This window comes from Kitasatospora sp. MAA19 (assembly GCF_029894125.1).
Lineage (GTDB): Bacteria > Actinomycetota > Actinomycetes > Streptomycetales > Streptomycetaceae > Kitasatospora.
The window spans coordinates 223485-335086 of record NZ_JARXYZ010000002.1 but is presented as its reverse complement, the minus strand read 5'-3'; the positions used below and the strand labels follow the sequence as shown (position 1 = coordinate 335086).

Sequence of the window (111602 nt, the reverse complement as noted above, 5' to 3'; positions counted from 1 at the left end):
GATGAAGGTGCCGGCAGGTAGCAGGGAGTCCTCGTAGCGGTCGCTGCTGGCGTAGTAGAGGGCGAAGCCAGCCCCCATCGGCTGGCGGTGCCGCTGTAGCGCAGGCGCATCAGTTTGACCCGTTCGCCGTCGGGCAGTTCGCCTTCCACGTAGGCGAACTGCCCGCGGTGGCGGATGTGCAGATCCGTCAGTTGCGGCCAGGCGGTGCGGGCGTGTTCGGTCAGCCGCTGGGCGAGTGACAGCTGGGTGTACTCCGGCATCGTGGGCATGGCCGCCATCCTGCCGGATCGCCCCGGCAGCGGATGCGGCAGGCTGCGACCCGTCTGATCCACTTCTCCCGATCGGCCCGCCTGCCATGCCCGTTGCCCCGGCCCGCCCGATATTCCCGACCGCTGCCGAGCGCGAGCGGTTGAAGAAGATGGCCTACGGCCACAAGACCGAGTACCGGCTGCGGATGCGCGCGCAGGTCGTCCTGCGCGCGGCGCGGGGGCGCTCCAACGCGCGGATCGCCCGCGAGACGGGCCTGCACCTGGACACGGTCCGTGCCTGGCGCGGCCGATTCGCCGACGGCGGGCTGCCGGCCCTGGCCGACCGCAGGCGCTCCGGGCGCCCCGCCCGCTTCACGCCCGTGCAGGTCGCCGAGGCCAAGGCGCTGGCCTGCCAGTTACCCGCCGAGAGCGGCGTGCCGCTGTCGCGCTGGTCGTGCCCTGAGCTGGCCGCCGAGCTGGCCGCGCGCGGGATCACCGACAGCATCTCCGCGTCCACGGTGCGCCGCTGGCTGCGCGAGGACGCGCTCAAGCCCTGGCAGTACCGGTCCTGGATCTTCATCCGCGACCCCGACTTCCGCGCCAGGGCCCAGCGTGTCCTGGACCTCTACGCCCGCACGTTCGATGGTGTCCCGCTGGGCGAGGGCGAGTACGTGATCTCCAGCGACGAGAAGACCTCCGTCCAGGCCCGCTGCCGCTGCCACCCGACCCTGGCCCCGGGCCGGGCCCGGGCGATGCGCGTCAACCACGAGTACGGCCGTGGCGGCGCGCTGGCCTACCTCGCCGCCTACGACGTCCACCAGGCCAAGGTCCTCGGCCGGTGCGAGCCCAGGACCGGCATCGTCCCGTTCATGAATCTGGTCGAGCAGGTCATGACCATCGAGCCCTACGCCAGCGCGTAACGCGTCTTCTGGGTCGTCGACAACGGTTCCTCCCACCGCGGTCGGCGGGCTATCGACCGCCTGGCCAGCAGGTTTCCGAACGCCGTTATGGTCCACACCCCCGTGCACGCCTCCTGGTTAAACCAGATCGAGATCTACTTCTCCGTCGTCCAGCGCAAGGTCGTCCGACCCAACGACTTCACCGACCTGACCCAGGTCAGGGACCGGCTCCGGGCATTCGAAGACCGCTACAACGCCACGGCACAGCCGTTCCAGTGGAGGTTCACCACCTCCGACCTGGACGATCTGTTGGCCCGGCTCGACCGACACACACCCGCCGACCGACAAGAAGAATCCTCCGTCGCCCTGGCTGCCTGATCAACCCCCGAAGGACCTCCGGAACCGACCACTAAGCTTGATTTTTTAAGCTGCCGCTGCGATCTTGGCGAGGTGGGCTTCGAGCGTGGGTTCGCGTTTGACGGTCTTCCCGACGTCGTAACGGGGCGCCGGCCTGCGATTCTTCGTACCGGGTGGGCGGCCGGGGCCTGGGTGTGTCGGTTGTGGCACGGCTGCCGGGCAGGGCGTCTTCGCGCGGATGTTGCGGAACCCGCGTCGGACCCGGGCGGGCGTGAGCCTGTTCGGCGGTACGGGTTTCTCCCAGGGCCGGCGCAGGTCTTCGGCGAGCGGTCGGGCGAGGCGGAGCTGGGTGTGCGCGACGATGACCAGCCAGGTCCATAAGTCCGCGGTGTCGGGGCGGCGGATCTTCGGGGCGGTCCATCCGAGCGTCTGCTTGATCAGCCTGAAGGTGTGTTCAAGGTCGAATCTGCGCAGGAACGTGCGCCAGATCCGGTCCAGGTGCTCGGTGTCGATGCCGGTGGCGGAGGACCACAGCCACAGCGGCTTCGCGTCCCTCTCGCCGGGCAGGTGCTCGACCTTGAGGCGGACCAACGTGCCGTGAACCAAAGGGATTTCGCCCTCGTGGTCGAGCCACGGCCCGCGCTTTTGCAGGCGCTGGTGCATCCGGTCCCACGCGCGGGCCTCGGCCTTTCCGTAGCGGGTGGTGTCCGTGCTGGTGGCCGTTTCAGGGGTGTGCCAGCTGTCGGGTTTGGCGAAGGTGAAGACGCCGCCGTGTCGGCGCGGGCGTCCGCCCCTGGGGCCGGAGCGGGGCTCGCCGGGGTCGCGGAGCATGACCCGGTCCGAGCGCAGTCGGCCGATCACCTCGACCGGAAGGTCCGCGAGCACGTGGGCCAGGCGGGTCACGTCGTAGCCGGCGTCCATCACGATGAGGATGTCCGGATCGCCCCGGTGCCAGTGGCCTGCCGCGATGATGCGGTTGACCACCTCGCGCAGTTGGGCCGCGGTGACGGCGGTCGCGTCGTCGGCCGGTCCCAGCCGGACCGCGTCCAGCAGCCCGACCCAGGACGTACGCCCGGACTCCAGGGCGGCGACGAAGGAGTACGGCCAGCCGGGGACGAACTGGTCGGCGCTTCTGCCGCGGCCGTAGACGTGGCAGAACAGTCGCTCGTCGCTCGTCGCTGGTCGGGGCGTCGGGGCGGAGCCAGTTGGAGACGTCCACGGCCAGGCCGATGCGCCCGTCCGCGAGCCGTGGCAGCGGCAGGCCGGCCAGGGTACGACGCAGCCGCGCCGGCTCCAGCCAGCCCCGGTCCAGCGCCTGGTACATCGCACCGTGCCCACGCCGGTGCTCAAGGGCGAGCGACAACTCGACCAGCGTCTTCACCGGCCCGTCCGCGCACAGCACCGCGTCCGTCAGCTCGAAGAGCGCGTCGGCACGGGTGTACAGACAGTCGTAGAACTCAACCCGAAAGCGGGACAACACGCCCAATGCCTCGCCTACGGGCGGGTCGAGAGGGAGACTCATACACAGCGGCCGTTCTCTCGTGCTTCGTGACTCGACATCTCGAAGCGTGGAGAACGGCCGCCTCCGTTGTCTCGGGAAGAAGCGCAGATCAGCAGGTCGAGTGACCGGCGAGGTAAAACGCCAAGCTTAGGCGTGGTGGTCGAATTCGCCGGCCTTGGCTGCTTGGAGGAAGGCGGCGAAGTTGGCGGGGGCGGTGCGGATGATGAGGTGGCCCTCGTCAGACTCGCGGAGTTCGACCAGTCTGTCGGCCTTGCGGACCTCGACGCAGTTCTCGACGTTGCCGCTGAAGGAAGACTTCTGCCACTCGGTGTCGGTCATGTCGGGCCTTTCATAGGTTCCGTGCGATCTTGCGAATCAAGTCGCGAGATTCGACCTCACTCAGCGCTGCTGCTTCGGTGCGGTCGAAGATGCGCCGGTAGCTGGTTAGCTCGCTGACAGCATCGAGGTACTCGGGGCCCTGGGAGGACTCCTGCTCGACGGTGTCAAGGTCAGGGATCGCGCCGAATGCATAGGTGAGGTTCTCGGCGGCACCGGGAAAGGTCTCGATGTCGAACGGAACGACTCGAATGGTCATCCAGGGAAGCTCGGAGTCTTCGAGCAAAGTGGCGAGTTGATCCTTGAGGACCTGGGTGCCGCCGAACCTCGTCCACAGTACCGATTCGTAGATGAAGGCAGTCAGCGGCTTCGGATTGCGGCGAAGGTCGGCCTTGCGCTGCATTCTGAACGCGATGCGGGCCTCCAGCTCGTGCCGAGGGATCGGAGGGATCACTCGCCCGAAGACTGCTGAGGCGTAGCTGATGGTCTGGCTGGGACCCGGCATGTGGGTGAGGACCCAGATCATGAGCTCGTGAGAGGTCTTCTCCAGCTCCGCGTTTTCGAGGAACCCGTCAGGGAGGGTTCCTCGATACTCCTCCCACCAACCTTTGGAGCGGTCCTGGAGCATGGACTCCAAGGCTTCGATCAGGGGCAGATTCATGCACTTGCAGGCGGCGGCGAAGGAACGGAGCCGCTCTGGACTGACACCGACCTTGGCTGACTCCATCTGGCTGACCTGAGTCCTGTCGATGCCAAGCGCTCTGCTCAGCTTGGTGGTCGACAGTCCGGCGGCCTCGCGCATCTTCCGAAGCTCGGCGCCGATGCGGCGTTGACGGAGCGTCGGATTGAGTCGTGGCGGCATTGGTTCCTTCCTTGCCGATGTGTCCCAAGTCTGCCGCGCTGCTGGGCGCGGGGTCCACTTGAGGATGAACCTATCCGGATTTGGGATCACATGTGATGTCGCTGCTGTATGGTCGATGTCACAGCGATCCGACGGATCGTCAATAGCGCCTGCTGGCACGCGCCGTAGCGCAACCTTCACCATCACGCCTCGGGAGATCTCCCATGCGTCACCTCAACACGCCCTCGCTCGCCATCGCCCGCCAGTCCCTCCGGGACGCGATGTGTCGTTGCGGGTGGCCGCCCTCCGTCATCTTCGACGCCGAACTCGCGCTCGCCGAACTGCTCGTGAACGCCTGGCGGCACGGCGAGACCCCCGCGCCGGTCGTCCTCATCCTCGCCGTCGGTCCCACCCTCCGGGTGTCCGTCAGCGATGAGAGCCCCGGCCTCCCCGAGAAGCAGCAGCCGGCACTCCTCGCCCAGGCCGGCCGGGGCCTCCAGCTCGTCGAAGGCCTCACCCACCGCTGGGGCGTGGACCCCCAGGAACGCGGCAAAATGGTTTGGTTCGAGCTGGACGCCGCCTGATGGCCCTCCCCCTCCCGCGCCGCCGCCCCATGCTGCCGACCGACCCCCGGATCCGGTACTACACCGACGACCACATCCGCACGCTCCTCGCCGAAGTCGACGAGCGCGGCCGCAAGTTCGGCCTCATCTGGCCCTCGGCCACCACCGACCGCACCATTGACGGACGCGTCCTCGTCCGCTTCAACACCGCCCCCGCCTCCACCCTCCTCAACCTCCTCTCCCTCCTCCTCGCCGCCGAACGAGACGCCGACCGGGACGCCGACCGGGACGCCGACCGGTGCGATTCGTGATCGCCGCCGCCTTCGCCGCCCTCCTCGCCCTGGCGATCGCCACGGTCGCCCTGGGCGTCATCACCGCCCTCCGCGCGACCCCGCCTGACGAGGACGTCTGACCCCCAGCCCCCGCCGCCCAGCCGTCGGGGGCTAAGGGACGATGGAGCACGTGGCAAAGCGGAGATACGAGTACGCCCCGGCAGGCACCCTGCCCGGGCTGTTGCAGCGCGGTCGGGGCCTGGGCGCGCTGATGGCGGCGGAGGACCCGACGGCAGCCGCCGACCTGGTCTACGGCTGCATCCGCTGGGACTGGCGCTGGGACACGCAGGTCGACCACCGGGCGCTCTACCTGGCCCGACTGCTCCGGGGCCTGGAGCTGCCGCGCGGGCCGGTGGTCGAGGTGCTGGCGGGAGACGAGGACGCCTGCATGCGGGCCACCGGCGTCCTGGAGCTGCTGGCGCTCGGCGGGTCGGCTGAGGCCCGGGACGCGCTGCGGGACTACGTCCGCGAGGGTGAGCACTGGGTGGACGTCCTGGAGTCGGTCGCGGATGCCTGGCCCGCCGCATGGTGGGACGACCTGGCCGACACCGCCCGGGCGCGGCTGCAGGAAGGGATGGAGGACCCGAGGCCGTGGGCGCTTCCGTGGTCCTCCTGGGGTCTGGCCAGGCAGGCGGCGGAGCGCCCCGCCCAGGAGTGGGACCCGTTGGGGGATGCGGCCAGTCCGGACCTGCTGGAGTTGCTCGCCGACCCGGGCGAGCCGAACGCGCGGAAGGTGGGCGCGCTGAACCTGCTCGCCCGCCGTGAGGCGGAGCCCGGCCTGGTCGGGCTGGTGCCGTCGCTGGGGACGGAGGACGGCCGGTACGCCCTTCCACTGCTGCGCCGGGCGGTCGAGAAGCTCGGGGCCCTCGCCGTGCCCGCCGCCCGCGACTGGGCCGCCTCCGGTACGCCGTGGCTGGCGCAGCTGGGCCACGACGTGCTGGCCCGGCACGGCGAGGAGCAGGACATCCCGGTACTGCTCGCCGAGCTGGAGCAGGACTGGGTGGGCCGCACCTGGTGCGGCCCGATGTACTCCGCCCGCGGCCTGGCCCGGTTCGGCCCCAGGGCGGCCGAGGCCGCGTCGCTGCTGCGCCGGTTCTGGCTGTGGACGCCGCACTCGTACGAGCGTCCCGCGTACCTGGAGGCACTGGCGGCGATCGGGTCGGCGGGGATGGCCGAGGTGTACACCGAGTGCCTCTGGGACTGTGAGGCGGACGCCCGCCTGCTGGCCGTCCGGCACGCCCCCGACCGCCCCCACGTGCGCGAACGCCTTGCCTGTCTGCGCGACGATCCGATGGAGGAACCGGAGGTTCGGCAGGCCGCGCGGGTGCGACTGGAGGGAACCGCGGGAGCTAGAGTAGACGGGTGAACGTGTGAGCGATGGTCCGGACCCCACGAGGTGGTTCGGGCCACATCTGTTTCCAGGCATCCCTGTGACCTGCACGTTCGCCGGCCCACCAGACCCGCACTCGCCTCCGGAGGCCCCGCCTTGAGCGACCAGCCGTTCGCGCATCTGCACGTCCACACCGAGTACTCGATGCTGGACGGTGCCGCCCGGCTGAAGCAGATGTTCAAGGAGGTCGAGCGGCTGGGCCAGACCCACGTCGCGATGACCGACCACGGGAACATGTACGGCGCCGCCGAGTTCCACAAGCAGGCCACCGCCGCCGGGATCACCCCGGTGATCGGCATCGAGGCGTACGTCGCGCCGGAGTCCCGGTCCAACACCAAGCGCATCCTGTGGGGCCAGCCGCACCAGAAGCGGGACGACGTCTCCGCGTCCGGTGCCTACACCCACAAGACCATCTGGGCCCGGAACAAGGAGGGCCTGCACAACCTCTTCAAGCTGACCTCGCGCTCCTACTCCGAGGGCTGGCTGGTGAAGTGGCCCCGGATGGACAAGGAGCTGATCTCCGACCTGTCCGGCGGCCTGATGGCCACCACCGGCTGCCCCTCCGGCGAGGTGCAGACCCGGCTGCGGCTGGGCCAGTTCGACGAGGCGCTGAAGTCCGCCGCCGACTACCAGGAGATCTTCGGCAAGGAGAACTACTTCCTGGAGCTGATGGACCACGGCCTCGACATCGAGAAGCGGGTCCGCGACGGGCTGCTGGAGATCAGCAAGAAGCTGAACATCCCCCCGGTGGTCACCAACGACTCGCACTACACCACCGAGGCCGACGCCGGGGCGCACGACCTGCTGCTCTGTGTGCAGACCGGCAAGAACCTCTCGGACCCGGACCGCTTCCGCTTCGACGGCACCGGCTACTACATCAAGTCCGCCGCCGAGATGTACGCGCTGGACTCCTCGGACGCCTGGCAGGAGGGCTGCCGCAACAGCCAGCTGCTGGTCGCCCAGCGGGTCGACACCGCCGGCATGTTCGAGTTCCGCAACCTGATGCCGCGCTTCCCGATCCCGGAGGGCTTCGAGTCCGAGGCGGACTTCTTCAAGGCCAAGGTCTGGGAGGGCATGGACTGGCGCTTCCCGAACGGGTACGACGAGGAGCACAAGAAGCTCGCCGAGTACGAGATGGACACCATCATCCAGATGGGGTTCCCGGCGTACTTCCTCGTGGTCGCGGACTTCATCATGTGGGCCAAGAGCCAGGGCATCGCGGTGGGCCCGGGCCGTGGTTCCGCAGCCGGTTCGCTGGTCGCCTACGCGATGGGCATCACCGACCTCGACCCCATCCCGCACGGCCTGATCTTCGAGCGCTTCCTCAACCCCGAGCGCATCTCCATGCCCGATGTCGACATCGACTTCGACGAGCGCCGGCGCGGTGACGTGATCCGGTACGTGACCGAGAAGTGGGGATCCGACAAGGTCGCCATGATCGTCACGTACGGCACCATCAAGGCGAAGGCCGCCATCAAGGACTCCTCGCGGGTCCTCGGCTACCCGTACGCGATGGGCGACCGGATCACCAAGGCGATGCCGCCGGACGTGATGGGCAAGGGCATCCCGCTGTCCGGCATCACCGACTCCTCGCACCCGCGCTACAGCGAGGCCGGCGAGATCCGCGGGCTGTACGAGACCGACCCGGACGTGAAGAAGGTCATCGACACCGCCCGCGGCATCGAGGGCCTGATCCGCCAGCCCGGTGTGCACGCCGCCGGCGTCATCATGTCCGCCGAGCCGCTGACCGACCACATCCCGGTCTGGACCCGGCACACCGACGGCGTCACCATCACGCAGTTCGACTACCCCACCTGTGAGGGCCTCGGCCTTCTCAAGATGGACTTCCTCGGCCTGCGCAACCTGACGATCATGGACGACGCCGTCAAGGCGATCGAGAAGAACAAGGGCATCAAGATCAACCTGCTTGATCTGCCCCTGGACGACAAGCCGACCTACGAACTGCTCGCGCGCGGCGACACGCTCGGCGTCTTCCAGCTCGACGGCGGCCCCATGCGCTCGCTGCTGCGGCTGATGAAGCCCGACAACTTCGAAGACATCTCCGCCGTGCTGGCGCTGTACCGCCCGGGCCCGATGGGCGTCAACTCGCACACCAACTACGCGCTGCGCAAGAACGGGCAGCAGGAGATCACCCCGATCCACCCGGAGCTGGAGAAGCCCCTGGAGGAGATCCTCAAGCCGACCTACGGCCTGATCGTCTACCAGGAGCAGGTGCAGAAGGCCGCGCAGATCCTGGCCGGGTACTCGCTCGGCCAGGCCGACCTGCTGCGCCGCGCGATGGGCAAGAAGAAGAAGGAGATCCTGGAGGCCGAGTTCGTGCCCTTCCAGAAGGGCTGCCGCGAGCACGGCTACTCCGACGCGGCCATCCAGGCGGTGTGGGACGTCCTGGTCCCCTTCTCCGGCTACGCGTTCAACAAAGCGCACACCGCCGGGTACGGGCTGGTCTCGTACTGGACGGCCTACCTCAAGGCGAACTACCCGGCCGAGTACATGTCCGGCCTGCTGACGTCCGTCAAGGACGACAAGGACAAGTCGGCGATCTACCTCAACGAGTGCCGGAAGATGGGCATCCAGGTGCTGCCGCCGGACGTCAACGAGTCGGACTCGGACTTCACCCCGCACGGTGACACCCTCGTACGGTTCGGCCTGACGGCCATCCGCAACGTCGGTGGGCCGGTGGTCGAGTCGATGATCCGCACCCGGAAGTCGAAGGGGAGGTTCAGCTCCTTCCCGGACTTCCTGGACAAGGTCGAGTCGGTGGTCTGCAACAAGCGGACCGTCGAATCGCTGATCAAGGCGGGCTCCTTCGACTCGCTCGGGCACACCCGCAAGGGGCTGACCGCGCAGTTCGAGCCGATGATCGACAACGTCGTCGGCGTCAAGCGCAAGGAGGCCGAGGGGCAGTTCGACCTCTTCGGCGGCGACGCGGTGAGCGACGAGCCGAGCTTCGGCCTCGACGTGGTCTTCTCCGAGGAGGAGTGGGAGAAGGCCTTCCTGCTCACCCAGGAGCGGGAGATGCTGGGCCTGTACGTCTCCTCCCACCCGCTGCACGGCATCGAGCACGTGCTCGCCGACAAGGCGGACTGCGCGGTGGCCGACCTCGCCGAGCGGCCGGACGGATCCATCGTCACCATCGGCGGCATCATCTCGGGCCTGCAGCGCAAGATGACCAAGCAGGGCAACGCCTGGGCGATCGCGACGGTCGAGGACCTGGCGGGCTCGATCGACTGCATGTTCTTCCCGGCCAGCTACCAGCTGGTGTCGTCCCAACTCGCCGAGGACGCCGTGGTGTTCGTGCGCGGCAAGCTGGACAAGCGGGAGGACGTGCCGCGGCTGATGGGGATGGAGCTGTCCGTCCCGGACCTGTCGAACGCGCACGCCGAGGCGCCGATCGTCATCAACATCCCGAGCGTGAAGATCACCCCGCCGCTGATCGCCCGGCTCGGCGAGGTGCTGGGCAGCCACAAGGGCACCACGGAGGTGCGGGTGCGGCTGGAGGGCCGGAACAAGACGACCGTGCTGCGGCTGGACCGGCACCGGGTGAAGTCGGACCCGGCGCTGTTCGGGGACCTGAAGCAGCTGCTCGGGCCGAGCTGCCTGGCGGGCTGAGCCGGTGACCGATCCCCCGGTGCCCGGTCGACGGGCGCAGGGGGATCAGCCGTGTCCGCCCAGGCCCGGCGGGATGGCCGTGTGCAGGGCCGAGACGAAGGCCGAGACGGCCGGGTGGGAGCCGGCGCCCGCGCGGAAGGCGGCCCGGGTGCGGCGGTACATCGGCAGCCGGGTGAGGACCACGCCGGGCGGGGGCTGCGCGGTGCCCAGCTGCGGGACGAGCGCGACGCCCTGGCCGGCCGCCACCAGGGCCAGGACGGTCGCGAAGTCGTCGATCTGGTGCCGGATCCGGGGCGCGAACCCGGCGGACTCGCAGGCCCGGACGGCCATGCTGTGGCAGAGCGTGCCCGGCGGGGCCATGATCCACGGCGCGCCGCGCTGCTCGGCGACCGTGCCGGGGGTGCGGGCCGCCAGGTACATCGGCTCGGTGAACACCGGGCGGGTCATCGCCAGGCCCGGCTCCGGATCGGCCGGGACCAGGTCGTACTCGTGGACCAGGGCGACGTCCAGCTCGCCCGCGCGCAGCGCCGCCCCGACGCCCGCCGGATCCACCTCGGCGACCATCGGCTCCAGGCCCGGGTGCCAGGCGGCCAGCTCGGCCAGCACCGCGGGGATGATCGCGCGGGCCGCCGACGGGTAGGTGCCGATCCGCAGCGGGCCGGCCAACCCCCTTCGCGCGTGGGCGAGTTCGGCGCCGGCCTGTTCCAGCAGGGCGAGCACCGCCTCGGCGTGCCGGACCAGGTTCCGCCCGGCCGGGGTGAGCGCGACCCGCCGCCCGGTGCGCTCCAGGAGCGGTACGCCGGCCTCCTTCTCCAGGACGGACAGCTGCTGGGACACCGCCGATGGGCTGAAGGAGAGCGCCTCGGCGACGGCGGCGATCGTGCCGAGGTGGGCGAGTTCGCGCAGCAGGCGCAGGCGTCGGACGTCGAGCATCGGCTCAGCTTACGAGAAGCGTCGGAAATGTGAACTGGACCTGGGTGATCGGCGGGCCGCAGGATCGTGGTCATGGAACTCACCGGTATCCACGTGCCCCTGATCACGCCCTTCGCCACGGACGGCTCGGTCGCGCTGGACGCGCTGGCCGGGCTGGCCGACGAACTGCTGGCGGCCGGCGCGGCCGGACTGGTCGCCCTCGGCACCACCGGCGAGCCCGCCGCGCTGAGCGAGGACGAGCGGTGGGCGGTGGTCGAGGTGGCCGCGGCCGCCTGCGCCGCGCGCGGGGCCCGGCTGACCGTCGGCGCGCACGGCGGCGACACCCGCTCCACCGCCGAGTCGCTGGCCGCGCTCGGTGCGCGGGTGCCGCAGGCCGCGGCCGCGCTGGTCACCGTCCCGGCCTTCCTGCGGCCGGGCGAGGCCGGGACGGTCGCGCACTTCCGGGCGCTGGCCGAGCGCAGCCCGCTGCCGCTGCTCGTCTACCACATCCCGTACCGCACCGGGCAGCAGCTGTCCGCCGCCGCGCTGGCCGCACTCGCCGCCGTCCCGGGCGTGGTGGGCGTCAAGTACGCGACCGGCGGGCTGGACCAGGCGGCGGTGGAACTGCTCGCCGCCGCCCCCGCCGACTTCGCGGTGCTGGCCGGCGAGGACGCCTTCCTCGCCCCGATGCTGGCGCTCGGCGCGGCCGGCGGCATCCTGGCTTCCGCTCATCTGGCCACCGCCCGGTTCGTCGAGCTGGCGGCCGCCTGGCAGGCCGGGGACGCCGACCGGGCCCGGGCGCTCGGGCGCCGGCTCACCGGGCTGGCACTGGCCGCCTTCGCCGCGCCGAACCCGACGGTGGTCAAGGGCGTGCTGCACGCCCAGGGCCGGATCCCCACCCCGGACGTCCGGCTGCCGCTGCTGCCGGCCGGGGCGGCGGAGGTCGAAGCCGCTCTGAAGCTGGCGAGTGGTCTGGACCACTAAGAGGCCTCTCACACCGTGGAACAGCAGGTCGTCCCGCCCGCGTGACAAGGCATGATGGGCAGAGTGCGGCTGTGAACAGCACCATTCAGAGGAGTAGTCGGAATGAAGATCGGCATTGTCGGCGCCACCGGCCAGGTCGGCGGCGTGGTCCGCGAGATCCTGGCGGAGCGTGGCTTCCCGGTTGAGCAGCTGCGGCTGTTCGCCTCGGCCCGCTCGGCCGGACGCACCCTGCCCTGGCAGGGCACCGAGGTCACCGTCGAGGACGCGGCCACGGCCGACTACGCCGGCCTGGACATCGTGATCTTCTCGGCCGGCGGCTCCACCTCCAAGGCCCTCGCCCCCAAGGCCGCCGCGGCCGGCGCCGTCGTCATCGACAACTCCTCCGCCTGGCGCCGCGACCCCGAGGTCCCGCTGGTCGTCTCCGAGGTCAACCCCGGCGCCATCGCCGACCGGCCCAAGGGCATCATCGCCAACCCGAACTGCACCACCATGGCCGCCATGCCCGTGCTGCGCCCGCTGCACGAGGAGGCCGGCCTCGCCGCGCTCGTCGTCTCCACCTACCAGGCCGTCTCCGGCAGCGGCGTGGCCGGCGTGGCCGAGCTGCAGGACCAGGCCGCCAAGGTCGTCGACGGCGCCGCCGCGCTCGCCCACGACGGTTCCGCCGTCGAGTTCCCCGAGCCCAAGGTCTACCAGCGCCCGATCGCCTTCAACGTGGTGCCGCTGGCCGGCTCCATCGTCGAGGACGGCTCCAACGAGACCGACGAGGAGCAGAAGCTCCGCCACGAGAGCCGCAAGATCCTCGGCATCCCGGACCTCAAGGTCGCCGGCACCTGCGTGCGCGTCCCGGTCTTCTCCGGCCACTCACTGCAGATCAACGCCCGCTTCGAGCGTCCGATCAGCCCCGAGCGCGCCGCCGAGCTGCTCGCCGGCGCCCCCGGCGTCGAGCTGTCCGACATCCCCACCCCGCTCCAGGCCGCCGGCCGGGACCCGAGCTACGTCGGCCGCATCCGGGCGGACGAGACGGTCGAGAACGGCCTGTCGCTGTTCGTGTCCAACGACAACCTGCGCAAGGGCGCCGCGCTCAACGCCGTGCAGCTGGCCGAGCTGGTCGCCGCCGAACTCAAGGGCTGAACCCGCCCGCCACCCCCGGCGTGACCTCGGGCGGGCCCCGTCGTTGAACGGGGCCCGCCTTGGCGTTCCGTTGGGGCGGCTGTTGCGGTACCGGGACATCCGCCGAGGTTCGGCACGCGAACCAGGGGTAAAAGGTGACCCAACGATCGGGCGGCCACGGGGGCCCCTCACCCCACCACGCCCGGACGGCGGGCGGATCCGCGCCCACCCGGCCCGACCCCCGAGGGCGAGCGGAAAGAGGTGCGCGATGGACCGCTGTGTCGTCCTGGTGGACGCCGGATACCTGCTGGGCGCCGCCGCCAGCCTGCTCGCCGGGGACCCGTCCCGTTCCCGGGTCACCGTCGACCACGCCGCGCTGATCGCCGCGCTGCGCGAACGCGCCGAGGCGGAGACCGGGCTGCCGTTGCTGCGCATCTACTGGTTCGACGCCGCGCCCGACCGGCGCCCGATGCCCGAACACCGCCGGCTGCGCGTGCTGCCCCGGGTCACCGTGCGGCTCGGCGCCCTCACCCGCGCCGAGGGGCGCTGGGTGCAGAAGGGCGTGGACGCCGCCATGCACGCCGAACTCTCCGAACTCGCCCGCAACCGGGCCTGCGCCGACGTCGTGCTGATCACCGGAGACGGCGACCTGCTGCCCGGCATGATGACCGCCAAGGAGCACGGCGTGGCCGTCCACCTGTGGGCGCTGCAGGCCGCCGACGGCGACTTCAACCAGTCCGAGGACCTGGTCGGCGAGGCGGACGAGCGGCGGGTGCTCGACCGCGAGTGGATCGAGGGCCCCTTCAGCCTCCGCGAGAACGCCAGCGTCTTCCCGGCGCCCGGCCCCCGCCAGGAGATCGCCAAGATCCTCGCCGCCCCGCCCGCCGTGGCGCCCCCGGTCGTCCAGCCGGCCGCCGTCGTCCCCGCGGCCGCCGGGGCCCCGGCCGTCCACGGGCGGACCCAGCCGGCCGCCGCGCTCAAGGTCGTCCCCACCCCCAAGGACCTGGCCGGGCGCGCCTCCGCCGTCACCCCGGCCGTCAACGGGCACGGCCCCAACGGGCACGGCCCCAACGGGCACGTCAACGGACACGGTGCGGGCGTGACCGGCTCCAACGGGCACGCGATCGGCGGGACGGGCGCCGCCGGGCAGGCCGGCCCGGTGCTGCGCTGGTCCTCCGACCGCGGCTGGGTCGACCGACCCACCCCCGAACCAGCCGTCACCGCCGGCGACAGCCTGCCAACCCTCGCCCAGCTCACCACCGCCGAACAGCGCTGGGTCGACCGGGAGGAGGACATCACCTCCATCGGCGGTGACGCCCACGAGGTCGGCCAGGTGTTCGCCCGCCGCTGGAGCGAACGCCTCGGCGACGTCGAACGGCTCACCGTGCTCTGGCCCGACTACCCGCGCATCCCGCACCGGGTCGACGGCGAACTGCTCCGCTACGCCGCCCGCTTCGGGCTGCTCGCGCACAAGGACGACCAGATCGACGAGCACGACCGCTACGCCATCCGGGCCGGATTCTGGAAGGAACTCGCCGCCCGGGTGCCCGGCGGATCGATGGTCGTGGACGACTGACGGCCGGCCGGGCCCGGCGCGGCCCGGCTCGGTCCGACGGGCCGGCTCGGCCTGGCGGAAGCCGGCTGGGCCGGGGGCGGCCCGGGGCCGGCCCGGAGTCGGTTTTCGGTGATCAGGCCCCCTTGTCCGGTTCGCCCGCGCGAGCGCGTAAAGTCTTCGGTCGTGAGCGAGACGGCAGGGCGAGCACCCAAGGACACCCCGCCGTGCGTCGCCGTGCGCGACCTCGTACGGACCTACCGCACCGGGCGCGGAGCCGCCGCCACCGTGATCCGGGCCAACGACGGGATCAGCCTCACCGTCCGTCAGGGCGAGATCTTCGGGCTGCTCGGACCCAACGGGGCCGGCAAGTCCACCCTGGTCCGCCAACTCACCGGCCTGCTGCGCCCCGACGCCGGCTCGATCGAGCTCCTCGGCCACGACGTCGTCCGCCACCCCGAACGGGCCGCCCGGTTGCTCGGCTACCTCGGCCAGGAGTCCAGCGCCCTCGACGAACTGACCGTCGCGCTCGCCGCCGAGACCACCGGACGGCTGCGCGGGCTCACCCGGGCCCAGGCCCGCGCCGAGGCCGCCGACGTCCTCGCCGAACTCGGGCTGGAGCCCATCGCCCAGCGGCCGCTCGCCAAGCTCTCCGGTGGCCAGCGCCGGCTCGCGTGCGTCGCCGCCGCCCTGGTCGGGGAGCGGCCGCTGCTCGTCCTGGACGAGCCCACCACCGGCATGGACCCGGTCGCCCGGCGGGCCGTCTGGAGCGCCGTCGACCGGCGGCGCACCGAGCGCGGCGCGACCGTGCTGCTGGTCACCCACAACGTCATCGAGGCGGAGACCGTGCTCGACCGGGTCGCCGTGGTCGACGACGGGCGGGTGATCGCCTGCGACACCCCCGGCGGGCTCAAGGCCCTCGTCGACGGCAACGTCCGGCTCGACCTGGTCTGGCGGGACGAGGCGCCGATCGCCGTCCCGGCCGTCGCCGCACTCGCCGAACGGGCCGAGCGCACCGGCCGCCGCTGGACCGTCCGCACCACCCCCGAACAGGCCCGCGAACTGGTCGCCGCCGTCACCACCGGCCCGGCCTTCGCCGCCCTCGACGACTTCACCCTCGCCACCCCGAGCCTTGAGGACGCCTACCTCAAGCTCGGGGGCCGCCACGGAGGACTGGCCAAGTGACGCTGCTCTCGGTGCCGCCGCAGGCCACCGCCCCCGCGACCGGCGGCGCACCCGCCCCGCTCGCCCCGGCGGCCCGGCTGCTGCCCGCGCTCGCCGCCGTCTACCGGGCCCAGCTCGCCCGGGCCAAGGTCGCGCGGATCCCGCTGCTGTTCGTCGCCACCTTCCAGTCCGTCGGCATCCTGGTGATGATGCGGGGGGTGGTGGACGCCGGGCAGACCTCGGCCGCGCGGTCGGTGGTGGCGGGCTCCAGCGTGCTGGTGGTGGCGTTCGTCGCGCTCAACCTGCTCGCCCAGTACTTCGGCCGGCTGCGGGCCACCGGCGGGCTCGACCACTACGCCACGCTGCCCGTGCCCGCCGCCTCGGTGGTGCTCGGTGCGGCCGCCGCGTACGCCTCGTTCACGCTGCCGGGCACGGTCGCCACGGCGGCCTTCGGCGCGGTGATGTTCGGGCTGCCGCTCGGGCAGCTGTGGGTGCTGCTGGCGGTCGTCCCGCTCGCCGGGGCCGCCCTGTCCGGGCTCGGCGCCGCCTGCGGGCTGCTCGCACCCCGCCAGGAGATCGCCACCATGCTCGGGCAGCTCGGCATGTCGGCGGCGCTGCTGCTCGGCGTGCTGCCGGTCGACCACCTGCCGCAGCCGGTGCTGTGGCTGCGGGACCTGCTGCCGTCCACGTACGGCGTGGAGGCCTTCGCCGAGACCTTCACGCCCGACCCGGACTGGGTGCTGGTCGCAGGGGACCTGGCGGTCTGCGCGGGCGTCGGCGTGGTGTCGCTGGCGATCGCCACCTGGGCGTACCGGCGGGCCGTCTCGCGGTAGGGCGTGTCTGAGTCCGCCGCCGAGAGGCACGGGCGAAGGCTCGTCCGGGCCGCGATCGTGAAACGATGGGGCCTGTGACCGTACCGAACACGCCTCCGGATCCCACCCGCGCCGACGCGGACGCGGTGCCGGACGCCACCCCCAACCCGTTCGCGCCGCCGCCGGCCCCGGACGCCGGGACGCCGCCGACCGGCCTCGCGGTGGCACAGTCGCCGGAGCCCAGGCTCCTGGAGCGGCTGCTGCCGGAGCTGCGGATCGGCGCGGGCACGGTACTGGCCTGCATCGTGGTCGGGCTGGTGATGGCGGGGCTGTGGGTCTGGCTGGCGCCCAAGGTGCCGCTGGTCGTGGACGGCGACCGGATCCTCTACGCCGACCCGGAAGGCGAGCAGCGGGCGGGGGCCGACGCGGTCTTCGTCCTGATCGGGCTCGGCGCGGGCATCCTGACCGCGCTCGGGGCCTTCCTGATCACCCGGCGGCGCGGCGGTGGCATCGCGGTCGCGGTCGGGCTGGTGGTCGGCGGACTGCTCGGGTCGGTCGGCGCCTGGCGCCTCGGGCGGTGGCTCGGGCCCAGCGACAACCTGATCGCCGAGGCCCGGCGGGTCGGCAACGGCGGGCACTTCGACGCGAGTATCGACCTGGGCGCGATGGGCGCGCTGGTGGTGTGGCCGATGACGGCGATGGTGGTGCTGCTGGCGCTGTCGGCGGCGTTCGGGAAGCGGGAGCAGGACCCGCCGCCGTACTGGGCGGGGCCGTACGGACAGCTGCCGCAGACCCCCGAGGCTCCGGCCGCCCCTGAGCCGCCGGCCGCTCCCGAGGCTCCGGCCGCTCCCGCGGTGGGCGGGGAGCAGCCGGTTTCGGACGGCGCCGCGCGGCCGGGGGACCGGGGACCGGGCTGAGCGGGCCGGACTGAGCGGGGCGCCCCCGGCCTTCGCAAGGGGGCGCGAGGGGGCGCGAGAGCCGACCGGGCGGGCCCGGTCGGCTCAGCGCGCGATGGGGGCGGTGTGGGCCCCGGTGAGGGCCACCAGGTCGCCGGGGGCGAGTTCGACCTCCAGGCCGCGGCGGCCGGCGGAGACGTAGACGGTGGGGTGCGTGAGGGCGCTGGCGTCGACGACGGTGCGCAGCGCCCGGCGCTGGCCCAGCGGGGAGATCCCGCCGCGGACGTAGCCGCTGCTGCGCTCGGCGGCGGCCGGGTCGGCCATGGCGGCGCGCTTGCCGCCCACGGCCGCCGCGAGGGCCTTGAGGTCGAGCCGGCCGGCGACCGGGACCACGCCGACGATGAGGACGCCGTCCACGTCCGCGACCAGCGTCTTGAAGACCCGCTCGGCGGCGACGCCCAGGGCCTCGGCGGCCTCGCCGCCGTAGGAGGCGGCGGCCGGGTCGTGCTCGTAGGCGTGCACGCTGAACGGGACGGCGGCGGTCTCCAGGGCGACGGTGGCAGGGGTGCCCTGCGCGCCCTTCTTCGCTTTCTTCGCCATGCGCGGGTCCTGGGCTAGTTGGGGCTGAACGACTGGCGGGTGAGGTCGACCGCGGGCAGCGACGGCAGCCAGCTGAGCACGGCGCTCTCGCGGCGCAGCAGGTCGAGTTCGGTGCGCAGCCGCTGGGCGGTGTCCGGGCAGGCCAGCAGCTGCTGCTTGACCGGGGTCTCGAACACGGACGCGGCGGCGACCAGGTAGGAGAGCACCTGCGGGTCGTCGGGGAGTTCCTGGCGTCCGACGGTGCTGGCCTCGCGGGCGCCGGCCAGGCGCTTCTGGTAGACCCGGAAGGCCCGCTCGACCTCGGAGGCGAGGGCGCCGGAGCCCTCCCCGGGGCGCTCCTCGACTAGTTCGGCCTCGCCGGTCAGGTACGGACCGGAGACCTCCACCGAGCGGAGCCGGAACCGGGTGGTGCCGGTGACCAGGAGCTCGTAGCGTCCGTCGGGCTGCTCCTGGACGGACGCGACGTCGGCGACGCAGCCGATGTGGAAGATCGCCTCCAGCGGGTCCCCGGTGGCGGTGCCGAGGCCGTCGAGCGGCCCGGCCGGACCTTCCTCCGGGCGGACCGGGGCGACCTCACGGCCGTCCTTGATGGCGAGCACGCCGAAGCGGCGGGGGGTGTCGGCCGGGAGTGCGAGCAGGTCGGCGACGAGACGGCGGTAGCGCTCCTCGAAGACGTTCAGGGGCAGCACGAGGCCCGGGTAGAGCACGTTGTTCAGCGGGAAGAGCGGCAGCCGTTCTGTCACGGCGGACAGCGTAGTTCCCCGGGCGGGCGTGGTGCGTCGCGGTTATCCCCGCGGGGAGGCGGTCATCCCCGCTGGAGCATCCGGGAGGCGCCCGCGACGACGGTGGTCGCGAGCAGCCAGCCGACGATCACCAGCCCGGCGGAGACGTACTGGCTGAGGCCGCCGGGGTTCCAGCCCTGCTGGCCGAGGTCGACGACCGGGATCAGCTGGCTGAGCGTGTACAGCACCGGGTTCCAGTGCGGGCGCTCGTCGAGCTTCAGCGGCTCCGGCTGGTGGGTGGCGAACCAGGCGCTGCCCAGGGCCCAGGCGAGCAGCAGCCACAGGCCGGCCCGGCCGGGGCGGTAGCCGTAGCCGACGGTGGCGTCCTGGACCCGGCCCCAGATCCGGGCGGGCAGCGGGAGGGTCTGGCGGCGGCGGCGCTGCTTGGCGTACAGCACCTCGCGGGCGTCGTCGTCGGCGCCGTCGCGGCGCAGGGCGGCGGCGAGCTGCTCGTAGGACTCGGGCTGGAAGTCGGCGGAGGCGCCCTCCAGCCAGGCGATCCGCTGCTGGACGGTGAACGGCGCGGCGGGGCGCAGGTTCTCGTAGACGAAGCCGGTCAGTCCGAGGTGCTTGCCGCGCGGCCAGGCCTCCGGGGTGTCGACCAGGTTGCCGACCCGGGCGCGGGTGAGCGAGACCGGGCCGGTGGGGCGCACCCGGCAGGCGAAGCGCAGTTCGGGGGTGTGGATGCGGCGCAGCGAGAGCTCGTCGTCACCCTCCAGGTGGAATTCGCCGGAGATCAGGCAGGCCCCGTCGAACCGGGCGTCGGAGAGCCGCACCTGGCCGTAGGCGCGGAACGGGGTGCTGGGCGCGCCGGGCGGGGCCACCTGGCCGTAGCCGGAGCCGTAGTAGCTGCGGGAGCCGCTCCACCCGGCGTCGGCCGAGCTGGTCAGGTAGCAGGTGTGGCCGACGGTGATGCGGACGGCGTTGAGGCAGATGCGGTTCTGCGGGACGGCGTGCAGCTGGGCCCCGCGCAGCGAGAACCGGCCGCCGATCCGGGTGGTGCGCAGGCTCAGCTCGCCGTGGACCTCGATCCGGTCGGCCTCGAAGTCCTGGTGGACCGCCATCCCGTCGGCGGAGACCGCGCGGCCGAAGCGGTCGCAGCCGAGGACGGTCTGGTTGAGCAGCAGGTCGGTGCCGATCTTGGCGTCGGTGAGCCGTATGCCCTCGGGTATCCGGCAGCGGGCCAGGTGGAGGTCGCCGGTGGTGGCGAGCCGGGAGGCCTCCATGCGGGGGATCAGACAGCGGACGAAGCGCAGGGTGCTGGCCCCGGCCTCGGAGATCAGGATCTTCTGCTCGAACCGGCAGTCGCGGAGTTCGACGTAGTGGCCGATGTCGCCGCCGGCCAGGTTGAGCGCGCCGGTGACCGACACGCCGTTGAGCCGCAGTGAGGCGACCCGCCCGGTGGCGGCGGCCGGGCCGGCCAGCAGCAGGTGGGCCAGGACCCTGGCCCGGACGGTGCGCCCGGGGCCCCAGACGGCGTCACCGAAGGGGTCGTCGGTGTCGGCGTCGCCGCTGCGCCGGTCGAACACGTTGCCGCGGCGGAAGGCCTCCCAGAGCTCACGCTCGGTGTCGGTCCAGCCCTCCGGAGCCTGCTCCACCATGGTTTCCCCCGCCCCCCCGGTCGTCTCGCCTTTCGTATCACGGAGTGAAATACGGGACCAGTGGTTCCGGCCACTCCTTACACTGGGTGGCGTGATCTCTCGAATCGACCTCCGCGGCTCGCTGGACGACCCGCGTGACCTGCTGCCCCGTGCCGAGTTCGACGTGGCGGCCGCCCTGGAGAAGGTGCGGCCGATCGCCGAGGACGTACGCCATCGCGGGGTCGCGGCCGTGATCGAGATCACCGAGCGCTTCGACGGCGTCCGGCTGGAGTCGACCCGCGTCCCGGCCGAGCAGCTGACCGAGGCCCTGGAGACGCTGGACCCGAAGGTGCGGGCCGCCCTGGAGGAGTCGATCCGCCGGGCCCGCGCCGTGCACGCCGACCAGCGCCGCACCGGGCACACCACCCGGGTGGTGCCGGGCGGCACGGTCACCCAGCGCTGGGTGCCGGTGGAGCGGGTCGGCCTGTACGTGCCGGGCGGGCTGGCGGTCTACCCGTCCTCCGTGGTGATGAACGTGGTGCCGGCCCAGGAGGCGGGCGTGCGGGGCATCGCGGTGACCTCCCCGCCGCAGAAGGAGTTCGGGGGCCGCGTGCACCCGACCATCCTGGCGGCCTGCGCGCTGCTCGGCGTGGACGAGGTCTACTCCGTCGGCGGCGCCCAGGCGGTGGCGATGTTCGCGCTGGGCACCGAGGAGTGCGCGCCGGTCACCATGGTCACCGGCCCCGGCAACATCTACGTGGCCGCCGCCAAGCGCCTGTTCGCCGGCCGGATCGGCATCGACTCGGAGGCCGGCCCGACCGAGATCGCCGTCCTCGCCGACGACAGCGCGCTGGCGTCCGACGTGGCCGCCGACCTGATCAGCCAGGCCGAGCACGGCCCGACCTCCGGCTCGGTGCTGGTCACCGACTCGCCGGAGCTGGCCGAGGCGGTCGAGGCCGAGCTGGCCGTGCAGGTCGCGCGGACCAAGCACAGCGAGCGGGTGGCCGAGGCGCTGGGCGGCCGGCAGTCCGGGATCATCCTGGTCGACGACCTGGACCAGGGCCTCGCCGTGGTCAACGCCTACGCGGCCGAGCACCTGGAGATCCAGACCCGCGACCCGCACGCGGTCGCCGCCAGGGTCGTCAACGCGGGCGCGATCTTCATCGGCCGCTGGACCCCGGTCTCGCTGGGCGACTACGCGGCCGGCTCCAACCACGTGCTGCCCACCGGCGGCTGCGCCTGCCACTCCGCGGGCCTGTCCGTGCAGACCTTCCTGCGCGGCGTCCAGGTCGTCGAGTACGACCGGGACGCGCTCGCGGACGTCGCCGCGCACGTCGTCAACCTGGCCAACGCGGAGGACCTGCCGGGGCACGGCGACGCGATCAAGGCCCGATTCGATTGGACGGTGCCCGGCTCGTGACCGCTGTGACCCGCATCGACGACCTCCCCATCCGTGACGAGCTGCGCGGCCAGTCCCCGTACGGCGCACCGCAGTTGGACGTGCCCGTCCAGCTGAACACCAACGAGAACCCGTACCCGCTCCCCGAGGAGCTGGTGGCCCGGATCGCCGAGCGCGTCGCCGAGGCGGCCCGGAACCTCAACCGCTACCCCGACCGGGACGCGGTCGAGCTGCGCGAGGGCCTCGCGGCGTACCTGACCCGCACCACCGGCTTCCCGGTCGCGCGCGAGCAGGTCTGGGCCGCCAACGGCTCCAACGAGGTGCTCCAGCAGCTGCTGCAGACCTTCGGCGGCCCCGGCCGCAGCGCGCTCGGCTTCGAGCCCTCCTACTCGATGCACGCGCTGATCTCCCGGGGCACCGGCACCGAGTGGATCTCCGGTCCGCGGAGCGACGACTTCACCATCGACCTGGACGCCGCCGTCACCGCGATCGCCGAGCACCGGCCGAACGTGGTCTTCGTCTGCTCGCCGAACAACCCGACCGGCACCGCCGTCGCCGCCGACACCGTGCTCCGGCTGTACGAGGCCGCGCAGGCCGCCGGGCCCAGCCTGGTGGTCGTCGACGAGGCGTACGTCGAGTTCTCGCACCGCGCCTCGCTGCTGCCGCTCATCGAGGGCCGCCCCAACCTGGTGGTCAGCCGCACCATGTCGAAGGCCTTCGGCGCGGCCGGGCTGCGGCTGGGCTACCTGGCCGGCGACCCGGCGGTGGTGGACGCGGTGCAGCTGGTCCGCCTGCCCTACCACCTGTCGGCCGTCACCCAGGCCACCGCGCTGGCCTGCCTGGAGCACACCGACACCCTGCTCGGCTACGTCGGCCGGCTCAAGGCGGAGCGCGACCGGCTGGTGGACGCGCTGCGCGGGCTCGGCCTGGAGGTCACCGACTCGGACGCCAACTTCGTCCAGTTCGGCCGCTTCGCCGACACCCACGCCGTCTGGCAGGCCATCCTCGACCAGGGCGTCCTGGTCCGTGACAACGGCGTCCCCGGGTGGCTGCGCGTCACCGCCGGCACGCCCGCCGAGAACGACGCCTTCCTGGACGCCGTTCGCACCGTGATCAAGGAGCTGTAACCCCGTATGTCCCGCATCGGACGCGTTGAGCGCACCACCAAGGAGACCTCGGTCCTGGTCGAGATCGATCTCGACGGCACCGGAAGGACCGACATCTCCACGGGCGTCGGGTTCTACGACCACATGCTCGACCAGCTCGGCCGCCACGGTCTGTTCGACCTCACCGTCAAGACCGACGGCGACCTGCACATCGACACCCACCACACCATCGAGGACACCGCCCTCGCGCTGGGCGCCGCCTTCAAGCAGGCGCTCGGCGACAAGGTCGGCATCTACCGCTTCGGCAACTGCACGGTGCCGCTGGACGAGTCGCTCGCCCAGGTCACCGTGGACCTCTCCGGCCGGCCCTACCTGGTGCACACCGAGCCCGAGAACATGGCGCCGATGATCGGCAGCTACGACACCACGATGACCCGGCACATCCTGGAGTCCTTCGTGGCCCAGGCGCAGATCGCGCTGCACGTCCACGTGCCGTACGGGCGCAACGCCCACCACATCGTGGAATGCCAGTTCAAGGCGCTGGCCCGGGCCCTGCGCTACGCCTCCGAGCGCGACCCGCGCGCGGCCGGCATCCTCCCCTCGACCAAGGGTGCACTGTGAGCAAGGCTGCCCTCGCCCTCATCTTCGTCGGCCTCTTCCTGGCCGGCGGCGTGATCTCGTTCTGGAAGCAGAAGCTGCCCAAGGGCGTCATCCTGGTGCTCGCGTTCGGCTCGGTGATGTGCCTGGCCGCCGGCATCATGCGCCTCTAGCCACGTGGGCTCCGGACACGTAGAGAGACTGGACACCTGAACATGGGCAAGAACGTCGTCGTCCTCGACTACGGGTCGGGCAACCTCCGCTCGGCGCAGCGCGCGCTCGAACGGACCGGGGCGGACGTCACCGTCACCTCCGACTACGACACCGCGATGAACGCGGACGGCCTGCTCGTCCCCGGCGTCGGTGCCTTCGAGGCCTGCATGCGCGGCCTGAAGGCCGTCCGCGGTGACTGGATCATCGACCGCCGGCTCGCCGGGGGCCGCCCCGTCATGGGCATCTGCGTCGGCATGCAGATCCTCTTCGAGAAGGGGGTCGAGCACGGCGTGGAGACGGCCGGCTGCGACGAGTGGCCGGGCACCGTCGAACCGCTGGAGGCCCCGGTCATCCCGCACATGGGCTGGAACACCGTGGACGTGCCCGAGGGCAGCCGGATGTTCGCCGGCCTCGACCCGCAGAGCCGCTTCTACTTCGTGCACTCCTACGGCGTGCGGCACTGGGAGCTGGAGACCCACAGCGCGCGGATCCACCCCCCGCTCGTCACCTGGGCCACGCACGGGCAGCCGTTCGTCGCGGCCGTCGAGAACGGCCCGCTCTGGGCCACCCAGTTCCACCCCGAGAAGTCCGGCGACGCCGGTGCCGCCCTCCTGACCAACTGGGTCGACACCCTCTGACGACCCTCTGACGACAGAAGAGTTAAGACTATGAGCCTCGAACTGCTTCCCGCCGTCGACGTCCGGGACGGCCAGGCCGTCCGCCTGGTCAAGGGCGCCTCCGGCACCGAGACCTCCTTCGGCGAGCCGCTGGCCGCCGCCCTCGCCTGGCAGAACGCCGGCGCCGAGTGGCTGCACCTGGTGGACCTCGACGCCGCCTTCGGCACCGGCACCAACTACGAGCTGCTGCGCGAGGTCACCGGCCGCCTCGACATCAAGGTCGAGCTGTCCGGCGGCATCCGCGACGACGAGTCGCTCGCCAACGCGCTCGCCACCGGCTGCACCCGGGTCAACCTCGGCACCGCCGCGCTGGAGGCCCCCGAGTGGGTCGCCAAGGCCATCGCCGAGCACGGCGACAAGATCGCCGTCGGCCTGGACGTCGTCGGCACCACCCTGCGCGGCCGCGGCTGGACCCGCGACGGCGGCCAGCTCTTCGACGTGCTGGAGCGGCTCGACCGGGAGGGCTGCGCCCGCTACGTCGTCACCGACGTCAACCGGGACGGCACCCTGACCGGCCCCAACCTCCAGCTGCTGCGCGACGTCTGCGCCGCCACCGACCGCCCGGTCGTCGCCTCCGGCGGCGTCTCCTCGCTCGACGACCTGCGCGCCATCGCCGGTCTGGTCGGCGAGGGTGTCGAGGGCGCCATCGTGGGCAAGGCACTCTACGAGCAGAAGTTCACCCTCGAAGAGGCCCTGGAGGCGGTTTCAGGATGACGGAACGTCGGATCGTACGCGGCAGGGTCGGCGGATTCTCCCCCTGGGAGGACCAGTTCGGCTTCTCGCGGGCGGTCGCCGTGGGCGACCACGTGCACGTGGGCGGCTCCACCGCATGGGTGGACGGCCGGATCGAGCACGAGGGCGACCCCTACCGGCAGACCCTCGCCGCGTTCGGCGTCGGGCTCAGCGCCCTCGCCGCGTACGGTCTGACGGCGGAGGACGTGATCCGCACCCGGATGTACATCACCCACGTCCGCGACGCCGACGAGGTGGGCCGCGCCCACCTCCAACTCTTCGACGCCGCCCGCCCGGTGACCACCATGGTGGTGGTCGAGGGGCTGATCGACTCCCGGATGATGGTCGAGGTCGAGCTCGACGCCTATCGTGCCGGGCTGGCAAAGACCCTGGAAGGCAAACAGCCGTGACCCTCGCAGTACGTGTCATCCCCTGCCTGGACGTCGACGCCGGGCGGGTGGTGAAGGGCGTCAACTTCCAGAACCTGCGCGACGCCGGCGACCCGGTCGAGATGGCCAAGCTCTACGACGCCGAGGGCGCCGACGAGTTGACCTTCCTCGACATCACCGCCTCCGCCGGGGACCGGGAGACCACCTACGACGTGGTCCGCCGCACCGCCGAGCAGGTCTTCATCCCGCTCACCGTCGGCGGCGGCATCCGCGCCGTCGAGGACGTCGACAAGCTGCTGCGGGCCGGCGCCGACAAGGTCGGCGTCAACACCGCGGCCATCGCCCGCCCCGAGCTGGTCCGCGAGATCGCCCAGCGCTTCGGCCGGCAGGTGCTGGTGCTCTCGGTCGACGCCCGGCGCTGCCCTCCCGGTACGGAGACCGAGTCGGGCTACGAGGTCACCACCCACGGCGGGCGCCGCGGCACCGGCCTCGACGCCGTCGAATGGGCGGGCCGCGCGGCCGAGTTGGGCGCGGGCGAGATCCTGCTCAACTCGATGGACGCCGACGGCACCAAGGACGGCTACGACCTGGAGATGATCCGGGCCGTGCGCAAGGCCGTCTCCGTGCCGGTGATCGCCTCCGGCGGCGCCGGCAAGCTCGCCGACTTCGCTCCGGCCGTCGAGGCGGGCGCGGACGCGGTGCTCGCCGCGAGCGTCTTCCACTTCGGGGACCTGCGGATCGGCGAGGTCAAGAACGCGCTGCGGGAGGCCGGGCACCCGGTGCGGTGACCGTCCGTACGGCTTGCGGGCCCGCTGCGCCGGTGCGCAGCGGGCCCTCGCGCGTGCTCAGGACTGCTCGCGGGGCTCGCCCTTGATCAGCGCGAACGGCGTGCCGTGCGGATCCGCCAGCCAGGCCAGCCGGCCGACGTTGGGCACGCTCTCGGCGGGCATCAGCACCGAGCCGCCGGCCGCCGTCGCCTTCGCGATCACCGCGTCCACGTCGTCGGCGGCGAAGTACGGCGTCCAGGCGGAGGGCTGGCCCGGCTGCATGGTCGGGGCGATGCCGCCGAAACCGGTGGCCTGCTGGTCGCCCTCGGCGGTCGAGATCACCCGGTAGGCCATGCCCGGGGCCGGCTCGAAGTTCTCCACCCGCCAGCCGAACAGCGCCTGGTAGAAGCCGAACCCGGCGGCCGGGTCCGCGGTGTGCAGCTCGGCCCAGACCAGGGCGCCGTCCTCCGACACCACGTCCAGGCCGGTGGTCTTACCGGCCTGCCAGACCGCGAACCGGGCGCCCTGCGGGTCGGCGAACTGGGCGAACCACCCCTCGCCCATGACGTCCATCGGCGGCACCAGGACCGAGCCGCCGGCCTGCTCGGCGGCCTCCGCGGTGGCGGCCACGTCGGCCGTGCGGAAGTACGTCGTCCAGGTGGGCTGGTCGCCCTCGTCGAGGGGGCCGACGGCGCCGACCGTCCGGCCGTTCAGCTGGAAGAAGCCGTAGCCGCCCGCCTCCGGGCCGGCGGACTGGAACGTCCAGCCGAACACCTTGCGGTAGAACTCGGCCGTGGCGGGGATGTCCGGGCTGCCGAGGTCGATCCAGCAGGGCGCGCCGGTGGGAAAGTCGGTGGTGAGCATGAGGTGGTGCCCCTTCGACGGAAGACGTGACCAGGACGGGCCCATCGGGCGCGCACGCGCCCCCTCCCCGGCCCTCTGCGAGTCTGCACCCGCCCACTGACATCCGCAGCCGGGGCAGGGTCGGGAGACGCGTGGGGGTCGGCCGCCCTACTGCTGTGGTGGCAGGGGCAGGACGTGGCGCAGGGCTTCGAGGGCGTCGGGGGCGCCGTCGACGGTGAGGGTGGTGTGGGCGCCGCGGCCGTAGGTGAAGAGGAGCAGTTCGCCCGGTTCGCCGGTGAGCTGGACGGTGGGGGAGCCGGCGGGGCCGATGGTCAGGGACTGGCCGTCGGGGCGGCGCAGGACCAGGCGGACGGGGGAGCGGCGGCCGGCTTCCAGGCGGGCCAGCAGCGGCAGTCGGCGCCACAGGGCTTCGGCGCGGCCGGCGGGCACCGGGGAGGGCGTCCAGCCGTCGGCGGCCCGCAGGACGTCCTCGGCGTGCACGTAGTACTCGACGGTGTTCGCGGCCTCGTCCGCGCCGGGCAGGGCGAACAGCGAGAACACCGGCGGGCCGGACCGGAAGAGCTTCAGCAGTTCCTCGTACGGGCGCTCGGCGTACGCCGACTGCACCCGGTGGGTCCAGTCGGCGAGGGCACCGACCCGGATGCCGGCCGCCGCGTCGGGGCGGCGTTCCCGGATCACCAGGTGGGCGGCGAGGTCCCGGGTGGTCCACCCGGCGCAGAGGGTGGGGGCGTCCGGCCCGGCGGCGGCCAGGAGTTCGGCGAGGCGGTGGCGTTCGGCGAGGGCGTGGTTCGACATGGCGCCACCTTAGGACGTGGCGAACCGCGGTCAGTGCAGGTCGCCGGTGAGCTTGGGGCCGCCCTGCCTGTTGCTGGCCGTCAGGGTGCAGGTGTAGTCCCGCCAGCCCTGCTGGTAGTTGGCCAGCGCGGGGCCGAACTGGCGGCCGTAGTACGTCTTCCCGTCGTTCTGCCGGGCCTTGGCGGCGGCCTCGGCCTCCTTGCAGCCCTCCCGCATCGCGAGCGAGATCGGGATCTCGCCGGTCAGGCCGTCGGCCAGTTTCAGGTCGGCGATCACCTGGCCGTCGTGCCCGCCGGTGCAGGGGCGCTCCTCGGCCTTGGTGATCACCGGGCTGAGCTGCGGGTGGTCGAAGCAGGCGCCGACCGGGAAGAAGGCGTACGGCGGGGCCTTGGTCGGGGTGGGCGTCGGCGTGGGGGTGGGCGTCGGGGTCGGGGTGGCCGTGGGGGTGGGCGGGGGTGGCGCGGCCGCGGGCTTCCGGTCCTCCGGCCAGAGCAGGACGGTGGCCACCACGGCGAGCAGCACGGCGAGTACCGCCGCGACGGTGAGGACCAGGCCCCGGGACGGGCGGGAGTCGGCGGCTGCGGGCGGCTGCTGCGCGGAGGTCATGGCCACGAGGATGGCCCACGCGGGGCCCGCCCGGCAGGCGGTTGGCCGAAATCGTACTGCCGCCGCGGGGTCCGGGCCCGGTCGGCTAGGCTCCCCGGCGGCACGGCACGAATCCCGGGAGTTGGGAATGCGCGTCGGAATCACCGGTCACCAGGACCTGTCGGGCGGCATCACCGAGATGCTGGTCCGCGGGGAGCTCTGGCGGCTGGTCACCACCTTCGGGCCGTACGAGCTGGTCGGCGTCAGCTGCGCCGGGGAGGGGCCGGAGAGCTGGTTCGCCCGGTCCGTCCTGGAGCACGGCGGCAAGCTGGAGATCGTCGTCCCCGCGAGCGGCGTCGGGAGCGCGAGCGCGGCCCGGCTGCGGTTGCTGGGCGAGGCCCGCGCCGTCCACCGGCTGGCCGCCGTCGAGCGCGGCGGCCTCGGCGACGACACCGGACGGGCCCTGGTCGGCATGGTCGACGAGCTGATCGCGGTCTGGGACGGCGAGCCGGGCAGCGAGCCCGCCCGGGTCGCCGCACTGGCCCAGGCGGCCGGGCTGTTCGTCCACCGGATCTGGCCGTCCGGCTGCGCGCGCACCGACTGACCACCCCCGGCCAGGTCGCGAGGGGCCGCCGACCGGGCTGACACAATGGCCCCATGTCCACCACACCCGCCACCCCCGGCACCACCGCCCTGGCCCCCGAGATCGCCGCCCGCCTCAAGCGCACCGAGGACGGCCTGCTCCCGGCCATCGCGCAGCAGTACGACACCGGCGAGGTGCTGATGCTCGGCTGGATGGACGACGAGGCGCTGCACCGCACGCTCACCACCGGCCGCTGCACCTACTGGAGCCGCAGCCGCCGTGAGTACTGGGTGAAGGGCGACACCTCCGGTCACGCCCAGGCGGTCAAGTCGGTGGCGCTGGACTGCGACGGCGACACCCTGCTGGTGAAGGTCGACCAGACCGGTGCCGCCTGCCACACCGGCGACCGCACCTGCTTCGACGCCGACGTGCTCCCGCTCGCCTGACCCTCCCCCCGAACTCCAGAAGGTGCCGCTCGCCATGGATCTCGAAACCTTCCGCAAGCTCGCCGTCGACACCCGGGTCATCCCGGTCACCCGCAGGCTCCTCGCGGACGGTCTCACCCCGATCGGCCTCTACCGCAGCCTCGCCGAGGAGCGGCCCGGCACCTTCCTGCTGGAGTCCGCCGAGCAGGGCCGCAGCTGGTCGCGCTACTCCTTCGTCGGCGTCCGCAGCGCCGCCGTCCTCACCGCCGGCCCGGACGGCGCCGCCCGCTGGCTCGGCACCCCGCCGGTCGGCATCCCCACCACCGGGGACCCGCTGCAGGTGCTGCGCGCCGCGCTGGAGGCGCTGCACACCCCGCGCCGCACCGACGACGGCCTGCCGCCGCTGACCGGCGGTCTGGTCGGCTACCTGGGCTACGACGTCGTCCGCCGGCTGGAGAAGCTGCCCGACCTCAACCCGGACGACCTCCGGCTCCCCGAGCTGACCATGCTGCTCGCCACCGACCTCGCCGTGCTCGACCACGTCGACGGCACCGTGCTGCTGATCGCCAACGCCGTCAACCACAACGACCTGGCCAGCGGCGCGGACGAGGCCTACGCGGACGCGGTGGCCCGGCTGGACGCCATGGAGGCCGACCTGCTCAAGCCGGTCGACCCGGGCCTGGCCACCTTCACCCCGGCCGGCCCGGGCGAGGTCCGCTCCCCGTTCGGCGGCGCGCCGTACCGGGCCGCGGTGGAGGACATCAAGGAGCGGATCCGGGCCGGCGAGGCCTTCCAGGTCGTTCCCTCGCAGCGCTTCGAGGCCCCCTGCCCGGCCTCCGCGCTGGACGTCTACCGCGTCCTGCGCACCACCAACCCCAGCCCGTACATGTACCTGTTCCGCTTCCCCGGGCCGGACGGCACCGCCGAGGGCGGCTTCGACGTGGTCGGCTCCAGCCCGGAGGCGCTGGTCAAGGTCACCGGCGGCGAGGCGATGCTGCACCCGATCGCCGGCACCCGGCACCGCGGCGCCACCCCGCACGAGGACGCGGCGCTGGCCGCCGAGCTGCTCGCCGACCCCAAGGAGCGGGCCGAGCACCTGATGCTGGTCGACCTCGGCCGCAACGACCTCGGCCGGGTCTGCGAGCCGGGCAGCGTGGAGGTGGTCGACTTCATGCACATCGAGCGCTACAGCCACGTGATGCACATCGTCTCCACCGTCACCGGCCGGGTGGCGCCCGGGCGGACCGCCTTCGACGTGCTGACCGCCTGCTTCCCGGCCGGCACGCTGTCCGGCGCGCCCAAGCCCCGCGCGATGCGGATCATCGAGGAGCTGGAGCCCACCCGCCGCGGCCTGTACGGCGGCTGCGTGGGCTACCTGGACTTCGCCGGGGACTCCGACACCGCGATCGCGATCCGCACCGCCGTGCTGCGCGACGGCACCGCCTACGTGCAGGCCGGCGCGGGCGTGGTCGCCGACTCCGACCCGCACGGGGAGGACACCGAGTGCCGTAACAAGGCGGCCGCCGTGCTGCGCGCCGTCGCCACCGCCAATACGCTGCGGACGCCGGAACTGTCGTAACCGGAACGTGCCGGTACATGCCGGTACGTGTCGGAACGGAAGGCGGCCGGGATGCCGGGGATGCCGCAGGACGGGCCGCGGCGGGAGACCGTGCTGGCCGCCGCCGCCCAGATCAGGGACCAACTGGCGGGCCGCGGCCGGGTGCTGTCCGGCGCCGTGGTCGTCACCCCGGCCGCGCCCGGCGGCCTCGCCCCCGACCTGGCGGTGACCGCGCCGGGGGTGGAGCCCGACGGCCGGGGCCGGTACGCCGGGAGTGATGTCGAGGCGGTCCTGGAGGTGGCGCGGCCGCACCTCGCCGAGACGGCGCGGGCGTACGCGCTCAGCGGGATCCCGCTGTACGTGATGGTCGACCCGGCGGCGGCGGTCTGCCTCGTGCACACCGCGCCGTCCGCCGACGGGGCGTACCGGGAGGCGGAACGGGTGCCGTTCGGCAACGACCTGTTCCTGCCGCTCGGCGAGCGGACGCTGGTGCTGCGGACGGAGGAGTTCCCGGCCGGGCCGCCCACCCCGGGTGCGGGGCCGGACGCCGGGCGGGGGATAGTGGACGGGTGAGCACACCTGACCAGACCCCCGTACCCGCCCCGTCGGCCCCCGCGGCGGGCCGCCGGACGCTCGGCGTGATGCTCCTGCTGACCGTGCTGAGCGCCGTCCTGGTGCTGACCGCCGTGGGCCGGGTCTGGGCCGAGGGCCGGGCCGGCACCCTGGCGGTTTCCGTCACCGGCGGCAAGATCTCCGAAGTACCGGGCGGGCTGGCCCTGGTGGGGCTCGCGGCGGCCGTCGCGGTGTTCGCGGTGCGCGGCGCCGGCCGGCTCGCGGTCGGCGCGCTGACCCTGCTGGCGGGCCTCGGCGCGGCCGTCGCCTCGGCCGCGGGCGCCGGGGACACCGCCGCGCTGGACGCCGAGGCGGCCCGCAAGCTGGCGCTGTCCGGGTCGGCGGCCACCGAGGTCGGCCACACCGGCTGGCCCTGGGTGGCGCTGGCCGGTGGGCTGCTGCTGGCCGTCGCCGGGCTGCTCACCCTCCGCTACGGCCGGGGCTGGCCGGCCATGGGCAGCCGCTACGAGGCGCCCACCCGCAAGGCCCCCGCGACGACCGGGACCCCGGCCGACCTGTGGAAGGCGCTGGACCGGGGCGAGGACCCGACCGCGGTCTGAGCCGGCTCCGGGGACGGGGCCGGGCGGGCCGTGGCGACCCGCGGCGTGCGACGCGACGGGCCCGCCACGTGTGACGCGATAGACGGGGCACCCGCTTTGGGAGGCGGGTGTGTGGCCCGGCACAATGGAACCCGTCAACCCGCCGGCGGCCCCGCAGGCCCGGCCGGGCCCCGAGAGGCTAGGAGCACCAGCAGATGTCAGCAGCAGCACACGGTCACAACCCCGCCGCCTGGACCGGTGTGACCATCACCTTCATCGGTTTCGGGATCGCGGGGGTCGCGATGATCCTTCCGTCGGTGCTGCTGGTCTGGGCAGGCCTGGCGGTCGTCCTGGCCGGCGGTGTGATCGGCAAGGCCATGTCGATGGCGGGCATGGGCAAGCAGCCGAGCACCAACGTGTACGCGTCGGTCGAGGAGCAGGCCGAGGCCCGCGTCGCCGTCACCGCCTGACGACGGACTCCTCCGGACCGCGAAACGGCGGGCGCGCCGCGCCCGCCGTTTCGGTCTGTCCGGGGCTCCGCGCGGGCAGAATCGGGGCGTGAACGCCGCCTCCACCGCCACCGCCCCGCCGCCCGTACTGCGCCGGCTGGGCCCGCCGCTGGCCGCGCTGGCCGCGGCGGCCGTCCCCACCGCCTACCTCGCCGTGGTGGACCCGAACGCCCCCGGGCACTACCCCGACTGCCCCTTCCTGACCGCCACCGGCTGGTGGTGCCCCGGCTGCGGGGGGCTGCGCTGCGTCCACGCGCTGACCCACGGGGACTTCACCGGCGCGCTGCACGACAACGCCGCGGCCGTCCTGCTGTTCGCCGTGCTGGCGCTGTTCTGGCTGCGCTGGGGCTGGGCCGCGCTGCTCGGCGGCGGGCCGCGGCCCAGGCCTGCGCTCGGCGCCCGGCGCTGGGTGCTGATCGCCCTGCTGGTCCTGGTGTTCACGGTGGTGCGCAACCTGCCGGTCGGGGCGGGACTGGCGCCCCCGCTGGTTTGATCCCGAGCCCTTGCGGGTAGCGGCCCGCGCACCGGTCCACACCGCGGTCCGTACATCGGTCCACTTGCCCCGCACCCGGGCTCGGCGACCGCCGGAGAACCGGTGAAACCGCAGCTGGGAGCGGCCCCGGGGGGCGTCCGGCACGCGAGACGCACACCGGGCGGATGCGCCCCGCGCCCCCTGGTGCCGATACCATCGAAGAGCCGCCGGGCCACCGCCCGGACGGCTCGTCGCCGGCGAACGAGCAGAAATCTTGGGGGCACTTCGCGTGAGCGAGCGAACCATTGACAGGTGCGTGTTGCGCGCAGCGCCTGCTGAGCGAAGCGAGGTGTGCGCATGAGTGTGCTCGACACGATCATCGACGGGGTCCGGGAGGACCTCGCCGAACGGCAGGCCCGGGTCACCCTGGACGAGCTCAAGGAGCGCGCCGCCAAGGCCCGCGAGGCCAAGGACGGTGTCGCCGCCCTCAAGGGCGACGGGGTCCGGGTGATCTGCGAGGTGAAGCGCTCCAGCCCGTCCAAGGGCGCGCTGGCCTCGATCGCCGATCCGGCCGCCCTGGCGAGCGACTACGCGGCCGGCGGTGCCGCCGCGATCAGCGTGCTGACCGAGCAGCGCCGTTTCGGCGGATCACTCGCCGACCTGGACGCCGTCCGCGCGGCGGTGGACACCCCGCTGCTGCGCAAGGACTTCATCGTCACCGCCTACCAGCTGTGGGAGGCCCGCGCGCACGGCGCCGACCTCGCGCTGCTGATCGTCGCCGCCCTCGACCAGCCGGCCCTGGTGTCGCTGATCGAGCGCGCCGAGTCGATCGGCCTCACCCCGCTGGTCGAGGTGCACGACGAGGAGGAGATCAAGCGCGCGGTGGACGCCGGGGCGCGGATCATCGGTGTCAACGCCCGCAACCTCAAGACCCTTGAGGTGGACCGCAACACCTTCGGCAACGTCGTCCACGCCATCCCGGACGGCATCGTCAAGGTCGCCGAGTCCGGCGTGCGCGGCCCGCTGGACGTGATCTCCTACGCCAACCTCGGTGCCGACGCCGTCCTGGTCGGCGAGTCCCTGGTGACCGGCAAGGACCCGCGCGCCGCGGTCGCCGACCTGGTCGCGGCCGGGGCCCACCCCGCCGTCCGGCACAAGGACTGACCCGCCGACATGAAGATCGCCACCCGCCTCGCCCCCGGTTGCCGCCCGCGCGGCTGCCGCGCGCCCGCCCGCCGGGTGCTGGGGCGGCGGGTGCGGTACGTGATCGGCTGCGAGCCCGGGCAGGTACCGGGCCGCCGATGGCGGCGCACGTCCGGCTGATCCCGGCCACGAGACGTCACTGTCGTCATCTCCCCTAAGGACTCCACCATGTCCGACAAGTCCGCGAAGGACTACCTCCCCGGTGCCCAGGTGCCGGACGCCCGCGGCTACTTCGGCGCGTACGGCGGCCGCTTCATCCCCGAGGCGCTGGTCGCCGCCGTCGAGCAGGTCGCCGAGGAGTACGAGAAGGCCAAGGCCGACCCGGCCTTCACCGCCGAGCTCGACGCGCTGCTCAAGGACTACACCGGCCGCCCGAGCCCGCTGACCGACGTGCACCGCTTCTCCGCCGAGGCGGGCGGCGCGCGCGTCCTGCTCAAGCGCGAGGACCTCAACCACACCGGCTCACACAAGATCAACAACGTGCTGGGCCAGGCCCTGCTCACCCGGCGGATGGGCAAGACCCGGATCATCGCCGAGACCGGCGCCGGTCAGCACGGCGTGGCCACCGCCACCGCCTGCGCCCTGTTCGGCTTCGACTGCACCATCTACATGGGCGAGGTCGACACCCAGCGCCAGGCGCTGAACGTCGCCCGGATGCGGATGCTCGGCGCCGAGGTGGTGTCCGTGAAGTCCGGCAGCCGCACCCTCAAGGACGCCATCAACGAGGCGTTCCGCGACTGGGTCGCCAACGTGGACTCCACCCACTACCTGTTCGGCACCGTGGCCGGCCCGCACCCCTTCCCGATGATGGTCCGCGACTTCCACCGGGTGATCGGCGTCGAGGCCCGCCAGCAGGTGCTCGACCGCACCGGGCGGCTGCCCGACGCCGTCGTCGCCTGCGTCGGCGGCGGCTCCAACGCGATGGGCATCTTCCACGAGTTCATCCCGGACGCCGGCGTGCGCCTGATCGGCTGCGAGGCCGCCGGCGAGGGCGCCGACACCCCCAAGCACGCCGCCACCCTCACCAAGGGCGACCCCGGCGTGCTGCACGGCTCGCGCACCTACGTCCTGCAGGACGAGGACGGCCAGACCATCGAGTCGCACTCCATCTCGGCCGGCCTCGACTACCCGGGCGTCGGCCCGGAGCACGCCTGGCTGAAGGACACCGGCCGGGCCGAGTACCGCCCCGTCACCGACGACGCCGCCATGCAGGCGCTGCGGCTGCTGTCCCGCACCGAGGGCATCATCCCGGCGATCGAGAGCGCCCACGCGCTGGCCGGCGCCCTGGAGCTGGGCCGCGAACTCGGGCCCGAGGCCACCATCCTGGTCTCGCTCTCCGGGCGCGGCGACAAGGACATGCACACCGCGGCCGAGTACTTCGGCCTGTACGACGATCCGGCCGGCGGTTCGGCCCACGACGCGGCCCACGGGGGTAAGTGATCATGGCCAACAAGCCCAATGAGGCCAGCAAGCTCAGCGGCATCCTGGCGGCCGCCAAGGCCGAGAACCGCGCCGCGCTGATCGGCTACCTGCCGGGTGGCTTCCCGACCGTCGACGGCGGCATCCGCGCGATCAACGCGCTGATCGAGGGCGGCTGCGACGTCGTCGAGGTCGGCCTGCCGCACTCCGACCCGGTGCTGGACGGCGCCGTCATCCAGACCGCCGACGACATCGCGCTGCGCGGCGGCGTGCGGATCAAGGACGTGCTGCGCACCGTCCAGGAGGTCGCCACCGCGCACCCCGAGGCGGCGGTGCTGGTGATGACGTACTGGAACCCGGTCGACCGCTACGGCACCGCGCGCTTCGCCGCCGACCTCGCCGCCGCGGGCGGCGCCGGCTGCATCCTGCCGGACCTGCCGGTGGAGGAGTCCGAGGAGTGGCGCAAGGCGGCGGACGAGCACGGGCTGGACACCGTGTTCGTGGTCGCCCCCAGCAGCAAGGACCCGCGGCTGGCCGAGGTCACCGCCGCCGGCAGCGGCTTCGTCTACGCGGCCGCCGTGATGGGCGTGACCGGCACCCGCAACCAGGTCGGCTCGCTCGCCGAGGACCTGGTCGCCCGTACCCGGGCCACCACCGACCTGCCGGTCTGCGTCGGCCTCGGGGTCTCCACCGCCGAGCAGGCCGCCGAGGTGGCGGGCTTCGCGGACGGCGTGATCGTGGGCTCCGCGTTCGTGAAGCGGATCCTGGAGGCCGGCGACGACGAGGCGGCCGCGCTGGACGCGGTGCGCGCCCTCGCCGGTGACCTGGCGGCGGGCGTCCGCCGGCGCTGACGACCCGTACGACCTGACGGCCCGTCGCCCCCCGGGGGTGGCGGGCCGTTCGCCGTGTCCGCGCCCGACGACGCCGGGCGCGGGTGTGTCGCGGCCCCGAACGGGTGAACAGCGGCGGGGACACGCATCAGGCGGGGTTGACGGGCGTTGAGTGGAGGGACGAGTGCACGAACGACGTGTACGAGGGTTGCCGAGCGAGCGAAGGGGTGAGCCGGTGCCGGGTCTCCAGCGGGCCGTTCTGCTGCGGGCGGCCGCCGCCGCACTGGCGCTCGGCGCCGCCGTCGGGGCACACCCCGAGGTGGGGCAGGCGCTGGCCAAGCGCGGCGCCGAGCGGGCCGAGCGGGACGCGTACGCCTGTGCCGAGGCGGCCCGCTGGGACGCCGTCGTGCGGGCCGCCCGCTCGCACCGCGAAGGGCGGGCCGACCTGTTCGACCCGGCGCGCCCGCCCGGCTGCCGCTGACGAACGTGCGTTCGCCGAATTCGGACACATCCTCATCAGGCGTCACCCATCCGGCGTAATTCCTGAATATGGAGGAACCGCCCTTCATCCCTTACGGTTCATCAGGAAGTGAACGAGTTTCCCGAGGGGGGTTCCCTGATGGCCGGCCCGGCAGTGCAGCCCGGTGACCCGGTGCCCACGCCGTCGGCCCGGCGGCCGGTGCCGGTCTGGAGCCAGTGGCTGGGCACCGCCGTCCGGCTCGGCCTCGCGGTGGTCTGGGGCTGGGCCGGCCTGGCCAAGATCGCCGACCCGGCGGAGGCCGCCCAGGCCGTCCGCGCCTACGAGATCCTGCCCGAGGGCCTGGTCAAGCCGATCGGCTACGCCCTGCCCTTCCTGGAGCTGGCGCTCGCCCTGCTGCTGGTGATCGGCCTCGGAGTCCGGCTCGTCGCCGGCGTCTCCGCGCTGCTGCTGCTCACCTTCATCGCCGGAATCGCCTCCGCCTGGGCGCGCGGCATCACGATCGACTGCGGCTGCTTCGGCGGCGGCGGGCACGTCGACGCCTCGCAGACCGAGTACCTGCAGGAGATCCTGCGCGACACCGGGTTCCTGCTGCTGGCCGGGTGGCTGCTGTGGCGGCCCCGCACCAGGTTCTCGGTGGACGGCTGGCTGGCGAGCTGACCGGCCGGCCCCGCCGTACCCCCACCCCACCCCACGAAGGCCCTCCCCGATTGTGGATGTCAAGGCAATGAGCGAGAAGAACCGAGAAGGAAAGCGCACCGCCCGCGAGCGGATGCTGGAGCAGCGGGCGGCCGACGAGGCCTCGTCCCGGCGCAGGAAGAAGCTGCTCGTGGGCGGCGCGGTGCTCGTGGTGATCGCCGCCGCCGTGGTCACCGGTGTCGTGGTGCAGAACGAGCGCTCCAAGCCGGAGACGCCGGTCGCCGCCCCGGCCGGGACGATCGGCGACAAGAACCTGGTCATCCCGACCGGCTCGGCCAACGCCCCGGCCGTCCTCACCGTCTACGAGGACCCGCGCTGCCCGGCCTGCGGCATCTTCGAGCGGGAGTTCTCCTCGACCATCGACCAGCTGGAGGACGCCGGCAAGGTCTACACCAACTACCACATCGTGTCGTTCATCGACCGGGCCGTCCCGGGCAAGGGCTCCAAGATCGGTGCCAACGCGCTGGCCTGCGCCCAGGACGCCGGGCACTTCCGGGACTTCCACGACGTGCTGTACCGCAACCAGCCGGAGGAGACCAACGACGCCTTCGGCAACAAGGCCGTCCTGCTCAACCTCGCCAAGCAGGTCAACGGCCTCGACACGCCCGCCTTCGAGTCCTGCGTCAACGACGGCAAGTACGGCGGATGGGTGTCCTCGGTGCAGCAGGACTTCGACAAGTCCAGCTACAAGTCCACCCCGACGGTGCTGCTCAACGGCCAGCCGATCTACCCCAAGAACGGCAGCGAGGAGATCACCCCGGCCAACCTGGTGAAGTGGGTCGACGCCGCCAACCAGGGCAAGCAGCTGGGCACCACGGGCTCCAACGGGCAGGCCCCGGCGCCCACCAGCACCGCCTCGGAGGCCAACAACCCGTCGCCGACGGCCGGTTGAGCCGCGTACGCTGCCGGATGACCGCCGCCGTCCCTGCCCCGTCCGGAGGGGACGGCGGCGCTATCCGGGACCCGTTGTTCGGTTTCTGTGACCCCAGGCGTGCCCGACGGGGCCCGCCGACCCTGTAGCGTCGGAACCGCCATGGATATCGCCTACATTCCCAGCCCGTCGCGGGGCGTCCTGTACCTCGGACCGATCCCGCTGCGCGCCTACGCCTTCTGCATCATCCTCGGTGTCGTCGTGGCCGTCTGGCTCGGCAGCAAGCGCTGGGTCGCCCGGGGTGGTGCCAAGCACACGGTCGGCGACATCGCCGTCTGGGCCGTGCCCTTCGGCCTGGTCGGCGGTCGGCTGTACCACGTCATCACCGACCACCAGCTGTACTTCGGGGACGGCAGGAACCCCTGGAACGCCCTCAAGATCTGGGAGGGCGGCCTCGGCATCTGGGGCGCGATCGCGCTCGGCGCGGTCGGTGCCTGGATCGGCGCCCGCCGCCGGGGTGTGCCGCTGCCCGCCTACGCCGACGCCATCGCGCCGGGCATCGCGCTCGCACAGGCGATGGGCCGTTGGGGCAACTACTTCAACCAGGAGCTGTACGGCCGGCCGACGACGCTGCCGTGGGGCCTGGAGATCGACAAGACGCTGCCGAGCGGCGAGGTCGTCACGGGCGTCTACCACCCGACCTTCCTGTACGAGTCGCTGTGGTGCGTCGGGGTCGCGCTGCTGGTGATCTGGGCGGACCGCCGCTTCAAGCTGGGGCACGGCCGGGCCTTCGCGCTGTACGTGGCCGCGTACACGGTGGGCCGGGCCTGGACCGAGTGGCTGCGGATCGACGAGGCGCACCACTTCCTGGGCATCCGGCTGAACGACTGGACGGCCGGGGTGGTGTTCCTGGCCGCCGTGGCCTACCTGGTGATCGTCGGTCGGACGCGGCCCGGCCGGGAGGACCCGGCGAGCATCGACCCGGCCGCGCACGCCGAGCAGGCGTCCGGCGACGGGGCCGCGGAGGCTCCGGTGGACGGGAAGGCCGCGGCGGACGAGAAGGCCACGGTGGACGGCAGGGCCACGGCGGACGAGAAGGTCCGGGTGGACGAGAAGGACTCGAAGAGCGGGAAGTCGTCTCAGCCCGCGGACGAAAAGGTGGACGCTCCGGCCGCCGCCGGAGCCGCCGAGACGACCGGCGAGGACGCCAAGAACCTGACCTGACCTGGGAGTTCCCTCCGTTCCGGCCGCCCCCGCGATGCTCGCGGAGGGCGGCCGCCGCGCTGTTCGGACAGCCTTACTTTGCTGGAAATGCCCAGGTCAGACGGTCTACGTTCGAGGAAAGACGAATCGAACGGAGGGGAACTGCCGTGAGCGCGATCACCTTGGAGCCCGAGGCCGGGCACCACCCCCGCATACCCGCCGCGGGACACCACCGGGACGTGAACGGTGGCTGGCTGCGGCCCGCCGTGTTCGGGGCGATGGACGGCCTGGTCTCCAACTTCGCGCTGATGACCGGCGTGGTCGGCGGCTCGGCGTCCAGCGCCACGGTGGTGCTGACCGGGCTCGCCGGGCTGGTGGCCGGGGCCTGCTCGATGGCGGCGGGGGAGTACACCTCGGTGGCCTCGCAGGCCGAACTGGTGCAGGCCGAGATCGAGGCCGAGCGGCTGGAGCTGAGCCGCAACCCGCACGGCGAGCTGGCCGAGCTGGCGCAGCTGTACATCTCCCGCGGGGTGGAGCCGGGGCTCGCCCACGAGGTGGCCCGGCAGCTGTCGGCCAACCCGGACCAGGCCCTGGAGATCCACGCCCGGGAGGAGCTGGGCATCGACCCCAACGACCTGCCGTCGCCGTGGGTGGCCGCCGGGTCCTCCTTCATCTGCTTCGCGGTGGGCGCGTTGCTGCCGTTGCTGCCGTACCTGCTGGGGGCGACCTCGCTGCTGCCGGCGCTGCTGCTGTCGGTGGTGGGGCTGTTCCTGTGCGGCGCAGTGGTGGCCCGGGTGACGGCGCGCAGCTGGTGGTTCAGCGGGCTGCGGCAGCTGGTGCTGGGCGGGGCGGCGGCCGGGGTGACCTACCTGCTGGGGTGGCTGATCGGCGGGCACGTCGGCTGAGGCGGGCCTTCGGCCGGGCGTGCGTGATGACCCGGGGGACTGCATGACTATGCCGGGCAGTGGGTGACGTTCCACACACAGGCGTCGCGTACCGCCTGGCCTAGTCTCAGCATCCGAGCCTCGGAGCCGAGGATTCGCATCTGCCGACGGGCCCCGGGGATCGATTCGCAGGCGCCCTTGATCGTCCCGTGTGGCGGTCGGGTTTCGCCCCTGTTTCAGGCCGTCGACCGCCGGGCACAATCGTAGGACGTGCACTGTGGCACGCCCCCCTCACCAGCCCCCTGACCTGCGGATCCGTCCGCCATGTGGACGAGATATTCCACTTCCCGGGATCTTGGGCATCATGTAACTTGCATGAAATCGCATCAGGGCCAACGTCGTCCCTCCTTGCACCACACAGCCGAATGACGACGACGGGAGAGCCGATGCTGTCTGCATCCATGCACTCCGCCAACGAGCCCCAGGCCGGCGCCGCCCGCCAGCCGTACGCGCTCGTTCCGGATGCGCGACCTACCGCTCAGGGCCTGTACGACCCGCGAAACGAGCACGACGCCTGCGGCGTCGGTTTCGTCGCCACGCTGACCGGCATCGCCGACCACACCATCGTCGAGCAGGCGCTCACCGTCCTGCGCAACCTGGAGCACCGCGGCGCCACCGGCGCCGAGCCCGACTCCGGCGACGGCGCCGGCATCCTCACCCAGGTCCCGGACGCCTTCCTGCGCGGCAAGGTCGACTTCGAGCTCCCCGCCGCCGGCGCGTACGCGGTCGGCATCGCCTTCCTCCCCGACGAGGACGCCGCCGCCGTCGCCCGGATCGAGGCCATCGCGGCCGAGGAGGACCTGACCGTCCTCGGCTGGCGCGACGTCCCGGTCACCCCGGACCTGCTCGGCGCCACCGCCCGCAGCGTGATGCCCCGCTTCCGCCAGCTCTTCCTGGCCAAGGAGGGCCTGGCCGGCATCGGGCTCGACCGGATCGCCTTCGTCGTCCGCAAGCGCTCCGAGCGCGAGGTCGGGGTCTACTTCCCGTCGCTGTCCGCGCGCACCATCGTCTACAAGGGCATGCTGACCACCGGCCAGCTGGAGCCCTTCTTCCCCGACCTGTCGGACCGCTCCTACGCCTCCGCCGTCGGCCTGGTGCACTCGCGCTTCTCCACCAACACCTTCCCGAGCTGGCCGCTCGCCCACCCGTACCGCTTCGTCGCCCACAACGGCGAGATCAACACGGTCAAGGGCAACCGCAACTGGATGAGCGCCCGCGAGTCCCAGCTCGCCACCGACCTGATCCCGGCCAACCGGAACGGGCAGGGTCTGAGCCGGATCTTCCCGGTCTGCACCCCGGACCACTCCGACTCCGCCTCCTTCGACGAGGTCCTGGAGCTGCTCCACCTCGGCGGCCGCTCGCTGCCGCACTCGGTGCTGATGATGATCCCGGAGGCGTGGGAGAACCACGCCACCATGGACCCGGCCCGCCGCGCCTTCTACCAGTACCACTCCAACCTGATGGAGCCCTGGGACGGCCCGGCCTGCGTCACCTTCACCGACGGCACCCAGATCGGCGCCGTGCTCGACCGCAACGGCCTGCGCCCCGCCCGCTACTGGATCACCGAGGACGGCCTGGTCGTCCTCTCCTCCGAGGTCGGCGTGCTCGACATCGAGCAGGAGAAGGTCGCCAGGAAGGGCCGCCTGCAGCCCGGCCGGATGTTCCTCGTCGACACCGCCGAGGGCCGCATCGTCGAGGACGAGGAGATCAAGTCCGCCCTCGCCGCCGAGCACCCCTACGCGGAGTGGGTCGCCGCCGGGCAGATCCAGCTCGCCAAGCTCCCCGAGCGCGAGCACATCGCCCACACCCACGCCTCCGTCACCCGCCGGCAGCAGACCTTCGGCTACACCGAGGAGGAGCTGCGGGTCATCCTGGCGCCGATGGCCAGGACCGGCGGCGAGGCGCTCGGCTCGATGGGCACCGACTCGCCGATCGCCGCGCTCAGCGAGAAGCCGCGCCTGCTGTTCGACTACTTCGTCCAGCTCTTCGCGCAGGTCACCAACCCGCCGCTGGACGCCATCCGCGAGGAGCTCGTCACCTCGCTGCTCAGCAACCTCGGCCCCGAGGGCAACCTGCTGGCCGCCGAGGCCGCCTCCTGCCGCTCGGTCGGCATCACCTTCCCGGTGATCGACAACGACGAGCTGGCCAAGCTCGTCCACATCAACGCCGACGGCGACCAGCCCGGCCTCAAGGCCGTCACGCTCTCCGGCCTCTACCGGGTCGCCGCCGGCGGCGAGGGCCTGGCCGCCCGCCTGGCCGAGATCGCCGCCGAGGCCGACGCCGCGATCGCCGACGGCGCCCGGATCATCGTGCTCTCCGACCGGCACTCCGACGCCGAGCACGCCCCGATCCCCTCGCTGCTGCTCACCTCCGCGATCCACCACCACCTCATCCGCACCAAGCAGCGCACCCAGGTGTCGCTGCTGGTCGAGGCCGGTGACGTCCGCGAGGTGCACCACGTCGCGCTGCTGGTCGGCTACGGCGCCGGCGCGGTCAACCCGTACCTGGCCATGGAGTCCGTCGAGGACCTCGTCGCCCAGAACACGTTCCTGAAGAGTGAGGGCAGCCAGGGCGTCGAGCCCGAGAAGGCCATCAAGAACCTGATCAAGGCGCTCGGCAAGGGCGTACTCAAGGTCATGTCCAAGATGGGCATCTCCACCGTCGCCTCCTACCGCGGCGCCCAGGTCTTCGAGGCCATCGGCCTCTCCCAGGACCTGGTCGACGGCTACTTCGCCGGCACCACCACCAAGCTCGGCGGCATCGGCCTGGAGGAGATCGCCAAGGAGACCGCCGCCCGCCACGCCAAGGCCTACCCGGCCTCCGGCATCCCGGCCGCGCACCGCGCCCTGGAGATCGGCGGCGAGTACCAGTGGCGCCGCGAGGGCGAGCCGCACCTGTTCGACCCGGACACCGTCTTCCGGCTCCAGCACTCCACCCGCAACCGCCGGTACGACGTCTTCAAGCAGTACACGGACCGGGTGAACGAGCAGTCCACCCGCCTGATGACGCTGCGCGGCCTGTTCCAGCTGGACGCCCTCGGCCGGACCCCGATCCCGGTCGAGGAGGTCGAGCCGGTCTCCGAGATCGTCAAGCGCTTCTCCACCGGCGCCATGTCGTACGGCTCCATCTCGATGGAGGCGCACGAGACCCTCGCCATCGCCATGAACCGCCTCGGCGGGAAGTCCAACACCGGCGAGGGCGGGGAGGACCCGGAGCGCCTGTACGACCCGGAGCGCCGCTCGGCGATCAAGCAGGTCGCCTCCGGCCGGTTCGGCGTCACCTCCGAGTACCTGGTCAACGCCGACGACATCCAGATCAAGATGGCCCAGGGCGCCAAGCCCGGCGAGGGCGGCCAGCTGCCCGGCCACAAGGTGTACCCGTGGGTCGCCAAGACCCGGCACTCCACCCCGGGTGTCGGCCTGATCTCGCCGCCGCCGCACCACGACATCTACTCGATCGAGGACCTGGCGCAGCTCATCCACGACCTCAAGAACGCCAACCCGGCCGCCCGCATCCACGTGAAGCTGGTGTCCGAGGTCGGCGTCGGCACGGTCGCCGCGGGCGTCTCCAAGGCGCACGCGGACGTGGTGCTGGTCTCCGGGCACGACGGCGGCACCGGCGCCTCCCCGCTGACCTCGCTCAAGCACGCGGGCGGCCCCTGGGAGCTCGGCCTCGCCGAGACCCAGCAGACCCTGCTGCTCAACGGCCTGCGCGACCGCATCGTGGTGCAGACCGACGGCCAGCTCAAGACCGGCCGCGACGTCGTCATCGCCGCACTGCTCGGCGCCGAGGAGTTCGGCTTCGCCACCGCGCCGCTGGTCGTCTCCGGCTGCATCATGATGCGCGTCTGCCACCTGGACACCTGCCCGGTCGGCGTCGCCACCCAGAACCCGGTGCTGCGCGAGCGCTTCTCCGGCCAGCCCGAGTTCGTGGTCAACTTCTTCGAGTTCATCGCCGAGGAGGTTCGCGAGCTCCTGGCCGAGCTCGGCTTCCGCTCGATCGAGGAGGCCGTCGGCCACGCCGAGCACATCGACGCCCAGGCCGCCATCGACCACTGGAAGGCCGCCGGGCTCGACCTGGCCCCGCTCTTCCACGTGCCGTCGCTGCCCGAGGGCGCGGCCCGCCACCGCACCACCGCCCAGGACCACGCGCTCGACAAGGCCCTGGACAACCAGCTGATCGCGCTCGCCGAGGACGCCCTGGAGCGCGGCGAGACCGTCCGCATCCAGCTGCCGATCCGCAACGTCAACCGCACGGTCGGCACCATGCTCGGCCACGAGGTGACCAGGCGCTACCGCGGCGAGGGCCTGCCCGAGGGCACCATCGACGTCACCCTCACCGGCTCCGCCGGGCAGTCCTTCGGCGCCTTCGTGCCGCGCGGCGTGACCCTGCGGCTGGAGGGCGACGCCAACGACTACGTCGGCAAGGGGCTCTCCGGCGGCGTCGTCATCGTCCGCCCGGCCCGCGAGGCCGCGGCCATCGGCAACGACGCGCAGAACCACGTCATCGCCGGCAACACCATCGGCTACGGCGCCACCTCCGGCCGGATCCACCTGCGCGGCAAGGCCGGTGAGCGCTTCGCCGTCCGCAACTCCGGCGCCACCCTGGTCGTCGAGGGCGTGGGCGACCACGGCCTGGAGTACATGACCGGCGGCCGGGTCGTCATCCTCGGCGAGACCGGGCGCAACCTGGCGGCCGGCATGTCCGGCGGCATCGCCTACGTCCTGGACCTGCGCCCCGCGAACGTCAACGACGGCATGGTGGGCATCGAGGCCCCGAGCGCCGCCGACCGCGACTGGCTGCGCGAGACCGTGCAGCAGCACTACGAGGAGACCGGCTCCACCGTCGCCGCCGAACTCCTGGCCGACTGGGGCGGCGGGGTCTCCCGCTTCTCCAAGATCATGCCGACCGACTACAAGGCTGTGCTCGCCGCCAAGGACGCCGCTGAGCGCGATGGCCTCTCCGAGGCCGAGACCACTCGCAAGATGATGGAGGCGGCACGTGGCTGACCCCAAGGGCTTCCTGACCACCGGCAAGCAGCTGGCCGAGCGCCGGCCCGTGGACGTGCGTCTGCGGGACTGGAACGAGGTCTACGTCGAGCGCAGCCTCCTGCCGATCATCACCAAGCAGGCCGGCCGCTGCATGGACTGCGGCATCCCGTTCTGCCACAACGGCTGCCCGCTCGGGAACCTCATCCCCGAGTGGAACGACCTCGCCTACCGGGACGACTGGACCGGCGCGATCGAGCGGCTGCACGCGACCAACAACTTCCCGGAGTTCACCGGCCGCCTCTGCCCGGCGCCCTGCGAGTCCGCCTGCGTGCTCGGCATCAACCAGGACGCGGTGACCATCAAGAACGTCGAGGTCACCATCATCGACAAGGCCTGGGACCGCGGCGGCGTCACGCCGCAGGTCCCGGAGCGGCTGTCCGGCAAGACCGTCGCCGTCGTCGGCTCCGGCCCGGCCGGCCTGGCCGTCGCCCAGCAGCTCACCCGGGCCGGCCACACCGTGGTCGTGTACGAGCGCGCCGACCGCGTCGGCGGCCTGCTGCGCTACGGCATCCCCGAGTTCAAGATGGAGAAGCGCCACATCAACCGCCGCATCGAGCAGATGCGCGCGGAGGGCACCCGGTTCCGCACCGGCGTCCACGTCGGCGAGGACATCACCGGCCAGCAGCTGCGCGAGCGCTTCGACGCCGTCGTGGTCGCCGCCGGCGCCACCACCGCCCGCGACCTGCCGGTGCCCGGCCGCGAGCTCAAGGGCGTCCACCAGGCCATGGAGTACCTGCCGCTGGCCAACAAGGTGCAGGAGGGCGACTTCGTCGAGTCGCCGATCAGCGCCAAGGGCAAGCACGTCGTCGTCATCGGCGGCGGCGACACCGGCGCCGACTGCGTCGGCACCGCCCACCGCCAGGGCGCGGCCTCGGTCACCCAGCTGGAGATCATGCCGCGGCCCTCCGAGGAGCGCCCCGGCCACCAGCCCTGGCCGACCATGCCGATGACCTACAAGGTCACCTCCGCGCACGAGGAGGGCGGCGAGCGGATCTACTCCGTCAACACCACCCGCTTCGCCGGCGACGAGGAGGGCAACGTCCAGGAGCTGCACCTCGTCGAGGTCGAGTTCAAGGACGGCCGGTTCGAGCCCGTCCCCGGCACCGAGCGAGCCATCCCGGCGCAGCTGGTCACCCTGGCCATGGGCTTCACCGGCACCGACGTCCGCAACGGCCTCGTCGAGCAGCTCGGCGTCGACCTGGACGCGCGCGGTAACATTGGCCGCGACGGCCGGTTCGCCACCAATGTCGATGGCGTCTACGTCTGCGGTGACGCAGGCCGTGGCCAGTCGCTGATCGTCTGGGCCATCGCGGAAGGCCGCTCGGCCGCCGCCGCGGTGGACACGTACCTCGGCGGCAAGACCCCGCTGCCGGCCCCGATCCGTCCCACCGACCGCCCGCTGGTCGTCTGACGGAGCGACCGGCCCCCCGAACGCCCGGCACCGCATAGCCGGGAGCTCAACCCGCTGCCCCCGCCAGCGTCGCCGGGCCAACGCGGTCTCCTGGCGCCTGCCCTCTTCCCCGACCAGTTGGAGGGCGGGCGCCGTCGCGTTCCTTTTGTCAAGGGTTGCCCCAACTCTCAGACATTTCCCAGGACTTGGGTCTACCGTAAACGCGGTCCGGGCGTCGTTCGGGAAGTCGCTCCCGGACGGGCTGTTGCTCGTCGGTGCCAGGTGGCAGACTGCCGCCGACGGCCGGGGGGCTGCGCGAGTGCGGAGGTTGACGCGATGAGCACGACTCAGGCCGGCGGAGGCGCCACGGTACGGCGCCTGCTACTCGGCACCCAGCTGCGCAAGCTCCGCGAGGCCAGGGGCGTCAGTCGCGAGGAGGCCGGCTACTCGATCCGCGCCTCCGAGTCCAAGATCAGCCGGATGGAGCTCGGCCGGGTCGGCTTCAAGGAGCGCGACGTCGCCGACCTGCTCACCCTCTACGGCGTGGAGGCCGAGCAGGAGCGCGCCACCGTCCTCGGGCTCGTCCGGGACGCCAACGCCACCTCCTGGTGGCACGAGTACGGCGACGTGCTGCCCGCCTGGTTCCAGAACTACGTCGGCCTGGAAGAGGCCGTCGCCGAGATCCGCAGCTACGAGGTCCAGTTCGTCCACGGGCTGCTCCAGACCGCCGACTACGCCCGCGCCGTCATCGCCGCCGGCGGCCACGCCACCGACCCCGGCGAGATCGAGCGCCGGGTCGAGGTCCGGCTCAAGCGTCAGGCCGTGCTCACCGCCGAGCATGGTCCCCGCCTGCTCGCCGTCCTCGACGAGGCCGCGCTGCGCCGGCCTTGGGGCGGCCCCGAGCTCATGCGCAACCAGATCGACCGGCTGCTGGAGCTCGGCGAGCTGCCCAACGTCCGGCTCCAGGTGCTGCCGCTGGGCTGCGCCGGGCTGAGCGCCGAGAGCGGCGCCTTCACCGTGCTCGGCTTCGCCGAACCCGAGCTCGCCGACGTCGTTTACGTGGAGCAGTTCACCACCGCGCTCTACCTGGACAAGCCCGTCGAGGTCGCCGAGTACCGCCAGGCGATGGAGGGCCTGCTCGCCGACAGCCTCGATCCGGAGCAGACGCACCATCTCCTGTACTCCGTACGCCAAGAGCTGTAATACGTCAGTACGATGATGCCCAATCAGGTCGGGCCGTGGCGGCTCGCCCGTCGGGACGCCCCGATCCGGCACGAGAGGGTTCAGATGTCGTACTTCTCCGAGTTGGCGCTGCAGTACATCGACGGCGAATGGTGCAGCGGCAGCGGCTCCTGGGACATCGTCGACGTCGATCCGTACACCGGCGACAAGCTCGCCACCATCACCGTGGCCACCGTCGCCGAGGTCGACCGGGCCTACCGGGCCGCCGAACGGGTGCAGAAGCAGTGGGCCGCCACCAACCCCTACACCCGCCGGCTCGTCTTCGAACGCGCGCTGCGGCTGGTCGAGGAGCGCGAGGCGGAGATCACCTGCGCCATCATGGTCGAACTCGGCGGCACCGCGCTCAAGGCCGGCTTCGAACTCTCCCTGGTCAAGGACATGCTGCGGGACTGCCTGCACCTGTCGGTCAGCCCGGAGGGCCGGCTGCTGCCCTCGACCGCGGACGGCAAGGAGAACCGCCTCTACCGGCTGCCGGTCGGCGTCGTCGGCGTGATCAGCCCGTTCAACTTCCCGCTGTACCTCTCGATCAAGGCCGTCGCCCCCGCCCTGGCGCTCGGCAACGGCGTGGTGCTCAAGCCGCACCAGGAGACCCCGGTGGTCGGCGGCACCCTGATCGCCAAGCTCTTCGAGGACGCCGGCCTGCCGGCCGGGCTGTTCAACGTCGTGGTCACCGACATCGCGGAGATCGGCGACGCGTTCATCGAGCACCCGGCGCCCAAGGTGATCTCCTTCACCGGCTCCGACCAGATCGGCCGACACGTCGCCACCGTCGCCGCCGCCAACTTCAAGCGGACCGTGCTCGAACTCGGCGGCAACAGCGCGCTGATCGTGCTGGACGACGCCGACGTCGACTACGCCGTGGACGCCGCCGTGTTCAGCCGCTTCGCCCACCAGGGCCAGGTCTGCATGGCCGCCAACCGGGTCCTGGTCGACCGCGCGGTCGAGGCCGAGTTCACCGCGAAGTTCGTCGCTAAGATCGCCTCGCTCACCGTCGGCGACCCCAAGGACCCGGCCACCCAGATCGGCCCGCTGATCAACACCGTCCAGGCCGACGCCATCACCGCCCAGGTCGACCAGGCCGTCGCGGCCGGCGCCACCGCGCTGCTGCGCGGGTCCACGACCGGCAGTCTGATGGACCCGGTCGTCCTCACCGGCCTGGCCGAGGACGCGCCGATCCTCAAGCGCGAACTCTTCGGGCCGGTCGTGCTCGTGGTGCCCTTCGACGGCGAGGACGAGGCCGTCCGGATCGCCAACGACAGCCCCTTCGGGCTCAGCGGCGCGGTGCACACCGCGGACGTGGAGCGCGGCGTGCGGGTCGCGCACCGGATCGAGACCGGCATGATCCACGTCAACGGCGGGACCATCGCCGACGAGCCGGGGGTGCCGTTCGGCGGGGAGAAGAACTCCGGGATCGGGCGGCTCAACGGGGAGTCCACGGTGGACGCGTTCACCACGGTGAAGTGGATCTCCGTCCAGCACGGGCGGACGGTCTTCCCGTTCTGAGGCGGCACGTTCTGCGGCATCACGTTCTGCGGCGGCACGTTCCGGCGTTGCGCTCAGGCGGCGCAGGCCCCCGGCGGTAACCGCCGGGGGCCTGCCCGAACTCGCAGCGCGACGTCGGTTGACGCGGTTCGGTCGAGTGCGACCGCGGGGGCTAGAAGACCGGCTGGCCGGCGCGGACCAGGCGCCAGGAGTCGGTGAAGAAGTCGGCCGGGTCGATGACGCCCTTGGCCTTCACCCAGGCGATCATCGTGTTGCGGATCTCGTCGGAGTTCGACCAGACCAGCTTGGCCTGCGCCACGTGCGGGAAGTTGCCGCCACCGTTGGCACGGTAGTTGTTGACCGCCAGGACGAACTGCGCGGCCGGGTCGATCGGCTTGCCCGCGAAGGACAGGTTGAGGATCCGCTGGCCCTTCGGCTGCGCGATGTCGATGTCGTAGCTCAGGCCGTACACCGAGTCGTAGTTGTAGTCCGGCGTGGTCTCCGCGCCGGTCAGCGCGTCCTTGTCGACCGGCGCGCCCGGGGCGAGCTGGTTGTAGTACTTGGCCGAGAACTCCAGGTAGTCCTTCAGCTGCGCGCCCGTCAGGACCCGGGCCTCCAGGGTGTTCTCGTAGATGTACAGGCCCGCCGCGTCGCGCAGCTTCACCTGGCCCGCCGGGATCAGCGCGGTGCGGTTGAACGGCGCCGCCTGCGCCAGCACCGGCAGGTTGGCGTACGGCCCGCCCGCCAGCGCCGTCTTCACGGCGTCCGCCTGGACCCGGCCGATCAGGTCGATGATCGGGGTCGCCTTGAAGCGCGACTCGGCGATCGACAGCTCCGTCTTGCAGGTGCCGATCAGCTGGTTGACGTACGCCACGACCTTCTTGTGCTGCTCGGTGAGCGCGTCCACGATCTCCGGGTTCTCCGGCACGGTGTTGGAGTTCAGCACCCGCGAGGAGACCGAGAGGACCTTCCAGGCGCCGTCGGCGAACTCGACCTCGAAGTCGAAGCAGCTCAGGCGCTGGCCCCAGCACAGCGGCTCGGAGAGCACCACGGTCTTGCCGGTCTGCTTGTTGACGATCAGCCGCTGCGGCACCTCCTTGTGGGTGTGGCCCACCAGCACCGCGTCGATGCCCGGCACCTTCTCCGCCATCTCGCCGGAGGCGTCCTCCGGCCAGGGCAGCTGGTCGCCGTAGGTGGTCGGCTCGTCGATGCCGGAGTGCGCCGACACCACGATGACGTCCGCGCCGGCCGCCTTCATCCGCGGCACGTACTTCGCCGCCGTCTCGACGATGCCCGGGAAGACCATCTGGCCGGAGACGTTGGCCTTGTCCCAGATCGCGATGCCCGGGTTGGTGAGGCCGAGGATGCCGACCTTCAGCGGCCGGCCCTCGCCCAGCCGCAGCTCCTTGATCACGTACGGCTTGAAGGCGGGCTTCTCGTTCTTCGCGTGCAGCGCGTTGGCGCCCAGCAGCGGGAACTCCAGCTGGTCCTCGAAGGCCTTCACGGTGGGGATGCCGTAGTTGAACTCGTGGTTGCCGAGCGCGGCGGCGTCGTAGCCCATGAGGTTCATGGCGACGGCCATCGGGTGGTCGGGCACGGTGTCGGCGTCGGTGGCGATCGGCTCGATCCGGGCGTAGTAGTAGGTCAGCTGGGTGCCCTGGATGATGTCGCCGGAGTCGATCAGCAGGCAGCGGTCCCAGCCCTTGTCCTCGCGGACCTGGTTGGCCAGGGTGGAGATCTTGGCGAGGCCGACGTCGTTGTGCGCCTTGTCGGCGTAGACGGCGTCGGTGAAGTAGTCCCAGTTGAGCACCCGGCCGTGCAGGTCGGTGGTGCCCATGACGGTGAAGGCCTGCTGGTGGCTCTTGCGCTTGCCCTTGGCGGCCGCGGTGTCCGGCTCGGCGGCCGCGGCGGCGGGGGCGGCGGCGACGACTGCTCCGCCGGTCAGGGCGGCGCCGGCGGCGGTGGCGGCGGACCGGGTGACGAAGTCACGGCGGTTCAGGGGCATGGACGACTCTCCCGGGTGGGGACTGACGGGCCGATGGTCCGTCAACTGGTGTTCGGTAGCGCGCGTGGACGTGTCGACGCGCGTAGAAGGACGCGCGTAGAAGTGTGCCGTGCGGCCGGGCCGATGGGTAGCCCTCCGACGTTTCCAACAGGTGAGATCTTGGCGACTCGTTCGTGACGCGGATGTGCGGAGGCCGGGGTGGTAGAGAGCGGCGGGGGAGTGGCGGCGAGACCCGCCCGGGGCCGGGCCCGAGGCCCGTTCACCCCGGCCCGTCCCCCGGTCCGCCCGCCGGCCCGTTCACCCCGGCCCGCCCCCTGGCCCGCCCCGGCCCGTCCCCCGGTCCGCCCCCCGTCAGTCCAGCTCCGCGACCAGCCGCCGCACCTCGCGGCCGAGCTCCGCCTCCGGATCCGGCGCGTCCGCTCCCGCCCACGGCCGCCAGGTCAGCGCCCGCAGGTACCCGGCCACCGCCACCGGCAGCCGGTGCCGCACGATCTCCCGCGGCACCGGGCCCGGCCCCACCGTGCGCAGCGCCGCCAGCAGGCCCGCCACCCCCGCCGAGGCGGGCAGTGGCACCGTGGCCAGGTACTCGGCCAGCGCCGTGAGTTCGGGATCGGGCCCCGGCCTCGGATCGCGTTTGGGCGTCAGCAGCGCGCCCGCCCCGTACAGCCCCGCCACCACCGCCGGCCACCACGCCCCGCCCAGCCCGGCGAAGTGCAGCCCCAGCCCCACCGCGCCGCCCCCGCAGCCGACCAGGTTCCGGGTCGACTCCAGGTACCGCAGCACCTGCCGGCCGAACCCGTCACTGGTAGCCACGAATCTCCTCGAACACCCCGTCCAGCGACCCCGCCCCGTCGAACAGCTTGCCGCCGCTCACGTCCGCGATCCCCTGCAACTGGCTCACCGCCGCCTCCCCGAACTTGATCGGGAACACCGGGACCGACTTCTGCCAGGCCGCCAGCCCGTCGTGGAACCGCTTGAAGTCCCCGTCCGTGGCACCGACGTTGCTCTCCCCGTCGGTCATCAGCACGATCGACGTGAACCGGTCGTCCCCCGCCGCCGACTGCTGCCGGCCGATCACCCGGTACGCCTCCTCCAGCGAGTCGTACACCGCCGTGCCCCCCGACGCCGACAGCGACTGCACGTCCGTGTTGATCGAGGCCAGCTCCGTCTCCGGCCCCGGCTGGCTCCCCGAGGCCGGCACCGCGTGCGTCTTCGTCCACTTCACGTTCGACGCGAAGGAGATCAGCGTCACCTCCTCACGGTTGCGGAACCGGCGCACCCCCCGGGTGTCGTCCGTCCCGGTCAACCGGCCCAGCGCCGACTTCAGCGCCGAGATCCGCGAACCCTCCATCGACCCCGAGGTGTCCAGCACGTACACCGTCCGGGACGGCCGCCGCAGGTCGTTCTGGTACGAGGCCAGCAGCCCGTCCGCCACCGCCCGGCTCCCCGGGAACGGCAGCTCCCGCCGCCGGTCCGACGGCAACCCCGCCGCCGGTGGCACCCCCGGCGCCACCGGACGGCGCAGCGTGACCTCGGAGATCCGCTTCTGCACGTCCTCCTTCAGGAGGTACGCCGTCAGCCGCTGGAACGAATCCCGCTCCCGCTGCGCCGAGGAGGACAGCAGCGACAGCGGATAGTCCGCCGACACCACCCCGTCCAACGGGCGGATCACCGTCAACTGCTGCTCCGGCGGCAGCGACTTGTTCATCGACAGCAGCACCGACTCGTAGTTCACCAGCGCCCCGACCATGCCCGGCTCCGCCCGGGTGTACGCCTGCGCCAACCAGCCCGAGGAACCCGAGGTCAGCTTCTGGCCGGTGAAGAACCGCTTCAGCGACGGCGTCGCCTTCTGCACGTCCGCCTCCGACAGCGCCGAACCCGCACCCGAGAACGCCGAGGCCACCGCCACCAGCGTCGAGAAACCCGAGTTCGACCGGGACGGATCGGCCATCCCGTACGACAGCTTCCCGGCCGACGCCGCGTCCCCGATCTGCGCCCAGGAGACCTTCGAACCATCCCCCCAGCCGAGGTCGTCGAGGACCGACGACCGCACCCCCACGGCCACCGGCGAGACCATCACCGGTGTCTCCGACAGCACCTTCGACTTCCCCGTGTCGTCCAACCGCAGATACTGGTTGGACGGGAACCACACCGCGTCGTACTTGCCGTCCGCCCGCCCCGAGGACACCGCGTCCGCGCCGTCCAGCGACCCCGTCCAGGAGAACTGCACCGTCACCCCGGTCGCCTTCCTGGCCTCCTCCAGGATCGGCGCCAGATCCTGCAGCTCGCTGCCGGCCAGCACTCGCAGCACCCCCGGCCGCGCCGTCGCCGCCGGCGGGTCGGACGGCTTGGGGCCGGACGACGTGCCCCCGCCGGAGGAGGTGCAGGCGCTCACCGCCAGCAGGGCGGCCACTGCGGCGACCGGCCAACTCCGGCGCTTCATCGGGACATTCACTTCTTGCTCCCCTTGGCCGCCGCGATCAGCTTGGTCAGGTTGTCCAGCGACGGCACCGTCGGCTGCTTCACCTTCGCCGCCGTGAGATCAGGGGCGAAGACCGGCTTCTTGTCCTTCATCAGCTCGGCGAAGGCCCCCGGACTGGCCTGCGGGCGGAAGCCGAACCTCGCCTCCAGCCGGCGGAGCACCTCGTCGTCCTGCAACAGACCGGCGAGCTTGCGCCCGTTCTCCGTCCGCGCCACCACCGTGTGGTCGGAGTAGATCGTGGTGTCCGGATACAGCACCACCATGTCCCCGGTCGACTGGCCCCGCAGCGCCAGCTCGGCGACCTGTGACTCGTAGGCGAAGACCAGCGGATTGCCGACCCCCGCGCCGAAGTCCTTGAACGGCTCGTCGCTGCTGCTCTTCTGCCCGCCCTGCATCGCCGTCGCCGAGCGCAGCACGTCCTTCGAGGCGTCGATCCCGGCCTGGTCCGACACCACCTGGCGGTTGTTCAGGATGTACGACAGCAGCGCGACGTACATCGCCCCCGAGGACGAACTCTCCGGATCGGTGGTGGTCACGAAGATCGGGCCGCCCAACTCGGGATGGGCCGACGAACCCGCGAGGTCCGGCCACTGGCGGCCCGCCTTCAACGCGGCCACGTAGTCGTCCATCCGGAACGTCCAGACCTTCGAATCGTCCACCGTCGCCAGGTTGTTCTGCCTCAACACCTGCGCCACCGGCTCGTGCGCCACCACGACCAGCGGCGAGTAGAACGGCACCAGCGGCGAATCCTGCAGGCCCCAGTTGGCCTGGATCGCCCTGGCCGGCGCCGTGCTCGCCGGGAAGGCGAAGTCCAGCCCGCTGCCGTCCTTCGCCTGCTCGCTCATCGTCCACGAACCGGCCGAGTCGGCCCGCACCTCAAGCCCCTGCTTCGCCAACTCGGCCTTGACGTCCGGGTTCTCGAAGAAGGCGCGCTTCTCCGAACCGATCAGTCCGACGACCGTCGCCCGCTTGGCGCCCGGCTTCCCGTCCGGGATCAGCGCGTACGTCACCCCGCCCAGCAGGGCCAACGCCGCCAACACCCCCAGAGCGCGTCTCATACCGAACGCCTCCCCCTCGTCCGCTACGTCGTCCGGGTGGTCACCCGGGGGTGACGAGCGTCCCGCCGGGCGGGGAGCGGCGGCCGAACCAACGGTGAACCAGGGGTGAACACCCCTTCACGGGTTCGCATCGGCGGGCCGATCGGCACCGCCGCCCGGGCAGCCGCTCGCACACCGGTCCGAGGATGTGTCAGATTGTTCAACTCGCCTTACGGCAACGGTCATCCCGCCGTCCGGACCCGCGTCGTGGTTACGCGCCGGTAATGCCTACCCTCAGCAGTATGCGCCGAGCAAAAATCGTCTGCACCCTCGGGCCGGCCACCGACTCGTACGACCAGATCAAATCCCTGGTCGACGCCGGAATGGACATCGCCCGCTTCAACCTCAGCCACGGATCCCACGCCGAACACGAGGAACGCTACCGCCGCGTCCGCAAGGCCGCCGACGAAACCGGCCGCAGCGTCGGCATCCTCGTCGACCTTCAAGGCCCGAAGATCCGGCTCGACACCTTCGCCCACGGCCCCGTACTTCTCGAACGCGGCGACGAGTTCACCATCTCCACCGACAACGGCGTCGTCGGAGACAAGGACATCTGCGGCACCACCTACCCCGGCCTCGCCGCCGACGTCACCCGCGGCGAACGCATCCTCGTCGACGACGGCCGGGTCGCCCTCGAAGTCGTCGAGGTCGACGGACCGCGCGTCCGCTGCCTCGTCATCGAAGGCGGCCTCGTCTCCGACCACAAGGGCCTCAACCTCCCCGGCGTCGCCGTCTCCGTCCCCGCACTCAGCGACAAGGACGTCGCCGACCTGCGATGGGCGCTGCGCACCGGCGCCGACCTGGTCGCCCTCTCCTTCGTCCGAAGCGGCCGCGACATCGAGGACGTCCACCGGATCATGGACGAGGAGGGCCGCCACGTCCCGGTCATCGCCAAGATCGAGAAGCCGCAGGCGGTCGACAACCTGGAAGCCATCGTCGACGCCTTCGACGGCATCATGGTGGCCCGCGGCGACCTGGGCGTGGAGATGCCCCTCGAACAGGTCCCGCTCGTCCAGAAGTGCGCCGTCAAGCTCGCCCGGCGCAACGCCAAGCCGGTCATCGTCGCCACCCAGATGCTCGAATCGATGATCAACACCTCCCGGCCCACCCGGGCCGAGGCCTCCGACGTCGCCAACGCCGTCCTCGACGGCACCGACGCGGTGATGCTCTCCGGCGAGACCTCCGTCGGCAAGTTCCCGGTCGAGACGGTCAAGACCATGGGCCGCATCATCGAGGCCGCCGAGACCGACATCCTCGCCGCCGGCCTCCCGCCCCTCACCGCCGGCAGCAAGCCGCGGACCCAGGGCGGCGCCGTCGCCCGCGCGGCCGCCGAGATCGGCGACTTCCTGCACGCCAAGTACCTCGTCGCCTTCACCCAGTCCGGCGACACCGCCTGCCGCCTCACCCGCTACCGCTCACCCATCCCCGTCCTCGCCTTCACCTACGAACCCGCCGTCCGCAGCCAACTCGCCCTCACCTGGGGCGTCGAGACCTTCCTCGGCCCCTTCGCCCCGACCACGGACGAGATGGTCGAGCAGGTGGACGCGGCGTTGCTGTCGCTCGGCCGCTGCCAGAAGGGCGACATCGTCGTCATCACCGCCGGCTCCCCGCCCGGCCTCGCCGGCTCCACCAACCTCGTCCGCGTCCACCACGTGGGGACGCTGGACGGCTGACCGGAGCGGCGCGGCCCTTCCGAGGGGAGGGTCGCGCCGCCGCCGTCAGTACTTGGGGCCGATGTGGGCGTCCATGAGGGCGACGGAGTCCTTGCGGGCGATGGAGATGTTGACCTGGCCGGTGGGGCGGGGGATTGAGGCCTTCCACTGGACGCCGACGGTGTCGAGGGTGGCGGTGAAGAGGCCGATGATGTCGGTCGAGGTGTTGGTGAAGAAGTAACGCGGGTACTCGTAGCGCTTCTTGACGCCGCCGGCCGTGCGGATGGTCCAGTTGGTGATGCGGCAGCCGTCGGAGTGGATCAGGCCGCGCAGGAACTCCCAGGGGTGGGCGTCGACGATCTCCTGCTGCCAGGGTTCCAGGGCTATGGTGCGTTCGTGCTTTTTGCCGGGACCGTGCTGGGGGAAGTGGCAGGTCAGGTGATTCGAGTAGAGCTTGACGTCGTGACAGCCGGTCCGTCGTACTCTGCAGGGCTTGTTCCTGGGAAAGACCAGGAGCATGGCGTTCTCGACGGAGTCGGTGATTCCCGGCCAGTGATCGTCACAGGTGATCTGAAGGCTCTGCGTCCTGCGGTACTCGTTGGGGAGCAGGATGTGGCCGTCGCCGAGGTAGAGGCCGAGCAGGTAGGCGTAGGCGCGGCGGTCCAGGTCGTCGCCGTAGCAGTGCATGCACGCGGAACGCTTGCGGCCGGGGAGCTGATGGCGTTTGGCGAGGTCTTGATGCTTCCACCAGGAAACCGTGCCAGGAGAGACCCGGAGTCGTCGGGCGACATCGGCATTGGGTACACCTCGACGGAGGAGGTGCACGGCTTGTTCGCGCACGGAGAGAGACGTCATGTGCGTCAGATTGAGGCGCGCCAAGCTGAATGGTGGACCCTTTTGATGTGATCCACTAGATGAGGTGAATTTCCCGCAGCCTGGGAATGTGAGGAAAAATATGGTGCCGAGTGTGGGATTCGAACCCACACGCCCTTTCGAGCAATCGCTTTTGAGGCGATCGTGTCTGCCCTTCCACCAACCCGGCAAGTTCGCGCCCGTGAAGGATACCCTGTGAGCGCTGTTGGGCGCAGCTAGGTACCCTCGTGCATGCAGTACCCCGCCGGAACTAGGAGCCCCGTGAGCACCGCCGACGAGCAGGCACAGCCGCTTGAGACCGATTCGCCCCAGATCACTCGGATTGTGATCGCCGAGGACGAGGCGCTGATCCGTCTCGATCTCAAGGAGATGCTCGAAGAGGAGGGTTACACCGTCGTCGGGGAGGCCGGGGACGGGGCGACGGCGGTGAAGCTCGTGGAGGAGCTGCGGCCGGACCTGGCGATCTTCGACGTGAAGATGCCGGTGCTGGACGGGCTCTCCGCCGCTGAGCAGATCCACGACAAGCACTTGGCGCCCGTCCTGATGCTGACCGCGTTCTCGCAGCGGGAGCTGGTGGACCGGGCGCGGGACGCCGGGGCGATGGCGTACATCGTGAAGCCGTTCAGCAAGTCCGACCTGGTGCCGGCGATCGAGATGGCGGTGTCGCGGTACACCGAGATGCGGGCGCTGGAGAAGGAGATCGGGGATCTCACCCAGCGGCTGGAGACCCGGAAGCTGGTGGACCGGGCGAAGGGCGTGCTGCAGACCAAGTTCGGACTGAACGAGCCGGCCGCGTTCCGGTGGATCCAGAAGACGTCGATGGACCGTCGGATGACGATGGCCGCGGTGGCCGAGGCGGTCATCGAGGAGGGCGAGGCCCAGGACCGCAAGAAGGCGGACGAGGGCAAGCCCGAGTAGCGGTGAGGACGATGGGCCCGGCAGATGCTTCTGCCGGGCCCATCGTGTGTCCGGAGGCTCAGTCCTCGCCGAGGTAGGCCTTCCGTACGGACTCGTCGTGCAGGAGGTCGGCGCCCGTCCCGGACAGGACGATCCGGCCGGTCTCCATGACGTAGCCGCGGTCGGACAGCGAGAGTGCCGCCTGGGCGTTCTGTTCGACGAGCAGGATGGTCGTCCCGGCGGCCTTGAGTTCGACGATGGTCGCCATGATCTTCTGCATCATCAGCGGGGACAGGCCCATGGAGGGTTCGTCGAGCATGAGCAGTTTGGGCCGGGACATCAGCGCCCGCCCCATGGCGAGCATCTGCTGCTCGCCGCCGGAGAGCGTCCCGGCGGCCTGGCGGCGGCGTTCGCCGAGGATGGGGAAGAGGCCGTAGGCCCGTTCCACGTCCGCCTGGATGCCCGGCGTGTCGGTGCGCAGGAAGGCGCCGAGGAGGAGGTTCTCCTCGATGGTCATGCGGGGGAAGATGTGCCGGCCTTCGGGGGAGTGGGCGAGGCCGAGGGCGACGATCTTGTGGGCGGGGATCCGGTCGAGGTCCTGGCCGTCGAAGGTGAGGCGCCCCGCGGTGGGCTTGAGGAGCCCGGACAGGGTGCGCAGGGTGGTGGTCTTGCCGGCGCCGTTGGTGCCGATGAGGGTGGTGACCTCGCCCTGGTTGACGGTGAAGCTGATGCCCTTGACGGCTTCGATCTTGCCGTAGGCGACGCGGAGGTCCTCGACCTCGAGGAGTGCGGTCACTGGTCGGTCTCCGTAACGGCCGGGGTGGTGCCTTCGAGCGGGGCGCCGAGGTAGGCGGTGATGACGCGTTCGTCGTTCTGGACGGTTTCGCGGTCGCCCTCGACGATCTTCTGGCCCTGGACGAGGACGGCGGTGCGGTCACAGAGGTTGAAGATGAAGCGCATGTCGTGCTCGATGACGAGGATGGAGACGCCCCGGTCGCGGATGGCGAAGACGAGTTCCTCGGCGGCGCGGGTCTCCTGGGGGTTCATGCCGGCGGTGGGTTCGTCGAGCAGGAGGAGGCCGGGGTCGGAGGCGAGGGCGCGGGCGATCTCCAGCTTGCGCTGTTCGCCGTAGGGGAGGTTGCGGGCGAGGTGGTCGGCCTTGTCGGCGAGGCCGGTGAAGGCGAGGAGTTCCATGGCCTTCTCGCGGCTCTCGGCTTCGGCGCGGTGGTAGCCGGGGCCGCGGAGGATGGCGGAGAAGATGCCCTCCTTGGTGCGGGAGTGGCGGCCGACGAGGACGTTCTCCAGGACGGTCATGTTGGCGAAGAGCCGGATGTTCTGGAAGGTGCGGGCGATGCCGGCCTGGGTGACGAGGTGGGGTCTGGGGGGCAGGAGGGTGCCGCGGTAGCGAACGGCGCCTTCGGTGGGGACGTAGAGGCCGGTGAGGCAGTTGAAGAAGGTGGTCTTGCCGGCGCCGTTGGGGCCGATGAGGCCGATGATCTCGCCTTCGCCGACGGTGAGGCTGACGTCGTTGACGGCGGTGAGGCCGCCGAAGCGCATGGTGACGCCGGTGACTTCGAGCAGGGGTGTGGCGGTGGTGGTCATCTGGGTGGTCACGCCCCTGCCTTGGTGAGTGCGGCGTCGTCTCCGGTGGGCTGGGCCGGGATGGCGGCCTCGTGGAACTCCAGTTGCCGGCGCCGGTTGGGGATGAGGCCTTCGGGGCGCACGCGCATGAGGATGATCAGGGCGGCGCCGAAGGCGAGCAGCTGGTAGTCGGAGAGGAATTCGAGCTTCTTGGGGATGAGGAAGAGGAGGGTGGCGCCGGCGAGGGGGCCGCTGATGGTGCCCATGCCGCCGAGGATGACGGCGGCGAGCAGGAAGGCGGAGTTCGGCGGGAGTGCCTCGGCGAAGGTGTACTGGTCGGGGGTGACGGTGTAGCTGACGTGGGCCTGGACGGTGCCGGCGAGGCCGGCGAGGCAGGCACCGAGGGCGAAGGCCAGGAGCTTGAGGCGGAAGCCGTTGATGCCCATGGCCTCGGCGGCGGTCTCGTCCTCGCGGATGGCGACCCAGGCGCGGCCGATGCGGGAGTTGCCGACCCGGGCGAAGACGAGCACGACCAGGGCGGTGACGAGGAGCATCAGCAGGTAGTAGTTGGAGAAGCGGCCGAGTTCGATGCCGGCGACGGTGTGCGTCTTGCCGAGGTCGAAGCCGAGGATCTCCAGGTCGGGGATCCGCGGGATGCCGTTGGAGCCGTTGGTGACCTTGGGGCCGGTGGTGCCGTTGAGGTTGAGCATGGTGATGCGGAAGATCTCGCCGAAGCCGAGGGTGACGATGGCGAGGTAGTCGCCGCGCAGCCGCAGGGTGGGGGCGCCGATGAGGACGCCGAAGACCATGGAGACGGCGGCGCCGGTGAGCATCGCGGCCCAGAACGGGAACTGGACGTGGATGGGGGAGGCGGGGGAGCCGGAGACGAGGGCGGCTGCGTAGGCGCCGACGCCGAGGAAGGCGACGTACCCGAGGTCGAGCAGGCCGGCGAGGCCGACGACGATGTTGAGGCCGAGGGCGACGGTGGCGAAGATCAGGATGTTGGTGGCGACGGAGGTGTACTGGTCGCTGGTCTGGGTGAACGGGAAGCTGGCGGCGGCGGCGAAGGCGGCGCCGGTGGTGACCGGGCGGTGCTTGACGGTGAGGGCGCGCAGCCGGGCGAGCAGGCCGGACCTGGTGAGGGCGGGGACGACGAAGGCGGCGAGCAGCAGGTAGCCGGTGAAGAGTTCGCCGTACTCGGTGTCGATGCCGAAGGTGATCGCGAAGAGTCCGAGGCCGAAGGCCAGGACGATGATCAGGACCTCGGCCCAGGAGGGGAGTTGGCGGGGCGCGGGCAGGGGTCGGGCGATGGTGCCCAGGCGCAGCCAGGTGTTGGCGAGGTGGCCGAGCTGGAGGAGCAGGACGGCGCCGGTGGCGAGGGCGAGGGCGCCGGCGAGGGCGGTCATGACGGGGGCGACGGGTTGGTCGCCGGGGATGGCGTGGGCGCCGAACCAGCCGAGGGGGGCGGCGGGGACGAGCAGGAACAGGCGCCGGTCGAGGGTGCGCAGCGGCACGCGGATGCGGCGGTCGAGGGGGAGGCCGAGGGCGCCGAGGACGGTGAGGAGGCCGCCGGCGGCGAGGATCCAGCCGCCGGGTTCGAGGTTGGCGAGGCCGCCGAGTTCGACGGCGATGGCGGTGACGGAGAAGACGCTGACGGCGAGGGCGCCGGTGGCGGCGTAGAGGACGCCGTTGTGGCTGCGGGTGGGGGCGGCCCAGCGCAGGCCGGGGGTGCCGTGGGTGGCGAGGAGCAGGACGAGGGTGAGGAGTCCGGCGGTGAGGGCGAGCCATTGGAGGCCGGCGGGGGAGCCGGCGTAGGTGAGGTCGCCGGGGAAGTCGGAGGTCCAGGTCCAGGGGAGGGCGGCGGAGGCGGCGGTGGTGAGGGCGCCGAGGCCGGTGAGGGCGGTGGCGGCGCGGGCCGGCAGGGGGATGACCGGGGTGGTTTCGGTGGTGGTGGTCATGGTGGTCACGCCCTGTCCGAGACGCGCTCGCCGAGCAGGCCTTGGGGCCGGACGAGGAGCACGAGGATGAGGAGTACGAAGGCCCAGACGTCCTTCCAGGCGCCGCCACCGAAGAGGTGCATGCCGGGGAGGTGCTGGATGTAGCCGGTGGCGAGGGCTTCGGCGAGGCCGAGGGCGACGCCGCCGAGCATGGCGCCGTAGATGTTGCCGATGCCGCCGAGGACGGCGGCGGTGAAGGCCTTGAGGCCGAGGATGAAGCCCATCCGGAAGTCGACCTGGCCGCTGCGCAGTCCGTAGGCGACGGCGGCGACGGCGGCGAACGCGGCACCGATGGCGAAGGCCATGACGATGATGCGGTCGGTGTCGATGCCCATGAGCTTGGCGGTGTCGGGGTCCTGGCTGGTGGCCTGCATGGCGCGGCCGGAGCGGGTGCGGGTGACGAACCAGCCGAGGGCGAGCATGCACAGCGGGGCGGCGATGATCAGGAAGAGGTCGCTGCGCTGGATGGTGACGGAGCCGAGGCTGAAGGGGTCGCCGGGGAGCTTGGGGAAGACGCGGGCCTTCTTGGCGTCGGGGTAGAAGGAGAAGACGAGTTGCTGGAGGAAGATGGACAGCCCGATCGCGGTGATGAGGGGGGCGAGCCGGGGGGCGTTGCGCAGGGGCCGGTAGGCGAAGCGCTCGGCGGCGACCGCGGTGAGGGTGGAGACCAGGATTCCGGCGATCAGCATGAGCGGCAGGGCCAGCCACAGGGTGGTGCCGCCGGGGAGGGCGAGGTAGGCGGTCAGGGCGCCGAAGCCGCCGACCATGACGATCTCGCCGTGGGCGAAGTTGATGAGCTGGACGATGCCGTAGACCATCGTGTAGCCGATCGCGACGAGCCCGTAGAGGGCGCCGAGGATCAGGCCGTTGGCCAGCTGCTGCGGTAGGTCGTGCACCGCTGGGCCTCCGTAGTGCGTTCGGGGTGTCCGCGTGGGTGGTGGATGTGGGGGCGCGCGGGGGCACTCGTGGCGTCCCCGCGCGCTGTGGTGCCGGTGTGTTCGGGTGGTGCGGGTGCGGCCGGGCCGTCGGGTGGCCCGGCGGTTGGCCGGGGTGGCCCGGTCCTCGGGCGGTGTGACCGCTGGGGCCGGGCCGGTGGCCGGCGGGGCTCAGCCCTTGAAGGTGCCGGACTTCTCCACGGCCCACTTGCCGTCCTTGACGGTGTAGACGGTGAGCTGCTTGTTGGTGGTGTCGCCGAACTCGTCGAAGGAGACCGTGCCGGTGACGCCGTCGAAGGAGACCTTCTGGACGGCGTCGACGACGGCGGCGCGCGGGTTGGCGGGCAGCTTGCCGCCGTTGCCGGCCACGACGTTCTTGACGGCCTGGACGATGGCCCAGGCGCTGTCGTAGGAGTAGCCGCCGTAGGTCTCGTAGGCGTCCTTGTAGCCGGCGGCCTTGTAGTCGGCGATGAACTTGGCCGCGGTGGGGAGCTGTTCGACGGGCAGACCGACGGCGGTGGCGAGGTCGCCCTGGCTCTTGGGGTTGAGCTTGATGAAGTCGCCGCTCTGGATGCCGTCGCCGCCCATCAGCGGGATGTTGACGCCGGCCTCCTTGAGCTGGAGGGAGAGCGGGCCGGCAGCGGGGTACTCGCCGCCGAAGTAGACGGCTTCGGCGCTGGAGCTCCTGACCTTGGTGACGATGGCGGAGAAGTCGCGGTCGTCGGGGTTGACGTGCTCCTCGCCGACGATGGCGCCGCCCAGCTTGGTGAACTCGCCCTTGAAGGTGGCGGCGAGGCCGGCGCCGTAGGTCTTCTGGTCGTCGATCAGGAAGACCTTGGTCTTCTTGGCGTCCTGGCTGAGGTACTGGGCGGCGAAGGGGCCCTGGACGGCGTCGGTGGTGGCGGTGCGGAAGTAGGACTTGAAGGGGCGCTTCTTGTCGCCGCTGGCCCACTTCTCGCCCTGGCTGAGGGCGACGCCGGTGTTGGCGGGGGAGATCTCGGCCAGGTTGGCGTCGTTGAAGATCTGCTGCATCGACTGCGCGACACTGGAGTTGAGGGGCCCGACGACGCCGAGGACGCTGTTGTCGGAGACGAGCTGGGTGGCGTTCTGCTGGCCGGGGGCGGGCTTGCCGGTGTCGTCGAGGGCCTTGATCTGGAACTTGACGCCGGGGACCTCGTTCTGCTCGTTGGCCTTCTTGATCGCGAGGTCGACGGAGTTGCGGATGCCGAGACCGAGGGCGGAGAGGTCGCCGGTGAGCGGGGCGTCGACGCCGATGGTGACGGTGGTGGTGGAGCCGCTGTTGCCGCCGCCCCCGTCGGCGGACTTCTTGTCGCCGCGGGAGCCGCACGCGCTGAGGCTGAGGGCGCCGATCACGGCAATGCTCACGACAACTGCTGAACGGTGACGCACGAGGGTCCCCTTCGGGTCGGGAGGCGCCGCGCCTGAGTGGCGGGAGCCGGGGATGCGCGGAGGGCCGGGCCCAATCCGGTGGCGCGGTGACTGGCCGTGACTCTAGATGCCCCTGGGCTGCTCGGGCAGTGGTGTGGCGAGGCTGTGATTCTCTTGTTATGGGCACACGGAGCAGTTGTCTCACCATGTGGTCGTTTCGGCCCGACCGATCCGCCGATGTCGGGCATGTACGGGCTGTTGGGGTGATGTAAGGGCCGGAAATGGGGGATGTTGCTGTCCCCGCCGATAATCGGACGCCCGCGTCCGGTGTGCTCGTTCCGGCCGTGCACGTCCGGATTTCGGACGCCGGGGGAACGGTGAAGGGGATTCGGGGTTCCCTTGGGCCTCGGGACAGGCCGTTACTCGGATTTCCTGGCTGTTACACAGCGTTACAGGCGTGGAATGTCGGCGTGGAACCGTGCCGACCGCGCCCGGACATGCCACCGCCCCCTTGTCTGGATCAACGCCTGCCCAGGGCAGGTGAAGGTCAAACAAGGGGGCGGCCAAGGGATGTGATGATCCGTCGGAAGGCCGGGGAGGGCCCCGGCGCGGGATCAGAGGTCGCGCAGCATGCAGGTCAGCCGGCAGCTGGTGACCCGCTTGCCGGTGTCGTCGGTGATCGCGATCTCGTACGTGGCGGCGGTGCGGCCCTTGAACACGGCCGTCGCCACCCCGGTGACCAGCCCGGAGGTGGCCGAGCGGTGGTGGGTGGCGTTGAGGTCCACTCCGACCGCGTACCGGCCGGGACCGGCGTGCAGCATCGCGCCGATCGAGCCCAGCGTCTCCGCCAGCGCGGCCGACGCCCCGCCGTGCAGCAGCCCGTACGGCTGCTGGTTGCCCTCCACCGGCATGGTGCCGACCACCCGGTCGCCGGAGGCCTCGACGATCCGGATGCCGAGCTTCTCGCCGAGGTGGCCGCCGGAGAAGGTCTCCGGGTTGACGCCGAGCTTGGCGAAGTGGTCCAGCACGTCCTGCGGGACGTTCAGGACGGGGGCCGCGTCGGGGGCCGCGTCGGTCATGGGGAACTCCTGCCGCTCGGGGGTCACGTCGTCGTGCTGCCTGTGATGGTACGACCGTCCTACTCGGCGGTAGCGGCCGCGCCCGGGGGTTGGCGTGGCGGTCCCCGGGCGAGCTCCCCGGCGCGGCGGCGCCGCCCGCGCCCCGCGCCCGACCGGCACGGCGCCCCTTTTGTCGGTGCCGGGCCATAGGATCGGTGGCCGGTAGTGGAATCGGCAGGAACGGACGTTGACGTGGCTACGCAGAGTACGGACAAGGGCGCGACGGGTGGCGGCGGGGCCGGCCCGCGGCCCCGGCTGATGCTGCTCGACGGGCACTCGATGGCCTACCGGGCCTTCTACGCCCTGCCCGTGGAGAACTTCAACACGGTCACCGGCCAGCCCACCAACGCGGTCTACGGCTTCGCCTCGATGCTCGCCAACACCGTCCGGGACGAGCAGCCCACCCACCTCGCCGTCGCCTTCGACCTCTCCCGGCAGACCTTCCGCTCCGTCGAGTTCCCCGACTACAAGGCCAACCGGGCCAAGACGCCGGACGAGTTCCGCAGCCAGGTCGGTCTGATCGGCGAACTGCTCGACGCCATGAGCATCCCCCGGATCACCGCCGAGGGCTTCGAGGCCGACGACATCATCGCCACCCTGGCCACCGCCGCCGAGGCGGCCGGCTACGACGTCGACATCGTCACCGGCGACCGCGACTCCCTCCAGCTGGTCACCGACCACGTCACCGTCCTCTACCCGACCAAGGGCGTCTCCGAACTCACCCGCTACACCCCGGAGAAGGTCGCCGAGAAGTACGGCGTCACCCCGCGCCAGTACCCGGACCTCGCGGCGCTGCGCGGAGACCCGTCCGACAACCTGCCCGGCATCCCCGGCGTCGGCGAGAAGACCGCCGCCAAGTGGGTCAACCAGTTCGGCTCCTTCGACGAACTCGTCTCCCGCGCCGACGAGGTGAAGGGCAAGATCGGCGAGAAGCTGCGCGACCACCTCGACTCGGTCAAGCGCAACCGCGTCCTCACCGAGCTCGTCCGCGACGTCGAACTCCCGCTCGGCGTCGGCGACCTGGCCCGCGCGCCGTTCGACCGGGACGCCGTCGGCACGCTCATGGAGTCGCTGGAGTTCCGCAACGCCAACTTCCGCGACCGCGTCTACGGCATCGACCCGGCCGCCGGCGGGGAGGAGGCCGCGGCCGAACTCGCCCCCGGCGTCGAGGTCGACGGCGAGCTGCTCACCGACCCGGGCACGCTGGTCGCCTGGCTCCGGGAGCACGCCGCCGACACCAAGGCCCCGGTCGCGCTGGCCGCCGTCTACCAGTGGGCGCTCGGCAGCGGCGAGGTCACCGAAGTCGCCCTCGCCACCGGAGAGTCCGCCGCCTGGTTCGACCCGGCGCAGCTCGCCGAGGAGGACGAGCGGGCCTTCGCCGCCTGGCTCGCCGACCCGGCCGCCCCCAAGGCCCTGCACATCGCCAAGCAGGTCATGCGGGCCTTCGCCGAGCGCGGCTGGACCATCGAGGGCGTCGTCGCCGACACCGCCCTCGCCGCCTACCTGGAGAAGCCCGGCCGCCGCACCTTCACCCTGGAGGTGCTCGCCGAGGAGTACCTGGCCCGCTCGCTCACCCCCGCCCCCGCCACCGAGGACGGCCAACTCGCCTTCGACGCCCCGGAGGAGGCCGGCGACGTCGACGCGGAGGCGGCCCGCGCCCAGGCGCTCATGCTCCAGGCCCGCGCCGTCCTCGACCTCGCCGAGCTCTTCGACACCCGCCTGGCCGAGGTCGGCGCCACCGGGCTGCTGCGCGACATGGAGTTGCCCATCGCCGCCCTGCTCGCCCGGATGGAGCGCTACGGCATCGCCGCCGACGGCCCCTGGCTCACCGGCCTGGAGGCGCAGTTCGCCGCCGAGATCCAGCGCGTGGTCGAGGAGGCGCACGCCGCCGCCGGGCGCGAGTTCAACCTCGGCTCGCCCAAGCAGCTGCAGGAGATCCTCTTCGGCGAGCTCGCCCTCCCCAAGACCAAGAAGATCAAGACCGGCTACACCACCGACGCCGACGCGCTCACCTGGCTCGCCACCCAGACCGACAACGAGCTGCCGGTCATCCTGCTGCGCCACCGCGACCAGGCCAAGCTGCGCACCACGGTCGAGGGCCTGCTCAAGACCGTCTCGCCCAAGGGCCGGATCCACACCACCTTCAACCAGATGGTCGCCGCCACCGGCCGGCTCTCCTCGCAGGACCCGAACCTGCAGAACATCCCGGTCCGCACCGAGGAGGGCCGCGCCATCCGCCGCGCCTTCATCGTCGGCGAGGGCTACGAGTCGCTGCTCACCGCCGACTACTCGCAGATCGAACTGCGCATCATGGCCCACCTGTCCGAGGACGAGGCCCTGATCGAGGCCTTCGCCACCGGGGAGGACCTGCACACCACCGTCGCCTCCCAGGTGTTCGAGGTCCCGGGTGCCGCGGTGGACGCCGAGATGCGCCGCAAGATCAAGGCGATGTCCTACGGCCTCGCCTACGGGCTGTCCGCGTACGGGCTCTCGCAGCAGCTCGGCATCAAACCCGCCGAGGCCCAGGGCCTGATGGACACCTACTTCGAGCGCTTCGGCGGCGTCCGCGACTACCTGCGCAGGGTCGTCGACGAGGCCCGCGCCACCGGCTACACCGAGACGCTGCTCGGCCGCCGCCGCTACCTGCCGGACCTCAACAGCGACAACCGCCAGCGCCGCGAGATGGCCGAGCGGATGGCCCTCAACGCCCCCATCCAGGGCTCGGCCGCCGACATCGTCAAGATCGCCATGCTGCGGGTGGACGAGGCGCTGCGCGCGGCCGGCCTCACCTCCCGGATGCTGCTCCAGGTGCACGACGAAATCGTGCTGGAGCTGGCCCCGGGCGAGCGCGAGCCGGTCGAGGCGATCGTCCGCGAGCAGATGGCCAGCGCCTACCCGCTGCGCGCCCCGCTGGACGTCTCGGTCGGCGTCGGCGCCAACTGGGAGGCCGCCGCGCACTGACGGATCGCCGTCGAACGGGCCCGGACGCGAGAGTGTCCGGGCCCCTTCAACGCGTGCGAGCCGCGCCGTGCATCTCCCCGGCTGCAGGCCCAACGCGCCGATCGGGCTCAAGGGCCGGGTATTCGGATAACCAACCCGGCATCGCGCATGGAAGTTCAGTACGCCGCAAGGCCGGATTCGCAGCCAGCTGCCAAGGCACCTGCCGTGCGATCACGGCAGGTGCCTTGGAATGGTCGAGTTGGGGACTTCCCCGCCTATCGAATGAGGTCGGAGAACTCCTCGAAGCTGATCCGACCGTCGCTGTTCTCGTCGGCGTACTGGATCGTCGCCTTCGCGTTGGCCTCGCTGACCTTGGGGTTCTGCATGAGGTACGTCTTCAGCTCATCGGGGCTGATGTAGCCGTTGTGGTCGGTGTCGATCTCGTCGAACTGCTCGCGGGCGCTGCGCATGCTACTCATCGTCATCCTCTGTTCGTTGGAACTGCCGACGTAAGGCCAGGAATATTCCTCGCCCGCTGAAGAATATGGCAGCCGACCCTGAATTTGCCGAGGACTCCCTCGGGGAAGAATAGGTGGGAAATTAGTTGCATGATTAGGCTCATATGAGAATGCAATCTATGGCTGGAGTCATAGGAAGGTCTCTCCTGCCATCAGGAACCGCGTTGGTTACTGACCCACACTCCTGACCGGCGGCGACAACCAGGAGACGCTCCTGGAAGTCCCGTACCGCCGGGCGACGGGCCCGCGAGCCCCGGCCGACCGGGCGCGTGGTGTCGGCGTTGCGGGGGTTGCGGCCGAACGAGGACCGGAAGGCGGCGAATCCAGCGGCGGCGTCCGCGAGGGCCCGGCGGCGCGCGAGGCTTCCTGGTGTTCTCCTCCCTGGTGATGGCCCGCAGCGTTTCCAGGACTGTGGCGTCCATGGCGAGGACGCGTCTGGGCCCGCCGCTACGATCTGGCCCGGTCCGTCGCGCAGCAGGCGCTCCGGACGGACGGGACTCCGTCGGGTCGGCCGGGGTCGAGGAACCGGCGGACGTCCGAGGCGAGACCGGCCGACTGTTCCCCCGGACGGTAGACGGCTTCGCGCCGGATGCCATCGCGATTCGGTGCGGCCGGCCCGGGCGGTGGGTGCTGCCGAGGGCATCGGCGCGCCGGTGGGGCGGCGCGCCGGGAACCCCGCTCCGGGTCAGCCCGCGAGGTGCTCCAGGAGCAGCGGCACGATCCGCTCGGCGTCGGCCTCCGGCAGCCAGTGGGTGGCGCCCTCCAGCGCAACGAACCGGTACGGGGCGCTGACGTGCTTGGCCGTCAGGTCGGCGGCGTCGCGGCCCAGGGCTCGGTCCTCGGTGCCCCAGACGAAGAGCGTGCGGACGGTGATCTCGCCGGCCGGCACCCGGAGTTCCTCGTTGATCGCCCGGTACCAGTTGAGCCCGGCCGTCAGCACACCCGGCTCGGTCAGCCGTCGGACGTTGGACTCGGCCAGGTCCGTCGGCAGCGCGCCCCGGTAGATCGCGCGCAGCCGGGCCGCGTCGTCGGCCAGCATGGCCTGCTCGGCCACGTGCTCCGGCAGGCGGAACTCCCTGATGTACCGGGAGCGTTCGCGCTGGTCGCTGTCGTTGTTCAGGGCCTCGTAGAGCGCCTCGGGATGCGGGGTGGAGAGCACGGTCAGGCTGCGCAGCCGCTTCGGGTGGGTGGAGGCCAGCGCCCAGGCGACGAGGCCGCCCCAGTCGTGGGCGACCAGGTGGAAGCGCGGCGCGTCCAGGGCGTCGGCGAAACCGAGGGCGTCCGCGACCAGCAGCTCGACGGAGTAGTCCGCGATGTCCGCGGGGCGGGCGTCGGGGGAGTAGCCGCGCTGGTCCACCGCCACGGCGCGGTAGCCGGCCGCGGCCAGCGCGGTCAGCTCGGCGCTCCAGCAGTCGGCGAACTCGGGGAACCCGTGCAGTAGCAGGACGAGTTCCCCGTCGGCGGGCCCGGCGGCCAGCCCGTCGAAGGTGTGCCCGCCGACGGTCAGGCGGACGGTGGTGGGCAGGGTTGAGGACATGGTCAGCTCCTGATTGGTGGCGCGTCAACAGGACGATCAGATCACAGGGTTGGTCGAGCGGACGCGGCGGGCGGTGCAGTGGTCGGTGGGCAACGTGCGTGATGAGCACGCGCTGGATCCTGCGGCAGGGGAAGCGGGGTGAGCGCAGGAAGTCGGCGGGGGTCGACTTCCGGTGCTCGGTGGTCGGCTCCGTACATCCTTCGGGGGTGCCGGCGAAGCCGCTGGTGGGCAGGATGGCGTCTTGAACCCAGTCGTTCAGGCTTCCTTGTCAGTGAACCTGGTCGCTCTTCGGTCCGATGCCTTTGATCCTGGTCGTAGTTCCGTCCGGGGCGAACGGGTGGTGGAAGGTGAAGGCGTGCGGCGCGGAGGCGTGGTCGTGGAGGTGTTCCAGCCTGGAAACCCCGTCCTGCCAGGTGGGTATCACGCCGTCGGAGACCCACCAGAAGACGTAAAGCGGGTGTCCCGTCCGCTCGAACCAGTCGTAACGCCTGTTCAGCGCCTCACGGTGCAGACCGGTGTAGATGGCGTCGAAGGCGGGGCGCAGGTCGGTCCAGAGTGAGAGGGTCGCGGCCAGGGCGGTGGTTTCCACCGTACGGCCCTTGCCGTACCAGGTCGGTACGGCGAACTCTCCCCATGCACCCCAGTCCAAGTCGAAGTGTGTGCCCCGGTCGCCGTCCGCCGCTTCGGCATGAGCGAGGTATCCGGGGTGCTGGCTGATCTTCCGGTAGATGGCCTCGCCGCTGTCGTGGAGTTCGCGCGTGAGAGGTGCGGGATCGGCGAGAGGTGACTTCAGGACGCCGAATGTGTACAGCGCAAGATGGGGCATGCGTCTCTCCCTGGTCGGGGGTGCCTGGTGTGGACCCGGTTCGGTGGCTTACGCATGGGGGCGAGGATTCGTGGGGCGTGACCGACTCGTCCCGTCGCGGGTGGCTCAGCCTGAAGGAACTCCGGTGCGACCGTGGGCGATCGCCGAAGACCAGGCGAAGGTAGCTGCCTCTGCGGCCCGTGTCGAAGTTGTGTTTTCCCTGTCCACGTGGCCTCTTGTGCCGGTCATTGCGGGGGCTGGGGCGGTGACGGGCGGGGCAGGCTGCGGGGTATCCCTCGGTGAGAGGAACCGTTGTCGACGATCCAGAAGACACGTCTGGCGCTCGCGTAAGGCTCCTGGGCCATGAGCTGCGTGACCAGGGCCATGAAGGGCACGACTCCGGTCTTCGGCTCGCAGCGGCCGAAGACCTCCGGGCCTGCGCCGATTTCCAACAGAACTCAGTCTTCCGCGACCGCCGACTCGATCAGGGACAGCGTCTGGTTGTCCGCGTCCACGTGTGCGCGGACGCCGATAGGCAGCGGCAGGTTCGGCGAGGTGTGACCGAAGTCGACCTGTGCGAGGACCGGGATGTCACGCTGCGCCAGGACATCGAGTACCACGTCGCGTAGACCTGCGCGCTCTCCGCCGCCATCGTGGGGCGTGACCTCGGTCGGGATGCCGACCACCATGCCCGCGATCCGGTCCAACACTCCGGACAGCCGCAAGGTGTGCAGGTCGTTCCAGATCCGCGAGACCGGCCGCTGCACCTCCTCCCAGAACAACACGGCGCCCTCGAACCGTTCGGCGGCCAGCGCGAACGGTGTCGCCTGCAGTAGGACCAGGCGGTTCAGCAAACCGCCGAACAGTGGCCCCTGCGTGCGGCCCGGCCGCCAGGTTTCCCAAGCCCCCATCGCCGGCAGCACGCCCGGCGCCTCGGCCTTGGTGAGCACACGGGTGTAGAGGTCGACGAGCTCGGAGCGACGGGCCTCGTCGCCCAGCGTGTACCAATCGCTGCCGAAACCGTGGGTGGCGATGTCGGCGTGGAAGCCGACGAGGCCGGTCTTGGCGTGCAACGCCATGTGCAGCAGCGAGATATCGCTGTAACCGAGGATCGGTTTCGGGTCGGCCCGGATCGCGTCCAGATCGATCAAATCGAGATAACCGATGGTTGCCTGTCCACCGGTATGCGCGACGATGGCCCGCACCTCCGGGTCCCGGAGCAAAACATTGAGTTCGTCGGCCTGCTCCGCCGGAGTGCCAGACGCCCACCAGCGATTCTGCGCCGGGTTGACCATAGGGCTGACTCGCACGCGGAAACCCATCCGCTCGAGTATCGCCACACCGCGGGCGAGCAGTGGTTCCTCACCCGGCTCAAGCTGGCCCGAGGGCGCGGTAACGACGACGAGGTCGCCGGAACGTAGCGCGCGGGGCCGAAGGATCGCAGGCATGGGGTCTCCTCCTTGTTGATCAATAGTGGCGAGCAACAAGGCCCGTGCCGCCGGTATTCCGCCTCCCCGACGTGTTCAAGCCAAGCCCCGAAACCCCGGCTGGGCCCACCGACCGCCTCCACGCGGACAACCCAGGAAGGGGGGGTGTCGATGACCGGTTCGTCGGCACCCCGAGAGCAATCCTCAGTACCTGTGGATCAGCCCCGGAGGGCACGCGGAGGGCGTACCTTCCCGATTGATCCTTTGAAGGTCACCGAGTAGGCCCGCGTTGCAGCGCGGGTTGGGAAGGCACGCCCCGTGCTCACCGTAGTGAATGACGACGCCTCCACGCGAGACGGATCCCTGATCGACGACATTGTCCGCGAGGGCGCCCGGTGCATGCTCGCCGCAGCCCTGGAGGCTGAAGTCGACACCTACATAGCCGAGTTGGCCGACGAACGCGATGCTCGCGGCCGCCGCCTGGTCGTGCGCAACGGTCACCACCAGCCCCGGAAGGTCACCACCTCGGCCGGATCCGTCGAGGTCCGGGCCCCGCGGGTGAACGACAAGCGGGTGGACGAGACGACCGGCGAGCGGCGGCGGTTCTCCTCGGCGATCCTGCCGCCGTGGTGCCGCAAGTCCCCGAAGGTCGCCGAAGTGCTGCCCCTGCTCTACCTGCACGGCCTCTCATCGGGGGACTTCGTGCCCGCGATGGAGCAGTTCCTCGGCTCCTCCGCAGGGCTGTCCCCGGCGACGGTCACCCGGCTGACGGCTCAGTGGCAGGACGACCATGAATCTGCACGATCCACGGGAATGACAATTACTCTCCGCATCCAGGTTCGGCCAGTAGTAGGGCGCAGGGTCAGGGAAGACGCCCGATGGCGCGCCGTCAACGCGCCCCGCCTGGTCGCCTCATCCGCGCCGGAGTGAAATTCGAGCGCGGCGTCCTGGTCAAACGTGACACCGTGGCCGCATGGGCATCAAAGACCGGATCATCGGGTGCGGCTATGGAGCCGCCTGGTCACTGATCAGGGCCATGCCGGAGGGAATGGCCTACCGCATGTTCGACCGCATCGCCGACCGTCTCTGGAAGCGGCGCGGCACGCAGGTCCTGCAGTTGGAGGCGAACCTCCTCAGGGTCCTGGGCAAGGACACGACGCCGGAGCTTCTCGCCGCGACGTCCCGCAAGGGTGTGCGATCGGCGCTGCGGTACTACAGCGAGGCGTTCCGGATGAACGGGTGGGACCGGAAGCGCATCCTGGACAGTGTCGACATCGCGGACGAAGATCGTGCACGCGTCGCCGAGGTGGTCCACTCAGACCGCGGCGCCGTGCTGGCGCTCGGCCACACCGGCAACTACGACCATGCCGGAGCATGGCTCATCGCGACGCACTCGATCGAGTTCACCACGGTCGCCGAGAACCTCAAGCCCGAGGCGGTCGCTGAACGATTCTGGGACTACCGCCGCAAGCTCGGGATGGAAGTGCTGCCGCACGACGGCGGACCATCGGTCGTCGGGACCCTGGCGCGGCGGCTTCGGAAGGGCCGCACCGTCTGCCTCGTCGCGGATCGCGACCTCGGCGCCTCCGGGATCCCAGTGGACTTCTTCGGCGAAACCACACGGATCGCCGCCGGACCGGCGGCGCTCGCAGTACAGACCAACTGCGGGCTGTATCCGGTGAACCTCTGGTACTCGGGTCCGGGCCGGATGGGTATCAGAGTCCATCCGGAGATCCCGGTGCCTCCCGAAGGCACTCGGCAGGAGAAAATCGCCCGGATGACTCAAGAGCTCGCAGACGCCTACGCGGAGGGGATCGCCGCCCATCCCGAGGACTGGCACATGTTGCAGAAGTACTTCCTGGCCGACCTGGATCCGGGCAAAACGCCGCCGTCGGCCCCGGCGACCCTCGCCGAGTAGGCCGGATCATAAAGATTGGCGCGGTCTGCCCTGCGCCTGGGACATTCCCGGCGGCATCCAGAACCACATCAGAGACCTGGCCGACCACTCCTGGCCTATACGTCGATCCACAGGTATTGACAATTACTCACCCCGAGGACTCCTTCGGTTGTGCCTGCCAGCCCCACTTCGCCACCCCAGACCACTAACGGACTGATGTGGAATCGGGCCCCGATGTCAACCCTCGAAGGATTTCCGAAGCCGACCACTCAGGGGTGGGGCGAGTGGGTGGCTGCTTGGGTGCGGCAGTGGGTGAGGGCGGACTTGATGCGGGGGTCGGGGGAGGGGGCGGTGGCGAGGAGTTCGCCGGCGGTGATGAGGGTGGTCCAGTAGTGGGTGGGGTTGCCGGTGGTGGGGTGGGGGTGGGTGGCGGCGAGGGAGAGGTAGGCGGCGGTGAGGTTGCCGGTGGTGAACCAGCGGGTGAGGCCGTGCTGGTGGCCGGCGCGGATGCCGCCGAGGGCGTCGATGGCGGTGAGGAAGAGGTCGACGATGGCGAGGTCGCGGTCGTCGGGGGTCTTGGGGATGTCGAAGACGCCGAGGGCTTCGAGGAGTTCGCCGGTGTCGGCCTCGGCGCCGGGGCGGGGGCGTCGGTGTGCTGGACGGCGTTGGCGAAGAGCTCGCCGAGGAGGAGTTCGGCGATGTCGGCGTAGCGGTCGCCGGCGGGGAGCGCGGCGAGGTACGCGCGGAGCAAGTGCCGCGCGAGGGGGGTGGATTCGGTCCGCGAGGTGAATCGCCTTGAACAAACGGGAACTTGACCCTCAGGCCTCCCCTGCGGCCGAGTTCGGGGCGTTTCTTCGCACGTCACGCGAGCAGCGGGGCTGGACGCAGGAGCACCTTGCGGGGCTGGTTGGGTGTACGTCGTCGCACGTCTCGGCCCTTGAAAATGGTCGAAGGAAGCCAACTCGACGGATTGCCGACGCACTTGACAGGGCGTTTGGTACATCGCAGGCAGGTACCTTCAAGCACAGGGCCAGCGACGTCAAGCACAGCGCACTGCTGGAAGGTTTCGCCGAGTTCGTCACCCAAGAACGCCGGGCCGCTGAACTGCGGCTCTTTGAACTCGGCATCGTGCCGGGCTTGCTGCAGACGACGGAGTACGCAACTGCCATTGCGACGGGCGCCGTGCGCCGGAGGAGCATCACGCAGGACCAGGCGGACGAACGGGTGCGCGTTCTCATAAGCCGTCAGGCTGGCATGCTCCGGGAACCGTCGCCCCTGGTCCACGTGGTCATGGACGAAAGCTGCATTCGTCGGCGCGTGGGTGGGGATGCTGTGATGGCGGCCCAGCTTGACCATCTCGTTGAGTTCGCCAGCGAGCCGACCGTAAGGCTCCAGCTCGCCCTGTACACGCTCGGCGAGGACAGGGCGTTTGATCTTCCGGTATCGATCCTGACGCTGCCGGACCGTTCGCTGATCTCCTATGCCGAGAGTGCACACCAAGGGCGTTTGGAGCGGGATACCAACGCGGTGACGGCCGAGTTGGCGGCCTACTATCAGCTACAAACTCATGCCCTTTCACAGGCGGACTCGGTGGCGATGATCCGCGAGCTACGGAGGCAACTATGACCCTCGACTGGTTCAAGTCCAGCTACAGCAGCAACGGCGGACAGTGCATCGAGGTATCCGACAGCATGCCCGGTGTCGTCCCCGTCCGCGATTCCAAGGACCCCGAGGGCCCTGTCCTGGCCTTCTCGGTCGATGTCTGGTCGAGCTTCATTGCCGCCGTCCGCTCCGGCGAGTTCGGCGACGTCTGACGCGTCCTGCTGAACTGCCCGAGACCCCACTGCTCGCGGATGAGTAGTGGGGTCTTCTGCTGCTACTTCCGGGTGTTGGTGCGGCGGGTGGGCTCGGCCGTGGTCGGGTCTTCGGGCCAGGGGTGGCGGGGGTAGCGGCCCCTGAGATCGGCGCGGACGGCGCGGTAGCCGTCGCGCCGGAAGGATGCCAGGTCGCCGGTGGTGGCGGCGGGGCGGCCTGCGGGGGAGAGCAGGTGGACGGTCAGGGGGACGCGGCCGCCGGCCTCACCTCCCGGATGCTGCTCCAGGTGCACGACGAAATCGTGCTGGAGCTGGCCCCGGGCGAGCGCGAGCGGGTCGAGGTGATCGTCCGCGAGCAGATGGCCGGCACCTACCCGCTGGACGTCTCGGTCGGCGTCGGCGCCAACTGGGAGGCCGCCGCGCCCTGACCCGGTGAAGTTCTCGGCGGGCCCGGACTCGTGGAGTGTCCGGGCCCTTCAACGGTTGCGAGCCGAGCCGTACGTCTCCCCGACTGCCCGGCCGATGGCTACCGTGATCGTCATCGCTCCGGGTGGTGACGACCGGGCAGTCCGTGGAAGCCGGATCGGTCGACTGGGATCGGTGCCGCCGACAGGGAGGCCCGAGACGGCTGGCGCGCTCGCGGCAGCTGGTGAGTGATCGCTTTCCGCCATGGGTAACTGTCGGCCGCAGTAAGGTGCCTGAGAGTGCTCATCGGCGACCATTCGCATAGTCATATTCCTGACGGAATACGGACTCTGGCGATCGTCGGTGTCCGGCCCGGTGGGCGCGTCCGGAGGGGAAGACGAGATGAGTAACCGACGCTGTGAGCGGTGCGGATGCGTGCTCAGCCGGTACAACTCGGACGACACCGTCTGCAGCCCCTGCGGCAGGGCGGCCCCCGAGATCGGGCCGACCGCGGTGCCCAGCAGGGTATGGGGGGACGCCCAGGTGCGCTCCGCGCTCGCTGACCTGGACTTCGGCGAGTTGAGCAAGCGCCTGCGTGGGATCGTCCCCCTGCGTCAAGAGGACATGGCCGAACTCACGGGCCTGAGCCAGGGATACCTGTCCAGGCTTGAGGCCGGGCGGACCAAGCTCACCCATGTCGACCGGATCGTCGAGTTCCTCGACGCCATCGGTGCTCCCGCCGAACTGGTCAGCCTTCCTTTGCGTAGTGCCGCAACGAACAATCCGCAACAGGAGCCTTTGCGTTCACTCCAGCCTTATGGCGACGTCGACCAGCCGTGGACGGCGGGCCGTATGGTGGCGGCATTGAAAGACGCGATGCGAGGGGAGCCCGCCGTGTGTCTTGGCCGCCGCCGTTTCCTCGTGCTCTCCGGAACAGCGCTCTCAGCCTTCATCCACCAGTGGGGCATCGCTGATGCAGAGCCCCTCGAACGGGCGTTGAACGGTGCGAAGGTGCCGCCTGTCCTGGTGAAACACCTGCACGGAACGACCAACACTCTTCGAACGATGGATGCCAGTGCTGGAAGTGGCCCACTCGCGGATATGGCCCGTGGTCATCTTCGAGTGGTCGTCTCCGCCCTCGAAAACGCCAAGTACGACGAGGCCACAGGGCGTCAGCTTGCCGGTATCGCTGCCGACACCGCCACCCAGCTTGGCTGGTTCCACTTCGACGCCGGCCACCACGACGCGGCCCAACGAACCCTGCTGGCCGCCCTACGGGCGGCGCACGCTTCGGGAGATCCGCGGTACGGCGCCGGCGCCTTGTCATACCTGGCGATCCAGAGCTACTCGGTTGGCAACCCACGCGACGCCGTCGCGGTTATGCAGGCCGCCCGCGACAAGGTGCGCGGGGTCCGGTCGCCAGCGCTGGAGGCGATGCTGCTGACCCGCCAGGCCAGGGGTCACGCCAAACTCGGCGAGTCCCAACCTTGTCTTCGAGCCCTGGGCAGGGCAACCGAGTTGGCCGAGCAAGGATCGGCCGAACAGGATCCGGGCTGGCTCTACTGGATGAACACCGGAGAGGTGCTCGGGCAGACGGCCAGCTGCCACCTCGAACTCGGCGAGTACCGCCGAGCGGCCGACTACTTCCAGCAGGCCAACGACTCCCTGAACCCGGCCGACGTCCGCACCAGAGCCCTCTTCGCCTCACGCGCGGCATCTGCCCACCTCCTGAGCGGCGACCGGGACGGAGGATTCGCCGCCGCCGATTCTGCACTGACCCTGGCAGCCGGGGTCCAGTCCGCCCGGTTGACCGAGCACCTCGAAAAGGTGGTGAGCGAGGTGAAGACCCTCTCGGACCCACGCGCCGCTGAGCTGGTAGAACGATCGAAGTACGTCATGACGGCCAAGGAGTCCTGATCGTGAGCCCCCAGACCCTGATCCTCTGGGACGTGGACCGCACGCTGCTGTATGTCGGCGAGATGGATCGGGCGGTGTACCGGGCCGCGTTCCTGGATGTCGTCGGCCGACTGCCGACCAGGCTGCCGGAACGAGGGACGGGCCGTACCATGCCGCTCGCCGTTCGCGAGCTGCTGGCCGCCAACGATGTTCCCGCGCAGGATGTCGACGAGGCCGCAGAGAGCATCGTTCGGCTGCTGCCTCCTCTTCTGCTGGCGCAGAAACCAGCGCTGCGGAGCGACGGCCAACTCATGCCGGGGGCACAGGACGCGCTGGAGGCCGTCCAGGCTCATCCGGAGCTCGTCCCGACGGTGGTGACCGGGAACCTACAGGAGAGCGCCGCCATCAAGCTCGCCGCGTTCGATCTCGACGGCCTGGTCGACCTGAGCGTGGGCGGATACGCATCCGATGACCCGCACAGGCCGGCTCTTGTCGCGGTCGCTCAGCGACGGGCCGGCACCAAGCACAACGCCCGTTTCAGCCGGGCCAACACAGTGATCATCGGAGACTCGCTGGAAGACGTGCGGACCGGAGCCGAGGGCGGTGCCAAGGTGATCGCCGTGGCCTCCGGCACAACCTCCGCCGAGCAGCTCGCCGCAGCCGGCGCGGACCGGGTACTCGACAACCTGCAAGACCAAAGTGCTCTCCTTGCGGCCATCGAGGCGCTGACCGGCCGCGACCGCTGAAGCGACGCCGCGCTTCCTGCCTGAGCCCACCCGTTGCCCCCGCAGCGCTGCTACGGTCACCGACATGATGCTCTCAGTAGCCAGCGGACGGAGTGTGGACCTTCGCGTCGAGCCGGTCGAGGAGGTCCTCGGCCGTGTCGAGCAGAGGCTCCTGGTCGACCTCGACAGGGCGACGGTCGTGCGCAAGCGCCGTTCGGTCGGGGCGCGGACCAACCGAGGCACTTGGGTGCGCGTCGAACGGCGGGAGCCGGCCAGGGTGCGTGACCACGGATGGAACGGCACGGAGTGCGCGGAAGCCCTGACCGGCATCGCGAAGCCTGATTGGCTGGAGTCGGCGGCCTGGCATGATTCCAGCGACGGGGCGATGTGGCGGGCCGACGAGACCACCCTGCTCCCGGGACAGCCGGTCGGGAACAGCGTCCTCGCCACCGACCCCCAGCTTCCGGACGAGTGGTGGAGTGAACTCGGCGCCTCGCTGGACGCGCTCGCCGGGCAGCGGACGGCACGGATCGCGACACCGGACACGGAGCTGATCACGCAGGCCCTGGTGGACCAGACGATCCAGACGGCGTTCTCTTCCCAGGCCGACACCGCGATCCGGCAGTGGGTACCCGCGCACGCCGACCTGAACTGGGCGAACACCACAGGCCCGCAGTTCTGCCTGTTCGACTGGGAGGACTGGGGGAACGCGCCGCAAGGCCTGGACTCCGCTTCGCTCCTGGGAGCCTCCCTCGCCGTCCCGGCTCTCGCCGAACGAGTGAGGCGGGAGCGAAGCCACGACCTGGAGAGCCGGGACGGAAAGGTGATGACGCTGTTCGTCTTCGCGAAGTTCGCCGGGCCCGACGCCCACCCGGACGACCCCAGGGTCGAAGCTGCACGGCACGAGGCCGTGCAGCTCCTCAAGGCGCTTCAGACGACATGAGGCCCGCTGCGCGTCCGCAGGAGTTGCCGATACTGCTCCAGCAACTCTTCGTCGACCGCGTGGTCAAGGCAGTTGACCAGCTGCCGTAGATGCTCGGGATCGTCCGCACCGACCGCCACCGAGGCCACCTGTGGCAGGAGGAAGGAGGCTCGGAACGCGGCCTGGGCCCGGGATAGGTCGGCGTCGCCCTTGAGGAAGAGCCGTGGGTCGAACGCCGACCAGACCGGGTCGGTGGTATTGCCGCCGAAGGGGCTCATCCCCCACCGCGCTTGCGGTGGCAGACCCCACTGCGAGGCAACTGTCTCCGCCGCATCCAGGACGTCCGAGCCGACGAGAAGTCCAGCCCGCACCATGAGGACGGCCGGTGCCGGATCGGTGCTGCCAGTAAGGCCCACCAGGGCGCGCGGGTTCCACGAGGAGATTCCCCATGCTTCGCAGAGGCCAGCCGCCGTCGCTTCGGCGAGGGCCGCGCAGGCGCCCGCGAGGAGCTGCGTCGGCCGGTCGGACGGCTCCTGAAGAGAGGCTTCCGGGTTATGCAGGAAGGCGACGTCGGGTGGACGCCCCAGGTCCCGGTTGGTCTGCTCCAAGGCCGCCCGTAGGCGGGCGGGGGCGAGAGAATGCTCGGCCGCGCCCGGCATGGGGAAGTATCCGACCTTGGTGGACACCGTGAAGCGCGGCAACAGGTCGCCGACGACAGCGGCGAGCATGGCGTGAGAGGTGAAGCCCCGATAGTTGAAGCTCGTGTCCAGGGCAGTGATACCCAGGTCCAAGGCTGCGGTCAGGGTGCGGCGTTGGTGACGAGACCGGTGTAGCCCGAGGACAATTCGGCGGTCAGCGGGGCGCACAGGCCCTCCTCCACGAGGATCTTGGCGAGTTCGGGCACCTCGGCGCCCACCACGGTTGCCGCCGCAGGCAGCTCGACCGGCTGGCCGCTCAGCAGCAGCTCCAGGGCGGGAAGTGCTTTGCGCGCGAAGGTCAGCTTCTTGCCCGATGCGAGCACCTGGACCGCCTCCCCGCCTTCACGAACCATGGGAGGGAAGTGCGTTGTGCACACGACGGCATCGAGCGGGCCGAAGATCTCCAGGAACGGGACCTGCCGTGCCGGGGCGACCGCCTGCTCGTAGGAGGCCAGGAAGTCAGCCGGCGACCTCTCACTGATCAGCCGCTGGGCCGTCGCGACGAGCTGCTCGGTGCCCACACCGCTGGCACGGTCCAGGCCGTGGCGGAAGATCTCCTCGGTGCGGCACCAGTCGCCCAGCCATGCGAGCCAGCTCGCCCCGGTGCGCTTGGTGATGCCGAACGTCACGTGCAGGCTGCTGCCGGTACCACTGCCGTTCCGGGTCGCCTGGTGCCAGTGGCCGCGGGGGATGTGCATGACGTCACCGGGCCGCATGACCCCCGACCAGATCACTTCGTCGCTCGGGGTGGCGTTGGGGTCCGCGTCCCGGTACATCGGTGCCGTTCGGGACGTGCCACGCACTTCCCATTCCTTCTCGCCCGCGAGCTGGACGATCACCACCTCGTGATCGTCCCAGTGCAGGGGGAAGCCGGATGCCTCGTTCGTCGTGAGGTAGACGTTGACCTGGACTCGCTCCTGCGACCACCACTGAAGGGCCCGGCAGGCCACCTCCATCGTCGGGTCGAAGACGTTCGCCTGATCGAGAATGACCGTGGCACCCTCGTTCAGCAGCCGTCCGAGGCTGTCCATGTTGACCATCGAGATGCTCTGGCCCCGAGGGCTGACGCTGTCGGTGAAGTAGACCGCGGGGTGCGTCTCCACGCCCTTCTGGAACACCCGGAACTGCGGGCGGTTCAGGCTTCTCCGCATCACGATGTCGAGCAGGCGATTCGGGGTCAGCAGCCGGGAGAGGACCTCGATGTCCTTCGCGCTTCCCCGCGCGAAGGATCCGCCGAGGTGTCCTACACCGTCCCACTCGAGGGCCGTCTCGATGGTGCTGATCAATCGATGTTGCAACGCATCCTCCTGAGCGGGATGGACTGGGATGTACAGAGCCGGTGGGGGCCCGACGATCTCGGCGGGCCCCCGCCAGACGGGTGCTACTCCGTGTCGTGCAGGTTGCCGTCGCCTCCCGGCCACGGCGCGTCGCCGGAACTGCCCGCGTTGTCGGACCGAAGGCTGTCGTACCGGTCCTGAACGGCAACCAGCTCCTCGACAGCGATCAACAGATCGCCTCGGGTCGCGGGCTTCGTCGGTTCAACCACCCTGTGCTCCTTCCATCTCACGTCCCCCACCGGGATGTCGGCGGGAAGCTTGTGTATGCGGTGGGCGTGCTGACATCGCATACACACCGCACGGACCGGATGGCCATGTTGAGGCCATGACATGTAGCGGAAGATGAATGGCTGGTGGTGCCTCAACCCGCTTGGTGACCCATCATCACGGCAGGGTGGCTGAACGTTATATTTCTCTACTAATACGACCGCAGGGCTCCGGCGCCGTCGTTTTCAACACCGGACGGTCTTGCCGAGGGTGTCCCGGGAGCGCTCCACGCCCCAGGCCGCCGACAGCACGCGCACGATCATCAGCCCACGTCCGTGCTCGCGCGCCGGGCGTCAGCATTGCGTCGCGGCTTTCGCGCGGGTGCGGCAGTGGGTGAGGGCGGGTTTGATGCGGGGGTCGGGGGTGGGGGTGGTGGTGAGGAGTTCGCCGGCGGTGATGAGGGTGGTCCAGTAGTGGGTGGGGTTGCCGGTGGTGGGGCGGGGGTGGGTGGCGGCGAGGGAGAGGTAGGCGGCGGTGAGGTTGCCGGTGGTGAACCAGCGGGTGAGGCCGTGCTGGTGGCCGGCGCGGATGCCGCCGAGGGCGTCGATGGCGGTGAGGAAGAGGTCGACGATGGCGAGGACGCGGTCGTCGGGGGTCTTGGGGATGTCGAAGACGCCGAGGGCTTCGAGGAGTTCGCCGGTGTCGGCTTCGGAGCCGGGGCGGGGGTCGGCGAGCAGGGCAGCGTGGCAGTCGTCGAGGCGGCGGTTCACCTCGGCGGCCGGGATCGCGAGGGCCGCGCAGACGGCGCGGGCCGAGCGCAGGGGTTCGCGGGTGCGGCGGGCGAGGTTGGCGTAGGCCTCGGCGGGGGTGGTGCCGGTGTCGAACAGGTGGCGGGCGGTGAGGGCGAGTCGCATGGGGTTCCTGTTCAGGCGGCGGCGAGGACGGTGACGGGGGCGGGGGCGATGAGGGCCCAGACGAACTTGCCGATGCCGCCGGCGCGGGGGCAGCAACCCCACTTCTCGGCCAGTTCGTTGATGAGGAGGACGCCGCGTCCGTGCTCGTCGTCGGGCGCGGGGGAGCGGAGGGAGGGGCGGCCGCTGCCCGCGTCGTGGACTTCGAGGCGCAGCCGGTCGTGGACGAGGGCGAAGCGGACCTCGATGAGGCGGTCGGCGGGGGCGTCGGTGTGCTGGACGGCGTTGGCGAAGAGTTCGCCGAGGAGGAGTTCGGCGATGTCGGAGTAGCGGTCGCCGGTGGGGAGGGCGGCGAGGTACGCGCGGAGCAAGTGCCGCGCGAGGGGGGTGGATTCGGTCCGCGAGTCGAGGCGCGCGGCGAACGTGCGGGGGCGGTGGGTTTTGAGCATGGCGTAGCACCTCAGGGGGCGGATGGGGGAGCGCGAGAGTAGTGCGCAATCACGCTGTGCGTACAGATGATTGCGTTCCGGTCTCAATGGTCCGGGATGCGGAGGTACGGTGATGGCCGAAATCGGGTACCAGGGGCACGTGGTGTGTGAGGGGGCCAGCTGTGGCACATCGGCGGTTCAAGCGGGAGTTGACGGCTAGTTCGGCGGAGTTGTTCGGCGAGGAGCTGCGGTTCTACCGGGAGCTGGCCAGCTACACCCAGGAGGAGCTGGGCAAGCTTCTGCACTGCAGCCGGACGAACGTCACCCGGTACGAGACCGGTCAGCGTCGCATGCCGCCGGAACTGGTGGAGAAGGCCGATGAACTGCTCAACACGGGCGGTGCGCTGAAGCGACTCTGGGGGAGGGTGGACTGGAACGCCGGGATTGAACACCCGGACTGGTTTCAGACCCATGCGGACACGGAGGCCGAGGCAGTTGGGCTTCAGGTGTTCCAGGCCAACTACATGCATGGGCTATTGCAATGCAGGGACTACGCAAGAGCGATGTTCGAGGCGGGCGGGACTGATGAACGCCCTGAAGTGACCGAGGAGCGGGTCGCGGCGAGGCTTGCGAGGCAGAGGCGGTTCCTTGCTGAGGGTGGGCCGCAGTTGGTTGTTCTCCTGGATGAAAGCGCCATCCGATCGGTGGTTGGCGGGCCGAAAGTGATGGTGCGGCAGATGCAGCACCTGCTGCGCGTTGCTCAGCGCGGGAACATCGTCATTCAGGTGGTGCCATTCACGGCTCGGGCGACGATCGTCAAGACCTCAATGGTCCTTCTGGAGATGCCGGATGGGCAGCACTTGGTGTACTCGGAGAGTCTTGACCGGGGTAGTCCGAGCGACGATCCAGCCATCGTTTCAGGGCACCGGCGGCGCTATGATCGGCTGCGTGGCGATGCGCTCACGGCGGCCGAATCGCTCGCGCTGATCGCCGAGGCGCTGGAAGGGTTCAGAGATGATGAGGAACGAGCTCGACGCGGCCAGCTGGCGCAAGAGCAGCCACAGTGGCCCGGACGGCGGCGACTGCATCGAGGTGGCCCCCGGATTCCCCGGCCTCGTCCCCGTGCGTGACTCCAAGGACCCGCACGGACCGGTGCTCGTCTTCCCGGCCTCTGCCTGGGTGTCCTTCCTCTCCGGCATCCAGGTTGGTGACTTCCCGGAGCGGTAGCAGTTAGACCGGCGCCAGAGACTCTGTCACTTCCGTGGGTGGAGATCGCCCGCTACCTCACCGGCCAGCTGGCTCAGGTCCCCGGCCTGGAGGTCATCACCATGCCCGACGGGATGATCCCGTCCTGGTACGGGTTGACGGCCACCTACAGGCCCGGCGAGCTGGGCGGACTGCCGATCGAGCGGTTCCACCAGGCCCTGATCGCCGAGGGCGCCACCGAGTTCGACCGGCCCGGCTCCACCTGCCCCATGAACCAGCTCCCGCTGTACCAGCACCCAGCCTCGCTCTTCCCGGGCCACCCGCACTCCCACCGCCGGTACCAGGCTGGGGACTTCCCCGTCGCCGAGCACGTCCACGCCCACACGATCAGGCTCCCGGTCTGGCATCGTGAGCAGGATCTCGAACTGGCCGAGCAGTACGTCCGCGCGGCCATCAAGATCAGCGACCACCACAAGGAGCTGCAGTGACTGTCACTTCCCCCGAGTTCGTGGCCGGCCTGGCGGCCGACGCCCAAGCCGCTGGCATCACCGGCTTGGTCGCCGCCGCCGTGATCAACCACGACGGCCGCGTCCTGCTCGTCCGGCGGAATCCCGACGACTACATGGGCGGCCTGTGGGAGATCCCCTCCGGCACCGTGGAGAACGGCGAGACCATCCTGGACGCCCTGTACCGCGAGACGACCGAGGAGACCGGCCTCATCATCGGCCAGGTCACCGGATTCGTCGGGCACTTCGACTATCAGAACAGTCGCGGCGGCACCACCAGGCAGTTCAACTTCTCCGTCACGGTGGAGAAGACCGAGCCGGTCGTCCTGACCGAGCACGACGCACACCAGTGGGCCCTCCCCAGTGCGCTGCCCGATGTGAGCAACGCGGTGCGGGAACTCATCGCCCGGTGAAGGCGAGCCGCTCAAGCATGCTGCGGCAGGTCTGCCAGTGGCTCCTCGGCCAGGAGGTCACCGGTTGGTGACCGGGCCACGTCTGGCGGTCTGGGAGGAGGGCCGGGTGAGCCGGCCCTCCTCCCGGGTTCACTTCCGGGTGTTGGTGCGGCGGGTGGGCTCTGCCGTGGTCGGGTCCTCGGGCCAGGGGTGGCGGGGGTAGCGGCCCCTGAGATCGGCGCGGACGGCGCGGTAGCCGTCGCGCCAGAAGGATGCCAGGTCGCCGGTGACGGCGGCGGGGCGGCCGGCGGGGGAAAGCAGGTGGACGGTCAGCGGGACGCGGCCGGCGGCCAGCGCCGGAGCCGCCGTCCAGCCGAAGAGCTCCTGCAACTTGACGGCCAGGAACGGGCGTTCGGTGCTGTAGTCGACTCGTATCTTCGAGCCGCTGGGGACGGTGATGCGCTCGGGGGCGAGTTCGTCCAGCCGCCCGGCCTCGCCGCCCGCCCAGGGGAGGAGGCGTTGGAGGGCGGCGGTGGTGTCGATCCGGGCGAGGTCGGTGCGGCGGCGGGCGCGGGAGAGCTCGGGCTCCAGCCACTCCTCGGCGCGGTCCAGCAGGGCGGCGTCGGAGACGTCCGGCCAGGGGGCGCCGATGGCGGTGTGGAGGAAGGCGAGGCGTTCGCGCAGGCCAGGGGCGGGCCAGGTGAGCAGGGTGCTCACGCCTTCGCGGGCGAGGCCTTCGAGGAGGGCGGTGCGGACCAGGGCCCGGTCGGGGCGGCTGAGTGGCTTCTCGGCGAGTTCGATGGCGCCGAGGGATTCGACCCGGCGGGAGACGACTTCACCTCGCCGGGTGTCCCAGTGGACTTCGGCGCGGTTGGTGAGCAGCGGCGATCCGGCGAGCCGGGCGGTGTCCTCGTCCAGCGCGGCGGCGTGCAGGATGCGGGCGGAGTGCGAGCCGGCCGGGCGGTCGGCGACCGCGACGGCGAGCCAGGGCAGGGCGCCCAGGGCGGTGCCGGGGGCGAGTTCGGCGGCCGTCCCGGAGGCCATCAGGTAGGGGCTGCGCTCGCCGGGGGCGGGCCGCTCGACCCGGGCGCGGGCGATCCGCTCGGGAAACGCGAGGGCGACGACGAGTCCGACAGCGGTGGTGTCGGGCAGGGCGGTGGCGGGTTCGTCGGAGGTGGCGCGTAGGAGGCGGCGGACCTCTTCGCGCCAGCGTCCGGCGTACGGGTCCCGGGAGTTCTTCACCGTGCGCCAGACCGCGCCGAGGTCGTCGCCCAGGGCGCGCGGCGGTTCCTCGGAGAGCAGCGCGACCACCTCGGCGGCCCGCCGCGCGCCGACCGCCGCCGCGCCGTCGACGAGGGCGCGACCCAGCCGGGGATGCAGCCCGGTGCGGGCGAGGCGCACCCCGCGCGGAGTCGCCCGGCCGGCCGCGTCCACCGCGCCGAGGGCCTGGAGGGTCTGCCGGGCGGCGGCCATCGCCCCCGAAGGCGGAGCGTCGGGCAGGGCGAGGCCGGTGGCGTCCGGGTCGCCCCAGCAGGCGGCCTGGAGCGCAAACGTGGTGAGGTCGGCGAGGGCGATCTCGGGGGTGGGGAAGCGGGCGGCGAGGGCGTCCTCGGCCTCGTGCCAGCAGCGGTAGACGGTGCCGGGGGCTTCGCGCCCCGCCCGGCCGGCGCGCTGGCGGGCGGCGGCGAGCGAGGCGCGGACGGTGACCAGGCCGGCCAGGCCGCGGGCGTGGTCGGTGCGCGGTTCGCGGGCGAGCCCGGCGTCGACGACGATCCGCACGCCGGGCACGGTGAGCGAGGACTCGGCGACGGCGGTGGCGAGGACGACCCGGCGCTGCGCGGCGGGAGTGAGGGCGGCGTCCTGGACGGCCTGCGGGGCGCGGCCGTGCAGTTGCAGCACGTCGGCGGGCACACCCTGGAGCTGCCCGGCGACGCGGGCGATCTCGCCGACGCCGGGCAGGAAGCAGAGCACGTCCCCGGCCTGCTCGGTGAGCGCCCGCCGGACGGTGGCGGCGACGTGGTCGAGCAGCGCCGGGTCGACCCGCGTCCCGTGGGCGGGCCGGACGGCGCGCGGCGGCGGAGCCCACACCGTCCGGACCGGGTGGGACACCCCGTGCGCCTCCACCACCGGGGCGCCGCCGAGGAGTTCGGCCCAGGCCTCGGTGTCGGAGGTGGCGGAGGCGCAGACCAGCCGCAGTTCGGGCCGCAGGGCGGCACGGACGTCGAGCAGGAAGGCGAGCGCGGTGTCGGCGTCCAGGTGCCGTTCGTGGCACTCGTCCAGGACGACGACGTCCACGCCGGGCAGCTCCTGGTCCCGCTGCAGCCGTTGCAGCAGCACCCCGGTGGTGACCACCTCGACCACCGTGTCCGGCCCGACGCGACGCTCGCCGCGCACGGTGTAGCCGACCCGGCCGCCGACGGCCTCGCCGAGCAGCCAGGCCATCCGCCGGGCGGCGGCCCGTACGGCGAGCCGGCGGGGTTCGGCGACCAGCACCCGCCGCACGGGTCGGCCGTCGGAGAGCAGCCCGGCGAGGGCGAGCGGCACCAGGGTCGTCTTGCCGGTGCCGGGCGGGGCGGCGAGGACGGCGGTGCCGGGCCCGTCCAGCGCGTCGTGCAGGGCGGGCAGGGCGGTGCGGACGGGCAGTTCGCGCCACGCGGGGTTCAAGCGGCTCAGCCCCGCTCGGCGACGAAGATCGCGGTGCCGGGGATCAGCCGCCCGCGCAGCGGGGACCAGCCGCCCCACTCCTGATCCAGCCCGGCCGGCCACTCGGGTTCGACCAGGTCGATCAAGCGGAAGCCGGCGCCGACGAGTTCGCGGACCCGGTCGCCGAGGGTGCGGTGGTGTTCGACGTAGGTGGCGTGGCCCTGCTCGTCCTGTTCGACGTAGGGGGTGCGATCGAAGTAGGAGGAGGCGGCGGTGAGGCCCTCGACGCCCGGCTCGTCGGGGAAGGCCCAGCGGATCGGGTGGGTCACCGAGAACACCCAGCGGCCGCCGGGGCGCAGCACGCGGTGGACCTCGCGCATCAGGGCGGCGGTGTCGGCGCTGAACGGGACGGCGCCGTAGGCGGAGCAGGCGAGGTCGAAGGAGGCGTCGGCGAAGGGCAGGACGGCGGCGTCGGCCTGGACGACGGCGACGGGGGCGGTGCCGCGGCCGAGGTCGATCCGGCGGGAGTGCTGGAGCTGGCGGTGGGAGATGTCCAGGGCGACCGGGCGGGCGCCGCGGGCGGCCAGCCACCGCGAGCACTGGGCGGCGCCGGCGCCGATCTCCAGCACGTCCCGGCCGGCCACGTCGCCGAGCAGGTGGGCGTCGGCCTCGTCGAGGCCTTCGGGGCACCAGGTGAAGCGGTCGTCGCCGAGGAACTCCCCGTGCTCGTCCTGGTACTCGTCGGCGTTGCGGTCCCACCAGTGCCGGCTGGCCTGGCTGCTCTCCCCGGTGCCGGCCTCGCGCCGTACCGCGTCGTCGCCGTCGCCGTCAAGATCATGCAGGTCGGACTGGGGGGTGGTGGCCACGGTGATAATGCCCATCGCGTAGGGTGTGGACTGCGGAAGCGCCGCTGCCGCGACCGGGCCCGAAAGGATCCGGATCCTGGCGGTGGCATCCGGGGAAGGGTCCCTTCGGGCGCCACCGTGAGGTGCGCAATCGGAGGATATGGCCTGATCCGTACCGGGCTCCACCGTCTTGCCGCTCTTGGCGTTGACCGTGCCTGGCCGTCCCCGTATGCTACAAGTTGCGCTGCGGGCCTGCGCGCCTCGGACGGAGCAGGTCGCGCTCGCATCTGTCGAAGACCCCACGGTCGCAAGACGGACGCCGGATTTCTCGCTGTGCGGGAATCCCGGTGCGCCGTGTTCTTGGCTGTCCGGCTTTCGGTGGGAGCGATACGGGCCCTCCGCGTGGCATTACCTACGACTTCATGTCCGTACCGGAGCCCTTTTCCTAATGACGAGCCCCACCGACTCCTCCCTCAGCACCACCCCGCAGGTCGCGGTCAACGACATCGGCGACGCGGAGGCCTTCCTCGCCGCCATCGACGAGACCATCAAGTACTTCAACGATGGCGACATCGTCGAGGGCGTCATCGTGAAGGTCGACCGTGACGAGGTCCTCCTCGACATCGGTTACAAGACCGAGGGCGTCATCCCGTCCCGCGAGCTCTCGATCAAGCACGACGTTGACCCGCACGAGGTCGTCGCCGTCGGTGACAACATCGAGGCCCTGGTTCTCCAGAAGGAGGACAAGGAGGGTCGTCTCATCCTGTCCAAGAAGCGCGCTCAGTACGAGCGTGCCTGGGGCACGATCGAGAAGATCAAGGAAGAGGACGGCATCGTCACCGGTACCGTCATCGAGGTCGTCAAGGGTGGTCTCATCCTCGACATCGGCCTCCGTGGCTTCCTGCCGGCCTCGCTGGTCGAGATGCGCCGCGTCCGCGACCTCCAGCCCTACGTGGGCAAGGAGCTCGAGGCCAAGATCATCGAGCTGGACAAGAACCGCAACAACGTGGTCCTGTCCCGCCGTGCCTGGCTGGAGCAGACCCAGAGCGAGGTCCGCCAGACCTTCCTCACCACCCTGCAGAAGGGCCAGGTGCGCTCCGGCGTCGTCTCCTCGATCGTCAACTTCGGTGCCTTCGTGGACCTGGGTGGCGTCGACGGCCTGGTGCACGTCTCCGAGCTGTCCTGGAAGCACATCGACCACCCGTCCGAGGTTGTCGAGGTCGGCCAGGAGGTCACCGTCGAGGTTCTCGACGTTGACATGGACCGCGAGCGCGTCTCCCTGTCGCTGAAGGCGACCCAGGAGGACCCGTGGCAGCAGTTCGCCCGTACCCACCAGATCGGCCAGGTCGTTCCGGGTAAGGTCACCAAGCTGGTTCCGTTCGGTGCGTTCGTCCGCGTGGACGAGGGCATCGAGGGTCTGGTCCACATCTCCGAGCTGGCCGAGCGCCACGTCGAGATCCCGGAGCAGGTCGTCCAGGTCGGCGACGAGATCTTCGTCAAGGTCATCGACATCGACCTCGAGCGTCGTCGCATCAGCCTCTCGCTGAAGCAGGCCAACGAGGCCCTGGGTGCCAACCCGGCCGAGGTCGAGTTCGACCCGACCCTGTACGGCATGGCCGCCTCCTACGACGACCAGGGCAACTACATCTACCCGGAGGGCTTCGACCCCGAGGCGAACGACTGGCTGCCCGGCTTCGAGAAGCAGCGTGAGGAGTGGGAGCGCCAGTACGCCGAGGCGCAGTCCCGCTTCGAGCAGCACCAGGCCCAGGTCATCAAGAGCCGTGAGGCCGACGCCGAGGCCGCTGCCGAGGGTGGCGACGCCGTCGCCGCCGCTGCCGGTGGCTCCTACTCGTCCAGCAGCGACGAGGGCTCCGGCGCTCTCGCCTCGGACGAGGCCCTGGCGGCCCTGCGCGAGAAGCTGGCCGGCGGCCAGAGCTGAAGCTCTGACCCGCTGCCAGTACCTGGCGCATAGCTGAACGGTGGGCCCCACCCGGAGAAATCCGGGTGGGGCCCATTTCGTATTTTGCCTTCACTTATTTGTCGTTTATGTGAAGGAAATTTGTGAGATGAGGCTCATTGCCCGTCTATAGGTCGAAGACCGGGTTCCACCTACATTGAGGGGAGCTGCCCGAAAGGCCTCCTTCATGCGCAACGCCTCCACCGCTGCCGCCGACCCCGTGGTCCGCGGGCGGCTCGCCGCCCTCGGCCGGTTCTGTTTCCGCCACCGCCGTTGGGTTCTCGGTTTCTGGGCCGTCGTCCTGGTCGTCGGTGTGCTGATCGGCGGCCGGGTCTTCGAGGGATCGGTGGCCGGAGCCTCCTCCGCCACCGCCGAGGCCGACCGGGGCAGCGCGGTGGTCGCCGCGGCCGACCCGGCCAGGGGCGCCGTCACCGCCGTCGTGGACGGCAGGCCGGCCGACGACCCGGCCGTGCGGGCCGCCGTCACCAGGGCCACCGCGGACATCGCCGCCCTCCCCGGCGTCTCCTCCGCGCTCGACGCGTACGGCAGTGGCCCGGCGCCCGCCGCACTGCGCTCCGCCGACGGCACCGCGAGCCTGGTCACCGTACGGATGGCCGACACCAGCACCCCCGCCCAGGCCGACGCGGTCACCCACCGGCTCGCGGCCCTGAACGGCCAGGGCGGTGCCCACGTCACCGTCGGCGGGGACCTGGTGCTCCAGCAGGAGGTCAAGAAACAGACCGAACAGGACACCCGCTTCGGCGAGATGGTGACCCTGCCGCTCACCCTGGTCGTCATGGTGCTGGTCTTCGGCGGCCTCGCCGCGGCCAGCCTGCCGGTGATCGGCGCGGTCGCCTCGGTGGGCGGCGCCCTGCTGGCGATGTTCGGTTTCAGCCGCATCATGGACATCGACACCAGCGTGCTGCCGATCGCCACCGTGCTGGGGCTCGGGCTGTCGATCGACTACGCGCTGCTCATGGTGAATCGTTTCCGCGAGGAACGCGGGCACGGCGCGGGCATCGCCGCCGCCGTCGAACGCACCGCCGCGACCGCCGGGCGCACCGTCGCCTTCTCCGGCCTCACCGTCGCCGTCGCGCTCTCCGGCCTGTTCGTCTTCACCAGCCCGGTGCTCGGCGCGGTCGCCGCCGCCGGGGTGAGCGTGGTGGTGATCGCGGTCGCCGCCGCGCTGACCCTGATCCCCGCGCTGCTCGGCTTCGCCGGCTCCCGGATCAAGGCGCCCGCCGCGCCCGTCCCCGACGAGGGTTTCTTCAGCCGGACCGTCCGCCGGGTCCGCAAGCGGGCGGTGCCGGTCGCGCTCGCCTGCGTCGCCCTGCTGATGGCCGCCGGCGCGCCCTTCCTGCACGCCGACATGCGCAACTCCGGCGCCGCCGTCCTGCCGGCCTCCTCGGCCGGGCGGCAGGTCGCCGACACCATCGACCAGCGCTTCCCGCAGGCCGCGGCCGCGCCGATCACCGTCGTCGTCGAGGGCGGCGCGCGGGTCGCCCAGGCGTACGCGGACGACGTCGTCGCCAAGCTGCCCGGGGTGAGCGGGGTGCGGGCGGTGACCCCGGTGGGCGACTCGCTGTCCACCGTCGACGTGCTCGTCCACGGCGACCCGCAGGGTGGCCAGGCCAAGCAGGTCGTCCAGGAACTGCGGGCCGACCGCGGCGGGCTGAAGACCTACGTCACCGGCGGCGCGGCCTCGGTGGTCGACTTCAAGGACGAGCTGATGTCGCGCGGCCCCTGGGCGCTCGGCCTGGTGGCGGCGGGGACGCTGGTGCTGCTGTTCCTGATGACCGGCTCGGTGGTCATGCCGGTCAAGGCGCTGCTGATGAACCTGCTGTCGCTGGGCGCCTCGCTGGGCGCGCTCACCCTGGTCTTCCAGGACGGGTACTTCAGCGGGCTGCTCGGCTTCAGCCCCACCGGCGGGCTGGAGACCTTCATCCCGGTGCTGGTCTTCGCGTTCGCGTTCGGGCTGTCCATGGACTACGAGGTGTTCCTGCTCGCCCGGATCAAGGAACTGCGGGACAAGGGCCACAGCTGCACCCGGGCGGTGGAGCTGGGCGTCCAGCGCAGCGGCCGGATCATCACCTCGGCGGCGCTGCTGATGGTGATCGTGTTCGCCGGGTTCGCCCTCGGGGACATGCTCATGGTCAAGCAGATGGGCATCGCGCTGGCCGTCGCCGTCGCGGTGGACGCGACCCTGGTGCGCTGCCTGCTGGTGCCCGCCGCGATGAGCCTGTTCGGCGAGTTCAACTGGTGGGCGCCCGCCCCGCTGCGGCGCCTGCACCGGCGCTTCGGGCTGAGCGAGCACGTCGAACTGCCGGCCATCGAGCCGACGGCGATCCCGGCCCCGCGGCCGGGGACGGGCGAGCCGAAGGATCTGGTGGGTACGGCGGTCTAGGTGCTCCGTCCCGTGCGGTTGGGGTTGCCTGGGCCGCCTGGGCCGCCTGGGTCGCAGGTCAGTGCAGGCGGTGCAGGAGTTCGACGACGGCGCGCAGCCGCTCCTGCTCCTCGGGGGTGAGGCGGGTCTCGATGGCGGTGGCGATCCGGGCCTCGCGGCGGGCGCGCTGTTCCAGCAGGGCGGCGCGGCCGGCTCCGGTGGCGGTGACCAGCAGTTTTCGGCCGTCGGTGGGGTGCGGCTGCTGCGTGACCAGGCCGGCCTCGGTGAGCAGGGCGACCGTGCGGGCCATCGACTGGTGCCGGACGCGTTGCCGGCTGGCCAGTTCGGCGACGGTGTAGGAGCGCTCGTCTCGGACCAGCAGGCCGAGGACCCCGGCCTGGTTCTGCGGCAGGGCGTCGTCCGGGCGCAGCGAGCGGACGAGTTCGCCGACGGCGGCGCGCAGGTCGGCGGCGAGTTCCAGGGTGTCCGGGTGGGGGCTGCTCATGGGACAAGCCTACCGGGAATTTGTACAGCGAAACTGTGCAGCCCTGCTGTGCAGTTTTGCTGTACGGTTTGCGGCATGCGAATCACCAAGTTCGGACACGCCTGCGTACGCCTGGAGCACGACGGGACGACCGTCGTCGTCGACCCCGGGATGTTCACCGACCCCGCCGCGCTGGCCGGGGCCGACGCCGTCCTCATCACCCACGAGCACATGGACCACTTCGAGGAGTCCCGGCTGCGCGCCGCCCTGGAGGCCGACCCGGCGCTGCGGGTGTGGACCAACAGCGCGGTGGCCTCCCGACTCGACGGCGTGGCGGGGCGCGTCACCGTGGTCGGCGAGGGCGACGCCTTCGAGGTCGGCGGGATCGGCGTCTCGGTGCACGGCGAGTGGCACGCGGTGATCCACCCGGACATTCCGCTGGTGCACAACATCGGCTTCCTCTTCGACGGCCGGCTCTTCCACCCCGGCGACGCGTTCACCGTGCCGCCGCACGCCGTGGACACCCTGCTGCTGCCGCTCGCCGCGCCGTGGAGCAAGGCGTCCGAGGTGATCGACTACGTCCGGGAGGCGCGCCCGCGCCAGGCCGTGCCGGTGCACGACGCGGTGCTCAGCCCGGCCGGGTTCGCCGTGCACACCCGGCTGGTCGGCCCGGACGGGCCGGGCACGGGCGCGGAGCTGCGGGTCCTGGGCGAGGGGGAGAGCCTGGAGCTGGGCTGACGGCACCGCCCGGGCGGCCGGCGGCCGGCCGCTGGTCCCGGCCGTCCGGGCGCCGGTAGCCTGACGCCATGCTGAAGATCGGACTGACGGGTGGTATCGGCGCGGGCAAGAGCGAGGTGTCCCGGCTCTTCGCCGCCCACGGCGCGGTGATCGTGGATTCCGACGTGATCGCCCGCGAGGTGGTCGCGCCCGGGACGGACGGTCTGGCGGCCGTGGTCGCCGAGTTCGGACCGCAGGTGCTGCGGGAGGACGGCGCGCTGGACCGCCCGGCCCTCGGCGCGATCGTGTTCGCCGACCGGGCCCGGCTCCAGGCGCTGAACGCGATCGTCCATCCGCTGGTGCGCGCCCGCTCCGCCGAACTGGAGGCCGCGGCCGCGCCGGACGCGGTGGTGGTGCACGACGTGCCGCTGCTCGTGGAGAACGGGCTCGCGCCGCTGTTCGACCTGGTCGTGGTGGTCGACGCGGCGGACGAGGTGCGGGTGGACCGGCTGGTACGGCTGCGCGGGATGGCCGAGGAGGAGGCCCGGGCCCGGATGGCCGCACAGGCGAGCCGCGCGGACCGGCTGGCCGCCGCGGACCTCGTGATCGACAACAGCGGGCCGTTGGAGGTGTTGGCGACCCGGATCGACGAGGTGTGGGCGGAGCTGACCGCGCGCGCGGTGTCCTGAGCGGTTCAGCGTCTTGGGCGGGTCAGTGCCTTGGGCGGTGCAGCGTCCTGAGTGGTGCAGCGTCCTGAGTGGTTCAGGCGGTGGTCAGCGGCAGGCGGGCCCGGACGGCGAAGCCGCCGTCGGGGGTGGGGCCGGCGTCCAGGGTGCCGCCGAGGTCGTCGGCGCGGGTGCGCATGCCGTCCAGGCCGTGGCCGCCGGAAGGCAGTTCGGGGTTGGAGCGCAGTTCGAGGTTGGAACGCAGTTCGGGGCTGGAACGCAGTGCGGGGTTGGAGCGCAGTTCGTCGGGGTCGGTAGGCAGCGTGGGGTTCTCTCCGGTGTCGCCCGGGGAGTTGACGACGGCGACGCGCAGCCCGTCCGGCTGGACCTCGACGGTGACGGCCACCTCGGCGGCCGGGGCGTGTTTGTGGGCGTTGGTCAGTGCCTCCTGGACGATCCGGTAGGTCGCGTACTGGACGGCGGGCCCGGGTGCGGGCCCGCCGTCGGCCGGTCCGGTGAGGGTGAGGCCGACGGCCAGTCCGGCCTGTCGGGACTCCTCGACCAGGGCGGGCAGTCCGCGCAGTGAGGGGCCCTGGTCGGCGGCCGGGGTGAGGACGCCGAGCAGGCCGCGCAGTTCGGTGAGCGCCTGCAGGCCGAGGGCGCGGATCAGGGTGAGGGTCTCCCGGACGGCGGCCGGGTCGTCGGCTGCCGCGACCTGCAAGGCCCCCGCGTGCAGGGTGATCAGCGAGACCCGGTTGGACACCACGTCGTGCATCTCCCGGGCGAGCCGGGCGCGTTCGGCGGCGGCGGCGCGTTCCTCGGCGTGCCGCCGGGCCACCTCCAGCAGCCGGTTGCGCTCGGCGAGCACGGTGACGGCGCGGGTGCGCTGGTGGGCGGTGAGGCCGAGGGCGAGCGGGACGGCGCCGAGGACCAGGGGGTCCTCGGCCAGATTGACGAGGGCGGAGAGGCTGCTGACGTCCCCGAGGTCCATGGGGACGAGCAGGCGCACCTCGGCCAGGACCGCGAGCGCGGCAAGCGTCCGGGTCGCGCCGCGTCGGGCGGCCAGCCCGTAGAGGGCGACGGTGAGCGGGAGTTGGCCGCTGAGCAGGGTGACGGCGGCGACCGCCGCCGGGTGGCGCCGTCGGACGGCGAGGGCGAGCGCGCCGGCGGCCATCAGGGCCGTGTTGAGCGGCGCCGAGGTGGTCGGCCCGACATCGGGGTCGTTCGCGGAGAGCGGGACGAGCACCAGCAGTATCAGGACCGTCGGCCCCAGGGCGACGACCGGGCGGGGCAGGCGCAGCGGCGGGCCCGGCAGCGACATCGCGGCGAGGGCCGAGTCCCACTGGTCGGTGGCGTCCGGCCGGCCGGCGGGGCGCGGCGGGTGGCCGGCGGGGTTCGCCTGGTGGCCGGCGGGATCCGACGGGCCGTTGGGGCCCAACTGGCCGTCGGGACGCCGGAGTCGGGGCCGCTGGTGGGTGGACTGGCGCATGGGGGCATGCTCGCACACCCCGTCCGGCCCGTGGTGGCCAGTGGGTCGCAGTGGCCGGGAAGAGCCTGGAAATCACCTTCCCGGGAAGAGATCATGGTCGGATGAATGATCGTTTCTCTCCCGAGCCGCCGACCGTCGTCCGGCTGCCGCAGTACACCCGCGCCGACCAGGACGAGATCCTCGGCCCCGGCGACGACCCGTACGGTGTCGCCTACACCGGGCTGACCTGGCTGCCCAAGGACATCCACTTCGGCGTCCGGGCTGCCGACGGCAGACTCGTCGCGCACGCCGGCCTGTTGCCGCTGCCGCTCACCGTCGGCGGCACCGACCTGGCGGCGATCGGCGTCGGCGGCGTCGCCGTCGCCCCCGACCGGCGCGGCGCCGGCCTCGCGCAAGCCGTGGTCCGGGCCGCCCTCGACCACGCCCGTACGCTCGGCCACCGCTACGCGCTGCTGTTCTGCCGCCCGCCGCTGGCCGCGCTCTACCGGGGGCTCGGATTCCGCGAGGTGGCGGAGGAGGTGACGGTGGAGCAGCCCGAGGGGCGGTTGGCGGTGATGCCGCTGCGCACCATGTGGGCGGCGCTGGCGGAGGGCGCCGGGTGGCCGGAGGGGCCGGTGCGGTTGCGCTCGCTGCCGATGTGACCTGCCCCGGGCGGCCCGGGGAGTCAGGCGGTGGCGCCCGGTGCCGGGGAGTCAGACGGTGGCGCCCGGGGCCGGGGCGGCCGGGGTGGCTGCGTACGTGACGGCGGCGGCGGCCAGTGCGCGGATCATCGCGTGCGCCCGGGTGCCGTCGCCGGACAGTTCCGGCTGGAACAGCGAGGCGAGGAAGAACGGGTGGTCCGGCAGCTCCAGGACGCGCACCTCGCCCGTCCCGTCCACGCCGCTGAACCGCAGCCCGTGCGCGCGCAGCCGGTCCAGGTAGTCGGCGTTCAGGCCGTACGCGCAGTGGTAGCGCTCCAGGGTGCGGGTGGTGCCGAGGACGCGTTCGGCGAGCGTGCCCGGGGTGATCTCCACCGCCCCCTCGTGGCCGACCAGGGAGCAGGCCAGCGGGACGATCACCTGCTCGTCCCGCTCCGGGTGCTCCTCGCCGTGGACGGCCCCGTCGAGGCCGCAGACGTTCCGGGCGTGCTCCAGCACCGCGTGCTGGAAGCCGGCACAGGTGCCGAGGAAGGGGATGCCGCGCTCGCGGGCGGTCCGGACGGCGGCCAGCGCGCCCGCCTCGCTGCGGTAGGGGCTGCCGGGGAGCAGCCAGATCGCGTCGAAGCCGTCCAGGGTGCCGGGTGCCCCGGCGTCCTCGGTGGGGATCCAGTAGGCGTCCAGGACGAGCTGGTCACGCTCGGCGAGGGCGTCGAGCAGGCCGGGGATGCGGGCGTGCGAGCGGACGGCGGGGGAGCGGTCGCCGACCAGGGCGACCCGCGGGGTCAGGTAGGTCATGGGGCTATCCTGGCCCCGCACCCGAGATCAGCGCCAACGATGATTGCTTACCCCTCGATCAGAAAAGTTGATGGACACCGTGGATCCGCAGCACCTGCGCACCTTCGTCACCGTCACCCGCCTCGGCTCCTTCTCCGAGGCCGCGCGGGAGCTCGGCTACACCCAGTCCGCGGTCTCCCAACAGATCGCCGCCCTGGAGGCCGACCTCGGGGCCGGTCTGCTCAACCGCCGCCCGGTCGGCCCGACCGAGGCCGGTCGGCGGCTGCTGGAGCACGCGGCGCCGCTGCTGGTCCGGCTGGAGGCGGCGCGCGCCGACGTCGCACGCCTGGCCGGTGCCCCGAGCACCCGCCTGGTGCTCGGCGCCACCCCACTGGCGGTCGGACCGGAGTTGGGGCGCGCGCTCGGCGAGGTGCGCCGGGCCTATCCGGCGGCCGAACTCGTCGTCCGGGTCCTCGCCCAGGGTGTGCTGCCCGCCCAGGCCGCCACCGGTGAGGTCGACCTCGCCCTGATCGACGGCCTCGCCGCCCCCAGCGACCCGCTGCCGCTGCCCGACGTCGGCCCGCTCGCCACCCGCGCCGTCGACGAGCAGCCGGTCGCCGTCGCCCTCCCGGCCGGCCACCCGCTGGCGGGCCGCAGCGGTGTCGCCCTCGCCGACCTCTCCGCCGCCCGCTGGCTCGACGCCCCCGACCTCACCCCCACCGCGGCCCGGCTGCGCGCCGCGGCCGGCGTCGACGGCTTCCGCCCCGCCACCCGCTACCGGGGCACCGACGTGCACGGGCTGCTCGCCCTGGTCGCCACCGGGCACGGGCTCACCCTGCTCCCGGCATCCGCCCTCGCCGATGCTCCCGGCGTCGCGTCCGCGCCGATCGCGGCCCCGCGACTGGTGCACCGCACCGAACTGGTGCACGGCAGCCTCCCGGAGGGGCCGGCGGCACTGCTGGCGCGGCTGCTGGGCGCGTAGGGTCCGGCCGTCCCGGGCGGGCGCGCCGATGCGGGCGCGCTGATGTGGAGGCGCGATCACCAGGCGTTCACGTCCTGGGCCTGACGGTGGTCGCTCAAGCGGTGCTGTCATGGGCACAGTCGCCCGGCGTGAGGCCGGGCCGGCCCAGGAGATCGCCCACATGATGCCCCGTCAGCGTCTCACCGTCGTCGCCGCGGCGGCCGCCCTCGCCGCCGCCGGGCTCGCGGCCGGCACCGCGCAGGCCGCCCCCGCGAAGGCCTCGCCCGTCAAGGCCCGCCCGCTCGCGGCGAGTTGTTCGCAGGCCTACCTGCCGCTGCCCGACCCGTCCTGCACGCCGGGCGCCTACAACCCGGACGTCACCCAGGCCACCATCGGCCAGACCATCTGCGTCTCCGGCTGGACCTCCACTGTCCGCCCGTCGACCAGCTACACCAACGCGCTCAAGGCGCAGCAGATCGCGCAGTACGGCTACGCGGACACCAACCTGTCCGACTACGAGGAGGACCACTTCGTCCCGCTGGAGCTCGGCGGTGCCCCGCGCGACCCGCGCAACCTCTGGCCCGAGCCCCGCTACGGCACCCAGACCGCGTCCGGCAAGGACGGCGTCGAGACCAAGCTGAAGAACGCGGTCTGCAACGGCCGGGTCGGCCTCGACGACGCCCGCAGCGCCATCGCGAGCGACTGGACCACCGCGCTCAGCAGCCTCGGTCTCTGACGCTTCGGTCTCTGACGCTTCGGCCGCTGAGTCCTCGGTCCTCTGCGCCCTCGGCCTCCCACGTCCGGGCGTTTGACGCCTTCAGCGGTGTGGCGGTCGGTCCGTCCGGTCCCCTGTGCCGGACGGACCGACCGCCGTGTGCCCCGGCAGTGCCGGGGCGGTCTTCGGGGCTGCGCGTCAGCAGCCCGGCAGGGCCTCGCAGACCGGCGCCGTCACGCCGCTGTCCGGCCCGCAGACACTCGGCGCGCCCTGGCGGACGATCGCTGCTGCTGCTGCTGCTGCTGATGCGGCGGCGGTCATTGCGGCGCTGCGCGGCAGACGAGTCCTCACGTGTCCGGTGTCGTGGACCGGGGCCGGGCGCGCGGCACCGGCCGCCCGCTCCCGCCGCCCGGTCGACCCGTCGATGCGGGCACTCGGCATGGCTGTTCCTTCCCCCGTACGTCCTGCCGTCCGGCTGCCCGGCCCGCCGCGCTCCTCTGCTCCGAGGGGCGGTCAGGGCCGGTTGCTCCGACGGCGGTCGAAACTTATGCCACCCGGCCGCCCGGAGCAAAGCGGGATACCGACGGGTAGCCCGCTTCCACTGCCGCTCGCCGTTGGGTTGGTGGGGAAGTTGTGTGCGGGTGTGTCGGAAGCCATGGCCGGGCCGAGGTGGCGGCCGCCGGCCGGCCGGGCGGCTCGCCGATCGACGGGATGCGTACGGTCGGGGATTTCCGCTGCCGGGGCGGGGTTTGCCGGCCCGCCGGTGTCGCCGCCGGCCCTTGTCGCCCTGCGCCGGGGCGGTGGCACTCGCGGTCCCGGGGGTCGCCGATGCCAAGGCTTTCCCCCGGCGGGAATTGCCCGACGCGTCCCCGGGCGGAGGTCAGGCGCGGGTGCCCGGGACGCCGAGTTGCTGGGCGAGCCAGGGGAGGGCCTGGGCGAAGGTGGCGGCGCCGGTCTGCCAGGTGTGCTTGCCGGAGCCGGTGGCGGTGGTGGTGCGGATGCCGTCCTTCTTGGCGGCGTCGTTGAGGGCCTTGGCGGACTCGATCTGGCCGTGCTCCTCGTCGCCCTGCCCGAAGTAGCCGGAGACGCCCTGGTACTTGGGGTGGTGGGCGAGGACGGTCAGCGGGTCGTGGGCCGTCCAGGCCGCCGCGTCGCCGCCGTACAGCTCCTGGACGGTGTGGTCCTTGTCGCCGATGGCGGGGCCCTTGTCGCCCGAGAAGTCGCCGAAGTGGGTGAAGACGTTGGGGTGTTCGACGGTGAGGTCGACGGCGCAGGTGCCGCCCATCGACCAGCCGGCCACGCCCCACTTGTGCGGGTCGGCGGCGGCGTTGAAGGTCTTCTGGACGAACGGCGGGACGTCCTTGAGCAGGTGGCTCTCGGAGTTGCCGTGCGGGCCGTCCACGCACTCGGTGTCCACCCGGAAGCCGCCGGTCGCGTCGACGAAGACGAGGATCGGCGCGAAGCCGTTGTGCTTGGCGGCGAAGTCGTCCGCGGTCTTGACGGCGTTGCCGGAGCGGATCCAGTTGTCGGGCGCCGCGAACTCGCCACCGATCATCTCCAACGCCGGCAGCTTCGGCCGGTTCTGGCTGCGGAACCACGCGGGCGGCAGGTAGACCAGCTCCTGCCGGTGGGCGAAGCCGCTGGCGGTGTCCGGGATGTCCACCTGGACGATGCGGCCGGTCCTGGTCTTCCCGTGGATGGAGCCGAGTTCGGCGAGCGTGATCTGCTCCGGCAACGGCTGCCCGCTCAGTTCGCCGATCGCGTCGTCGAGGGTCGGGTAGTAGCCGGTGGCGATGTTCACGCTGTTCGCGGCGCAGAACAGCGCCAGCAGCGCGGCCGGCGGCGCGAGGGCGCGGCGCCACCAGCGGGCGCCGCGCCAGCCGAACCCGAGCACGCTGAACGCCGCGATCGCCACCCCGCCCCACAGCCACACCCCGAACGGGATCGGGTCGGTGATCCCGGCCAGTGTGAGCACGCCGACGGCGGTGAGGGCGATGAGCAGCAGCGCCGTCCCGAGGGCGATCGGACCCCACTTGAGCCGCCACGTCCGGTCCCGCCAGCCCAGGGCGGCCAGGAACAGGGCGAGGGCCACGGCCTGGACGGTCCACGGGAACCAACCGCCGAGCAGGGAGACGTTCATCTGGCGGAGGCTAGGGGTGGCAGATGAGAAGCGGATGAAAGGCTGGCAGGTCGCTGGAAGAAGGCTGTGAGAACGGTGGGACGTCGAGCGCTCGTGTGGGCTGCGTGGGAAGTCGACCCGTCCGACGTCCTGCGCAGCCCGTCGGGTCGGTTCCGGGTCAGCCGGCGCGCTGAAAGAGGGCGGTGAGGAGGAAGGGGACGCCGAAGAGAGGAGAGCCGGACTGTTGGGGGGTCATCGGGCGGACTTCGAGGGGCGTGAAGTCGGCGAAGAGCGCGCGAAGCTCGTCCGGCGAGTAGGCGAGCCCGCCCTCCAGTCCGCCGAGCCGGTAGAGATCCTCGTCGGGGCGTTCGGAGCCCATCGCACCGGCGGCGAAGGCGGCGACGGCGAAGTGCCCGCCGGGGGCGAGGACGCGGTCGAGCAGGGCCAGGTAGCTGATCCGGCGGTGCGGGGGCAGGTGGTGCAGGCAGCCGGAGTCGTAGACCAGGTCGTACCGGTCGTGGGGCAGTTCGACCTCGAAGATGCTCGCCCGGTGGAACCGCAGGTTGGCGCCGGTTCCGGCCTCGTGGGAGCGCTCCTCGGCCCAGGCGATGGCGGCGGGGGAGAGGTCGACGGCGTCGACGTCGAAGCCGAGCGACGCCAGGTGGAGCGCGTTGCGGCCGGGGCCGCAGCCGAGGTCGAGCGCGCGGCCGGGGGAGAACAGGCCGCGGTCGAGGTAGGAGACCAGGTTCTCGTCCGGCTTGGGCGCGAAGAACGGGCGGTCGGCGGCGCGATTCGCGTAGCAGCCGTCCCAGAAGGGTTCGGCCGGCGGGAAGAGGCCGTCGAGGAGGGCGAGAACGTCCTCGGTGGTGCGGATCGTACGGTTCATGCGGCCGAGCGTAGGTGGTTCGACGGGCGCGTTCGAGCGGCGCAAAACCCGCTGCGGGGTGGGATGTTGAGGGCTCCGGGACGGTGACCGTGACGGGTGCTTCGGGCCCTGGCCGGCGTACGGCGGCGACCCCGCCCGAGGCCGGGAAGAGCTGGTTCCGCGGGGCGAGGGGGTGGGCCGGGAAGGGCCCGAAGTAACGTTTCGACCACGGTGGTTCGGAGCGCTCCGAGCCGAGCCGGGGAGCGTCATGGAGCCGCACCCGGCCCAGTCGCCGTCACCGGTGAACCAGTGGAAGAGGACCAGGCGGTCGTCGATGAGGTTGCGGAGGATCGCGGGCCGGGACCGGGCTGGGGAGGCGCGCGGCGTCCTCGAACGGAGGCCTGAGGGCCGCAGCGGTGATCACTCCCCGAGAACGCCGACCGTGTTGCCGGGGTCGTCCAGCCAGACCGTGTTCGTCTTCGGGGTCACAGTGAGCCCGTAACGGTCCAGCCCAGGACGTCCGTTGGACAGCCACGTCGAGGTGGCGGCCGCCAGCTCGGACCAGAGGGCACGTGGGCCGCCCTGGAAGGCGCGCGTGGTGCCGTCGTTCCGACTCTCCAGCACCGCCCATGATCCGTCGGGGTGAAGGAACCACTGCCCCGCGACGCTGTCGGCCGAAAGGCGTAGCCGGGTTGTGCCGGGCATCGTGAGTTGGGCGTGCCACAGGAACGCGGGGTTGTCCAGGGTGTGGGGGTGGACGGCCGTGTCGAGGCCGCCGGCGTCGTCGCGGGCCTGGATGGCGGCGCGCATGAGGGGGCCGATCACGGGCCGCCGGGTCTCGCGGGAGAGCATGAACGAGACGTCGGAGTTGATGAACCGGCCCTGCGCTTCGCCGTCGCCGACGTGCAGTTTCACGTAGCCGTACGCGTCGAGGCCGCCGACCAGCGACACCAGGATGACCCCGCCGGGGAGAGCCTGGGCCAGCCATTCGGCCGGGACACGGTTGGGCGAGTAGGTGGCGATGATCCGGCCGTACGGTCCGCTGCTGTCGGGGTTTCCCTTGGCGCCGTCGCCGACGATCAGGTGGGGGTGGTAGCCGATGGAGGCGAGCCGCTTGCCGTCTGCGGCGGACAGGACGGCGTCGTGCTCCACGCTGGTCACGTACTGATCGCCGAGCCGTGCGCACAGCAGCGCGGTGGAGTAGCCGGTGCCGGTTCCGACTTCGAGCACGCTCACGCGGTCCGGGACGTCGAGGTCTTCGAGCATCCGCACCACGACGCCGGGTAGCGTCGAGGAACTGGTGGGCGTCCCGGTGACGGGTTCGCTGTTCGGCCGGGTGGTGCCGTGGTCGAGCTGGGTGACCCACGTCGTGTTCTCGTAGGCCAGCCGTAGCCACTTCCGTGCGTCGGGGTCCCGGCTGACGGCGGTGTATCGGGTGATGCCGTCAGGGCCGTCCACGGCGGTGTAGAACGTCGGCAGGAAGACATGGCGGGGCACTGCCAGCACCGCGTCCCGCCACTGCGGGGTCCGCAGTGAACCGTCGCGCTCCAGTTCCTCCGCCAGTGTGACGCGCAGCCCGTGCGCCGTTCCCTCGATCCCGTCCAGGGTGTCACTCACCTGTGGTGCCCTTCTCCAGAAGATCCGCGATGGCGTGCGAGATGGGCACGCCGGTCCTGTGCTCGATCCACGACCACTGGCCGTTGGGGTTCACTTCGAGGAAGCGCCAGTCCCCGTCCGGCGTCACGATGAAGTCGAAGGCCCCGAAGACGAGTCCGAATTCGCGCATGAACGTGGCCACGCGCTCGCGCACCGGGGTGGGGATGGTCGTCGGCCTGTACGTGAGGCTCTTGTAGTCGGTGCGCCAGTCGATCCGGGCGGCCTCCGACCCGGCATGGATCTCGACGGGAAAGAAGCGGTCGCCGACCACGGTCAGCCGGACCTCGTGCGACTTGTCGATCCACTCCTGGAAGAGGTGGGCGCACAGGCGTACCGAGTCGTCCAGGTCCGCGGGGTCGATGACGACCGTGTCCACGGGCGCGCCGAGGCTCTTGGTGATGACCGGGGCGCCGAGGTCGGCGGCGAACCGCCGCCCGGCCTCGGACATGCCGCCAGGCAGTCGGAACTCTTCGGGCCTGCGGACGTACACGGACCGGACACAGGACAGGTCGAGCGCGCGGTGCCCGTTGTCGAGCACACCGGCCCACCTCCCCTCCAGCGTCGCGGTCAGGGTGAGTTCGGTAGGGAACTCGGCGGTGTCGCAACGGAACACCGGGACGCCCCGGTCGTTCAGGTGCTCGACCACCAGATCCGCAGTCGAGTCGAGCCGGCTCGTGAGAACCAGCACCGCCTCGCCGTCCTGCTCCGTCACCTCGGTTCTCCTAGTAGAAGTCGGTGCCTTCGTCGTTCCTGCTGTCGGAGTTGGTGTTGCTGCTGGTCTCGCCATGGGCGGTGTGCGCCCAGGGGTTGCCGTCGGACGTGACGGCGATCTGCAGCTCCTCGTCGTACGTGACGCCGGTGGCGTCGGCCGGCTCACTGGTCTGGCGCGCGGCGTAGCGCATGGCGAACGGCTGCCGTTCCACGGAGGCGGTGGTCACGGTGGTCTCCTCTCGTGCCCGATTTCGTTGGTGCTGCCCGCGCCGGGCGGCACCAACGACGGTATGGAGCAACACCTGCTCACCCAAAGGCAGTTGCGGAAAATTGCGGAGATTCACTCCAAGGCGTCAATCGTCGTCTCGATGGCGGCGCGGGCCTCTCGGCCGTAGACGGCGAAGCCTTGCAGTTCGGCGAACGTCTGGATGTACTCGCGGACTTCAGGAGGGCTGGTGATCCGGACGCGGGCGCTGACCAACTCGACCTCGACGTGGACGTCATCGAGGATATGGAATGTCTCCACCGGCCACAGGGTGCGCTGCGCGGTGAAGGGGATGATGCCCAGACTGACGCGTGAAAGCGACATGACCGAGAGGAGATGAGTGAGCTGGCTCACCATCACGGGCGGTTCGGAGATGCGGTAACGCAGAACGGATTCCTCGACCAGACACGCGATGCGGTGATTGCCTTCGTACATCGGACGGGTGCTCTGTATTCGCTGGGCGACAGCCTGTTCGAGGTCGTCTGGTGAGCTTGCCTCGCTCGCAAAGCGGGAAAGGATCGCGGCAGCGTAGCCGGGGGTCTGGAGCATGCCGGGGACGACATCGGAGGAGTAGAAGCGCAGGAGGCGCGATTCCGAGTAGGACTGGGTGTAGCTCTCTTGGAGCTGCCGAAGTCCGGTATGCCGGAGGCGCTTCCACTCCATGTACATCGACGCGACCGACCGCGAGGCGGCGATCAATTCGGGGATCAGGTTCTCCGCTCCACAGGCGGTACACCAGGCCCGGATGTCGCTGTCGGAGGGGGTGGATTCGGCTTTCTGAATTCGGGTGGTCTTCGCCGGGTGCCAGCCGCACCGGGCAGACAGCTCACGCCCGGTGAGTCCCGCGTCCTTGCGCAGGTGCAGGAGCCGATCAGCGAGCGCCTGTCGGGCTGCTTGCGCGGCGGAGAGCGGCGACGTGGGCATGAGCTGCCTGCCGGATGGTTCCGAGGGATCAGACGGGGTACTGGTCGTGGGGCAGGGCGCGTTCCCACACCGTCTCGAACGCGTTGGACACCATCTTCACCACGGCCGGGTCCTCGGTGTACTCGTAGCCGGCCCAGTCACCGTCACCGGTGAACCAGTGGAAGAGGACCAGGCGGTCGTCGATCAACCAAAGGTCGTTGCCTGGCAACGGGACGTCGGAGGCGAGTCGCCGGGGCAGCCAGCGCACCTGCTCGCCGGCCGCGACGTTCACCGGGGTCAGCGCGTGCTCCCATCGGATGTAGTCGGTCACCGGCTCGGAGACGATCCTCGCCCGGCGCATCACGACGCCACGGCCGATGGTCTCCCGAACGAGCGGCACCCAACCGGCCCAGCCTTCGGAGTCCGGGTCCAGATCGACATCGCCGGAGCGCTTGAACTCCGCGAACTCCTCGGCTTCGTCGGCGACGCCGTAGACGTCACGCATCTCCAGATGGACGGCCGTCCGCTGCGCTCCCTTTAACAGGGCGGAAAAGTCCGGCACGTTCTGCGTCATCGCATGCCTCTCGCAGGATCGGGATCATCCGCATGGGGATGCGGATGACGGCTTCGTGGTCAGGGATGCCCCGCTCGTGGCCGGGGACCCACTCGGTCCCGCAGATCCGGGCTTCGAGCACCGCGTTCGCCTTCCATCCCTGGATGACGATCTCGTGCGCCTCGTCCTCGATCCACACCGTCGGCGAGCCCCCCGACTTGGTGTCAGGGTCGATCCCAGCGAAATTCAGCCCCATCGTGATCTCCTGCGTCCAGCCCGTTGCGGGGTAGTTGCGGCTCACACCGTTCCGTTGACGCGGCGGAGGGGCAAGGGCGCGCGGTGGCGCGGGAGGGGGCGTGCGGAGGCCATGGTGGGTGGGCGGGCGGCCCCGTGCTCGGCACGGGGCCGCCCAGGGCAGCGGAGGTTAGGGAGCTGCCGGGAACTCGCCTGCCTGGACACCGACGACGAAGGACTGCCAGGCCTCGGGGCTGAAGCCGAGGGCCGGGCCGTGGGGGTCCTTGCTGTCGCGGACCGCCATTCGGTTCTCCAACTGCCCGCACTCAACGCAGTTCTCGTTCGGGTTGCTAGCGGTAGCCTTCGACCAGTTCACAGGCAGTGCAGATGCGACGGGGTAGTGGGTCACTTGAGCTGGTCTCTCTTCTCTCGGATGACGTTGAGGGATTCGTCGAGGCCAAGGGCTGTCGCCATGATCTCGTCGAAGGCTGTTCGGTAGACATCCACGTGCTCCGGCTTCTCCACCCAGTTGCTGGCGAGCATGTCGCTGAGCAGTACGAGGTCGAGATCTCGTTGCCGAAACTCCAGGAGGGTGAACGGTCCGTTCATGCCGGGGTGAGGTGCGGCGAATGCCGGCATGACCTGGATGCTGATGTTCGGGAGGCCACTCCACTGGATCAATTTGTCGAGCTGATCGGCCATCACGCCCTCTGCCGCCTTCATGGTCAGGGCGGACTCGTGGACGACGGCCCAGAGTTTCAGCGGGTTCTCCCCGCGAGTGAGCACTGACTGGCGATTGATTCGCACATCGACGCGAGCCTCAACACTCGGCGTCGTGAAGACGCCGCTGGAGATGATGGCGTGTGCATAGCGGCGCGTCTGTAGTAGCCCGGGGATGTAGGCCGACTCGTATGACTTGTTGCCAATGGCCGTCTCTTCCAAGCGGATCAGGTCGTGGTAGAGCGGGTTCAGCTGTTCGAGGCCGGCTACCCAACCGGGCCGATGCCGGTCGCGAAGGATCTCGACGAGGACTTCCTTGAGCTCTGGATCGCACTCGTAGAAGTCGAGGAGCTTCTGAACGACATCCGGCTTGAGCTGGACCCGGGCGTTCTCGTAGCGAGACAGCTTCACGAGGTTGACGCCGTCGACTTGGGAGGCCACTTCCTCTGCCGACAGGTTCTTGAGCTCGCGGAGCCTTCTGAGCTCGGCTGCAATGCGGCGGTAGCGCACTGCTGGCACTGCAACTGCCATAGACGTAACCCCTTCAGGCCTCTTCGGTATCCAGTGTGCATGCCCTGTGTGATGGTTCGCCACCACTCGCGTGAGTCTAGGGGCGGCACCTTGCCCTCCAGGATGAAAGTTTTCATATTTCCTCGACGTGCCTTGCGTTGTCGATGTGATGTGCACCATGCTGTGAGTAACGGAGCGCTAGCTGACTGTGAAGGTCCGTGTAGGTCGGTGGGCGCGCATTCCGGTGTCTCGTGCTGGGCGCTGCGCTGGTCGCGGAAGCCCGCCGAGTTGGCAGCTCAGTCTGGATCTTCTCCATCCCTCTCGAAGGTGGCGCCGCCATGCTCGAACCGTCTGTCAGCCCTCCCGAGTTCGTGTCCAGCTGTTGGCTGCTGCGCAGCCGACGGTCGCCGGCGAAGGCCCGACGGGTGCTCTCGCGGCTCCTCGACTCCACCCCCTCCGGCGAACTCTTCGCCGACTCCGGCCTGTTGGTGGTGTCCGAGCTCGTCGCCAACGCCGTGGCGCACGGCACTCCGATCGGCAACCGGCTGTGGCTCTCCCTCTCCCTCAGCCCGTCCCGGCTGCGCATCGAGGTGCACGATGCGCGCCGTGACCGCGCGCCGCTCCTCCGTTCGACGTCCGCCGACGACGAGTCCGGGCGGGGCCTTCTCCTCGTCAATCTCCTCTCCGAGCGCTGGGGTTGCTGCCCGCGCCTGCCCATCGGCAAGATCGTGTGGTCGGAGATCGGCTGCGCCGCCTCCTCGTTCACCCCCGTGGAGCGTGTGGCGTGAACGAGGACCGCCTGGTCACCGCCGAGGTCACCGGTGGTCTGATGCCGCCGACGATCTACACCCTCCTCCCCAAGGCCCTCGACGCGCTCTGGCGCTCCCTCCAGTTCCAGCCCATGAGTCGCCCCCAGTGGCTCTGGTTCGAGCGCTACCTCACCGGCCCGTCCGCCGACCGCTTCGTCGCCGAGTGCCTCACCGGTGCGGGCCCGCTCGACCTCCCCGTCGTCCTCCCCGGCTCCCTCCACCATCTGCGCCTCCGCTGGACGACCCCTGTGGATGAATGGTGAGCCGGCTCGCCGATTGGCGGCCCGGCGCCTCGCGTTGAGCGGGCTGCCCGGGCAGCCCGGGCGCGCGGTGGAGCGTTGGGCTGGTCGGTCGCCGTGCTCGGGCTGGGGGCTTGGGCGTGCCTGCGGGTCCTGCCGCTTCTCCCGGCGGAGTGCGTGCTAGCTTTGAACGCGTTCAAATAGCTGCTTGGGGGGACTCATGGTGGTGGTGCCGGGGAGTGCGAGATGGCTGGCAGGGCTGGCGGCCTCGGTGTGCCTGCTGCCGTTGGCGCTCGCGGTGGTGGCGTTCGGCTTGCAAGGCTCGATCCTGCACGTGGTCGCGCTGGTCGGCGCCGTCGCCTGTGCGGTGCCGGTGTGCTACCGGGAGCGGGGCCCGTTCCGGGTCGCCTGTGCGGCGGCGGGCACGGTGGTGGCGGTCGCCTCGGTGCCGCTGCTGTTCGTGAGCATCTGGTTCGTGATCGGGTTCGGCGGATGGTTCCTGCTGGCGGACTTCGTGTTCCTGCCGATCGCAGCGATCCCCGCGCTGGTGGCCGCGTTCCAGCGCGCCCGCGGCCCCGAGTACGGCCGGGGGGCGGCCGCACTCGGGTGGTTCGTGGGGGTGCTGTCGCTGCTGGGCTGGTCGCTGGTCACGTTGTACGTGGTGATGGGCCGGTAGTCCGCCCGCTGCCGTCAGCGGGCGAAGCGCTCGCGCAGGGCTGCCAGACCGGCCGTGAACACCCCGTGCACCCGGTCCGTGGACTCCTTGCGGTGCTCGGACTCGACCTCGTAGGTGGCGCTCCACTTCACGAAGCTGGCGTCCAGCGCGGTGACCGGGGTGACCCGCAGCGTCGCCCGGTAGTCGTACAGCTCGAACGTCCCCTCCGGGAAACCGTAGGTGTAGCTGCGGGCCTCCTCGTCTAGGATCGCGGATCATGGGCGCGAGCATCGGCATGATCACCGTTCCGTCCGGCCGCGTCACGCTGTCGGACCGCCGCACGCAGCGGAGTTGGAGCGTCGACCTCGCCCC

The 111602-nt window shown here is 71.3% G+C and carries 110 protein-coding genes, 1 tRNA gene and 5 pseudogenes (2 of these 116 cut by a window edge); 66 read left to right on the top strand and 50 right to left on the bottom strand.

Annotated elements, in window-relative coordinates:
• Positions 1–78, bottom strand: partial view of a hypothetical protein gene (locus P3T27_RS04575; protein ID WP_280674408.1) — the 5' portion only. Its footprint begins 63 nt before the window's first position; 78 of the gene's 141 nt are visible here — the first part of the coding sequence; it begins with the start codon at positions 76–78; the stop codon falls past the left edge of the window.
• A gap of 277 nt (positions 79–355) precedes the next feature.
• Between P3T27_RS04575 and P3T27_RS04570 the strand changes: the two genes are divergently transcribed.
• Both P3T27_RS04570 and P3T27_RS04565 read left to right on the top strand, forming a co-directional pair.
• Positions 356–1168, top strand: coding sequence for an IS630 family transposase (locus P3T27_RS04570; protein ID WP_280674407.1), 813 nt, complete (start codon positions 356–358; stop codon positions 1166–1168).
• Between the two features lie 21 nt (positions 1169–1189).
• A pseudogene (locus P3T27_RS04565) lies at positions 1190–1525 on the top strand (IS630 family transposase); the annotation flags it as partial.
• 45 nt (positions 1526–1570) lie between these two features.
• Here P3T27_RS04565 and P3T27_RS04560 read toward each other — a convergent pair.
• The 3 genes and pseudogenes from P3T27_RS04560 to P3T27_RS04550 all read right to left on the bottom strand — a co-directional run bounded on the left by P3T27_RS04560 (position 1571) and on the right by P3T27_RS04550 (position 4203).
• A pseudogene (locus P3T27_RS04560) lies at positions 1571–3026 on the bottom strand (NF041680 family putative transposase).
• Between the two features lie 126 nt (positions 3027–3152).
• Positions 3153–3344: a DUF397 domain-containing protein gene (locus P3T27_RS04555; protein WP_280674406.1), complete on the bottom strand. Its 192-nt coding sequence runs from the start codon at positions 3342–3344 to the stop codon at positions 3153–3155.
• 10 nt (positions 3345–3354) lie between these two features.
• Positions 3355–4203: a helix-turn-helix transcriptional regulator gene (locus P3T27_RS04550; protein WP_280674405.1), complete on the bottom strand. Its 849-nt coding sequence runs from the start codon at positions 4201–4203 to the stop codon at positions 3355–3357.
• A 203-nt stretch (positions 4204–4406) separates the two neighbouring features.
• Between P3T27_RS04550 and P3T27_RS04545 the strand changes: the two genes are divergently transcribed.
• The 4 genes from P3T27_RS04545 (at position 4407) to dnaE (ending at position 10097) form a co-directional block, all read left to right on the top strand.
• Positions 4407–4766, top strand: a complete 360-nt coding sequence (locus P3T27_RS04545) for an ATP-binding protein (protein ID WP_280674404.1) — start codon at positions 4407–4409, stop codon at positions 4764–4766.
• Entirely contained in the window at positions 4766–5056 is a 291-nt protein-coding gene (locus P3T27_RS04540) for a hypothetical protein (RefSeq protein ID WP_280674403.1), read from the top strand. Before P3T27_RS04545 ends, P3T27_RS04540 begins: the two co-directional genes overlap by 1 nt.
• 151 nt (positions 5057–5207) lie before the next feature.
• Complete coding sequence (locus tag P3T27_RS04535; protein WP_280674402.1) at positions 5208–6443, top strand: hypothetical protein; 1236 nt, start codon at positions 5208–5210, stop codon at positions 6441–6443.
• 120 nt (positions 6444–6563) lie between these two features.
• Complete coding sequence (dnaE, locus tag P3T27_RS04530; protein ID WP_280674401.1) at positions 6564–10097, top strand: DNA polymerase III subunit alpha; 3534 nt, start codon at positions 6564–6566, stop codon at positions 10095–10097.
• Between the two features lie 45 nt (positions 10098–10142).
• Here dnaE and P3T27_RS04525 read toward each other — a convergent pair whose 3' ends face one another.
• Entirely contained in the window at positions 10143–11030 is an 888-nt protein-coding gene (locus tag P3T27_RS04525) for a LysR family transcriptional regulator (RefSeq protein WP_280674400.1), read from the bottom strand.
• Between the two features lie 72 nt (positions 11031–11102).
• Between P3T27_RS04525 and P3T27_RS04520 the strand changes: the two genes are divergently transcribed.
• The 6 genes from P3T27_RS04520 (at position 11103) to P3T27_RS04495 (ending at position 17548) form a co-directional block, all read left to right on the top strand.
• Positions 11103–11993: a dihydrodipicolinate synthase family protein gene (locus P3T27_RS04520; protein WP_280674399.1), complete on the top strand. Its 891-nt coding sequence runs from the start codon at positions 11103–11105 to the stop codon at positions 11991–11993.
• A gap of 102 nt (positions 11994–12095) precedes the next feature.
• A complete protein-coding gene (locus tag P3T27_RS04515; RefSeq protein WP_280674398.1) occupies positions 12096–13124 on the top strand; it encodes an aspartate-semialdehyde dehydrogenase in 1029 nt (342 codons plus the stop codon).
• A gap of 247 nt (positions 13125–13371) precedes the next feature.
• Positions 13372–14679 carry an NYN domain-containing protein gene (locus tag P3T27_RS04510; RefSeq protein ID WP_280674397.1) on the top strand — a complete coding sequence of 436 codons (1308 nt, stop codon included), beginning with the start codon at positions 13372–13374 and terminating at the stop codon, positions 14677–14679.
• Positions 14680–14841: 162 nt separating this feature from the next.
• A complete protein-coding gene (locus tag P3T27_RS04505) occupies positions 14842–15840 on the top strand; it encodes an ABC transporter ATP-binding protein (protein WP_280674396.1) in 999 nt (332 codons plus the stop codon).
• Positions 15837–16652 (top strand): ABC transporter permease, encoded by an 816-nt coding sequence (locus tag P3T27_RS04500; protein ID WP_280674395.1) that lies wholly within the window; start codon positions 15837–15839, stop codon positions 16650–16652. Before P3T27_RS04505 ends, P3T27_RS04500 begins: the two co-directional genes overlap by 4 nt.
• Positions 16653–16726: 74 nt before the next feature.
• Complete coding sequence (locus P3T27_RS04495; protein ID WP_280674394.1) at positions 16727–17548, top strand: hypothetical protein; 822 nt, start codon at positions 16727–16729, stop codon at positions 17546–17548.
• Between the two features lie 84 nt (positions 17549–17632).
• On the opposite strand, the gene ybaK is transcribed toward P3T27_RS04495, so the two are convergent.
• The 3 genes from ybaK to P3T27_RS04480 all read right to left on the bottom strand — a co-directional run bounded on the left by ybaK (position 17633) and on the right by P3T27_RS04480 (position 20510).
• Positions 17633–18127 (bottom strand): Cys-tRNA(Pro) deacylase, encoded by a 495-nt coding sequence (gene ybaK, locus P3T27_RS04490; protein ID WP_280674393.1) that lies wholly within the window; start codon positions 18125–18127, stop codon positions 17633–17635.
• Between the two features lie 14 nt (positions 18128–18141).
• Positions 18142–18870 carry an LON peptidase substrate-binding domain-containing protein gene (locus P3T27_RS04485; RefSeq protein WP_280674392.1) on the bottom strand — a complete coding sequence of 243 codons (729 nt, stop codon included), beginning with the start codon at positions 18868–18870 and terminating at the stop codon, positions 18142–18144.
• Between the two features lie 62 nt (positions 18871–18932).
• Positions 18933–20510 (bottom strand): oxidoreductase, encoded by a 1578-nt coding sequence (locus tag P3T27_RS04480; protein WP_280674391.1) that lies wholly within the window; start codon positions 20508–20510, stop codon positions 18933–18935.
• 91 nt (positions 20511–20601) lie between these two features.
• On the opposite strand from P3T27_RS04480, the gene hisD reads away from it, so the two are divergent.
• From hisD to hisF, 8 genes are read left to right on the top strand one after another with little or no spacing between them, the layout of a single operon-like run.
• Complete coding sequence (gene hisD / locus P3T27_RS04475; RefSeq protein WP_280674390.1) at positions 20602–21909, top strand: histidinol dehydrogenase; 1308 nt, start codon at positions 20602–20604, stop codon at positions 21907–21909.
• Positions 21910–21914: 5 nt separating this feature from the next.
• A complete protein-coding gene (locus P3T27_RS04470) occupies positions 21915–23015 on the top strand; it encodes a histidinol-phosphate transaminase (protein WP_280674812.1) in 1101 nt (366 codons plus the stop codon).
• Positions 23016–23021: 6 nt separating this feature from the next.
• Entirely contained in the window at positions 23022–23615 is a 594-nt protein-coding gene (gene hisB, locus P3T27_RS04465; RefSeq protein ID WP_218198172.1) for an imidazoleglycerol-phosphate dehydratase HisB, read from the top strand.
• A complete protein-coding gene (locus tag P3T27_RS04460) occupies positions 23612–23764 on the top strand; it encodes a hypothetical protein (RefSeq protein WP_280674389.1) in 153 nt (50 codons plus the stop codon). Before hisB ends, P3T27_RS04460 begins: the two co-directional genes overlap by 4 nt.
• A 42-nt stretch (positions 23765–23806) precedes the next feature.
• Positions 23807–24442: an imidazole glycerol phosphate synthase subunit HisH gene (gene hisH, locus P3T27_RS04455; protein WP_280674388.1), complete on the top strand. Its 636-nt coding sequence runs from the start codon at positions 23807–23809 to the stop codon at positions 24440–24442.
• 30 nt (positions 24443–24472) lie between these two features.
• Complete coding sequence (priA, locus tag P3T27_RS04450) at positions 24473–25195, top strand: bifunctional 1-(5-phosphoribosyl)-5-((5-phosphoribosylamino)methylideneamino)imidazole-4-carboxamide isomerase/phosphoribosylanthranilate isomerase PriA (protein ID WP_280674387.1); 723 nt, start codon at positions 24473–24475, stop codon at positions 25193–25195.
• On the top strand, positions 25192–25623 hold the full coding sequence (locus P3T27_RS04445) for a RidA family protein (protein ID WP_280674386.1): 432 nt from the start codon (positions 25192–25194) through the stop codon (positions 25621–25623). The genes priA and P3T27_RS04445 overlap by 4 nt, the downstream gene beginning before the upstream one ends.
• Positions 25620–26390, top strand: a complete 771-nt coding sequence (gene hisF, locus P3T27_RS04440; RefSeq protein WP_280674385.1) for an imidazole glycerol phosphate synthase subunit HisF — start codon at positions 25620–25622, stop codon at positions 26388–26390. The genes P3T27_RS04445 and hisF overlap by 4 nt, the downstream gene beginning before the upstream one ends.
• A 57-nt stretch (positions 26391–26447) precedes the next feature.
• Here the strand turns inward: hisF and P3T27_RS04435 are convergent, their stop codons facing one another.
• From P3T27_RS04435 to P3T27_RS04425, 3 genes are all read right to left on the bottom strand, one after another.
• Positions 26448–27233: a VOC family protein gene (locus P3T27_RS04435; RefSeq protein WP_280674384.1), complete on the bottom strand. Its 786-nt coding sequence runs from the start codon at positions 27231–27233 to the stop codon at positions 26448–26450.
• A 147-nt stretch (positions 27234–27380) separates the two neighbouring features.
• Positions 27381–28028 carry a TIGR03085 family metal-binding protein gene (locus tag P3T27_RS04430; protein ID WP_280674383.1) on the bottom strand — a complete coding sequence of 216 codons (648 nt, stop codon included), beginning with the start codon at positions 28026–28028 and terminating at the stop codon, positions 27381–27383.
• Positions 28029–28058: 30 nt separating this feature from the next.
• Positions 28059–28634: a hypothetical protein gene (locus tag P3T27_RS04425; RefSeq protein WP_280674382.1), complete on the bottom strand. Its 576-nt coding sequence runs from the start codon at positions 28632–28634 to the stop codon at positions 28059–28061.
• Between the two features lie 127 nt (positions 28635–28761).
• On the opposite strand from P3T27_RS04425, the gene P3T27_RS04420 reads away from it, so the two are divergent.
• The 20 genes from P3T27_RS04420 (at position 28762) to P3T27_RS04325 (ending at position 50144) form a co-directional block, all read left to right on the top strand.
• On the top strand, positions 28762–29217 hold the full coding sequence (locus P3T27_RS04420) for a hypothetical protein (RefSeq protein ID WP_280674381.1): 456 nt from the start codon (positions 28762–28764) through the stop codon (positions 29215–29217).
• A gap of 53 nt (positions 29218–29270) precedes the next feature.
• The gene (gene hisI / locus P3T27_RS04415) at positions 29271–29642 is read left to right on the top strand and encodes a phosphoribosyl-AMP cyclohydrolase (protein ID WP_063347172.1); all 372 of its coding nucleotides are present in this window, start codon (positions 29271–29273) and stop codon (positions 29640–29642) included.
• Positions 29643–29676: 34 nt separating this feature from the next.
• Positions 29677–31200: an anthranilate synthase component I gene (locus P3T27_RS04410; protein WP_280674380.1), complete on the top strand. Its 1524-nt coding sequence runs from the start codon at positions 29677–29679 to the stop codon at positions 31198–31200.
• A 27-nt stretch (positions 31201–31227) separates the two neighbouring features.
• Complete coding sequence (locus P3T27_RS04405; protein ID WP_280674379.1) at positions 31228–31752, top strand: Uma2 family endonuclease; 525 nt, start codon at positions 31228–31230, stop codon at positions 31750–31752.
• Positions 31749–32351, top strand: coding sequence for a TIGR02234 family membrane protein (locus P3T27_RS04400; RefSeq protein ID WP_280674378.1), 603 nt, complete (start codon positions 31749–31751; stop codon positions 32349–32351). Before P3T27_RS04405 ends, P3T27_RS04400 begins: the two co-directional genes overlap by 4 nt.
• A gap of 194 nt (positions 32352–32545) precedes the next feature.
• Positions 32546–32800: an HGxxPAAW family protein gene (locus P3T27_RS04395; protein WP_280674377.1), complete on the top strand. Its 255-nt coding sequence runs from the start codon at positions 32546–32548 to the stop codon at positions 32798–32800.
• A gap of 88 nt (positions 32801–32888) precedes the next feature.
• Complete coding sequence (locus P3T27_RS04390) at positions 32889–33332, top strand: DUF2752 domain-containing protein (protein ID WP_280674376.1); 444 nt, start codon at positions 32889–32891, stop codon at positions 33330–33332.
• Between the two features lie 336 nt (positions 33333–33668).
• Positions 33669–34475: an indole-3-glycerol phosphate synthase TrpC gene (trpC, locus tag P3T27_RS04385; RefSeq protein ID WP_280674375.1), complete on the top strand. Its 807-nt coding sequence runs from the start codon at positions 33669–33671 to the stop codon at positions 34473–34475.
• Positions 34476–34484: 9 nt separating this feature from the next.
• On the top strand, positions 34485–34634 hold the full coding sequence (locus tag P3T27_RS04380; RefSeq protein ID WP_167745855.1) for a hypothetical protein: 150 nt from the start codon (positions 34485–34487) through the stop codon (positions 34632–34634).
• Positions 34635–34682: 48 nt separating this feature from the next.
• On the top strand, positions 34683–35954 hold the full coding sequence (gene trpB / locus P3T27_RS04375) for a tryptophan synthase subunit beta (protein ID WP_280674374.1): 1272 nt from the start codon (positions 34683–34685) through the stop codon (positions 35952–35954).
• Positions 35955–35956: 2 nt separating this feature from the next.
• The gene (gene trpA, locus P3T27_RS04370) at positions 35957–36784 is read left to right on the top strand and encodes a tryptophan synthase subunit alpha (RefSeq protein ID WP_280674373.1); all 828 of its coding nucleotides are present in this window, start codon (positions 35957–35959) and stop codon (positions 36782–36784) included.
• Positions 36785–36998: 214 nt separating this feature from the next.
• Positions 36999–37244, top strand: coding sequence for a hypothetical protein (locus tag P3T27_RS04365; RefSeq protein ID WP_280674372.1), 246 nt, complete (start codon positions 36999–37001; stop codon positions 37242–37244).
• A 138-nt stretch (positions 37245–37382) separates the two neighbouring features.
• Entirely contained in the window at positions 37383–37901 is a 519-nt protein-coding gene (locus P3T27_RS04360) for a MauE/DoxX family redox-associated membrane protein (RefSeq protein ID WP_280674371.1), read from the top strand.
• Between the two features lie 67 nt (positions 37902–37968).
• Entirely contained in the window at positions 37969–38832 is an 864-nt protein-coding gene (locus P3T27_RS04355; RefSeq protein WP_280674370.1) for a thioredoxin domain-containing protein, read from the top strand.
• Between the two features lie 141 nt (positions 38833–38973).
• Positions 38974–40035, top strand: coding sequence for a prolipoprotein diacylglyceryl transferase (gene lgt / locus P3T27_RS04350; protein WP_280674369.1), 1062 nt, complete (start codon positions 38974–38976; stop codon positions 40033–40035).
• Between the two features lie 155 nt (positions 40036–40190).
• The gene (locus P3T27_RS04345; protein WP_280674810.1) at positions 40191–40919 is read left to right on the top strand and encodes a VIT1/CCC1 transporter family protein; all 729 of its coding nucleotides are present in this window, start codon (positions 40191–40193) and stop codon (positions 40917–40919) included.
• A gap of 425 nt (positions 40920–41344) precedes the next feature.
• Positions 41345–45967 carry a glutamate synthase large subunit gene (gene gltB, locus P3T27_RS04340; protein ID WP_280674368.1) on the top strand — a complete coding sequence of 1541 codons (4623 nt, stop codon included), beginning with the start codon at positions 41345–41347 and terminating at the stop codon, positions 45965–45967.
• Positions 45960–47420 carry a glutamate synthase subunit beta gene (locus P3T27_RS04335; protein WP_280674367.1) on the top strand — a complete coding sequence of 487 codons (1461 nt, stop codon included), beginning with the start codon at positions 45960–45962 and terminating at the stop codon, positions 47418–47420. The genes gltB and P3T27_RS04335 overlap by 8 nt, the downstream gene beginning before the upstream one ends.
• A 315-nt stretch (positions 47421–47735) precedes the next feature.
• Positions 47736–48602: a helix-turn-helix transcriptional regulator gene (locus P3T27_RS04330; protein ID WP_280674366.1), complete on the top strand. Its 867-nt coding sequence runs from the start codon at positions 47736–47738 to the stop codon at positions 48600–48602.
• A gap of 84 nt (positions 48603–48686) precedes the next feature.
• Positions 48687–50144, top strand: coding sequence for an aldehyde dehydrogenase family protein (locus P3T27_RS04325; RefSeq protein WP_280674806.1), 1458 nt, complete (start codon positions 48687–48689; stop codon positions 50142–50144).
• A gap of 151 nt (positions 50145–50295) precedes the next feature.
• Here the strand turns inward: P3T27_RS04325 and P3T27_RS04320 are convergent, their stop codons facing one another.
• The 4 genes from P3T27_RS04320 to P3T27_RS04305 form a co-directional block, all read right to left on the bottom strand.
• A complete protein-coding gene (locus tag P3T27_RS04320; RefSeq protein WP_280674365.1) occupies positions 50296–52128 on the bottom strand; it encodes a 5'-nucleotidase C-terminal domain-containing protein in 1833 nt (610 codons plus the stop codon).
• 351 nt (positions 52129–52479) lie between these two features.
• On the bottom strand, positions 52480–52941 hold the full coding sequence (locus P3T27_RS04315; protein ID WP_280674364.1) for a hypothetical protein: 462 nt from the start codon (positions 52939–52941) through the stop codon (positions 52480–52482).
• Complete coding sequence (locus tag P3T27_RS04310; RefSeq protein WP_280674363.1) at positions 52928–54571, bottom strand: substrate-binding domain-containing protein; 1644 nt, start codon at positions 54569–54571, stop codon at positions 52928–52930. The genes P3T27_RS04315 and P3T27_RS04310 overlap by 14 nt, the downstream gene beginning before the upstream one ends.
• An 8-nt stretch (positions 54572–54579) precedes the next feature.
• Complete coding sequence (locus tag P3T27_RS04305; protein WP_280674362.1) at positions 54580–55668, bottom strand: substrate-binding domain-containing protein; 1089 nt, start codon at positions 55666–55668, stop codon at positions 54580–54582.
• 281 nt (positions 55669–55949) lie between these two features.
• Here P3T27_RS04305 and pyk point away from each other — a divergent pair, with 281 nt between their 5' ends.
• Positions 55950–57380 carry a pyruvate kinase gene (gene pyk / locus P3T27_RS04300; protein ID WP_280674361.1) on the top strand — a complete coding sequence of 477 codons (1431 nt, stop codon included), beginning with the start codon at positions 55950–55952 and terminating at the stop codon, positions 57378–57380.
• Positions 57381–57425: 45 nt separating this feature from the next.
• Here pyk and P3T27_RS04295 read toward each other — a convergent pair whose 3' ends face one another.
• Both P3T27_RS04295 and P3T27_RS04290 read right to left on the bottom strand, forming a co-directional pair.
• Positions 57426–58214, bottom strand: coding sequence for a helix-turn-helix domain-containing protein (locus P3T27_RS04295; RefSeq protein ID WP_280674360.1), 789 nt, complete (start codon positions 58212–58214; stop codon positions 57426–57428).
• A gap of 101 nt (positions 58215–58315) precedes the next feature.
• Positions 58316–58401, bottom strand: a tRNA-Leu gene (locus P3T27_RS04290).
• Between the two features lie 92 nt (positions 58402–58493).
• On the opposite strand from P3T27_RS04290, the gene P3T27_RS04285 reads away from it, so the two are divergent.
• A complete protein-coding gene (locus P3T27_RS04285) occupies positions 58494–59150 on the top strand; it encodes a response regulator (RefSeq protein ID WP_280674359.1) in 657 nt (218 codons plus the stop codon).
• A gap of 58 nt (positions 59151–59208) precedes the next feature.
• On the opposite strand, the gene P3T27_RS04280 is transcribed toward P3T27_RS04285, so the two are convergent.
• The 6 genes from P3T27_RS04280 to P3T27_RS04255 form a co-directional block, all read right to left on the bottom strand.
• Entirely contained in the window at positions 59209–59925 is a 717-nt protein-coding gene (locus P3T27_RS04280; RefSeq protein WP_280674358.1) for an ABC transporter ATP-binding protein, read from the bottom strand.
• Positions 59922–60731: an ABC transporter ATP-binding protein gene (locus P3T27_RS04275; RefSeq protein ID WP_280674804.1), complete on the bottom strand. Its 810-nt coding sequence runs from the start codon at positions 60729–60731 to the stop codon at positions 59922–59924. The genes P3T27_RS04280 and P3T27_RS04275 overlap by 4 nt, the downstream gene beginning before the upstream one ends.
• Positions 60732–60739: 8 nt before the next feature.
• On the bottom strand, positions 60740–62668 hold the full coding sequence (locus P3T27_RS04270; RefSeq protein ID WP_280674357.1) for a branched-chain amino acid ABC transporter permease: 1929 nt from the start codon (positions 62666–62668) through the stop codon (positions 60740–60742).
• Between the two features lie 5 nt (positions 62669–62673).
• On the bottom strand, positions 62674–63603 hold the full coding sequence (locus P3T27_RS04265; protein ID WP_280674356.1) for a branched-chain amino acid ABC transporter permease: 930 nt from the start codon (positions 63601–63603) through the stop codon (positions 62674–62676).
• A gap of 210 nt (positions 63604–63813) precedes the next feature.
• On the bottom strand, positions 63814–65052 hold the full coding sequence (locus tag P3T27_RS04260; RefSeq protein WP_280674355.1) for a branched-chain amino acid ABC transporter substrate-binding protein: 1239 nt from the start codon (positions 65050–65052) through the stop codon (positions 63814–63816).
• Between the two features lie 593 nt (positions 65053–65645).
• A complete protein-coding gene (locus P3T27_RS04255; RefSeq protein WP_280674354.1) occupies positions 65646–66110 on the bottom strand; it encodes a hotdog fold thioesterase in 465 nt (154 codons plus the stop codon).
• Between the two features lie 297 nt (positions 66111–66407).
• On the opposite strand from P3T27_RS04255, the gene polA reads away from it, so the two are divergent.
• Positions 66408–69110 carry a DNA polymerase I gene (gene polA / locus P3T27_RS04250; protein ID WP_280674802.1) on the top strand — a complete coding sequence of 901 codons (2703 nt, stop codon included), beginning with the start codon at positions 66408–66410 and terminating at the stop codon, positions 69108–69110.
• Between the two features lie 254 nt (positions 69111–69364).
• On the opposite strand, the gene P3T27_RS04245 is transcribed toward polA, so the two are convergent.
• From P3T27_RS04245 to P3T27_RS04230, 4 genes are all read right to left on the bottom strand, one after another.
• Positions 69365–69568, bottom strand: coding sequence for an EF-hand domain-containing protein (locus P3T27_RS04245; RefSeq protein ID WP_348534055.1), 204 nt, complete (start codon positions 69566–69568; stop codon positions 69365–69367).
• A gap of 724 nt (positions 69569–70292) precedes the next feature.
• Positions 70293–71144, bottom strand: coding sequence for an alpha/beta hydrolase (locus tag P3T27_RS04240; protein ID WP_280674352.1), 852 nt, complete (start codon positions 71142–71144; stop codon positions 70293–70295).
• A gap of 268 nt (positions 71145–71412) precedes the next feature.
• Positions 71413–71970, bottom strand: a complete 558-nt coding sequence (locus P3T27_RS04235; RefSeq protein WP_280674351.1) for a DUF3291 domain-containing protein — start codon at positions 71968–71970, stop codon at positions 71413–71415.
• A gap of 437 nt (positions 71971–72407) precedes the next feature.
• Complete coding sequence (locus P3T27_RS04230; RefSeq protein WP_280674350.1) at positions 72408–73397, bottom strand: LD-carboxypeptidase; 990 nt, start codon at positions 73395–73397, stop codon at positions 72408–72410.
• A gap of 297 nt (positions 73398–73694) precedes the next feature.
• Here P3T27_RS04230 and P3T27_RS04225 point away from each other — a divergent pair.
• Together P3T27_RS04225 and P3T27_RS04220 are read left to right on the top strand one after the other, a co-directional pair.
• Positions 73695–74174 (top strand): annotated as a pseudogene (locus P3T27_RS04225) (transposase); the annotation flags it as partial.
• 175 nt (positions 74175–74349) lie between these two features.
• Positions 74350–75294, top strand: a complete 945-nt coding sequence (locus P3T27_RS04220; RefSeq protein WP_280674349.1) for a phosphatidylinositol mannoside acyltransferase — start codon at positions 74350–74352, stop codon at positions 75292–75294.
• Positions 75295–75542: 248 nt separating this feature from the next.
• On the opposite strand, the gene P3T27_RS04215 is transcribed toward P3T27_RS04220, so the two are convergent.
• Positions 75543–76076, bottom strand: coding sequence for a hypothetical protein (locus P3T27_RS04215; protein WP_280674348.1), 534 nt, complete (start codon positions 76074–76076; stop codon positions 75543–75545).
• Between P3T27_RS04215 and P3T27_RS04210 the strand changes: the two genes are divergently transcribed.
• Together P3T27_RS04210 and P3T27_RS04205 are read left to right on the top strand one after the other, a co-directional pair.
• Positions 76069–76899 (top strand): helix-turn-helix transcriptional regulator, encoded by an 831-nt coding sequence (locus tag P3T27_RS04210; protein WP_280674347.1) that lies wholly within the window; start codon positions 76069–76071, stop codon positions 76897–76899. The genes P3T27_RS04215 and P3T27_RS04210 overlap by 8 nt on opposite strands.
• A complete protein-coding gene (locus P3T27_RS04205) occupies positions 76896–77087 on the top strand; it encodes a DUF397 domain-containing protein (RefSeq protein ID WP_280674346.1) in 192 nt (63 codons plus the stop codon). Before P3T27_RS04210 ends, P3T27_RS04205 begins: the two co-directional genes overlap by 4 nt.
• A gap of 62 nt (positions 77088–77149) precedes the next feature.
• Here the strand turns inward: P3T27_RS04205 and P3T27_RS04200 are convergent.
• Positions 77150–77344: pseudogene (locus P3T27_RS04200) on the bottom strand (ATP-dependent helicase C-terminal domain-containing protein); the annotation flags it as partial.
• On the opposite strand from P3T27_RS04200, the pseudogene P3T27_RS04195 reads away from it, so the two are divergent.
• The 4 genes and pseudogenes from P3T27_RS04195 to P3T27_RS04180 form a co-directional block, all read left to right on the top strand.
• Positions 77345–77515, top strand: a pseudogene (locus P3T27_RS04195) (DNA polymerase); the annotation flags it as partial.
• A gap of 520 nt (positions 77516–78035) precedes the next feature.
• A complete protein-coding gene (locus P3T27_RS04190) occupies positions 78036–79409 on the top strand; it encodes a helix-turn-helix transcriptional regulator (RefSeq protein ID WP_280674344.1) in 1374 nt (457 codons plus the stop codon).
• Between the two features lie 2 nt (positions 79410–79411).
• Positions 79412–80134 (top strand): HAD hydrolase-like protein, encoded by a 723-nt coding sequence (locus P3T27_RS04185; RefSeq protein WP_348534054.1) that lies wholly within the window; start codon positions 79412–79414, stop codon positions 80132–80134.
• A gap of 64 nt (positions 80135–80198) precedes the next feature.
• Positions 80199–81056, top strand: a complete 858-nt coding sequence (locus P3T27_RS04180) for a hypothetical protein (RefSeq protein WP_280674343.1) — start codon at positions 80199–80201, stop codon at positions 81054–81056.
• On the opposite strand, the gene P3T27_RS04175 is transcribed toward P3T27_RS04180, so the two are convergent.
• The 5 genes from P3T27_RS04175 to P3T27_RS04155 all read right to left on the bottom strand — a co-directional run bounded on the left by P3T27_RS04175 (position 81044) and on the right by P3T27_RS04155 (position 84637).
• Positions 81044–81826: an aldo/keto reductase gene (locus tag P3T27_RS04175; RefSeq protein ID WP_280674342.1), complete on the bottom strand. Its 783-nt coding sequence runs from the start codon at positions 81824–81826 to the stop codon at positions 81044–81046. The two genes, P3T27_RS04180 and P3T27_RS04175, sit on opposite strands and share 13 nt — an antisense overlap.
• 8 nt (positions 81827–81834) lie before the next feature.
• Positions 81835–83031: a cupin domain-containing protein gene (locus tag P3T27_RS04170; RefSeq protein ID WP_280674798.1), complete on the bottom strand. Its 1197-nt coding sequence runs from the start codon at positions 83029–83031 to the stop codon at positions 81835–81837.
• Positions 83032–83114: 83 nt separating this feature from the next.
• Entirely contained in the window at positions 83115–83279 is a 165-nt protein-coding gene (locus P3T27_RS04165; protein WP_280674341.1) for a hypothetical protein, read from the bottom strand.
• 351 nt (positions 83280–83630) lie between these two features.
• Positions 83631–84191 (bottom strand): hypothetical protein, encoded by a 561-nt coding sequence (locus P3T27_RS04160; RefSeq protein ID WP_280674340.1) that lies wholly within the window; start codon positions 84189–84191, stop codon positions 83631–83633.
• A gap of 11 nt (positions 84192–84202) precedes the next feature.
• A complete protein-coding gene (locus P3T27_RS04155) occupies positions 84203–84637 on the bottom strand; it encodes an ATP-binding protein (RefSeq protein ID WP_280674339.1) in 435 nt (144 codons plus the stop codon).
• Positions 84638–84846: 209 nt separating this feature from the next.
• On the opposite strand from P3T27_RS04155, the gene P3T27_RS04150 reads away from it, so the two are divergent.
• From P3T27_RS04150 to P3T27_RS04135, 4 genes are read left to right on the top strand one after another with little or no spacing between them, the layout of a single operon-like run.
• Positions 84847–85746: a helix-turn-helix transcriptional regulator gene (locus tag P3T27_RS04150; RefSeq protein WP_348534053.1), complete on the top strand. Its 900-nt coding sequence runs from the start codon at positions 84847–84849 to the stop codon at positions 85744–85746.
• Positions 85709–85843: a DUF397 domain-containing protein gene (locus tag P3T27_RS40975; RefSeq protein ID WP_348534052.1), complete on the top strand. Its 135-nt coding sequence runs from the start codon at positions 85709–85711 to the stop codon at positions 85841–85843. Before P3T27_RS04150 ends, P3T27_RS40975 begins: the two co-directional genes overlap by 38 nt.
• A 38-nt stretch (positions 85844–85881) precedes the next feature.
• Positions 85882–86310, top strand: coding sequence for a hypothetical protein (locus P3T27_RS04140; protein ID WP_280674337.1), 429 nt, complete (start codon positions 85882–85884; stop codon positions 86308–86310).
• Complete coding sequence (locus P3T27_RS04135) at positions 86307–86741, top strand: NUDIX domain-containing protein (RefSeq protein ID WP_280674336.1); 435 nt, start codon at positions 86307–86309, stop codon at positions 86739–86741. The genes P3T27_RS04140 and P3T27_RS04135 overlap by 4 nt, the downstream gene beginning before the upstream one ends.
• A 129-nt stretch (positions 86742–86870) precedes the next feature.
• Here the strand turns inward: P3T27_RS04135 and hrpB are convergent, their stop codons facing one another.
• Together hrpB and P3T27_RS04125 are read right to left on the bottom strand one after the other, a co-directional pair.
• The gene (gene hrpB, locus P3T27_RS04130) at positions 86871–89384 is read right to left on the bottom strand and encodes an ATP-dependent helicase HrpB (protein ID WP_280674335.1); all 2514 of its coding nucleotides are present in this window, start codon (positions 89382–89384) and stop codon (positions 86871–86873) included.
• A 5-nt stretch (positions 89385–89389) separates the two neighbouring features.
• Entirely contained in the window at positions 89390–90244 is an 855-nt protein-coding gene (locus tag P3T27_RS04125) for a class I SAM-dependent methyltransferase (RefSeq protein ID WP_280674334.1), read from the bottom strand.
• A 412-nt stretch (positions 90245–90656) separates the two neighbouring features.
• On the opposite strand from P3T27_RS04125, the gene rpsA reads away from it, so the two are divergent.
• Positions 90657–92147: a 30S ribosomal protein S1 gene (gene rpsA / locus P3T27_RS04120; protein ID WP_153460312.1), complete on the top strand. Its 1491-nt coding sequence runs from the start codon at positions 90657–90659 to the stop codon at positions 92145–92147.
• 205 nt (positions 92148–92352) lie between these two features.
• Positions 92353–94569, top strand: a complete 2217-nt coding sequence (locus P3T27_RS04115; protein WP_280674333.1) for an MMPL family transporter — start codon at positions 92353–92355, stop codon at positions 94567–94569.
• Positions 94570–94627: 58 nt separating this feature from the next.
• Here P3T27_RS04115 and P3T27_RS04110 read toward each other — a convergent pair whose 3' ends face one another.
• Entirely contained in the window at positions 94628–95053 is a 426-nt protein-coding gene (locus P3T27_RS04110; protein ID WP_280674332.1) for a MarR family transcriptional regulator, read from the bottom strand.
• A 75-nt stretch (positions 95054–95128) separates the two neighbouring features.
• Here P3T27_RS04110 and P3T27_RS04105 point away from each other — a divergent pair, with 75 nt between their 5' ends.
• Entirely contained in the window at positions 95129–95770 is a 642-nt protein-coding gene (locus P3T27_RS04105) for an MBL fold metallo-hydrolase (protein WP_280674331.1), read from the top strand.
• Between the two features lie 68 nt (positions 95771–95838).
• Entirely contained in the window at positions 95839–96438 is a 600-nt protein-coding gene (coaE, locus tag P3T27_RS04100) for a dephospho-CoA kinase (protein ID WP_280674330.1), read from the top strand.
• Positions 96439–96511: 73 nt separating this feature from the next.
• Here coaE and P3T27_RS04095 read toward each other — a convergent pair whose 3' ends face one another.
• Complete coding sequence (locus P3T27_RS04095) at positions 96512–97903, bottom strand: histidine kinase (RefSeq protein ID WP_280674329.1); 1392 nt, start codon at positions 97901–97903, stop codon at positions 96512–96514.
• A gap of 101 nt (positions 97904–98004) precedes the next feature.
• On the opposite strand from P3T27_RS04095, the gene P3T27_RS04090 reads away from it, so the two are divergent.
• The gene (locus P3T27_RS04090; protein ID WP_280674328.1) at positions 98005–98544 is read left to right on the top strand and encodes a GNAT family N-acetyltransferase; all 540 of its coding nucleotides are present in this window, start codon (positions 98005–98007) and stop codon (positions 98542–98544) included.
• A 51-nt stretch (positions 98545–98595) separates the two neighbouring features.
• On the opposite strand, the gene P3T27_RS04085 is transcribed toward P3T27_RS04090, so the two are convergent.
• A complete protein-coding gene (locus P3T27_RS04085; protein WP_280674327.1) occupies positions 98596–99336 on the bottom strand; it encodes a hypothetical protein in 741 nt (246 codons plus the stop codon).
• Positions 99337–99415: 79 nt separating this feature from the next.
• On the opposite strand from P3T27_RS04085, the gene P3T27_RS04080 reads away from it, so the two are divergent.
• Positions 99416–100297, top strand: a complete 882-nt coding sequence (locus tag P3T27_RS04080; protein WP_280674796.1) for a LysR family transcriptional regulator — start codon at positions 99416–99418, stop codon at positions 100295–100297.
• Positions 100298–100406: 109 nt separating this feature from the next.
• The gene (locus P3T27_RS04075) at positions 100407–101012 is read left to right on the top strand and encodes a hypothetical protein (RefSeq protein ID WP_280674326.1); all 606 of its coding nucleotides are present in this window, start codon (positions 100407–100409) and stop codon (positions 101010–101012) included.
• A gap of 177 nt (positions 101013–101189) precedes the next feature.
• Here P3T27_RS04075 and P3T27_RS04070 read toward each other — a convergent pair whose 3' ends face one another.
• The 11 genes from P3T27_RS04070 to P3T27_RS04020 all read right to left on the bottom strand — a co-directional run bounded on the left by P3T27_RS04070 (position 101190) and on the right by P3T27_RS04020 (position 109614).
• The gene (locus P3T27_RS04070) at positions 101190–101432 is read right to left on the bottom strand and encodes a hypothetical protein (RefSeq protein ID WP_280674325.1); all 243 of its coding nucleotides are present in this window, start codon (positions 101430–101432) and stop codon (positions 101190–101192) included.
• Between the two features lie 439 nt (positions 101433–101871).
• Complete coding sequence (locus P3T27_RS04065; protein ID WP_280674324.1) at positions 101872–103131, bottom strand: alpha/beta hydrolase-fold protein; 1260 nt, start codon at positions 103129–103131, stop codon at positions 101872–101874.
• Between the two features lie 157 nt (positions 103132–103288).
• On the bottom strand, positions 103289–103996 hold the full coding sequence (locus P3T27_RS04060) for a class I SAM-dependent methyltransferase (RefSeq protein WP_280674323.1): 708 nt from the start codon (positions 103994–103996) through the stop codon (positions 103289–103291).
• A gap of 399 nt (positions 103997–104395) precedes the next feature.
• Positions 104396–105592: a methyltransferase gene (locus P3T27_RS04055; protein ID WP_280674322.1), complete on the bottom strand. Its 1197-nt coding sequence runs from the start codon at positions 105590–105592 to the stop codon at positions 104396–104398.
• Positions 105585–106343, bottom strand: coding sequence for an MvdC/MvdD family ATP grasp protein (locus tag P3T27_RS04050; protein ID WP_280674321.1), 759 nt, complete (start codon positions 106341–106343; stop codon positions 105585–105587). Before P3T27_RS04050 ends, P3T27_RS04055 begins: the two co-directional genes overlap by 8 nt.
• Before the next feature lie 10 nt (positions 106344–106353).
• On the bottom strand, positions 106354–106569 hold the full coding sequence (gene tgmA, locus P3T27_RS04045) for a putative ATP-grasp-modified RiPP (protein WP_280674320.1): 216 nt from the start codon (positions 106567–106569) through the stop codon (positions 106354–106356).
• A gap of 113 nt (positions 106570–106682) precedes the next feature.
• Entirely contained in the window at positions 106683–107531 is an 849-nt protein-coding gene (locus P3T27_RS04040) for a helix-turn-helix transcriptional regulator (protein ID WP_280674319.1), read from the bottom strand.
• Between the two features lie 28 nt (positions 107532–107559).
• A complete protein-coding gene (locus P3T27_RS04035) occupies positions 107560–108084 on the bottom strand; it encodes a DUF6879 family protein (protein ID WP_280674318.1) in 525 nt (174 codons plus the stop codon).
• Complete coding sequence (locus P3T27_RS04030; RefSeq protein WP_280674794.1) at positions 108008–108319, bottom strand: hypothetical protein; 312 nt, start codon at positions 108317–108319, stop codon at positions 108008–108010. Before P3T27_RS04030 ends, P3T27_RS04035 begins: the two co-directional genes overlap by 77 nt.
• 168 nt (positions 108320–108487) lie before the next feature.
• The gene (locus P3T27_RS04025) at positions 108488–108673 is read right to left on the bottom strand and encodes a DUF397 domain-containing protein (protein WP_348534051.1); all 186 of its coding nucleotides are present in this window, start codon (positions 108671–108673) and stop codon (positions 108488–108490) included.
• A gap of 29 nt (positions 108674–108702) precedes the next feature.
• On the bottom strand, positions 108703–109614 hold the full coding sequence (locus P3T27_RS04020) for a helix-turn-helix transcriptional regulator (protein ID WP_280674316.1): 912 nt from the start codon (positions 109612–109614) through the stop codon (positions 108703–108705).
• A gap of 251 nt (positions 109615–109865) precedes the next feature.
• On the opposite strand from P3T27_RS04020, the gene P3T27_RS04015 reads away from it, so the two are divergent.
• The 4 genes from P3T27_RS04015 to P3T27_RS04000 form a co-directional block, all read left to right on the top strand.
• The gene (locus P3T27_RS04015; protein ID WP_280674315.1) at positions 109866–110315 is read left to right on the top strand and encodes an ATP-binding protein; all 450 of its coding nucleotides are present in this window, start codon (positions 109866–109868) and stop codon (positions 110313–110315) included.
• On the top strand, positions 110312–110599 hold the full coding sequence (locus tag P3T27_RS04010; protein ID WP_280674314.1) for a hypothetical protein: 288 nt from the start codon (positions 110312–110314) through the stop codon (positions 110597–110599). Before P3T27_RS04015 ends, P3T27_RS04010 begins: the two co-directional genes overlap by 4 nt.
• Before the next feature lie 184 nt (positions 110600–110783).
• Complete coding sequence (locus P3T27_RS04005; RefSeq protein WP_280674313.1) at positions 110784–111251, top strand: hypothetical protein; 468 nt, start codon at positions 110784–110786, stop codon at positions 111249–111251.
• A 256-nt stretch (positions 111252–111507) separates the two neighbouring features.
• A protein-coding gene (locus P3T27_RS04000) for an SUMF1/EgtB/PvdO family nonheme iron enzyme (protein ID WP_280674312.1) crosses the window boundary here: on the top strand, positions 111508–111602 show its 5' end (the start). The gene runs 544 nt beyond the window's last position; the window shows 95 of its 639 coding nt (coding positions 1–95); it begins with the start codon at positions 111508–111510; its stop codon lies off the right edge, out of view.

Bases quoted from the DNA above. Each gene is read 5' to 3' on its own strand.
- P3T27_RS04570 (WP_280674407.1), top strand. From the start codon at position 356: ATGCCCGTTGCCCCGGCCCGCCCGATATTCCCGACCGCTGCCGAGCGC.
- P3T27_RS04555 (WP_280674406.1), bottom strand. From the start codon at position 3,344: ATGACCGACACCGAGTGGCAGAAGTCTTCCTTCAGCGGCAACGTCGAG.
- P3T27_RS04550 (WP_280674405.1), bottom strand. From the start codon at position 4,203: ATGCCGCCACGACTCAATCCGACGCTCCGTCAACGCCGCATCGGCGCC.
- P3T27_RS04545 (WP_280674404.1), top strand. From the start codon at position 4,407: ATGCGTCACCTCAACACGCCCTCGCTCGCCATCGCCCGCCAGTCCCTC.
- P3T27_RS04540 (WP_280674403.1), top strand. From the start codon at position 4,766: ATGGCCCTCCCCCTCCCGCGCCGCCGCCCCATGCTGCCGACCGACCCC.
- P3T27_RS04525 (WP_280674400.1), bottom strand. From the start codon at position 11,030: ATGCTCGACGTCCGACGCCTGCGCCTGCTGCGCGAACTCGCCCACCTC.
- P3T27_RS04520 (WP_280674399.1), top strand. From the start codon at position 11,103: ATGGAACTCACCGGTATCCACGTGCCCCTGATCACGCCCTTCGCCACG.
- P3T27_RS04515 (WP_280674398.1), top strand. From the start codon at position 12,096: ATGAAGATCGGCATTGTCGGCGCCACCGGCCAGGTCGGCGGCGTGGTC.
- P3T27_RS04510 (WP_280674397.1), top strand. From the start codon at position 13,372: ATGGACCGCTGTGTCGTCCTGGTGGACGCCGGATACCTGCTGGGCGCC.
- ybaK (WP_280674393.1), bottom strand. From the start codon at position 18,127: ATGGCGAAGAAAGCGAAGAAGGGCGCGCAGGGCACCCCTGCCACCGTC.
- P3T27_RS04480 (WP_280674391.1), bottom strand. From the start codon at position 20,510: ATGGTGGAGCAGGCTCCGGAGGGCTGGACCGACACCGAGCGTGAGCTC.
- hisB (WP_218198172.1), top strand. From the start codon at position 23,022: ATGTCCCGCATCGGACGCGTTGAGCGCACCACCAAGGAGACCTCGGTC.
- hisH (WP_280674388.1), top strand. From the start codon at position 23,807: ATGGGCAAGAACGTCGTCGTCCTCGACTACGGGTCGGGCAACCTCCGC.
- priA (WP_280674387.1), top strand. From the start codon at position 24,473: ATGAGCCTCGAACTGCTTCCCGCCGTCGACGTCCGGGACGGCCAGGCC.
- P3T27_RS04445 (WP_280674386.1), top strand. From the start codon at position 25,192: ATGACGGAACGTCGGATCGTACGCGGCAGGGTCGGCGGATTCTCCCCC.
- P3T27_RS04435 (WP_280674384.1), bottom strand. From the start codon at position 27,233: ATGCTCACCACCGACTTTCCCACCGGCGCGCCCTGCTGGATCGACCTC.
- P3T27_RS04430 (WP_280674383.1), bottom strand. From the start codon at position 28,028: ATGTCGAACCACGCCCTCGCCGAACGCCACCGCCTCGCCGAACTCCTG.
- P3T27_RS04425 (WP_280674382.1), bottom strand. From the start codon at position 28,634: ATGACCTCCGCGCAGCAGCCGCCCGCAGCCGCCGACTCCCGCCCGTCC.
- P3T27_RS04420 (WP_280674381.1), top strand. From the start codon at position 28,762: ATGCGCGTCGGAATCACCGGTCACCAGGACCTGTCGGGCGGCATCACC.
- hisI (WP_063347172.1), top strand. From the start codon at position 29,271: ATGTCCACCACACCCGCCACCCCCGGCACCACCGCCCTGGCCCCCGAG.
- P3T27_RS04410 (WP_280674380.1), top strand. From the start codon at position 29,677: ATGGATCTCGAAACCTTCCGCAAGCTCGCCGTCGACACCCGGGTCATC.
- P3T27_RS04395 (WP_280674377.1), top strand. From the start codon at position 32,546: ATGTCAGCAGCAGCACACGGTCACAACCCCGCCGCCTGGACCGGTGTG.
- trpC (WP_280674375.1), top strand. From the start codon at position 33,669: ATGAGTGTGCTCGACACGATCATCGACGGGGTCCGGGAGGACCTCGCC.
- P3T27_RS04380 (WP_167745855.1), top strand. From the start codon at position 34,485: ATGAAGATCGCCACCCGCCTCGCCCCCGGTTGCCGCCCGCGCGGCTGC.
- trpB (WP_280674374.1), top strand. From the start codon at position 34,683: ATGTCCGACAAGTCCGCGAAGGACTACCTCCCCGGTGCCCAGGTGCCG.
- trpA (WP_280674373.1), top strand. From the start codon at position 35,957: ATGGCCAACAAGCCCAATGAGGCCAGCAAGCTCAGCGGCATCCTGGCG.
- P3T27_RS04360 (WP_280674371.1), top strand. From the start codon at position 37,383: ATGGCCGGCCCGGCAGTGCAGCCCGGTGACCCGGTGCCCACGCCGTCG.
- P3T27_RS04355 (WP_280674370.1), top strand. From the start codon at position 37,969: ATGAGCGAGAAGAACCGAGAAGGAAAGCGCACCGCCCGCGAGCGGATG.
- lgt (WP_280674369.1), top strand. From the start codon at position 38,974: ATGGATATCGCCTACATTCCCAGCCCGTCGCGGGGCGTCCTGTACCTC.
- gltB (WP_280674368.1), top strand. From the start codon at position 41,345: ATGCTGTCTGCATCCATGCACTCCGCCAACGAGCCCCAGGCCGGCGCC.
- P3T27_RS04330 (WP_280674366.1), top strand. From the start codon at position 47,736: ATGAGCACGACTCAGGCCGGCGGAGGCGCCACGGTACGGCGCCTGCTA.
- P3T27_RS04325 (WP_280674806.1), top strand. From the start codon at position 48,687: ATGTCGTACTTCTCCGAGTTGGCGCTGCAGTACATCGACGGCGAATGG.
- P3T27_RS04320 (WP_280674365.1), bottom strand. From the start codon at position 52,128: ATGCCCCTGAACCGCCGTGACTTCGTCACCCGGTCCGCCGCCACCGCC.
- P3T27_RS04310 (WP_280674363.1), bottom strand. From the start codon at position 54,571: ATGAAGCGCCGGAGTTGGCCGGTCGCCGCAGTGGCCGCCCTGCTGGCG.
- P3T27_RS04305 (WP_280674362.1), bottom strand. From the start codon at position 55,668: ATGAGACGCGCTCTGGGGGTGTTGGCGGCGTTGGCCCTGCTGGGCGGG.
- pyk (WP_280674361.1), top strand. From the start codon at position 55,950: ATGCGCCGAGCAAAAATCGTCTGCACCCTCGGGCCGGCCACCGACTCG.
- P3T27_RS04295 (WP_280674360.1), bottom strand. From the start codon at position 58,214: ATGACGTCTCTCTCCGTGCGCGAACAAGCCGTGCACCTCCTCCGTCGA.
- P3T27_RS04275 (WP_280674804.1), bottom strand. From the start codon at position 60,731: ATGACCACCACCGCCACACCCCTGCTCGAAGTCACCGGCGTCACCATG.
- P3T27_RS04270 (WP_280674357.1), bottom strand. From the start codon at position 62,668: ATGACCACCACCACCGAAACCACCCCGGTCATCCCCCTGCCGGCCCGC.
- P3T27_RS04255 (WP_280674354.1), bottom strand. From the start codon at position 66,110: ATGACCGACGCGGCCCCCGACGCGGCCCCCGTCCTGAACGTCCCGCAG.
- polA (WP_280674802.1), top strand. From the start codon at position 66,408: ATGCTGCTCGACGGGCACTCGATGGCCTACCGGGCCTTCTACGCCCTG.
- P3T27_RS04245 (WP_348534055.1), bottom strand. From the start codon at position 69,568: ATGAGTAGCATGCGCAGCGCCCGCGAGCAGTTCGACGAGATCGACACC.
- P3T27_RS04240 (WP_280674352.1), bottom strand. From the start codon at position 71,144: ATGTCCTCAACCCTGCCCACCACCGTCCGCCTGACCGTCGGCGGGCAC.
- P3T27_RS04235 (WP_280674351.1), bottom strand. From the start codon at position 71,970: ATGCCCCATCTTGCGCTGTACACATTCGGCGTCCTGAAGTCACCTCTC.
- P3T27_RS04230 (WP_280674350.1), bottom strand. From the start codon at position 73,397: ATGCCTGCGATCCTTCGGCCCCGCGCGCTACGTTCCGGCGACCTCGTC.
- P3T27_RS04220 (WP_280674349.1), top strand. From the start codon at position 74,350: ATGGGCATCAAAGACCGGATCATCGGGTGCGGCTATGGAGCCGCCTGG.
- P3T27_RS04205 (WP_280674346.1), top strand. From the start codon at position 76,896: ATGACCCTCGACTGGTTCAAGTCCAGCTACAGCAGCAACGGCGGACAG.
- P3T27_RS04180 (WP_280674343.1), top strand. From the start codon at position 80,199: ATGATGCTCTCAGTAGCCAGCGGACGGAGTGTGGACCTTCGCGTCGAG.
- P3T27_RS04160 (WP_280674340.1), bottom strand. From the start codon at position 84,191: ATGCGACTCGCCCTCACCGCCCGCCACCTGTTCGACACCGGCACCACC.
- P3T27_RS04155 (WP_280674339.1), bottom strand. From the start codon at position 84,637: ATGCTCAAAACCCACCGCCCCCGCACGTTCGCCGCGCGCCTCGACTCG.
- P3T27_RS04125 (WP_280674334.1), bottom strand. From the start codon at position 90,244: ATGGGCATTATCACCGTGGCCACCACCCCCCAGTCCGACCTGCATGAT.
- rpsA (WP_153460312.1), top strand. From the start codon at position 90,657: ATGACGAGCCCCACCGACTCCTCCCTCAGCACCACCCCGCAGGTCGCG.
- P3T27_RS04115 (WP_280674333.1), top strand. From the start codon at position 92,353: ATGCGCAACGCCTCCACCGCTGCCGCCGACCCCGTGGTCCGCGGGCGG.
- P3T27_RS04110 (WP_280674332.1), bottom strand. From the start codon at position 95,053: ATGAGCAGCCCCCACCCGGACACCCTGGAACTCGCCGCCGACCTGCGC.
- P3T27_RS04105 (WP_280674331.1), top strand. From the start codon at position 95,129: ATGCGAATCACCAAGTTCGGACACGCCTGCGTACGCCTGGAGCACGAC.
- coaE (WP_280674330.1), top strand. From the start codon at position 95,839: ATGCTGAAGATCGGACTGACGGGTGGTATCGGCGCGGGCAAGAGCGAG.
- P3T27_RS04095 (WP_280674329.1), bottom strand. From the start codon at position 97,903: ATGCGCCAGTCCACCCACCAGCGGCCCCGACTCCGGCGTCCCGACGGC.
- P3T27_RS04090 (WP_280674328.1), top strand. From the start codon at position 98,005: ATGAATGATCGTTTCTCTCCCGAGCCGCCGACCGTCGTCCGGCTGCCG.
- P3T27_RS04085 (WP_280674327.1), bottom strand. From the start codon at position 99,336: ATGACCTACCTGACCCCGCGGGTCGCCCTGGTCGGCGACCGCTCCCCC.
- P3T27_RS04075 (WP_280674326.1), top strand. From the start codon at position 100,407: ATGGGCACAGTCGCCCGGCGTGAGGCCGGGCCGGCCCAGGAGATCGCC.
- P3T27_RS04070 (WP_280674325.1), bottom strand. From the start codon at position 101,432: ATGCCGAGTGCCCGCATCGACGGGTCGACCGGGCGGCGGGAGCGGGCG.
- P3T27_RS04065 (WP_280674324.1), bottom strand. From the start codon at position 103,131: ATGAACGTCTCCCTGCTCGGCGGTTGGTTCCCGTGGACCGTCCAGGCC.
- P3T27_RS04060 (WP_280674323.1), bottom strand. From the start codon at position 103,996: ATGAACCGTACGATCCGCACCACCGAGGACGTTCTCGCCCTCCTCGAC.
- P3T27_RS04040 (WP_280674319.1), bottom strand. From the start codon at position 107,531: ATGCCCACGTCGCCGCTCTCCGCCGCGCAAGCAGCCCGACAGGCGCTC.
- P3T27_RS04035 (WP_280674318.1), bottom strand. From the start codon at position 108,084: ATGACGCAGAACGTGCCGGACTTTTCCGCCCTGTTAAAGGGAGCGCAG.
- P3T27_RS04030 (WP_280674794.1), bottom strand. From the start codon at position 108,319: ATGGGGCTGAATTTCGCTGGGATCGACCCTGACACCAAGTCGGGGGGC.
- P3T27_RS04015 (WP_280674315.1), top strand. From the start codon at position 109,866: ATGCTCGAACCGTCTGTCAGCCCTCCCGAGTTCGTGTCCAGCTGTTGG.